Source organism: Pseudomonas weihenstephanensis, from assembly GCF_001043055.1.
In the GTDB taxonomy this organism is placed as follows: domain Bacteria; phylum Pseudomonadota; class Gammaproteobacteria; order Pseudomonadales; family Pseudomonadaceae; genus Aquipseudomonas; species Aquipseudomonas weihenstephanensis.
Window position 1 is genome coordinate 114,966 of the sequence record NZ_JYLF01000004.1, and the last position, 115,343, is coordinate 230,308.

At 58.4% G+C, this 115,343-nt stretch carries 102 protein-coding genes, 2 tRNA genes, 2 pseudogenes and 1 riboswitch (2 of these 107 cut by a window edge); of the genes and pseudogenes, 42 read left to right on the top strand and 64 right to left on the bottom strand.

Annotated elements, in window-relative coordinates; genetic code table 11:
• The 9 genes from urtC to ureC form a co-directional block, all read left to right on the top strand.
• Nucleotides 1-59, top strand: the 3' end of a protein-coding gene (urtC, locus tag TU86_RS11240) for an urea ABC transporter permease subunit UrtC (RefSeq protein ID WP_048364391.1). It extends 1,018 nt beyond the left edge of the window; only the last 59 of its 1,077 coding nucleotides appear in the window; the start codon falls outside the window, past its left edge; the stop codon is at nucleotides 57-59.
• A complete protein-coding gene (urtD, locus tag TU86_RS11245) occupies nucleotides 59-919 on the top strand; it encodes an urea ABC transporter ATP-binding protein UrtD (protein ID WP_048364392.1) in 861 nt (286 codons plus the stop codon). Before urtC ends, urtD begins: the two co-directional genes overlap by 1 nt.
• Before the next feature lie 35 nt (nucleotides 920-954).
• Nucleotides 955-1,653, top strand: a complete 699-nt coding sequence (gene urtE / locus TU86_RS11250) for an urea ABC transporter ATP-binding subunit UrtE (protein WP_048364393.1) — start codon at nucleotides 955-957, stop codon at nucleotides 1,651-1,653.
• A gap of 32 nt (nucleotides 1,654-1,685) precedes the next feature.
• Nucleotides 1,686-2,525 carry an urease accessory protein UreD gene (locus tag TU86_RS11255; protein WP_048364394.1) on the top strand — a complete coding sequence of 280 codons (840 nt, stop codon included), beginning with the start codon at nucleotides 1,686-1,688 and terminating at the stop codon, nucleotides 2,523-2,525.
• 138 nt (nucleotides 2,526-2,663) lie between these two features.
• Nucleotides 2,664-2,966 carry an urease subunit gamma gene (gene ureA / locus TU86_RS11260; RefSeq protein ID WP_048364395.1) on the top strand — a complete coding sequence of 101 codons (303 nt, stop codon included), beginning with the start codon at nucleotides 2,664-2,666 and terminating at the stop codon, nucleotides 2,964-2,966.
• Between the two features lie 9 nt (nucleotides 2,967-2,975).
• The gene (locus TU86_RS11265; RefSeq protein ID WP_048364396.1) at nucleotides 2,976-3,509 is read left to right on the top strand and encodes a GNAT family N-acetyltransferase; all 534 of its coding nucleotides are present in this window, start codon (nucleotides 2,976-2,978) and stop codon (nucleotides 3,507-3,509) included.
• Nucleotides 3,506-4,039, top strand: a complete 534-nt coding sequence (locus TU86_RS11270; protein ID WP_048364397.1) for a GNAT family N-acetyltransferase — start codon at nucleotides 3,506-3,508, stop codon at nucleotides 4,037-4,039. The genes TU86_RS11265 and TU86_RS11270 overlap by 4 nt, the downstream gene beginning before the upstream one ends.
• A complete protein-coding gene (locus TU86_RS11275; RefSeq protein ID WP_048364398.1) occupies nucleotides 4,036-4,344 on the top strand; it encodes an urease subunit beta in 309 nt (102 codons plus the stop codon). The genes TU86_RS11270 and TU86_RS11275 overlap by 4 nt, the downstream gene beginning before the upstream one ends.
• Nucleotides 4,345-4,436: 92 nt before the next feature.
• Nucleotides 4,437-6,137 carry an urease subunit alpha gene (gene ureC, locus TU86_RS11280; RefSeq protein WP_048364399.1) on the top strand — a complete coding sequence of 567 codons (1,701 nt, stop codon included), beginning with the start codon at nucleotides 4,437-4,439 and terminating at the stop codon, nucleotides 6,135-6,137.
• Here the strand turns inward: ureC and TU86_RS11285 are convergent.
• A complete protein-coding gene (locus tag TU86_RS11285) occupies nucleotides 6,134-6,631 on the bottom strand; it encodes a dermonecrotic toxin domain-containing protein (RefSeq protein WP_338053665.1) in 498 nt (165 codons plus the stop codon). The genes ureC and TU86_RS11285 overlap by 4 nt on opposite strands.
• 205 nt (nucleotides 6,632-6,836) lie before the next feature.
• Here TU86_RS11285 and TU86_RS11290 point away from each other — a divergent pair, with 205 nt between their 5' ends.
• Entirely contained in the window at nucleotides 6,837-7,970 is a 1,134-nt protein-coding gene (locus tag TU86_RS11290; protein WP_048364401.1) for a sensor histidine kinase, read from the top strand.
• Nucleotides 7,971-8,050: 80 nt separating this feature from the next.
• On the opposite strand, the gene TU86_RS11295 is transcribed toward TU86_RS11290, so the two are convergent.
• Both TU86_RS11295 and cbpA read right to left on the bottom strand, forming a co-directional pair.
• The gene (locus TU86_RS11295; RefSeq protein WP_048364402.1) at nucleotides 8,051-8,365 is read right to left on the bottom strand and encodes a chaperone modulator CbpM; all 315 of its coding nucleotides are present in this window, start codon (nucleotides 8,363-8,365) and stop codon (nucleotides 8,051-8,053) included.
• 2 nt (nucleotides 8,366-8,367) lie between these two features.
• Nucleotides 8,368-9,279, bottom strand: coding sequence for a curved DNA-binding protein (gene cbpA / locus TU86_RS11300; RefSeq protein WP_048364403.1), 912 nt, complete (start codon nucleotides 9,277-9,279; stop codon nucleotides 8,368-8,370).
• 283 nt (nucleotides 9,280-9,562) lie between these two features.
• Between cbpA and TU86_RS11305 the strand changes: the two genes are divergently transcribed.
• Complete coding sequence (locus TU86_RS11305) at nucleotides 9,563-10,828, top strand: Hsp70 family protein (RefSeq protein ID WP_048364404.1); 1,266 nt, start codon at nucleotides 9,563-9,565, stop codon at nucleotides 10,826-10,828.
• Nucleotides 10,829-10,872: 44 nt separating this feature from the next.
• On the opposite strand, the gene TU86_RS11310 is transcribed toward TU86_RS11305, so the two are convergent.
• The 3 genes from TU86_RS11310 to TU86_RS11320 all read right to left on the bottom strand — a co-directional run bounded on the left by TU86_RS11310 (nucleotide 10,873) and on the right by TU86_RS11320 (nucleotide 13,247).
• Nucleotides 10,873-11,883, bottom strand: a complete 1,011-nt coding sequence (locus TU86_RS11310; protein ID WP_048364405.1) for an AI-2E family transporter — start codon at nucleotides 11,881-11,883, stop codon at nucleotides 10,873-10,875.
• Nucleotides 11,884-12,087: 204 nt separating this feature from the next.
• Entirely contained in the window at nucleotides 12,088-12,378 is a 291-nt protein-coding gene (locus TU86_RS11315; RefSeq protein WP_048364406.1) for a PsiF family protein, read from the bottom strand.
• Between the two features lie 83 nt (nucleotides 12,379-12,461).
• Nucleotides 12,462-13,247: an AraC family transcriptional regulator gene (locus TU86_RS11320; protein WP_048364407.1), complete on the bottom strand. Its 786-nt coding sequence runs from the start codon at nucleotides 13,245-13,247 to the stop codon at nucleotides 12,462-12,464.
• Nucleotides 13,248-13,344: 97 nt separating this feature from the next.
• On the opposite strand from TU86_RS11320, the gene TU86_RS11325 reads away from it, so the two are divergent.
• Nucleotides 13,345-14,223, top strand: a complete 879-nt coding sequence (locus tag TU86_RS11325; RefSeq protein ID WP_048364408.1) for a DMT family transporter — start codon at nucleotides 13,345-13,347, stop codon at nucleotides 14,221-14,223.
• A gap of 86 nt (nucleotides 14,224-14,309) precedes the next feature.
• On the top strand, nucleotides 14,310-14,840 hold the full coding sequence (locus tag TU86_RS11330; protein ID WP_048364409.1) for a ferritin-like domain-containing protein: 531 nt from the start codon (nucleotides 14,310-14,312) through the stop codon (nucleotides 14,838-14,840).
• Nucleotides 14,841-15,138: 298 nt separating this feature from the next.
• Here the strand turns inward: TU86_RS11330 and TU86_RS11335 are convergent, their stop codons facing one another.
• Nucleotides 15,139-17,205, bottom strand: a complete 2,067-nt coding sequence (locus TU86_RS11335) for an AsmA family protein (RefSeq protein ID WP_048364410.1) — start codon at nucleotides 17,203-17,205, stop codon at nucleotides 15,139-15,141.
• A gap of 276 nt (nucleotides 17,206-17,481) precedes the next feature.
• On the opposite strand from TU86_RS11335, the gene TU86_RS11340 reads away from it, so the two are divergent.
• The 5 genes from TU86_RS11340 (at nucleotide 17,482) to ureG (ending at nucleotide 20,466) form a co-directional block, all read left to right on the top strand.
• Nucleotides 17,482-17,760, top strand: coding sequence for a hypothetical protein (locus TU86_RS11340; protein WP_048364411.1), 279 nt, complete (start codon nucleotides 17,482-17,484; stop codon nucleotides 17,758-17,760).
• Nucleotides 17,761-17,866: 106 nt separating this feature from the next.
• Nucleotides 17,867-18,499 (top strand): TetR family transcriptional regulator, encoded by a 633-nt coding sequence (locus TU86_RS11345; protein WP_048364412.1) that lies wholly within the window; start codon nucleotides 17,867-17,869, stop codon nucleotides 18,497-18,499.
• 174 nt (nucleotides 18,500-18,673) lie between these two features.
• The gene (ureE, locus tag TU86_RS11350) at nucleotides 18,674-19,174 is read left to right on the top strand and encodes an urease accessory protein UreE (RefSeq protein WP_048364413.1); all 501 of its coding nucleotides are present in this window, start codon (nucleotides 18,674-18,676) and stop codon (nucleotides 19,172-19,174) included.
• Entirely contained in the window at nucleotides 19,171-19,845 is a 675-nt protein-coding gene (locus TU86_RS11355) for an urease accessory protein UreF (protein ID WP_048364414.1), read from the top strand. The genes ureE and TU86_RS11355 overlap by 4 nt, the downstream gene beginning before the upstream one ends.
• A gap of 9 nt (nucleotides 19,846-19,854) precedes the next feature.
• Nucleotides 19,855-20,466: an urease accessory protein UreG gene (gene ureG, locus TU86_RS11360; protein WP_048364415.1), complete on the top strand. Its 612-nt coding sequence runs from the start codon at nucleotides 19,855-19,857 to the stop codon at nucleotides 20,464-20,466.
• Nucleotides 20,467-20,630: 164 nt separating this feature from the next.
• Here the strand turns inward: ureG and TU86_RS11365 are convergent, their stop codons facing one another.
• From TU86_RS11365 to amaB, 9 genes are all read right to left on the bottom strand, one after another.
• Nucleotides 20,631-21,536 carry a cation diffusion facilitator family transporter gene (locus tag TU86_RS11365; protein ID WP_048364416.1) on the bottom strand — a complete coding sequence of 302 codons (906 nt, stop codon included), beginning with the start codon at nucleotides 21,534-21,536 and terminating at the stop codon, nucleotides 20,631-20,633.
• A 69-nt stretch (nucleotides 21,537-21,605) separates the two neighbouring features.
• Complete coding sequence (locus tag TU86_RS11370; protein ID WP_048364417.1) at nucleotides 21,606-22,373, bottom strand: SDR family oxidoreductase; 768 nt, start codon at nucleotides 22,371-22,373, stop codon at nucleotides 21,606-21,608.
• 804 nt (nucleotides 22,374-23,177) lie between these two features.
• Nucleotides 23,178-23,894, bottom strand: a complete 717-nt coding sequence (locus TU86_RS11375; protein WP_048364418.1) for an ABC transporter ATP-binding protein — start codon at nucleotides 23,892-23,894, stop codon at nucleotides 23,178-23,180.
• On the bottom strand, nucleotides 23,891-24,766 hold the full coding sequence (locus TU86_RS11380) for an ABC transporter ATP-binding protein (RefSeq protein ID WP_048364419.1): 876 nt from the start codon (nucleotides 24,764-24,766) through the stop codon (nucleotides 23,891-23,893). The genes TU86_RS11375 and TU86_RS11380 overlap by 4 nt, the downstream gene beginning before the upstream one ends.
• 11 nt (nucleotides 24,767-24,777) lie before the next feature.
• Entirely contained in the window at nucleotides 24,778-26,061 is a 1,284-nt protein-coding gene (gene livM, locus TU86_RS11385; RefSeq protein WP_048364420.1) for a high-affinity branched-chain amino acid ABC transporter permease LivM, read from the bottom strand.
• 2 nt (nucleotides 26,062-26,063) lie between these two features.
• Complete coding sequence (locus TU86_RS11390) at nucleotides 26,064-26,978, bottom strand: ABC transporter permease subunit (protein ID WP_048364421.1); 915 nt, start codon at nucleotides 26,976-26,978, stop codon at nucleotides 26,064-26,066.
• A gap of 164 nt (nucleotides 26,979-27,142) precedes the next feature.
• Nucleotides 27,143-28,279 carry a branched-chain amino acid ABC transporter substrate-binding protein gene (locus tag TU86_RS11395; protein ID WP_048364422.1) on the bottom strand — a complete coding sequence of 379 codons (1,137 nt, stop codon included), beginning with the start codon at nucleotides 28,277-28,279 and terminating at the stop codon, nucleotides 27,143-27,145.
• A 341-nt stretch (nucleotides 28,280-28,620) separates the two neighbouring features.
• Nucleotides 28,621-29,904, bottom strand: coding sequence for an L-pipecolate oxidase (gene amaA / locus TU86_RS11400; protein WP_048364423.1), 1,284 nt, complete (start codon nucleotides 29,902-29,904; stop codon nucleotides 28,621-28,623).
• A 201-nt stretch (nucleotides 29,905-30,105) separates the two neighbouring features.
• Nucleotides 30,106-31,596: an L-piperidine-6-carboxylate dehydrogenase gene (gene amaB, locus TU86_RS11405; protein WP_048364424.1), complete on the bottom strand. Its 1,491-nt coding sequence runs from the start codon at nucleotides 31,594-31,596 to the stop codon at nucleotides 30,106-30,108.
• Nucleotides 31,597-31,761: 165 nt separating this feature from the next.
• Between amaB and TU86_RS11410 the strand changes: the two genes are divergently transcribed.
• The 4 genes from TU86_RS11410 (at nucleotide 31,762) to TU86_RS11425 (ending at nucleotide 36,048) form a co-directional block, all read left to right on the top strand.
• A complete protein-coding gene (locus TU86_RS11410) occupies nucleotides 31,762-32,688 on the top strand; it encodes a LysR family transcriptional regulator (protein WP_048364425.1) in 927 nt (308 codons plus the stop codon).
• 109 nt (nucleotides 32,689-32,797) lie between these two features.
• Nucleotides 32,798-34,012: a nicotinate phosphoribosyltransferase gene (pncB, locus tag TU86_RS11415; RefSeq protein ID WP_048364426.1), complete on the top strand. Its 1,215-nt coding sequence runs from the start codon at nucleotides 32,798-32,800 to the stop codon at nucleotides 34,010-34,012.
• 3 nt (nucleotides 34,013-34,015) lie between these two features.
• On the top strand, nucleotides 34,016-34,843 hold the full coding sequence (gene nadE, locus TU86_RS11420) for an ammonia-dependent NAD(+) synthetase (protein ID WP_048364427.1): 828 nt from the start codon (nucleotides 34,016-34,018) through the stop codon (nucleotides 34,841-34,843).
• A gap of 182 nt (nucleotides 34,844-35,025) precedes the next feature.
• Nucleotides 35,026-36,048 carry a DUF1338 domain-containing protein gene (locus TU86_RS11425; protein WP_048364428.1) on the top strand — a complete coding sequence of 341 codons (1,023 nt, stop codon included), beginning with the start codon at nucleotides 35,026-35,028 and terminating at the stop codon, nucleotides 36,046-36,048.
• A 66-nt stretch (nucleotides 36,049-36,114) separates the two neighbouring features.
• Here the strand turns inward: TU86_RS11425 and azu are convergent, their stop codons facing one another.
• Complete coding sequence (gene azu, locus TU86_RS11430; RefSeq protein WP_048364429.1) at nucleotides 36,115-36,561, bottom strand: azurin; 447 nt, start codon at nucleotides 36,559-36,561, stop codon at nucleotides 36,115-36,117.
• Nucleotides 36,562-36,898: 337 nt separating this feature from the next.
• Here azu and TU86_RS11435 point away from each other — a divergent pair, with 337 nt between their 5' ends.
• On the top strand, nucleotides 36,899-37,105 hold the full coding sequence (locus TU86_RS11435) for a hypothetical protein (protein ID WP_048364430.1): 207 nt from the start codon (nucleotides 36,899-36,901) through the stop codon (nucleotides 37,103-37,105).
• A 150-nt stretch (nucleotides 37,106-37,255) separates the two neighbouring features.
• Here TU86_RS11435 and TU86_RS22880 read toward each other — a convergent pair whose 3' ends face one another.
• The 10 genes from TU86_RS22880 to rnr form a co-directional block, all read right to left on the bottom strand.
• A complete protein-coding gene (locus tag TU86_RS22880; RefSeq protein ID WP_157395896.1) occupies nucleotides 37,256-37,417 on the bottom strand; it encodes a hypothetical protein in 162 nt (53 codons plus the stop codon).
• Nucleotides 37,418-37,423: 6 nt separating this feature from the next.
• The gene (locus tag TU86_RS11440) at nucleotides 37,424-39,730 is read right to left on the bottom strand and encodes a YgiQ family radical SAM protein (protein WP_048364431.1); all 2,307 of its coding nucleotides are present in this window, start codon (nucleotides 39,728-39,730) and stop codon (nucleotides 37,424-37,426) included.
• A gap of 149 nt (nucleotides 39,731-39,879) precedes the next feature.
• Entirely contained in the window at nucleotides 39,880-41,034 is a 1,155-nt protein-coding gene (locus TU86_RS11445; protein ID WP_239658781.1) for a phytoene/squalene synthase family protein, read from the bottom strand.
• 251 nt (nucleotides 41,035-41,285) lie between these two features.
• Nucleotides 41,286-42,680: a replicative DNA helicase gene (gene dnaB, locus TU86_RS11450; RefSeq protein WP_048364432.1), complete on the bottom strand. Its 1,395-nt coding sequence runs from the start codon at nucleotides 42,678-42,680 to the stop codon at nucleotides 41,286-41,288.
• Between the two features lie 123 nt (nucleotides 42,681-42,803).
• The gene (gene rplI, locus TU86_RS11455) at nucleotides 42,804-43,250 is read right to left on the bottom strand and encodes a 50S ribosomal protein L9 (RefSeq protein ID WP_003439047.1); all 447 of its coding nucleotides are present in this window, start codon (nucleotides 43,248-43,250) and stop codon (nucleotides 42,804-42,806) included.
• Nucleotides 43,251-43,269: 19 nt separating this feature from the next.
• The gene (locus TU86_RS11460) at nucleotides 43,270-44,166 is read right to left on the bottom strand and encodes a YybS family protein (protein ID WP_048364433.1); all 897 of its coding nucleotides are present in this window, start codon (nucleotides 44,164-44,166) and stop codon (nucleotides 43,270-43,272) included.
• 36 nt (nucleotides 44,167-44,202) lie between these two features.
• Nucleotides 44,203-44,433: a 30S ribosomal protein S18 gene (gene rpsR, locus TU86_RS11465; protein ID WP_003171373.1), complete on the bottom strand. Its 231-nt coding sequence runs from the start codon at nucleotides 44,431-44,433 to the stop codon at nucleotides 44,203-44,205.
• 28 nt (nucleotides 44,434-44,461) lie between these two features.
• Nucleotides 44,462-44,887 (bottom strand): 30S ribosomal protein S6, encoded by a 426-nt coding sequence (gene rpsF / locus TU86_RS11470; protein WP_003439045.1) that lies wholly within the window; start codon nucleotides 44,885-44,887, stop codon nucleotides 44,462-44,464.
• Nucleotides 44,888-45,188: 301 nt separating this feature from the next.
• On the bottom strand, nucleotides 45,189-45,956 hold the full coding sequence (rlmB, locus tag TU86_RS11475; RefSeq protein ID WP_048364434.1) for a 23S rRNA (guanosine(2251)-2'-O)-methyltransferase RlmB: 768 nt from the start codon (nucleotides 45,954-45,956) through the stop codon (nucleotides 45,189-45,191).
• The gene (rnr, locus tag TU86_RS11480) at nucleotides 45,953-48,619 is read right to left on the bottom strand and encodes a ribonuclease R (protein WP_048364435.1); all 2,667 of its coding nucleotides are present in this window, start codon (nucleotides 48,617-48,619) and stop codon (nucleotides 45,953-45,955) included. Before rnr ends, rlmB begins: the two co-directional genes overlap by 4 nt.
• Nucleotides 48,620-48,843: 224 nt before the next feature.
• On the opposite strand from rnr, the gene TU86_RS11485 reads away from it, so the two are divergent.
• The 4 genes from TU86_RS11485 (at nucleotide 48,844) to TU86_RS11500 (ending at nucleotide 52,165) form a co-directional block, all read left to right on the top strand.
• Nucleotides 48,844-48,930 (top strand) — tRNA-Leu (locus TU86_RS11485).
• A 166-nt stretch (nucleotides 48,931-49,096) separates the two neighbouring features.
• A tRNA-Leu gene (locus tag TU86_RS11490) sits at nucleotides 49,097-49,183 on the top strand.
• Nucleotides 49,184-49,586: 403 nt separating this feature from the next.
• The gene (locus TU86_RS11495) at nucleotides 49,587-50,612 is read left to right on the top strand and encodes an iron ABC transporter substrate-binding protein (RefSeq protein ID WP_048364436.1); all 1,026 of its coding nucleotides are present in this window, start codon (nucleotides 49,587-49,589) and stop codon (nucleotides 50,610-50,612) included.
• On the top strand, nucleotides 50,612-52,165 hold the full coding sequence (locus tag TU86_RS11500; RefSeq protein WP_048364437.1) for an ABC transporter permease: 1,554 nt from the start codon (nucleotides 50,612-50,614) through the stop codon (nucleotides 52,163-52,165). Before TU86_RS11495 ends, TU86_RS11500 begins: the two co-directional genes overlap by 1 nt.
• A gap of 59 nt (nucleotides 52,166-52,224) precedes the next feature.
• On the opposite strand, the pseudogene TU86_RS23680 reads toward TU86_RS11500, so the two are convergent.
• The 13 genes and pseudogenes from TU86_RS23680 to TU86_RS11560 all read right to left on the bottom strand — a co-directional run.
• Nucleotides 52,225-52,740 (bottom strand): annotated as a pseudogene (locus tag TU86_RS23680) (methyl-accepting chemotaxis protein); the annotation flags it as partial.
• A gap of 390 nt (nucleotides 52,741-53,130) precedes the next feature.
• A pseudogene (locus tag TU86_RS23685) lies at nucleotides 53,131-54,159 on the bottom strand (methyl-accepting chemotaxis protein); the annotation flags it as partial.
• 139 nt (nucleotides 54,160-54,298) lie between these two features.
• Nucleotides 54,299-55,588: an adenylosuccinate synthase gene (locus tag TU86_RS11510; protein WP_048364439.1), complete on the bottom strand. Its 1,290-nt coding sequence runs from the start codon at nucleotides 55,586-55,588 to the stop codon at nucleotides 54,299-54,301.
• Between the two features lie 54 nt (nucleotides 55,589-55,642).
• On the bottom strand, nucleotides 55,643-56,830 hold the full coding sequence (locus TU86_RS11515; protein ID WP_048364440.1) for an ATP phosphoribosyltransferase regulatory subunit: 1,188 nt from the start codon (nucleotides 56,828-56,830) through the stop codon (nucleotides 55,643-55,645).
• A 324-nt stretch (nucleotides 56,831-57,154) separates the two neighbouring features.
• A complete protein-coding gene (gene hflC / locus TU86_RS11520) occupies nucleotides 57,155-58,027 on the bottom strand; it encodes a protease modulator HflC (RefSeq protein ID WP_048364441.1) in 873 nt (290 codons plus the stop codon).
• Nucleotides 58,027-59,208 (bottom strand): FtsH protease activity modulator HflK, encoded by a 1,182-nt coding sequence (gene hflK, locus TU86_RS11525; protein WP_048364442.1) that lies wholly within the window; start codon nucleotides 59,206-59,208, stop codon nucleotides 58,027-58,029. Before hflK ends, hflC begins: the two co-directional genes overlap by 1 nt.
• Before the next feature lie 96 nt (nucleotides 59,209-59,304).
• Nucleotides 59,305-60,606, bottom strand: coding sequence for a ribosome rescue GTPase HflX (gene hflX, locus TU86_RS11530; RefSeq protein ID WP_048364443.1), 1,302 nt, complete (start codon nucleotides 60,604-60,606; stop codon nucleotides 59,305-59,307).
• A gap of 12 nt (nucleotides 60,607-60,618) precedes the next feature.
• Nucleotides 60,619-60,879, bottom strand: a complete 261-nt coding sequence (hfq, locus tag TU86_RS11535; RefSeq protein ID WP_047273123.1) for an RNA chaperone Hfq — start codon at nucleotides 60,877-60,879, stop codon at nucleotides 60,619-60,621.
• A gap of 90 nt (nucleotides 60,880-60,969) precedes the next feature.
• Complete coding sequence (gene miaA, locus TU86_RS11540) at nucleotides 60,970-61,950, bottom strand: tRNA (adenosine(37)-N6)-dimethylallyltransferase MiaA (protein ID WP_048364444.1); 981 nt, start codon at nucleotides 61,948-61,950, stop codon at nucleotides 60,970-60,972.
• Complete coding sequence (gene mutL, locus TU86_RS11545) at nucleotides 61,950-63,863, bottom strand: DNA mismatch repair endonuclease MutL (protein ID WP_048364445.1); 1,914 nt, start codon at nucleotides 63,861-63,863, stop codon at nucleotides 61,950-61,952. The genes miaA and mutL overlap by 1 nt, the downstream gene beginning before the upstream one ends.
• A complete protein-coding gene (locus TU86_RS11550; protein ID WP_203303091.1) occupies nucleotides 63,860-65,284 on the bottom strand; it encodes an N-acetylmuramoyl-L-alanine amidase in 1,425 nt (474 codons plus the stop codon). Before TU86_RS11550 ends, mutL begins: the two co-directional genes overlap by 4 nt.
• Nucleotides 65,285-65,286: 2 nt before the next feature.
• Nucleotides 65,287-65,757: a tRNA (adenosine(37)-N6)-threonylcarbamoyltransferase complex ATPase subunit type 1 TsaE gene (gene tsaE / locus TU86_RS11555; RefSeq protein ID WP_048364446.1), complete on the bottom strand. Its 471-nt coding sequence runs from the start codon at nucleotides 65,755-65,757 to the stop codon at nucleotides 65,287-65,289.
• Entirely contained in the window at nucleotides 65,745-66,605 is an 861-nt protein-coding gene (locus TU86_RS11560) for an NAD(P)H-hydrate dehydratase (RefSeq protein WP_048364447.1), read from the bottom strand. The genes tsaE and TU86_RS11560 overlap by 13 nt, the downstream gene beginning before the upstream one ends.
• A gap of 62 nt (nucleotides 66,606-66,667) precedes the next feature.
• Here TU86_RS11560 and queG point away from each other — a divergent pair, with 62 nt between their 5' ends.
• The gene (gene queG, locus TU86_RS11565; RefSeq protein ID WP_048364448.1) at nucleotides 66,668-67,741 is read left to right on the top strand and encodes a tRNA epoxyqueuosine(34) reductase QueG; all 1,074 of its coding nucleotides are present in this window, start codon (nucleotides 66,668-66,670) and stop codon (nucleotides 67,739-67,741) included.
• Nucleotides 67,742-67,844: 103 nt separating this feature from the next.
• Here the strand turns inward: queG and TU86_RS11570 are convergent, their stop codons facing one another.
• Nucleotides 67,845-68,456: a trimeric intracellular cation channel family protein gene (locus TU86_RS11570; protein WP_048364449.1), complete on the bottom strand. Its 612-nt coding sequence runs from the start codon at nucleotides 68,454-68,456 to the stop codon at nucleotides 67,845-67,847.
• A gap of 236 nt (nucleotides 68,457-68,692) precedes the next feature.
• Entirely contained in the window at nucleotides 68,693-69,235 is a 543-nt protein-coding gene (gene orn / locus TU86_RS11575; RefSeq protein WP_048364450.1) for an oligoribonuclease, read from the bottom strand.
• A gap of 106 nt (nucleotides 69,236-69,341) precedes the next feature.
• On the opposite strand from orn, the gene rsgA reads away from it, so the two are divergent.
• Complete coding sequence (gene rsgA / locus TU86_RS11580) at nucleotides 69,342-70,373, top strand: small ribosomal subunit biogenesis GTPase RsgA (protein ID WP_048364451.1); 1,032 nt, start codon at nucleotides 69,342-69,344, stop codon at nucleotides 70,371-70,373.
• Nucleotides 70,374-70,430: 57 nt separating this feature from the next.
• Here rsgA and motB read toward each other — a convergent pair whose 3' ends face one another.
• Together motB and motA are read right to left on the bottom strand one after the other, a co-directional pair.
• Entirely contained in the window at nucleotides 70,431-71,423 is a 993-nt protein-coding gene (motB, locus tag TU86_RS11585) for a flagellar motor protein MotB (RefSeq protein ID WP_048364452.1), read from the bottom strand.
• A gap of 3 nt (nucleotides 71,424-71,426) precedes the next feature.
• Nucleotides 71,427-72,278 carry a flagellar motor stator protein MotA gene (gene motA, locus TU86_RS11590; RefSeq protein ID WP_048364453.1) on the bottom strand — a complete coding sequence of 284 codons (852 nt, stop codon included), beginning with the start codon at nucleotides 72,276-72,278 and terminating at the stop codon, nucleotides 71,427-71,429.
• A 165-nt stretch (nucleotides 72,279-72,443) separates the two neighbouring features.
• On the opposite strand from motA, the gene TU86_RS11595 reads away from it, so the two are divergent.
• Genes TU86_RS11595 through asd form a run of 3 tightly spaced genes read left to right on the top strand, consistent with a single transcriptional unit; the run spans nucleotide 72,444 to nucleotide 75,714 of the window.
• A complete protein-coding gene (locus TU86_RS11595; protein WP_048364750.1) occupies nucleotides 72,444-73,982 on the top strand; it encodes an HDOD domain-containing protein in 1,539 nt (512 codons plus the stop codon).
• 43 nt (nucleotides 73,983-74,025) lie between these two features.
• On the top strand, nucleotides 74,026-74,853 hold the full coding sequence (locus TU86_RS11600) for a rhodanese-like domain-containing protein (RefSeq protein WP_048364454.1): 828 nt from the start codon (nucleotides 74,026-74,028) through the stop codon (nucleotides 74,851-74,853).
• A gap of 9 nt (nucleotides 74,854-74,862) precedes the next feature.
• The gene (gene asd, locus TU86_RS11605) at nucleotides 74,863-75,714 is read left to right on the top strand and encodes an archaetidylserine decarboxylase (RefSeq protein ID WP_048364455.1); all 852 of its coding nucleotides are present in this window, start codon (nucleotides 74,863-74,865) and stop codon (nucleotides 75,712-75,714) included.
• A 101-nt stretch (nucleotides 75,715-75,815) separates the two neighbouring features.
• On the opposite strand, the gene serB is transcribed toward asd, so the two are convergent.
• The gene (gene serB / locus TU86_RS11610) at nucleotides 75,816-77,030 is read right to left on the bottom strand and encodes a phosphoserine phosphatase SerB (protein WP_048364456.1); all 1,215 of its coding nucleotides are present in this window, start codon (nucleotides 77,028-77,030) and stop codon (nucleotides 75,816-75,818) included.
• Between the two features lie 132 nt (nucleotides 77,031-77,162).
• On the opposite strand from serB, the gene TU86_RS11615 reads away from it, so the two are divergent.
• The gene (locus TU86_RS11615) at nucleotides 77,163-78,695 is read left to right on the top strand and encodes an AhpA/YtjB family protein (RefSeq protein ID WP_048364457.1); all 1,533 of its coding nucleotides are present in this window, start codon (nucleotides 77,163-77,165) and stop codon (nucleotides 78,693-78,695) included.
• A 93-nt stretch (nucleotides 78,696-78,788) separates the two neighbouring features.
• Here TU86_RS11615 and TU86_RS11620 read toward each other — a convergent pair whose 3' ends face one another.
• From TU86_RS11620 to TU86_RS11660, 9 genes are all read right to left on the bottom strand, one after another.
• Complete coding sequence (locus TU86_RS11620) at nucleotides 78,789-79,493, bottom strand: PqiC family protein (protein ID WP_173426979.1); 705 nt, start codon at nucleotides 79,491-79,493, stop codon at nucleotides 78,789-78,791.
• Between the two features lie 179 nt (nucleotides 79,494-79,672).
• Nucleotides 79,673-81,937, bottom strand: coding sequence for a DNA topoisomerase IV subunit A (gene parC, locus TU86_RS11625; protein ID WP_048364459.1), 2,265 nt, complete (start codon nucleotides 81,935-81,937; stop codon nucleotides 79,673-79,675).
• 11 nt (nucleotides 81,938-81,948) lie between these two features.
• On the bottom strand, nucleotides 81,949-82,470 hold the full coding sequence (locus tag TU86_RS11630; RefSeq protein ID WP_048364460.1) for a retropepsin-like aspartic protease family protein: 522 nt from the start codon (nucleotides 82,468-82,470) through the stop codon (nucleotides 81,949-81,951).
• The gene (locus TU86_RS11635) at nucleotides 82,467-83,447 is read right to left on the bottom strand and encodes an esterase-like activity of phytase family protein (protein WP_048364461.1); all 981 of its coding nucleotides are present in this window, start codon (nucleotides 83,445-83,447) and stop codon (nucleotides 82,467-82,469) included. Before TU86_RS11635 ends, TU86_RS11630 begins: the two co-directional genes overlap by 4 nt.
• Nucleotides 83,447-85,351: a DNA topoisomerase IV subunit B gene (parE, locus tag TU86_RS11640; RefSeq protein ID WP_048364462.1), complete on the bottom strand. Its 1,905-nt coding sequence runs from the start codon at nucleotides 85,349-85,351 to the stop codon at nucleotides 83,447-83,449. The genes TU86_RS11635 and parE overlap by 1 nt, the downstream gene beginning before the upstream one ends.
• Before the next feature lie 52 nt (nucleotides 85,352-85,403).
• The gene (locus TU86_RS11645) at nucleotides 85,404-86,012 is read right to left on the bottom strand and encodes a YqiA/YcfP family alpha/beta fold hydrolase (protein ID WP_048364463.1); all 609 of its coding nucleotides are present in this window, start codon (nucleotides 86,010-86,012) and stop codon (nucleotides 85,404-85,406) included.
• Between the two features lie 111 nt (nucleotides 86,013-86,123).
• Nucleotides 86,124-86,939, bottom strand: coding sequence for a 3',5'-cyclic-AMP phosphodiesterase (gene cpdA / locus TU86_RS11650; RefSeq protein ID WP_048364464.1), 816 nt, complete (start codon nucleotides 86,937-86,939; stop codon nucleotides 86,124-86,126).
• Nucleotides 86,940-87,057: 118 nt separating this feature from the next.
• Nucleotides 87,058-87,510: a DUF1249 domain-containing protein gene (locus TU86_RS11655; RefSeq protein WP_048364465.1), complete on the bottom strand. Its 453-nt coding sequence runs from the start codon at nucleotides 87,508-87,510 to the stop codon at nucleotides 87,058-87,060.
• Nucleotides 87,501-88,124: an NUDIX domain-containing protein gene (locus tag TU86_RS11660; protein ID WP_048364466.1), complete on the bottom strand. Its 624-nt coding sequence runs from the start codon at nucleotides 88,122-88,124 to the stop codon at nucleotides 87,501-87,503. The genes TU86_RS11655 and TU86_RS11660 overlap by 10 nt, the downstream gene beginning before the upstream one ends.
• Nucleotides 88,125-88,346: 222 nt before the next feature.
• Between TU86_RS11660 and TU86_RS11665 the strand changes: the two genes are divergently transcribed.
• Nucleotides 88,347-89,096, top strand: coding sequence for an RsiV family protein (locus TU86_RS11665; protein WP_048364467.1), 750 nt, complete (start codon nucleotides 88,347-88,349; stop codon nucleotides 89,094-89,096).
• Between the two features lie 142 nt (nucleotides 89,097-89,238).
• Here TU86_RS11665 and thiC read toward each other — a convergent pair whose 3' ends face one another.
• On the bottom strand, nucleotides 89,239-91,128 hold the full coding sequence (thiC, locus tag TU86_RS11670) for a phosphomethylpyrimidine synthase ThiC (RefSeq protein ID WP_048364468.1): 1,890 nt from the start codon (nucleotides 91,126-91,128) through the stop codon (nucleotides 89,239-89,241).
• Nucleotides 91,129-91,282: 154 nt separating this feature from the next.
• A riboswitch (TPP riboswitch) is annotated at nucleotides 91,283-91,388 on the bottom strand.
• Between the two features lie 173 nt (nucleotides 91,389-91,561).
• Here thiC and TU86_RS11675 point away from each other — a divergent pair.
• Entirely contained in the window at nucleotides 91,562-92,998 is a 1,437-nt protein-coding gene (locus TU86_RS11675) for a TolC family outer membrane protein (protein WP_048364469.1), read from the top strand.
• A 509-nt stretch (nucleotides 92,999-93,507) separates the two neighbouring features.
• The gene (locus TU86_RS11680) at nucleotides 93,508-97,821 is read left to right on the top strand and encodes a dermonecrotic toxin domain-containing protein (protein WP_239658782.1); all 4,314 of its coding nucleotides are present in this window, start codon (nucleotides 93,508-93,510) and stop codon (nucleotides 97,819-97,821) included.
• 26 nt (nucleotides 97,822-97,847) lie between these two features.
• Here the strand turns inward: TU86_RS11680 and waaA are convergent, their stop codons facing one another.
• Nucleotides 97,848-99,125, bottom strand: coding sequence for a lipid IV(A) 3-deoxy-D-manno-octulosonic acid transferase (waaA, locus tag TU86_RS11685; protein WP_048364470.1), 1,278 nt, complete (start codon nucleotides 99,123-99,125; stop codon nucleotides 97,848-97,850).
• 146 nt (nucleotides 99,126-99,271) lie between these two features.
• Here waaA and TU86_RS11690 point away from each other — a divergent pair, with 146 nt between their 5' ends.
• The 4 genes from TU86_RS11690 to TU86_RS11705 all read left to right on the top strand — a co-directional run bounded on the left by TU86_RS11690 (nucleotide 99,272) and on the right by TU86_RS11705 (nucleotide 102,736).
• Nucleotides 99,272-99,604, top strand: coding sequence for a DMT family transporter (locus tag TU86_RS11690; RefSeq protein ID WP_048364471.1), 333 nt, complete (start codon nucleotides 99,272-99,274; stop codon nucleotides 99,602-99,604).
• Nucleotides 99,605-99,738: 134 nt separating this feature from the next.
• Complete coding sequence (locus tag TU86_RS11695; protein WP_048364472.1) at nucleotides 99,739-100,917, top strand: NAD(P)/FAD-dependent oxidoreductase; 1,179 nt, start codon at nucleotides 99,739-99,741, stop codon at nucleotides 100,915-100,917.
• Entirely contained in the window at nucleotides 100,914-101,726 is an 813-nt protein-coding gene (locus tag TU86_RS11700) for an aldo/keto reductase (RefSeq protein WP_048364473.1), read from the top strand. Before TU86_RS11695 ends, TU86_RS11700 begins: the two co-directional genes overlap by 4 nt.
• Before the next feature lie 41 nt (nucleotides 101,727-101,767).
• On the top strand, nucleotides 101,768-102,736 hold the full coding sequence (locus TU86_RS11705) for a hypothetical protein (RefSeq protein WP_048364474.1): 969 nt from the start codon (nucleotides 101,768-101,770) through the stop codon (nucleotides 102,734-102,736).
• Nucleotides 102,737-102,850: 114 nt separating this feature from the next.
• Here TU86_RS11705 and hldE read toward each other — a convergent pair whose 3' ends face one another.
• The gene (hldE, locus tag TU86_RS11710) at nucleotides 102,851-104,272 is read right to left on the bottom strand and encodes a bifunctional D-glycero-beta-D-manno-heptose-7-phosphate kinase/D-glycero-beta-D-manno-heptose 1-phosphate adenylyltransferase HldE (protein ID WP_048364475.1); all 1,422 of its coding nucleotides are present in this window, start codon (nucleotides 104,270-104,272) and stop codon (nucleotides 102,851-102,853) included.
• A 170-nt stretch (nucleotides 104,273-104,442) separates the two neighbouring features.
• Entirely contained in the window at nucleotides 104,443-106,251 is a 1,809-nt protein-coding gene (gene msbA / locus TU86_RS11715; protein ID WP_048364476.1) for a lipid A export permease/ATP-binding protein MsbA, read from the bottom strand.
• A gap of 157 nt (nucleotides 106,252-106,408) precedes the next feature.
• Between msbA and TU86_RS11720 the strand changes: the two genes are divergently transcribed.
• Together TU86_RS11720 and TU86_RS11725 are read left to right on the top strand one after the other, a co-directional pair.
• Entirely contained in the window at nucleotides 106,409-108,286 is a 1,878-nt protein-coding gene (locus TU86_RS11720) for a bifunctional O-antigen ligase/aminoglycoside phosphotransferase family protein (RefSeq protein ID WP_048364477.1), read from the top strand.
• 2 nt (nucleotides 108,287-108,288) lie between these two features.
• Entirely contained in the window at nucleotides 108,289-109,506 is a 1,218-nt protein-coding gene (locus TU86_RS11725) for an acyltransferase family protein (protein WP_193387779.1), read from the top strand.
• A 3-nt stretch (nucleotides 109,507-109,509) separates the two neighbouring features.
• On the opposite strand, the gene TU86_RS11730 is transcribed toward TU86_RS11725, so the two are convergent.
• The 6 genes from TU86_RS11730 to TU86_RS11755 form a co-directional block, all read right to left on the bottom strand.
• Complete coding sequence (locus tag TU86_RS11730) at nucleotides 109,510-110,394, bottom strand: glycosyltransferase (RefSeq protein WP_048364479.1); 885 nt, start codon at nucleotides 110,392-110,394, stop codon at nucleotides 109,510-109,512.
• Nucleotides 110,391-111,542, bottom strand: coding sequence for a glycosyltransferase (locus TU86_RS11735; RefSeq protein ID WP_048364480.1), 1,152 nt, complete (start codon nucleotides 111,540-111,542; stop codon nucleotides 110,391-110,393). Before TU86_RS11735 ends, TU86_RS11730 begins: the two co-directional genes overlap by 4 nt.
• Nucleotides 111,539-112,423 (bottom strand): DUF6625 family protein, encoded by an 885-nt coding sequence (locus tag TU86_RS11740; RefSeq protein WP_173426980.1) that lies wholly within the window; start codon nucleotides 112,421-112,423, stop codon nucleotides 111,539-111,541. Before TU86_RS11740 ends, TU86_RS11735 begins: the two co-directional genes overlap by 4 nt.
• 63 nt (nucleotides 112,424-112,486) lie before the next feature.
• A complete protein-coding gene (locus tag TU86_RS11745) occupies nucleotides 112,487-113,881 on the bottom strand; it encodes a PIG-L family deacetylase (protein WP_048364481.1) in 1,395 nt (464 codons plus the stop codon).
• A gap of 80 nt (nucleotides 113,882-113,961) precedes the next feature.
• The gene (locus TU86_RS11750) at nucleotides 113,962-114,858 is read right to left on the bottom strand and encodes a GNAT family N-acetyltransferase (RefSeq protein WP_048364482.1); all 897 of its coding nucleotides are present in this window, start codon (nucleotides 114,856-114,858) and stop codon (nucleotides 113,962-113,964) included.
• A protein-coding gene (locus TU86_RS11755; protein WP_048364483.1) for a glycosyltransferase crosses the window boundary here: on the bottom strand, nucleotides 114,858-115,343 show its 3' portion. The gene runs 645 nt beyond the window's last position; the window shows 486 of its 1,131 coding nt (coding positions 646-1,131); the start codon falls outside the window, past its right edge; the stop codon is at nucleotides 114,858-114,860. The genes TU86_RS11750 and TU86_RS11755 overlap by 1 nt, the downstream gene beginning before the upstream one ends.

Genomic DNA, 115,343 nt, shown 5'->3' on the forward strand with positions numbered 1-115,343 from the left:
TCGTGACCCTGTACCTGCCCAAAGGCATCATCGGCTTGCTGAAAAAGAGGGGCGAATAATGCGCATCACGCCAACGGCAGCATTTATGCTCGAACCCGCATTTGACCCCAACAAAGACGCCGGCAGCGGCCGCGACGCCATCGGCCTCGGCCACGCGGCAGGCAAAGGGTTGAATACGCGCCACGGCACGATCCTGACCCTGGAAGGCATCAGCGTCAGCTTTGACGGGTTCAAGGCGCTCAACAACCTCAACCTGTACATCGGCGTCGGCGAACTGCGCTGCATCATCGGCCCCAATGGTGCGGGCAAGACCACGATGATGGACGTCATCACCGGCAAGACGCGCCCCACCGAAGGCCAGGCCTGGTTCGGCGAAACCCTGGATTTACGGCACATGAGCGAAGTGCAGATCGCCCAGTCGGGCATCGGCCGCAAATTTCAGAAACCCACCGTGTTCGAAGCCCTGAGCGTGTTTGAAAACCTTGAGCTGGCGCAAAAAACCGACAAGTCGGTATGGGCCAGCCTGCGCGCCACCCTCTCGGGCGAACAAGCCGACCGCATCGGTGAGGTGCTCAACACCATTCGCCTGACGAGTGCGGCGCATCGTCCGGCAGGGTTGCTGTCTCACGGGCAAAAGCAGTTTTTGGAAATCGGCATGTTGCTGGTGCAAGACCCGCAGCTGTTGCTGCTGGACGAACCGGTGGCGGGCATGACTGACGCTGAAACCGAGTTCACCGCCGAGCTGTTCAAAAGTCTGGCGGGCAAGCACTCGCTGATGGTGGTGGAGCACGACATGGGGTTTGTCGGTTCGATTGCCGATCACGTCACCGTCCTGCATCAGGGCAGCGTGCTGGCAGAAGGGTCGCTGGCGCAGGTGCAAGCGGATGAACGGGTGATCGAGGTGTATCTGGGACGTTGAACAACGGGTCGGCGTCGTTTATCAGGAATCCAAACATGCTTAAAGTCCAAAAGCTGCATCAGTTCTACGGCGGCAGCCACATCCTGCGCGGCGTGTCGTTTGAGGTAAAAGTCGGCGAAGTCACCTGCCTGCTGGGCCGCAACGGCGTGGGCAAAACGACGTTGCTCAAGTGCTTAATGGGCTTATTGCCGATCAAAGAAGGGGGCGTGAGTTGGGAAGGTCATGCCATCTCCACACTCAAACCCCACCAGCGGGTGCACGCAGGCATTGCGTACGTGCCACAGGGCCGGGAGATTTTCGGCCGCCTCAGCGTGGAGGAAAACCTGCTGATGGGCCTGTCGCGCTTCCCCGGCAGCGAGGCCAAAGAAGTGCCCGCGTTCATCTACGAGCTATTCCCGGTGCTGCTGCAAATGAAGCATCGGCGCGGCGGCGACTTGTCGGGCGGGCAACAGCAACAACTGGCCATCGGTCGCGCGCTGGCCAGTCGCCCGCGCCTGCTGATCCTCGACGAACCCACCGAAGGCATCCAGCCCTCGGTGATCAAAGAAATCGGCGCCGTGATCAAAATGCTCGCGGCACGCGGGGACATGGCCATTTTGCTGGTAGAGCAGTTCTACGACTTTGCCGAGGAACTCGCGGATCAGTACCTGGTGATGTCACGGGGTGAAATCATTGCGCAAGGTCGCGGTGAAAATATGCAAACAGAAGGTGTGCGCGGGCTCGTGACGATTTAATCTGTAACTCTTTGTTACCAGAATGGCCTCTTATGAATTTACCTGCCAATACCGCCTTGTTCACCCCTAGCTGGCAGGCCGAGCTGGAGCTGGGTTATGGGCGTTTTGGCGACAGCACGCGCCCGACCCTGCGCCGTCATCTCGGGCCTTTGCGCGTACAAAAGCACCTGTACGCCGAAGGCCCCCAAGTGTGCCAGCACATCATCGTGCACCCCCCCGGCGGGATTGCCGGCGGCGATCAACTCGACATTCGCGCCAGCGTCGGGCCCGATGCCTGGGCCCAACTCACCAGCCCCGGCGCCGCCAAGTGGTACCGCGCCGCAGGCCCGGCGTATCAAAGCGTTGAGCTTAAGGTGGCCGCAGGCGCGACGCTGGAATGGCTGCCGCAAGAAACCATCGTATTTAGCGCAGCGCAGGCCGAACTCACTACGCGCATCGCGCTTGAGGGGGATGCCCGTTTGTTTTATTGGGACATGGTGGCGTTGGGACGACTGGCCAGTGGTGAGCGTTTCGAGCACGGGTCTTTTCAATCGCAACTGGATATTCGCCGCGACGGCCAGTTGCTCTGGCATGAGCGCCAGCGCATTGTGGGCGGCGACGGACTGCTGGCCTCGCCCATTGGGCTGGATGGCCACCCGGTGTTTGCAACGTTGCTGGTGACGGGAGAAATCAGTGCTGAGCTGCTGCAAACCTGCCGCAGCCTGGCCAACCCGGTGCGGGGTGATCTGACGCAATTACCCGGTTTACTGGTGGCCAGGTGCCTGGCGGGGGAAGCGTTGCAGGCCCGGGGCTGGCTGATTGATTTATGGCGACTGCTGCGCCCGGCCTTGTTGGGGCGCGAGGCGTTGGCGCCGAGAATCTGGAGCACGTGAAGAGGCCCTCGCCCTACCCTTTGAGCTGAACGCAGGTGAGCCCACGTCACGCGACACACAAAACAGCCCTCTCTTGCTCCGGCAGAGGGTCAGGGCAAAAAGCCCGATTACTTTTTAACTGCCGAACACGGACCCCTCATGGACCTGACACCACGCGAAAAAGACAAAATGCTGATCTTCACCGCTGGCCTGCTGGCGGAGCGCCGATTGGCGCGCGGGGTGAAACTCAATTACCCGGAAACCATTGCCTATATCTCAGCCGCCCTGCTCGAAGGCGCCCGCGATGGCAACACCGTGGCCCAACTGATGCATTACGGCACCACCTTGCTCACACGCGAGCAAGTCATGGAAGGCATCCCGGAAATGATCCCCGACATTCAGGTCGAAGCCACCTTCCCGGACGGCACCAAGCTGGTTACGGTCCACCAACCCATCGCCTGAGGTGCAGCCATGGCTTACGTTATTCGTGATGCAGTCCCGGCTGACCTGCCGGCGATTCGCGATATTTACAACGATGCAGTGCTCAATACCCTCGCCATCTGGAACGAGAACACCGTCGACTTGAGCAACCGCCAGCAATGGTTCGACGCTCGCCAAACACAGGCTTACCCCATTCTGGTGATCGTGGATCACGCCAACGTGCCATTGGGCTATGCCTCATTTGGTGACTGGCGCCCCTTTGAAGGCTTTCGTCATACCGTCGAGCATTCGGTGTACGTGCATCCCGATCAGCGTGGCAAACGCCTTGGCCCGCAGTTGCTGGCAGCGCTGATTGAACGCGCCAAAGCGTGTGACAAACACGTCATGGTCGCCGCGATTGAAAGCGCCAATGCCGCCTCGATCCATGTGCACAAACAGCTCGGGTTCGTCACCAGCGGGCGCATGCCGCAAGTGGGCATCAAGTTCGGGCGCTGGCTGGACCTGACCTTCATGCAATTGATGCTCAACCCCGGTGCCTTGGCGCCACAGGAGCGCGGCCAATGACCGCTGAACAGGTGCTGCGCGTCACGCCGCAAACGTTCGATCGCTACCGTGAAGGCTTGATTACGCTGCTGGTGGACGCCGTTCATCACGGCGCGTCCGTCGGTTTTATGGCCAACCTGGACCCGGCCCAGGCCAGCCAGTATTTCAACGAGGTGCAGACCCAACTGGAGCAAGGCAGTGTGCTGCTGTGGGTGTTGGTCGAAGACCAGCGCGTGCTCGCCAGCGTGCAATTGGCCTTATGCCAGAAAGCCAACGGCCTCAACCGTGCCGAAGTGCAAAAGCTGCTGGTGCTCAACGAAGCGCGGCGCCGGGGCTTGGGCCAAGTGCTGATCCACGCGTTGGAACAAGGGGCACGCCAGCAACACCGCGGCTTGTTGCACCTGGACACCGAAGCCGGCTCGCCCGCCGAAAACTTCTACAGCGCGCTGGGGTATACCCGCGTCGGTGAACTGCCCAACTATTGCCGCAGCCCCGACGGTCACTACAGCCCCACCGCCATCTACTTTAAAACCTTGAGTGAACCGCAATGATTCCAGGCGAATACCGCATCGAGTCCGGCGATATCGAGCTGAATGTGGGCAGGCGTACCCACACCCTGAGTGTGTCCAACCGCGGTGACCGGCCGATTCAGGTCGGTTCGCACTATCACTTTTTCGAAACCAACGATGCGCTGATGTTTGATCGCGGTGACAGCCGTGGCATGCGCCTCAATATCCCGGCTGGCACCGCCGTGCGCTTCGAGCCGGGGCAAACCCGTGAAGTGGAACTGGTCGAACTGGCAGGTTTGCGCCGCGTGTTCGGCTTTGCCGCACGCGTCATGGGCAATCTGGATTGACATAAGCCACGCACATGCCGCCTTTACGGTTGCTTCGCGACCGGACGCAGCCTTCGGCAACGGCTACAGGTCACTATTAGGAACGACACAGCATGAAAATTTCCCGTCAGGCCTACGCCGATATGTTCGGCCCCACCGTTGGCGACAAAGTTCGCCTGGCCGATACCGAGCTGTGGATCGAGGTCGAGCAGGACTTCACCACTTACGGCGAAGAAGTGAAGTTTGGCGGCGGCAAAGTGATTCGTGACGGCATGGGCCAGAGCCAGTTGCTCGCGGCCGAGGTGGTCGACACCTTGATCACCAACGCGCTGATCATCGACCACTGGGGCATTGTCAAAGCCGACGTGGGCCTGAAAAACGGGCGCATTCACGCCATCGGCAAAGCTGGCAACCCCGACATCCAGCCCAACGTCACCATCGCCATCGGCGCCAGCACGGAAGTGATTGCGGGCGAAGGCATGATCCTCACCGCTGGTGGCATCGACACCCATATTCACTTCATCTGCCCCCAACAGATCGACGAGGCACTCAACAGTGGCGTCACCACCATGATCGGCGGCGGCACCGGCCCGGCGACCGGCAGCAACGCCACCACCTGCACCTCTGGCCCGTGGCACATGGCGCGCATGCTGCAAGCGGCAGACGCATTTCCGATGAACATGGGCTTCACCGGTAAGGGTAATGCCAGCCTGCCGCAGCCCTTGATCGAGCAAGTCGAGGCGGGCGCCATCGGCCTTAAATTGCACGAAGACTGGGGCACCACACCGGCCTCCATCGACAACTGCCTGACGGTGGCCGACCAGTACGATGTGCAAGTGGCGATTCACAGCGACACGCTGAACGAGTCGGGGTTTGTCGAAACCACCCTCGCCGCCTTCAAGGGCCGCACCATTCACACCTATCACACCGAAGGCGCGGGCGGCGGGCATGCGCCGGACATCATCAAAGCCTGCGGCCTGACCAACGTGCTGCCCAGCTCGACCAACCCGACCCGACCGTTTACGCGCAACACCATCGACGAGCACCTGGACATGCTGATGGTGTGTCACCACCTGGACCCCAGCATCGCCGAAGACGTGGCCTTTGCTGAAAGCCGTATCCGCCGCGAAACCATCGCCGCCGAAGACATCCTGCACGACCTGGGCGCGTTTTCGATGATCAGCTCGGACAGCCAGGCGATGGGCCGCGTGGGCGAGGTCATCACCCGCACCTGGCAGACCGCCGACAAAATGAAGAAACAACGTGGCCCGCTGCCGGAAGACGGCATTGGCAACGACAACTTCCGCGCCAAACGCTACATCGCCAAATACACCATCAACCCGGCCATCACCCACGGCATCAGCCACGAAGTCGGCTCAATCGAGGTGGGCAAATGGGCCGATCTGGTGCTGTGGCGTCCGGCATTTTTCGGGGTTAAACCCACGTTGATTCTCAAGGGCGGCGCCATTGCATCCAGCCTGATGGGCGATGCCAACGGCTCCATCCCGACCCCGCAGCCAGTTCACTACCGGCCAATGTTCGCCAGCTACGGCGGCTCGCGGCATGCCACCAGCCTGACCTTCATCAGCCAAGCAGCCGCTGAGGCCGGGGTCCCCGAAACCTTGGGCCTGAAGAAGCAAATCGCCGTGGTCAAAGGCTGCCGGGATGTGCAAAAAACCGACCTGATTCATAACGGTTATTTGCCCAACATCGAAGTCGACCCCCAGACCTATCAGGTCAAGGCGGATGGTGTGTTGCTGTGGTGCGAACCGGCAGACGTGCTGCCAATGGCCCAGCGCTACTTTCTGTTTTAAGGCCAAGCGCAGGTCAGGGTGTGATCTGGCCTGCGATTCACGGGTTCATCTTCATCAGGCGTTGACACTTCACCGCCTATCCCCTCATCCGTGAGTGTCTCCATCAATCTGCGCCGCTCAATCCCAAAATCGATGACTTGCGCATCGGGCGATGTAATAAAGCCCGATCCCGCCGCAAAATAACGCTCTTGGGTCTCGGGTTCTTCAAAGTTATGCAGCGCCGCTTGAAGCCATGACAGGGTGCGCGCACTAAACCCGCCTGTGGCGACGCCAAAGGCATCCAATGAAGGCGTGTAGAGGCGCACAGACACCTGATCAATCGGCACGCTGTAGCCAGCGCTTGTCAATGCTTGCGTCAACAACGGCCGGGCAAAGTCGTGCAGCCCCGGAATACCCCCCCCAGCGCTTTCTCCAGTGTGTTCAGCGACTGGCCACGGGCGTCGGTCATCGCTTTGAGTGCGTCTTTTTCTGTGTGTGTTAGCGCGCCAAACCACTCAGGCACTTGGGCCTTGGTTTGCCTTAAGGCTGTGCGCCGCTCAGTGGTCGTTTCAATCAGCCACGGTGGAACCGCTTGTTTAAAAAGTCTGTAATGACGCCGGAGTTCAACCTATAGAGATGTTCAGCGCCAGTATTGAAAAGGATCGACAAGCGCTAAGATGCGACTTCTTTTTTCCAGCGCTTCATAGCAAGGTCGCGGTTATGCGTTTATCTGAGTTCATCGTGCAAGAGGTTGACCGTATCGTCGATGAATGGGAGAGGTTTGCCGCCACCATTACACCCGCCGCCAATAATATGGACAGCATCGCGCTGCGCGATCACGCCAAAGTGATTTTGTTGGCCGCCTCGCGGGACATGAACACTGCTCAGACGGCCAGCGAGCAGCAGGCAAAAGCTGAAGGTGAGGGCGCTGAAAAAAACCCAAGCCTGGACCAGGCTGCCGCCAGTCACGGAGAGCTGCGCCATACCGTGGGCTTTGATCTGGTGCAGATGACCTCGGAATTTCGTCATTTACGGGCAACGGTCATCCGCTTGTGGGTAGCCAGCCTGCATGCCCCTGAGCAAGCGCATTTCACCGACATGATCCGTTTCAACGAAGCCATTGACGAAGCACTGGCTGAATCCACTGCGGCGTATGCCGAACAGGTTAACCGCTCACGGGATATCTTCCTCGCCATCCTGGGCCACGACTTGCGTGCGCCCTTGCAAGCCGTGAGCATGTCCACCGAGATGCTGGTGCGCAAAGCCAGGCTCGATGCCGATGCCCTGAACTATGTGAGCGCGATTAAAAATGGCACCCGCCACATGGGCTCGATGGTCAGCGATTTGCTGGCATTTGTGCGCAGTCGTCTGGGCAGCCAGTTACCTGTCGAACGTGTCACGCTGGATTTGGGCGAAGCCTGCCGTGCCGCCCTGGCCGAAGCGCGTGCCGGGCAACCCGACTGCGAGCCGGTGCTGACCGTTGACGGCCCCGTGCAAGGCGAATGGGACCGTGGGCTGATCCACCAACTGCTGCAAAACCTGATTGGCAATGCGCTGCAACATGGCAGCCACAGCCGTGTGGTGACCATTACCCTGACTGGCGGTGCCGAACAAGTGCTGCTCTCGGTGCACAACCGCGGTACGCCGATTGACGAAGGTTCGCTGGCCACCCTGTTCGACCCGTTGGTTCGCAGCCCGAGCGAAGACGCCAGCCTGCCGGGCACCTCCACCAGCCTGGGGTTGGGCCTGTTTATCGTCAAAGAAGCGGTCAACGCCCACGACGGCACCATTGAGGTCACCTCGACCGAAGCCGAAGGCACCACGTTTACTGTGACATTGCCGAAAAAGGCTTGATACCTGTAGGTGCTGCCGCAGGCTGCGAGCTATTGATGTGGGTTAACAGATCGCAGCCTGCGGCAGTTTCTACAGGTCGGTCATGCGTTGGAGTTGCCCACAAACCGTCCCAACTGCTGCTTCAACCGACGGTTTTCAGCGCGCAGTTGCTGCACTTCTTCCACCAGCTGCAGCGCCAAAGCAACGCCCTCCCACTCCAGTTCAAGCTCCTGATGCAGCTTGGCTGCACGCTTTGCGATGACCAGTTCATAGTCTTCAAAACGCCACGCATCGGGTGCGCGGCCCTGAGGTTCGATAATTCCGTGTTCGACGATCTCTATCACGTAAGCGGCCGGGATATTGGCCTCTTCGCAGAACCTTTCCATGTCCAGCTGAACGATCAGGGTGCTGCTCATGATCAATTACTCCATTGGGCTCTCGGATCAAAGGCGGCTTTATCAGCCAACGCTTGCCACAGGGCTTTGGTCGCCTCGTCGGTGTGTTTAGGCATGACCACTTTCAATTGGGCATACAAATCGCCGCGCTGACCTTTCTTGTCTGCCAGACCGTGGCCTTTGATGCGCAAACGCTGGCCGCTCTGGCTGTCCGCACGAATGGTCAGGTTGAGGGTGCCGGTCAGGGTGGGCACAGCGACCTTGGTCCCCAGTGCTGCTTCCCACGGAGCCAACGGCACCGTGATCACCAGATCGTGACCTTCAACGTCAAACTTCGGATGCGGTGCAAAGCGAATGATCAGGTACAGATCACCGTTGGCCCCGCCACCTGCGCCCGGACCGCCCTGCCCTTTGAGACGGATGCGCTCACCGTCGGTAACGCCGGCCGGGATTTTCACGTTCAGGGTCTTGCTGACGCCACCGATCTGGAAACTGATCGGTTTGGACTCGCCCGACAGGGTTTCTTCAAGGAAAATCGGCAATTCCATTTCTACATCCTGCCCACGACGGCCCGCACTGCGGCCCGATTGCCCACCAAAGCCATTACCGCGCGAACCGAAGATCGAGCTGAAAAAGTCTGAAAAATCGCCTGAATCCTCGAAGCCACCGCTTGAGCGACCCTGCCAGCCAGGGGGTCCCTGAAATGGCTGTCCGTGCTGACCGTACTTACGCATTTCGTCGTACTCAGCACGTTTGTCGGCACTTTTGAGTGCTTCATACGCTTCATTGACGTCCTTGAACTTGTCCTCGGCGTCCTTTTCCTTGCTCACATCCGGGTGATATTTGCGCGCCAGCTTGCGATAGGCGGTCTTGATTGCCTTATCGTCAGCCGTGGGCTCGACACCCAGGATCTTGTAATAGTCTTTGAAGTCCATGTAAGGATCACCATCCGTTATCAAAAGCGCGCCGCTCGGGTTACCCGGCCTGTCGATTGACCGATCTCAACCTTGTGACTGAACAGCGCTGCAAAAGTTTATCGGCAGCCTGCGGGCTTCACGCAATCGCCTGCCAACTACCAAGCCAATGTCTGGAAGTTTGGGGGTGAAGGATAGTCTTTCAAGGGGATTAAAACCTGCGAATTAACGAATAGTCGCGCTTCGATTCTGTGAGCGACTGACATACACTGCGCGGCCGTTTTTTAACCGGAACACGACAGACATGAAAAGCGCCTCTCCAGCACGTGCCTGCGGCATCGACTTCGGCACGTCCAACTCCACCGTCGGCTGGCTGCGCCCAGGCGTGGACACCCTCATTGCGCTGGAGGACGACAAGATCACCCTGCCCTCAGTGGTGTTCTTCAACATAGAAGAACGCCGCCCGGTGTATGGCCGTCTGGCGCTGCATGAATACCTGGAAGGTTACGAAGGCCGCCTGATGCGCTCGCTCAAGAGCTTGCTGGGCTCCAAGCTGATCAAGCACGACACCAGCGTGTTGGGCACCGCTATGCCATTCAAGGACTTGCTGGGGCTGTTCATCGCGCAGCTGAAAAAGCGCGCCGAGGCCACCGCGGGTCGTGAGTTCGAAGAAGTGGTACTGGGCCGCCCGGTGTTTTTCGTCGATGACGACCCGCTGGCGGACCAGGAAGCGGAGAACACCCTGACCGACGTGGCACGCGCCATCGGTTTTAAAGAAGTCTCCTTCCAGTACGAACCCATCGCCGCTGCCTTCGACTACGAGTCGACCATCGAGCGCGAAGAACTGGTACTGATTGTCGACATCGGCGGCGGTACGTCCGACTTCTCGCTGGTGCGCCTGTCGCCCGAGCGCCGCGGCATGGACAACCGCCAGGACGACATCCTGGCCACCGGCGGCGTGCACGTAGGCGGTACTGACTTCGATAAACAGCTGAGCCTGCAAGGCGTGATGCCGCTGTTTGGCTACGGCAGCCGGATGAAAAGCGGCGCCTACATGCCCACCAGCCACCACATGAACCTGGCGACCTGGCACACCATCAACTCGGTGTACGCGCAGAAATCGCAATTGGCGCTGGGCAGCATGCGCTACGACATCGAAGACACCGGTGGTATCGACCGTCTGTTCAAATTGATCGAACAGCGCGCCGGTCACTGGCTAGCGATGGAAATCGAAGAAACCAAAATCCAACTGACCCACAACGAAAGCCGTCATTTGCCGCTGGACCGGGTAGAACCCGGGCTGGCCGTTGATTTGAGCCGCGTCATGTTTGAAGCGGCGATCGACAACCAGCTTGAGCGCATCCGCAACAGCGTGACGCAATTGTTGGGCAGTGCAGGCGTGGCTGTCGAGCAAGTGGATACGGTGTTCTTCACCGGGGGTTCGAGCGGCATTCCAGCGTTGCGCCAGAGTGTTTCGGCCATGCTGCCCAATGCACGCCATGTAGAAGGCAACATCTTCGGCAGCATCGGTAGCGGTTTGGCCATTGAAGCCAAAAAGCGCTACGGCTAAAAGCCCCTCACCCCAGCGCTCTCCCCACGGGAGAGCGCTGGCGGCTAAACCAACCCCACCTGCTTCAACTCACTCTTCAAATACGCGTAGTAAATCGGCCCCGCCACCACACCCGGCAGGCCGAACGCCGCTTCAAACACCAGCATCGCCAGCAACAGTTCCCACGACTTGGCACTGATCTGCCCGCCCACAATCTTGGCGTTCAAAAAGTATTCCAGCTTGTGGATAACAATCAGGTAGGCCAACGCCCCCACGGCCACCCAAATCGACAGCGACAAACCCACGATGGTGATCAGCGTGTTGGACATCAAGTTGCCAATCACGGGTAACAAACCCAGCAGAAAGGTCAGCACGATCAGGGTTTTGGTCAGCGGCAAGTGCACACCGAACAACGGCAGCACGACGGCCAGGAAGATCCCGGTAAACGCGGTGTTGAGCAGTGCAATCTTGATTTGCGCAAAAACGATGTTGCGAAACGCCCGCACCAACAGGTGCAAACGCTCAAACAGGGCCGCAGACAACGGCTTGCGCCGGCTCACATCAGGAATGCGCTGCAAGGCGATGATCGCGCCCAGCACCATGCCGATCAGCAAGGTCACGAACATGTGCGCCGCATCCTTGCCCACCAGTTGCAAGTCACTGAGGTGCTTGTTCATCCACGCGCCAATGGCCACACGAAACTCGGCAGCACTGGCGGGCAAATAACTGTCTAGAAACGGCGGCAGTTGCCCACGCGCCTTGTCGACCACGGCCATGAACTTGTTCAGCGAGGCGCCGGGGTTTTCGGCTTCATGCAGTAGAAAGCTGATGGCACCGGCAAATATCAGCGCCAGTACGCTGACCACCAACGTGCCCAGCAACATCACGGCCAGCCATCGCGCACGGCGCCCGGCGATCAGGCGTTGCAGTTGCGGTGTGAGCATATTGACCAACTCGTACACCAACAGACCCGCCAGCAAACTGGGCAGCAAACGCAACGGAAAAACCAGCAGCAAGCCGCCCGCAATAATGATGTAGCTGGCCAGCAGAATGTGACGCTGAGAAAACGATGGCATACAGCCTCAAAACAAGCAGCGCGAAAGGATGGGCAGTCTGCCAGCCTTCGACGGGGATCACTACAATTTGTGACTGGCGCAGGAGGGTGCACGCCTCATATCGGGTCGATAGGCAAGCGGCGAAGGGTTAGAGGCGCGTTTGAATGAACGCGTTGCTGCGCAACTCTTCGCAGCCTACGGCAGCGACTACGCCGGTTCAGTGCATTATTTGCTCTTCAAGCACGTGCTCATGAAAGCTTTGCGGGCGTCGCCTTTAAGCGCTTGGGTGCCTGCGGTGGCGTTGCAGGTTTTCATTTTTTCCTGCTGCGTGGCAGCACCGGCCGGTTTGGCTTTGAGGCAGGCGCTCATGAATGCTTTACGCTCATCGCCCTTGAGGGTTTTGGCGCTGGCATCGGCGTTACAACGGGTCATTTTGTTTTGTTGGGCCGTGGCCGCAAACCCCTGGGAGCACAGCAACACACCCAGCAGCAGCAAAGGAACACGCAGCATTTTCATGGAGTTTTCTCCTTACGCTGTGCCGGATGGTCACGGACTTCATCGCAGTGTAGACAAGCTATGTTACATCTTCCTCTGTGCGATCAAACATGCCGCGCCTGACGCCGGTACTGCTCAGGCGTGCAACCGGCCTGGCGTTGAAACATCGCAATAAACGCCGACGCGGTGCTGTAACCCATGTCAAAGCCAATGTCCTGCACGCTGCGTGGAGATTCCAGCGCCTCGATGGCCGCCAAAAACCGCAGGCGCTGGCGCCACTCACCAAAACTCATCCCCAACTCGCGCACAAACAGCCGCGCCAATGTGCGTTCACTCACATGCACCTGTGCGGCCCATTGCGCCAACGGGCGGTTGTCGCCGGGCTGATGTTGCAGCGCGGCCAGCACCACGCCCAAACCCGGGTGATTGGCGTAGGGCAAATAACATTGATGCACCGACGCCTGGCTCAGTTGATCGACCAACACGTGGGCCAGCCGTTTGTCTGCCTCACCCTGGGGAATGTTGACGTCACGGCGTGCGAAATCGCTGAGGATGGCTTTGAGAATATCGCTGATCGCCAGCGTGACCGGCTGGCTTGGCAAATGCTGACAATGCGCCACGTCCAGATACACCGAACGGTAAACAATCGCCTGCGCGTTATAGGCGCTGTGCACCGTGTGGGGTGGAATCCACAACGCGTACTGCGGCGGCGACATAAAACGCTGCCCTGCCACCTCGTACCGCATCACCCCGTGGGCCACATAGTCCAGCGAACCCCACGCATGGCAATGCGCCTGCGCATGGCTGTCAGCGTCAATTTCGGCGTAACGAAAGTAGACCGGAGCCGGTAAAGCGTCGAACTCAGGGACGCTGATCAGATTCTTGCGCATGCTGTCTGGATTCAATAAGAGGTTGGCCGGATTGAAGTATAGGCCTGCGAACAGACAAGCGGATAATCGCCCCTCATTAACCCTGTGGTTGTTCCTGATGCAATACGCGTATCCCCTGCTGGCCATTTTTATCTGGGCCGGCAACACCGTTATCAACAAACTCGCGGTCGGCGCGATCTTTCCCTCAGAGATTGGGTTTTATCGCTGGCTGCTCGCGGGTCTGTTGTTCACCCCGTTTATGCTCAAACCGATAGTGGCCAATTGGCCGGTGATCCGCCCCAACCTGGGCAAGATTTTCGTCCTGGGTGTGCTCGGCATGGCGGTCTATCAAAGCCTGGCCTACTACGCGGCCGCCCGCACGTCGGCCACCAACATGGGCATCATCTTGTCGCTGATGCCCTTGATGGTACTGGCCATGTCCATCATCAGCCTCGGCCAGCGCCTGACAGCGGGTGCATTGGTCGGCGCGGTGCTGTCATTTATCGGCGTACTGGTGGTGGTGTCCGGTGGCAGCCTCGGCGCATTGCTTGATCACGGTTTGAACCTGGGCGACGCGATGATGCTGGTCGCCACGCTGGCCTACGCGATCTACAGCACCTTGTTGAAAAAGTGGCAGCTGCGTTTACCGCCGTTGCAGATGCTGTACCTGCAAGTGTTGGTGGCAATTGTGGTGCTACTGCCGCTGTACCTGATCTCGCCCAAGGTTGGCCCGACCGTGCACAACATTGGGTTGGTGCTGTACGCCTGCGTATTGGCCTCCATGATTGCGCCGCTGGCCTGGATGAAAGCCGTCGTGTTGATCGGCCCGAGCCGCACCACGCTGTTCTTCAACTTGCTGCCATTGATTACCGCACTGATTGCCGCCGTGGTGCTCAAAGAGCAACTGCACAGCTTCCATCTGATCGGGGGGGCGCTGACCCTGGGCGGTGTGATCCTGTCGGAACGCTGGACTACACCGGTGCGCAACATCCGATAAAACTTTCTCGGCCAACTGAACTCACACCTTATGAACCGACTTCGCCAGCAGAGCGAGGCGGCAACCGGATTAGTGAGGAGATTGAAATGACCGAGATGCAATTGTCCGACAAGCAAACCCTTCGCGATCGCGCTCGCAAGAACGTCGAAGAAGGTGCCGTAACCGAAGGCTACAGCGCAGATCGTGAAGAAATCCTGCGTCTGCTCAACGAGTCGCTGGCCACAGAATGGGTGTGCGTGCTGCGTTACAAGCGCCACTACTTCATGGCCACGGGCCTGAAAGCCAGCGTGGCCGCGGATGAGTTTCTGGAGCATGCCAATCAGGAAATGCAGCACGCCGACAAACTGGCCGAGCGCATCGTCCAGCTAGGTGGCGAGCCGGAGTTCAACCCGGACCTGCTGTCCAAGAACTCCCACGCTCAATACGTGGCCGGTAAAAACTTGAAAGAGATGGTCTACGAAGACCTGGTGGCCGAGCGGATTGCAATCGACAGCTACCGCGAAATCATCCAGTACATTGGCGACAAAGACCCGACTACTCGCCGGATCTTTGAAGAGATTCTCGCCCAAGAGGAAGAACACGCCGACGACATGGCAGATATTCTCAACGACCTGTAAGCCTTCACAGATCTTTAAAAGCCCGCCCTCAGGTCATGAGGGCGGGCTTTTTTATGCCCGTGTTGAACAGCGCCCTCACCCCAACCCTCTCCCGCAGGGAGAGGGAGCTGATAGACGGTGTGACGTAGATTTGCTTTTAGTCCCCTCTCCCTCAGGGAGAGGGAGCTGATAGACGGTGTGACGTAGATTTGCTTTTAGTCCCCTCTCCCTCAGGGAGAGGGAGCTGATGGACGGTGTGACGTAGATTTGCTTTTAGTCCCCTCTCCCTCCGGGAGAGGGTTAGGGTGAGGGAAAGCCCTTATTTCACCGTCTTCGGCACTTTACCCTGCTGCATTTGTTGCAACAGCGGTGCGCATTGGTTCGGCTCACCGCCGCTCGGCGCCACCAGCGCCAGCAGCCCGGCCGCCGGCCCCGCAATCACCCCCAGCGCCACCATCCCCGCGCCGCGCAGCAGTAACGGCACTGCCTGCACACCCGCCGACGGGTTGCCAAAGGTGCCACGCACGTACAAGGGCGAACGCAGCGAGAACAAACGCAAACCCTTGGACTCCGGGGTGATTTTCAAATCGAGCTGTTCGGTCGCGAAGTTGGCCGTGCCATCGATGTAAATGATCGCGTTCTCGGTATCAAACACGAACAACTGGGACGTGGCCAAACCGTCTTTGATGCCAAAATCCGCCGCCGCGCAGTTGATCTTCACGTCTTCGTCACCAAAGATCTTGCCCACGACATAGTTGCCCACATTCAACCCGGCAATTTCCATCAGGCTACGGCTGATTGCGCCATCGTTGACGATCATTTTCAAACCGCCATTCGCGGTGCCCAGCAACGCGGCTACCGAGTTGCCACGACCCGACAGTTCAGCATCGCCGTTAAGCTCACCAAAACTGGTTTTCATCGGTTCAAACGTTGGGAACAGTTGCTTGAGTTTGAAGTTGCGCGCAGTCAACTTGGCGCGGCCTTCAAGCGGCGTATCACGGCCATTGAGACGGATTTGCGCGTCCAGCTTGCCGCCCGCCACACCGAAGCGCAGCGGTTCAAGGCTCAACACACCGTTATTGAGCACCAGATGCGTGTAGAGGTCGGTGAACGGCAACTCGGCGCTTTGCACAATGCGCTTGCCGGTGAACTCAACATCGGCGTCCATGTCGCGCCAGCGCTCAGTGCGGAACGCTTCAACAGGCAACACCTTGCCCGCAGGTTGTTTACTCGCACCGCCACGGGCCTTTTGCTCAGTATTGCTGTCAGCCCCGATCAGCGGCCCCAGGTCGGCCATCAACAGCTGGTTGGACACCAACTTGCCCGACAGCTTGGGACGCGGCTGGCTGGCGGCATATTTCAAGTCGCCGTGAATATCGCTGCTGCCAATCTTGCCGTTGAAGTTTTCATAGATGAACACCGCCCCCCCCGGCTCATGCAACTTGGCAATCAAATGGCCATCGGTCGAGTACGGCGGCGAGTCCGGCAAGGTCACGCCGGTTAATGGATACAGGTTGCTCAAACTGCTGCCCGCCAGTTTCAGACGCAGGTCCAGGGCACCCAGATTCAGTGGGTCGGTCAGGGTGCCTGCCAAGGCAACCTTGGTATCGGCAATGCTGACTTGGGCTTGCAGCGGGAACGGCTTGTTCGCGTCTTGCAACGCCAGCAGGCCACCGATCTTGCCGGTGCCGTTGAGCTTCTGACCGTGATACTGACCTTTGACCTTCAAGGCGAAGGCATAGTCCTGCGGGGTAGCGCCTTTTTCCTGAGTCTTTTTAGCTTCTTTCTCACCGACGATTTCACTGAACGGAATCGGCTTGCCCAACGGATCAATCAACACATCCAGTTGGGTCTTCAACGTTTGGTCATTAAGCGTGACGTGGCCTTTATCGAACTTGATGGCGCCGATATCCACCGTCCAGTTGGACGGTTCTGCGTTCGGGTCTTTAGGGTCAAAGGTGAACGTCCAGTTGGCGCGACCGTCAGCCAAACGCACCAGCTCGGCACTGGGCTCGGTCAACTCGATACGCGGGATGACCACGGTTTGGGTCAACAGCGCCAGCGGCGACAAGCGCGCTTGGACCCTTTTAAGGCTGACCATTTGCGGCGTTTTGGCCCACGGCGGGTTACCCAGGGTCAGGTCTTGCGCGATAACGTGCGGCCACGGCACCCATGCGCGCCAGCCACCTTCATCGGGTTCACGTTGCCACTGCACCGCCAGGTTGCCATTGATGGCAAAAGGGCGATGGAGCATCTCGGACACCTGGGTGTTGATCGTGGGCTTGAGGCGGTTCCAGTCGAAGGTGGCGATCAACACCACCAGCACGGCCAGCAACAAGACAAAAATCCCGCCTGCCCAGGCAAGCGTTTTACGGGTGCGCGTCATGACACGGCTCCTTATTACGTCTGAACGTCCAGATTGCGACGCGTATAAAAGTACGACCGACAAACACGGCCCAAGGTTTAACTGGCGTACCGCTTTGCCCTAAAAAAGCCCCGAGTCGTGTTTTACCTGCTCCTAAACCTGCGGGCTAGAGGCCTTTGGTTGAACAATCAATTTTGTCGATTATCACCATTGTCCTTATGAACTTGGTTATCGAAAATCCAAGCGTAGCATTGCCGGCGTACCCCACTTATTGCCCTGCTACGGAGCACCTGCATCATGAAACGCCCAGCCCTGTTTGGTTTGTCCCTCTCACTGCTTGCCTTTAACGCCTTTGCTCTGCCCGCCGCTGAGCAGCCTGCACCGCAAATTCAGCCCGCACCCAGCACCTTGAGCCAGCCGCTTGACCCTGTCGCCGAAGACGGTGCGCAACGCACGCTGGATCAACAAAACCGCGTGGCTGAAGATGGCTATGACCGCACCCAGAAACAACAGCAAAATCGCCTGGCCGAAGGCGGCGCTGAGCGTTTGGCTGAAAGGAATCAACGTGCCAGCTAAGCGGCCTCGTTAAATCTGACCCGCACATTGATCGCTACACCGTTCGACGTCATCAAAGCTGATTTGCTAGAGTGCGCCGCTGCCCTAGTCAGGAAGACCAGCCCCGATGCTCCCCCGCGCTGAACAGAAGCAACAAACCCGCCTTGCGCTGATGGACGCCGCCCGCCACTTGATGGAATCGGGTCGCGGCTTTGGCAGCCTGAGCCTGCGAGAAGTCGCAAAAACCGCAGGCATCGTGCCCACCGGGTTTTATCGCCATTTCAGCGACATGGACCAATTGGGCTTGGCATTGGTCAGTGAAGTCGGTCAGACCTTTCGTGAAACCATCCGTTTGGTGCGCCATAACGAGTTGTTCATGGGCGGTGTGATCAATGCCTCGGTGCGCATTTTTCTCGATGTGGTGCAGGCCAACCGCTCGCAGTTTCTATTTTTGGCGCGTGAGCAATATGGCGGCTCGCAGCCCGTACGGCAGGCAATTGCGGCACTGCGCGAAGACATCACCTCGGACTTGGCAGCCGACCTGGGTTCCAAACCCAAGTTACAACACCTCAACGCGGCAGCGCTGACGGTCATCGCCGACCTGGTGGTTAAAAGTGTGTTTGCCGCCCTGCCTGACGTCATCGACCCGCCTGCCGAACCCTTGCCCGAATACCTGCAACCCCAGGCCAAAATCAGCCAGCAGCTGCGGTTCATCTTCATCGGCCTCAAGCGCTGGCAGGGTTTGGGCAGCACGGAATAAACCCTGACGCACCTTAATAGCGCGCAACTGCCTTCATTGCGCCCCCCTTTGGATCAAGTTTCATCTTCCTGCCCTCTTTTTGAGCTTACGATTCCACGAAAAGTGCAGCACACGGCAAGGTTGGCAAGCCCCTTGCTCTAAGCACGTATATCGTTAATCGCAGGAAGCCTTCCGATGCTGGTCATTCACCGAAGAGTCGACGCCCACCCCGTGTGGAGCGCTGAGTTGCACCTCAACTTCGAAGCCCGAAGCAAAAGTCGCCTGCGCTGTTTCAGCAGTGAGGGCGAAGATGTCGGTTTGTTTCTTGAGCGCGGTCAGCCGCCCCTGCATGACGGCGAATGCCTCCAGGCTCAGGACGGACGCATCGTGCGCGTCTGTGCTCGCCCTGAGCAGTTGCTGCACGTCACCTGCAGCAATACCTTTGAGCTGACCCGCGCCGCCTATCACCTGGGCAACCGCCATGTGGCGTTGCAAGTGGGTGACGGCTGGCTGCGCCTGCTCGATGACTACGTGCTCAGGGCGATGCTTGAACAGTTGGGCGCCCACACCGACGCCATTGAAGCGCCGTTTCAACCCGAACACGGCGCCTACGGCGGCGGGCATCATCATTCACGGGCGGGCGAAGAAGACTTCAACTACGCGCCCAAAATCCACCAGTTTGGCGTGCGTTTGTGAGTCCGGCCTGGGCGCTATTGCGTCTGGCCAGCCCACAGCTGCCAATCGGCGGCTACAGCTATTCACAAGGGTTGGAAATGGCGGTTGAGCAAAGCCGTGTGCACGACCCGGTCAGCGCTGCACGCTGGATTAACGATCAGCTACTGCTCAATCTGGCACGCTTCGAAGCGCCGTTATTGCTTGCCCATTGCCTGGCCGCCGCGCAAGAAGACTGGGGCACCCTGCAACAGTTTTGCGACCAACACCGCGCCAGTCGTGAGACCCGCGAGCTGCATCAGGAAAGCCGGCAGATGGGGTATTCCTTGCAGCAACTGCTCACCGGTTTACCTGAACTGGACGAGCCAGCGCGCCACTTCCTTGTGCAACAGCACGAGCCGCATCTGGCATTGGGCTGGGCCTTGGCTGCCCGCGCGTGGGGCATTAGCCCGCAAGATGCACTGGCCGCCTGGCTCTGGAGCTGGCTGGAAAATCAATTGGCTGTGCTGATGAAAACCCTGCCGTTGGGCCAACAAGCCGCACAACGCATGACCAGCGAGTTGTCCCCCAGCTTGCAGCTGGCGCAACGGCACGCCAGCAACCTCGATTTATCCCACATGGGCAGTGCCGCTTTTGGCCTGTCATTAGCGAGCATGGCCCACGAGCGCCAGTACAGCCGCCTGTTTCGTTCCTAGGAGATTTGAATGAACGCACACCCCCTGCGTGTCGGCATCGGTGGCCCGGTAGGCTCCGGTAAAACCGCACTCACCCTCGCGCTGTGCCTGGCGTTGCGCGAACGCTATAACCTGGCCGTGGTCACCAACGACATTTACACCCGCGAAGACGCTGACTTTTTGGTGCGCAACGAGGCGTTGGCCCCGGAGCGCATTATCGGCGTAGAAACCGGCGGCTGCCCGCACACCGCGATCCGCGAAGATGCGTCGATCAACCTTGAAGCAGTGGACCAATTGAACCGGCGCTTCCCGGGGCTGGACGTGATTTTGGTGGAATCGGGTGGGGATAACTTATCGGCGACTTTCAGCCCTGAATTGTCTGACCTGACGATCTACGTGATCGACGTGTCAGCGGGCGACAAGTTACCGCGCAAAGGCGGGCCGGGGATTTGCAAATCAGACTTGCTGGTGATCAACAAGATCGACTTGGCACCGCTGGTGGGCGCCTCCCTGGAACTGATGGACAGCGACACGCGCCGCATGCGCGGCGACAAGCCGTTTGTGTTCAGCAACCAGAAAACCGGGCATGGCCTGGACACGATTGTTGCGTTCATCGAACGTCAAGGGCTACTAACGCAATAGCCCGAACGTCGCCGTTGCCGCAGGCGACGTCCGATTGCGAAGCAAGCGTAAACCTGCTGACAGCGGTATACCGGATGCTGCGCGGTGGCGGGTTTAGCGAGCGCTCCGCGCCCGGACGTAGCCTCGCGCGACGCCTCAACGGCTACAAAGTGAACCCACGCGCTTTATGCAATCCATTTGCGATCGCCGGTGAAGCTGATGGTCAGCCAGCGTGCGCTGTCCGCCTTGCCCAGCAATTGGGAGATTTCTTCGCGCAGGGCATCGAGGGTTTTCACGCTGGTCAGCGGGTAACCCGCAGGCAACACGATGTGGATCTCGATAAACCGCGCCCGTCCATGTTTCTGCACATAGGTTTTATAGCCTTCAAAACCATGGCGCGCTGAAGCGATTTCCAGTGCATCACGCACTTTGTCGTCCAATGCGTCCGGGGCAATGCCCAGCACATCGCGCAACGCCGGTTTGAGGATCTTGAATGCAGGCGCCAGCATGCTCAGGGCCAGCACAATCAAAATCGCCGGGTCTACGTAAGCCGCCCACTGTGCATAACCTTGATGTTTTAAGGCCAATGCCGTGACAAAACTTATCAACAGCCCCACCGACAACATCGCGTCTACCAGCCAACTGATGTTGTCGAACTGGATCAGTGTCGATTTCAATTTGCGGTTTTTGCGCCGTACCCAGAAGTAGTAGGCGAATTCGATCACGGTAAACACCGCCGCATAGACGATGACCAACCCCAATTCGATATCGCGTCCGCCATTGATGATGCCGAAAACGCCATTCAAAAAGGCGTAGATCGCAATCAATAACAGGAAGCTGCCTTCAATCAACAACACCATTGGCTCAAGGTGCCAGAAGCCGAACTGGAAGCGCTGGTTACTTTCTTTGGCAATAAGTTGCGCTGTAATCAGCATCAACACTTTGATAAAGGTCGCGATCAACGAGAAGAATCCATCAAACAGGATGGATTGGGAACCTGACATAAAACCCGTCACGATGCCGGCAATGGCCACCGCGAACATCAGAACAGTCGATTGTTTGAGCAGTTTCTGCTCACCACGGTTACTCACAAAAACTCCTTTCAGCCCTATTGAGTGCGACCCCTCTCAGGGGTCGCGGACGGGCTGCCAGGCGCGAGTTTACTCCTTGGCGTGCCTTTGGATGGCAAAACCGCTCCAGGACTGCGTAACGGGCATCAGTTCAAGGCGATTAATGTTGATGTGCGCCGGGGTGTTGAGCACCCAGAAAATGGTCTCGGCGATGTCCTGCGGCTGAATCGGCTCAGCCCCTTGGTAGGTGGCGTCGTAACGCGCCTGATCGCCACCGAAACGCACCATCGAGAATTCGCTCTCGCACAACCCCGGCTCAATGTTGCTGACGCGCACACCGGTGCCTTGCAAGTCGCAGCGCAGGTTCAGGGAAAATTGCTTCACAAACGCTTTGGTGCCGCCATACACATGGCTGCCGGGGTACGGGTAGTTACCGGCAATGGAGCCTAGGTTGACGATCCCGGCTCCACGACCGTAGGCAATAAGACGCGGCAACAGCAGATTAGTGGTGTATAGCAGGCCCTTGATATTGGTATCGACCATGGTTTCCCAATCGTCGAGTTTGCATTGCGGGGCCGGGTCGGTCCCTACGGCCAAACCTGCGTTGTTGATAAGCCCACGCAGCTTGCTGAATGCAGGCGGCAAGTTGGCAATCGCCTGCTCCATCGCCGCACGATCACGTACGTCCACCACCAGGCCATGTACTTCAGTGTGTTTGGACAACTCTTCGCACAGCGCATCCAAGCGTTCTTTACGGCGGCCGGTCAGCACCAGTTTCCAGCCTGCTTGTGCAAACTTGCGGGCACACGCCTCACCAAATCCAGAAGTCGCGCCGGTAATAAACAGGGTGGAAGTCATCGTGTTCTCCTTGGCTGGCGGGCAGTGTCCGCCGTTGAAATGGGACGCCGAGCAGAATGCCCCGACTGCGGTTGAGCGGCAACCCGAATAGTGCTCACCGCGTTGAGCTGTGCAAAAAACAACCAGCGACGTCAAAGCCTTGCTGCATAAGGGGTAGCGCCATATGCACTCACCTTATCCACAGGCCCGTCCACAGTCTTTGGGGGCAAGTCGAAAAACGCAAAGCCACGGCATACAAGGCTTTCAGCCAATTTTTAAGCGTTTTTTACTTGACCGGAACACAAGCCGCATGCAGCCGCCCCAAAAAGGTGCGGCGCCAGGCAACCAAGGGGATAGCCAGAGGCCAGTCTTTACGGCACTCAGGGCGTTCTTTCCAGAGTTTAACCACAGACTTATCCACAGGCTGACGCCGCATTTTCAGCGCCTAATTTTTATCAACAAAGCTGTTGACAAATCGACCGTGCGGCCAACCAAAAGCAGCTGATCAAAAAACAATCACACCTCTACACGCCTTATAAACAAAGGGCTACAGCCAACTACTCCCACGTTACCCACAGCCACCTCCACAGCAAACGGGGACAAGTCAAAATGATGACAAAACAGGGGTTTACAGCGTCTTTATGTCGCGCTTTCGCAGCCCCGCAATTTTGTTTTCCACAATTTGAGGGCGTCTCCATTTTGTTGTGGAAGCACGCCTGTTCGCGAAAGCACTCGGTACGGCTCTGACAGGCAAACCTCGACAAACCCATCGCGAGTACGCTCGCGCCTACAAGGCGATGGGATATTCGAGACGCCCGTTAACGCTTAATGCCCGCCCAGATACGCGTTACGCACCTCTTCATTGCTGAGCAACTCTTTACCGGTGCCGGTCAGGCGGATTTCGCCATTGACCATCACGTAGGCCCGGTCAGACAGGCGCAGTGCATGGTTGGCGTTCTGCTCGACCAAAAAAATGGTCATGCCGGTTTTCGCCAGTTCACGCAAAGTGGCAAAAATCTGTTTCACCACAATCGGTGCCAACCCCAAGCTCGGCTCGTCCAGTAGCAGCAGCTTGGGTCGGCTCATCAGCGCCCGGGCGATGGCGAGCATCTGCTGCTCGCCACCCGACATGGTCATGGCCCGCTGGTTTCGCCGCTCCTTGAGGCGCGGGAACAGTTCGAACATGCGTTGCATGTCTTCGTCCGCGTGCTTGTCGCCAATGGGGATGGTGCCCATCAGCAGGTTTTCCTCAACGCTCATGTCCGGGAACACCCGCCGCCCTTCCGGCGATTGGGCAATGCCATTGGAGGCAATGTAATGCGATGACTTTTGGGTAATGTCGACACCCTGGTAAATAATCTGGCCACCGCTGGCACGAGGCTGACCAAAAATCGACATCAGCAAGGTGGACTTTCCCGCGCCATTGGAGCCGATAAGGCTCACGGTTTCGCCCTCATCAATGTGCATCGAAACCTTTTTCAGCGCCTGAATCGGCCCGTAATGGACATCCAGCGCTTTGAGTTCGAGGATCGGGTGGCTCATATCAGTTCCTCTTCGTCCGCACCGAGGTAAGCCGCGATCACTTTCGGGTCATTGCGAATGGCCTGCGGGCCACCCTCGGCGATCACGTTGCCGTGGTCGAGCACCACGATGTGATCGGAAATGCTCATGACCATGCCCATGTCGTGCTCAATCAGCACCACCGTCAGGTCGTGCTCGTCGCGTAACAGACGAATCATGCCGCTCAGCGCTTCGGTTTCTTGCGGGTTGAGCCCGGCGGCCGGTTCGTCGAGGCAGATGATTTGCGGGCGCGTACACATGGCCCGGGCAATCTCCAGGCGCCGCTGCTGCCCGTAAGACAGCTCCCCGGCCAAACGGTTGGCGCAGTCCACCAGGTCCACTACTTCGAGCCAGTAAAACGCATGGTCGAGGGCATCGCTTTCGGCCTTGCGATAGCCCTGGGTGTTCAGGATGCCCGCCAGCATGTTGCGGTTGACCCACATGTGCTGAGCCACTAAGAGGTTTTCCAGCACGGACATTTCCTTGAACAGACGAATGTTCTGAAACGTACGCGCCAGACCTGCGCGATTCACCAAATGAGTGCCGCCGAACATTTTGTAATACAAACGGCTGGCGAAGGCTTTGGGCGAAATGAAGTCGGTCACGCGAAACGGTTCGCCCAACAGCTGGATCACGTTGGTGCGGGTGCCGCGGGCACTGAGTTCGATTTTGCCGCCACTGGCTTTGTAAAAACCGGTCAGGCAGTTGAAAACCGTGGTTTTGCCTGCCCCGTTAGGCCCGATCAGGGCGAAGATCGAATTGCGTCTGACCTTGAGGCTGACATCACTCAGGGCCTTGATGCCGCCGAAATGCATCATCAGTTTGTCCACCGAGAGCACGATGTCTTTGTCCATAGAAGCCTCGTTCATGGCGCAACTCCCTTGCGTGGTGTAACCCCCACCCGGCTGATACGGATCAGGCCGCGTGGCCGCCAAATCATCATCAACACCATCAGCACGCCAAACAGCAGCACGCGGTATTCAGCAAAGCTGCGCAGCAGTTCCGGCGCCACGGTCAACACGAACGCGGCAATCACCACGCCCACGGTCGAGCCCATGCCGCCGAGCACCACAATCGCCAAAATCAGCGCCGACTCAAAAAAGGTGAACGAGGAGGGGTTCACAAACCCCTGGTAACTGGCGAAAAACACACCGGCCAGCCCAGCGGTGGAGGCACCCAACGTGAAGGCCGAGAGTTTGACCAGCACATGGTTAAGGCCCATCGCACGGCAGGCGATTTCGTCCTCACGCAGGGCTTCCCACGCGCGACCGATTGGCATGCGGGTCAAGCGATGCTTGATATACAGCACCAGCAGCACCACCAGAAACAGCACGATATAAATGAACAAGAATTTGATATTGGGGTTGTAGTCCAGACCGAAGAACTCGTGGAAAGGCACCCCGCCATCTTTGGCCCGGCGCCCGAACTCCAGACCGAAAAACGTCGGCGACGGGACGGGCATGCCGTTTGGCCCACCGGTAAACGACAGCCAGTTGTTGAGCACCAGACGGATGATTTCACCAAACCCCAGCGTCACGATGGCCAGGTAATCGCCGTGCATGCGCAGCACCGGAAACCCCAAAATGCACCCCGCCATCGCTGCCGCAATCGCTGCCAGTGGCAGCACCGTCCAGAACCCCAGCCCCAAGTATTGATAGCCGAGCGCCAGCCCATAAGCCCCGATGGCATAGAACGCCACATAGCCGAGGTCGAGCAGGCCCGCCAGCCCCACCACGATATTCAGGCCCAGGCCGAGAAGTACGTAGATCAGGCCCAGAATCACCACGGTCAGCAGGTATTTATTGGCAAAGAAAGGGAACACGATGGCGATCACGATCAGCAGCGGCACGATCCAGCGCAGTCGCGTTTTGTAATCCGGGGGCAACACGTGCACGCCAGACCCCGTGGACTCAAAGCCCTGAAGCACTTTGAGGCCCTTGGGCGTTTGCAAAAACAGGCTCAGGGCAAAGCGCCCTGCCATCACAATCGCCACCAGCCAGCCCACCCGCGCCGGTTGCAAGTTGAAACTGTAACCGTCGAGCACCACGCCCACGATGGGCCCGAACACAATCAATGAGATCAACCCGGCAAGGATCGAGTCGACAAGGCTTTTTTTGATATCAATCGGTTTATTAATGGCCGCAGACATACTCACACCTTCGCCACGAGAGGACGACCCAACAGGCCTTGAGGACGGAAGATCAGGATCAGCACCAGCAGCGAGAAACTGAACACGTCTTTGTAGTCCGAGTTAACCAGCCCTGCGAACAGCGACTCGGAAATCCCCAGAATGATGCCCCCGAGCATGGCGCCGGGCAGCGATCCAATCCCGCCGAGCACCGCCGCCGTGAACGCCTTGATGCCAATGATGAAGCCTGCATAAAAGTCAAAAGTGCCGTAGTTCATGGTGATCAGCACACCGGCCAGGGCGGCCATTGCGGCGCCGATCACAAACACGTAAGAAATCACCCGATCCGTGTTGATGCCCAGAATGGAGGCCATTTTGCGGTCTTGTTGAGTGGCGCGGCACATGCGGCCCAGTTTGGTGTACTTGATGATGTAAGTGAGCAGGCCCATGCCGATGAAAGCCGCGATCAGAATGAAGACTTTGGTGTACGTGAGTTGCACGAAGCCTGAGCCGATATCGACTCGCCACGCACCGCTGAGCAACGTAGGCACACCTTGTTGGCGCGAACCCTGAGCGATTTGTACGTAGTTTTGCAGGATCAGGGAAATACCGATGGCGCTGATCAGCGGTGCCAGTCGCGTGGAGTTTCGCAGGGGCTTGTAGGCCACGCGCTCGATCACCCAGCCATACACGCCAGTGACCACCACGGTGAAAATCAACGTGCCGAGCATCAGGAGCGGAAAGGACTCAATACCGAAATAGGCCAACAAAGCCAGACTGATTGCCGCCAGGTAAGCAGAAATCATGTACACCTCGCCGTGAGCGAAGTTGATCATACCGATGATGCCGTAGACCATTGTGTAGCCGATGGCGATCAGGCCGTAGACAGACCCGAGGGTCAGGCCGTTCAGCAGTTGCTGTAGGAATATACCGTCCATAACGCAATCTCACGCACTGGAGCCATCACGCAGACACACGCCTCCCACGCCGTCCGAGGACAGCTTGTTTGGCAGGGTTTGCGTGGCTCCTGGAAAAGAAGACAGGGAGGCAGATGTCACCCGCCTGAACGGTCGCCCAAGCGCCGTTCAGGGGTGGGGTCATCTCACTTCTGTTTTTCCAGCTGGTGATACTTGCCGTCTTTGTCCCACTGATACACCACGTAGTCAGAGACTTTGAGGTCGCCTTTGCTGTCCCAGGCTTTTTCGCCCATCACGGTGTTCACCGGGTTGGCTTTGAGCCATTTGGCAGCGTCTTCGCCTTTGTTGGATTTAGCGCCGTTGAACGCTTGAGCCAAGGCTTGAATCGAGGCGTAGGCATACAAGGTGTAGCCTTCAGGCTCGGTGCCAGCTTTGCGGAACTGGTCCACCACCGCTTTGCTGTCAGGCAGCAGGCGTGGGTCAGCACCAAAGGTCATGTACACACCTTCAACGTATTGCGGGCCACCTGCGGTGGTGACCAGCTCATCAGTGACCACGCCATCATCGGACATGAACTTCACGTCTTTAAGACCCTGCTCACGCAATTGGCGCACCAGAGGGCCGGCTTCCGGGTGCAGCCCGCCGAAATACACAACATCGGCGCCGGTTGAACGGATCTTGGTCACCACGGCACTGAAATCTTTTTCGCCACGGGTCAGGCCTTCGTACAGCACCGGCTCGACGCCGCGCTTGATCAGTTGGGCTTTGGTGGCATCGGCCAGGCCTTGGCCGTAGGTGTCCTTGTCATGCAGCACCACCACTTTTTTGCCTTTGAGCACGTCGACAATGTAGTCCGCCGCCACGATGCCTTGCTGATCGTCGCGCCCGCACATACGGAACATGGCGCTCAGGCCGCGCTCGGTGACTGCCGGGTTGGTGGAACCCGGCGTGATTGCGATCACACCCGCATCGGCATACACCTCAGAAGCCGGAATCGTGGACGAAGAACAGAAGTGCCCCACAACTGCCGCAACCTTGTCCTGATCGACCAAACGGTTGGCCACCGCTACCGCCTGTTTAGGTTCACAAGCATCGTCGCCTTTGACCAACATGATTTTTTCGCCGTTGATACCCCCTGCGGCGTTGATCGTATCGGCTGCCGCCTGCGCGCCCTTCATGTACTGCTCACCAAATGCCGCATTGGCGCCGGTCATCGGACCCGCCACACCAATTTTTAAATCCGCCTGAACAAACGTAGAAACACCCAACGCAGTCGCCACTGCGAGGGCCAGAAAACCTTTCTTATAGAACGTCTGCGACATGAGGTGATGCTCCTGAGGTTTTTAGTAGGCACTTCGACTTCACGTAAAGCGCTGAGCAAGGCGCGTGCCATTGGTTTTTTATTCTTAAAAAAGCCGTTGTCTTATTGTTTTATCGACTGTTTCGGGCCCATTTTTATTGGGCGTGCAACCGTCTAAACCGAGGAAGGTGAAACTGTTCATGGTTGCCGGGTGCTACCTGCGCACCCGTGTAGCGCAACCGGATTGCCCTGGGGTGCGCAGGCAACCTGTAACCACCTGCGTCACCTAACTGCACACTCCCGGTGCGTGATTGCTACAGCCCGCACCATGTGAGGCTAGTCGCTGCGCAGGTAAACGCCGGGTTATATGACGATTCTTAAACACTGCCCCGCGTGGTACAGCGAAAAGCCGGCCTCATATAAACAACTGCGCAAACCCGTGCCCGAGAGCGGTTGCATGGCAGAAAAAGGGATCGGCAGGGCCTTGGCGTCGCCATGGCACAGATAATCGGCAAACGCCTTGCCCACTACGCTGCCAGTGGTCACACCCCGGCCGTTGTAACCGGTGACCGCGACTAAACCGGGCGCAGGCTCAAATAAACGCATCAAGTGGTCGGGGGTAAACGCAATGCGGCCGGTCCAAGTGCACTCCCACTCCACGCCTTTCAAGTACGGGAAGTAGTGCTGTTGCACCCGGTCGGCCCAGGCTTTGAGGAACCACGCCGGTTTTTGGTTGCCATTGCCCAGGCTGCCGAGCAGCAAGCGGCCCTCGGCATCCCTGCGGATGCTGCTCAGTACCTGTCGCGTGTCCCAGGAGCCTTGACCGCCGGGCAAGATGCGTTGCGCGGCCTCGTCCGTCAGGGGTTTGGACGCCACCTGGTAGTAATAACCGGGGAAAAAATGCCGCCGCAAGTCAGTCCATTCGCCTTCGGTATAGGCATTGGACGCCAGCACCACCTGCTCAGCACTGACCGCGCCCAGGGCCGTGCGCACTGACCAGCGCTGCCCCTGGCGCTCTAGCCCGGTAACGGGCGAGTGATCGAACAGGCGCGCGCCCAAATCACTGGCGGCCTTGGCCAAGCCGGACGTGTAAGCCATAGGGTTGAGCGTACCGGCACGTCGATCCAGCAAGGCTGCCGCAATTTTTGCAGTGCCGGTAGCCGCTTCGCAGGCGGCGCCGGTCAGGAGTTCCACGGGCGCACCGCGACGTTTCCATTGTTGCTCACGGCTGCGCAAGTCCGCTTCACCCTTGGCGTTATGCGCCATGTGCAAGGTGCCTTCGCGGCGCAACTGGCAATCAATGTTGTATTTATCAATCAGGCTGAACACCAAGGCAGGCGCAGCGCCGAGCATACGGTTGAGCTGGCTGCCCACGGCGTGGCCAAATCCGGCTTCGATGTCATCGGGGGCAATCCACATCCCGGCGTTCACCAGCCCTACATTTCGCCCCGAGCCGCCGTGACCGGTGCGATGGGCTTCGAGCACGCAGACGCTTTTGCCTTGTTCGAGTAAATGGATCGCACTGGATAAACCGGTAATTCCGGCTCCAATCACACACACATCAACGTTTAATTCGCCCTTGAACGCGGACGATTGGGGGCGTTGTGGCGTGAGGGTTTCCCACAGACATTGTTCTTGTAGTGGCATTGCCAAGCTCCAGAAATGAAACCTAACCCGAGTCGAAAGCCCTCACCCTAACCCTCTCCCAAAGGGAGAGGGGACTGACCGCGTGCGGGTTCAGATCACCACAACCTCTACAGATGTGACTGACCGAGCACGGGTTATAGATCACTGCACATCAGCTCCCTCTCCCTCCGGGAGAGGGTTGGGGTGAGGGCAAACATCACATCAGTCAAAGGTAATGCCCTGTGCCAACGGCAACTCCAGTGAGTAGTTGACGGTATTGGTCTGGCGCCGCATGTAGCCACGCCACGCATCCGAACCCGACTCACGCCCGCCGCCCGTTTCTTTTTCGCCACCAAACGCGCCGCCAATTTCGGCACCGCTCGGCCCGATATTGACGTTGGCAATCCCGCAATCACTGCCCGTCGCCGACATAAACTGCTCAGCCTCACGCACGTCGGTGGTAAAGATGCACGACGACAAACCCTGCGGCACGGCGTTATTGAGGCGCAGCGCCTCAGCGAATTCGCTGTAACCGACTACGTACAAAATGGGCGCGAAGGTCTCGTTGCACATCACCTCGCTCTGCTCGGGCATTTCAACAATCGCCGGACTGACGTAGTACGCGTCGGGGTAATGGCTGGCCAACTGGCGCTCACCGCCAAACACCCGCCCGCCTTCGCTCAGGGCCTGCTCCAGCGCATCCTGCATGTTTTCAAAGCTGTGTTTGTCAATCAGCGGCCCCACCAAATTGCCCTCCAGCGGGTGGCCGATACGGACGTTGGAATAGGCGGCTTTGAGCCGTGTAACGATCTCGTCTTTCACCGACTCATGGGCTATCAAGCGGCGCAGACTGGTGCAGCGTTGACCCGCCGTGCCCACGGCGCTGAACAGAATGGCGCGTACCGCCATGTCCAGATCCGCACTCGGCCCCAGGATCATGGCGTTGTTACCGCCCAACTCAAGAATGCTGCGGGCAAAGCGCGCGGCAATTTTAGGCGCCACTTCACGGCCCATGCGCGTGCTGCCGGTGGCACTGATCAGGGCTACACGCGGGTCATCGACCAAGGCTTCGCCAGCGTCGCGGCCACCGACAATCACTTGGCTGAGGTAGTTGGGCGCATCGCTGAAGGTGCTGAGCACGCGATCAAACAACGCCTGGCAGGCCAGCGCAGTGAGTGGGGTTTTCTCGGAAGGTTTCCAGATCACTGCGTTACCACACACCAGCGCCAGCGTGGTGTTCCATGCCCACACCGCGACCGGAAAGTTGAACGCGCTGATGACCCCGACCACACCCAGCGGATGCCAGGTTTCACGCATGTGATGGCCGGGGCGCTCGGAGGCGATGGTCAGGCCATACAACTGGCGGGACAGCCCGACCGCGAAGTCGCAGATGTCGATCATTTCCTGCACTTCACCCAAACCTTCCTGAGTAATTTTGCCCGCCTCCCACGACACCAACTCGCCCAGGTCTGCTTTGTATTGACGCAGTAAGTCGCCAAATTGGCGCACCAACTCTCCACGACGGGGGGCCGGCACCTTGCGCCACGCTTCAAAAGCATGTTCGGCACGGGTCACGTGCTGCTCGACTTCGGCCCCACCTTCCCAGTGCACGGCGGCGATCTGGCTGCCATCAATGGGCGTGTGTACGGGCTGCTTGCCCTGTTGATACAACGCAGGGTTTACCCCTAAACGATCCAGCAATGCGCCAACCATGTGAACACTCCCTCAACGTGAAGACATTTGCCGCAGTCAGCGGCACAGGTCTTTAGTTGTAGCTGGCACTTTGCGCGCCAACAAACGACCTTTAAGCGAGATATCATTCCGAAAATTCATGCTGCGCTGGTAACGTTGGCTAACAACAAAAATACGAGGCTGCTCATGCTCAATAAACGCTACCTGCCGTCGATCACTGCCTTGCAGTGTTTTGAAGCCGTGACCCGCCATCTGAGTTTTACCCGCGCGGCGCAGGAGTTGAACTTGACCCAAAGCGCGGTCAGCAAACAGGTCGCACAGCTCGAAGAGTTGCTCCAACATTTGCTGTTCCGGCGGGTACGGCGCCGTCTGCAACTGACGCCTGCCGGTGATTTGTATCTGGTAGAAGTCCGAAAAATCCTGACCCAAGTCGAAATGTCGACTCACACACTGCGCTCCTACGGCGGCGAAACTGAAGTCTTGCGCGTCTCCACCCCCTCAACCTTCGGCGCACGCTGGCTTGTGCCACGGCTTAAAGGTTGGCGACTACGGCACCCGCAGATTCATCTGGATGTGTGCAACGAACAGCAGGCAGACGATTTGTTGCAAGGGCACAGCGATCTGGCGTTTTACTTCGGCCAAGGCTCACGCCCCGGCACTGAGTGCCTGAAAGTGCTGGAAGAAGAGTTGGTGGCCGTGTGTGCGCCCTTAAGCTTGCCCGGCACAGCGTTCACCGATCCCACGCAATTGACCGATTTGGTACTGCTGCAAAACGCTTCACGCCCACAAGCGTGGCATGAATGGTTTGAACACCAGGGCTACCGCACGGACCACAGCTACCACGGCCCGCGCTTTGACACCTTTTATATGTGCATTCGTGCAGCTCAGGTCGGCTGCGGGGTGGCCTTGCTGCCACGGTTTTTGGTCGAAGAGGAATTAGCAGATGGCAAATTGGTAATCGCCTGGCCGTACGCCATGCCCAGTCACGATGCGTATTACCTGGCCTACCCCGAGCATTCCGCGAGCGTGCCCAAAGTGCAGGCGTTCGTCAGCTGGATGATGGAGCAAAGGGACGCCCCGCCGTCTGCGACTGTCGAGGGCGAGTCGCTGTAAACGTAAAAACCGCTGGCACAACCGCCCACGGATATGCGCCACTAGCGTCATTCATTGAAAGAGCTGAAAGCCGTGGCAATCAGGCACGGCCAGCATGGAGATTCGCGTTATGAGCGAGAGTGTGTTTGCCGATCGCATCGTGCAGAACCTGCTCGACACCGACTTCTACAAATTGACCATGATGCAGGCGGTGCTGCACAACTACCCCAACGTGGAAGTTGAATGGGAATTTCGCTGCCGTAACAGCGAAGACTTACGCCCCTACTTGAGCGAAATCCGGCATCAGATCGAGCGTTTGGCTGAGTTGAGCATGAGCCAGGACCAACTCGGTTTTCTGGAACGGATTACGTTTATGAAGCCTGACTTCATACGCTTTCTGGGCCTGTTTCGCTTTAACTTGCGCTATGTCCACACCGGAATCGAAAACGGCGAGCTGTTTATCCGCCTGCGTGGCCCGTGGCTGCATGTGATTCTGTTTGAGGTGCCATTACTGGCGATCGTCAGTGAAGTGCGCAACCGCTCGCGCTATGCCGATACGGTACTGTCGCAAGCCCGTGAGCAGCTCTATCGCAAGTTTGACTGGCTGCAAGCCAATGCCAGCGCCGATGAACTGGCCGGTTTACAAGTGGCCGATTTCGGTACACGTCGCCGGTTTTCGTACCGCGTGCAGGAAGAAGTGGTCAGCGTGCTCAAGCATGACTTCCCCGGTCGTTTTGTGGGCACCAGCAACGTCAACTTGTCCCGCGAACTGGACATGAAGCCTCTGGGCACAATGGCCCACGAATGGATCATGGCCCATCAGCAACTGGGGCCACGGCTGATCGACAGTCAAAGTGCGGCGCTCGATTGCTGGGTGCGTGAATACCGGGGCCTGTTGGGGATTGCACTGACGGACTGCATCACCACCGATGCCTTCCTCAAGGATTTTGATCTTTACTTTGCCAAGCTGTTTGACGGCTTGCGCCACGACTCGGGTGACCCCGTGGTCTGGGCCGAAAAATGCATCGCGCATTACCACGCGCTGGGCATAGACCCAATGAGCAAGACGCTGGTGTTTTCCGACAGCCTGACCCTGCCCCGTTCGCTGGAAATATTCCGCACGTTGCGCGGCAGGATCAACGTCAGTTTCGGTATCGGCACCAACCTGACCTGCGACATTCCGGGGGTTGAGCCGATGAGCATCGTCCTTAAAATGACCGGCTGCAACGGCTCACCGGTGGCGAAAATTTCGGATGAGCCGGGCAAGACCCACTGTTCTGACCCCAACTTCGCCGCCTATCTGCGCCATGTTTTCCAAGTTCCTGAACATTCTCCCAAGGAGTGAATCATGCAGGCCGTACAGCGCCAAATTGCACAAGACCTCAAGGTCCAGCCGCCGTTTAAAGACATTGCGGCCCTTGAAGCTGAAGTCGCACGACGCATTACCTTTATTCAGTGCTGCCTGCACAACGCCAGGCTCAAGACGCTGGTGCTGGGCATCAGCGGCGGTGTCGACTCACTGACCGCAGGCCTGATGGCACAACGTGCGGTCAAGCAACTGCGCGAGCAGACCGGCGATCCGGCCTATCGCTTTATTGCGGTGCGCCTGCCCTACGGCGTGCAGCACGACGAAATCGACGCGACCGCAGCGGTGGACTTCATCAACCCCGATGAGCGCCAAACGGTAAACATTGGGCCTGCGGTCAAAGCGCTGGCAGCTGAAGTAGCCTCCTTTGAAGGCAAGCCACCGGCCACCGTGGACTTCGTGTTGGGCAACACCAAAGCGCGGATGCGCATGGTGGCGCAATACACCATCGCCGGTGCAACGGGCGGGCTGGTGATCGGCACTGACCATGCGGCAGAAGCGGTGATGGGGTTTTTCACCAAGTTTGGTGACGGCTCGTGTGATTTGGCGCCGCTGAGCGGGCTGGTTAAACATCAGGTACGCGCAATTGCACGGCATTTTGGTGCACCGGAATCGCTGGTGGAGAAAGTCCCGACGGCCGACCTCGAAGACCTGGAACCGGGCAAGCCCGACGAAGCGTCCCACGGCGTGACCTATGCCGAGATCGATGCCTTTTTGCACGGCGAGCCGGTAAGCGAAGAGACGTTCAACATCATTTGCAGCACGTATGAAAAAACCCATCACAAGCGTGAGATGCCGTTCGCGCCTTGAGACCGTGATCAACCTTTGCCCTCCCCCCAACTCTCTGCGAAAAGGAACGGGGGTGAGGGGCTTTGGACCTTGCGCACGCCAGCCAGAAAAAACGGAATGACCCCAGCGTTTTTTTTCGCTTGTGGCCTACCCCGTCTACAGCTTTGATAGACGCCTGTTTCGTCGCCAGAGCCCTGCCCGCCATGTCTTCTTTCGATGGTCTTTTTTCGCTTGTCGAATCCACGCTCGACTCGTCTGCCGCCCACTGGCTGCGCGAGCATGTCGAGGTGCCTGAAGCCCTGCTGCGCTTCAGCTGGCATGAACAGGCGTTGCACCGCGTCTGGCTCGCCGAAGCGCTGAACCTGTGTCTTCTGCACACGCTGGTCAATGCCGTGCCCGATGGCCATCGCTATGTGGAAGAACAGGCGCGAGGTGGACGCAAGGTCGTGTTCGATCATGGAGCGCTGCGTACCGTGGACTGGCCGCACAATGGTGAACTGCCCCGTGGCCGTCAGGCATTTGCACGCTTGCTGGAGCCGTTAGGCTTTACCGATGTGCGAACGTACCCGCTGACCAAACTGAACATGACTGGCTGGGGCTACCGGCAAATGGACTTGCCCGAAGACATCGCACAGTTTTTTGTGTCGGAGTTACACCCGGGGCGGTTCAGTGAAACCTTCCAAAGCGCCGTGACCCGCGTAGTCAGCAGCAGTCGAGATCCATTGGGCGCTGAACACGTCAGCATCCTTAAGCGCCTGCAACTGACCCGCCATTGCAGCCTGCCTGAGGCCCACGCCCTGTTGCCGGGGTTGTACCGCGCCTTCGACCGCCAGCATGGCGCCGTGCTCGAAACGGACTATCGCTGCCTGCTGGATGAAAGTGCGGAGATGGCGTGGATTGCGACTGAAGGCAACCGCTTCAACCATCTGACTGATCGGGTAGCGAATTTGGAAACCACCGTCGCACAACAGCGCGCTTTGCAGCGGCCCATGAAAGACAGCATCGAAGTCTCGGCCACAGGTCGAGTCATGCAAACCGCCTATCGCGCGTGCCCGGTGACCCGTGGTCTGGTCGATGCCAGCGGCCACTACTGCGAGCATCAAGTACCCGGTTCATTTGTTGAGTTCATCCAACGCAAGGTGGATCCAGACACCGGGCGCCTGGACCTGAATTTCGACAGCAGCAACGCTCAAGGGATTTTCAAGATGACCGCCTCAAAAACCTGAGCCTGAACGTAAACAGCCCTGACGGCATGAAGCGCGTCAGGGCTGTATTTGAAAGCGTCTGCGTTCTTATTTCAGAACCACAGCACCTTTCATCATCGAGTTGTGGCCCGGGAAGGTGCAGAAGAATTCGTACTCTTCACCCGCTTTGAGCTTGGCAACGTCGAAGGTCACTGAATCTTTCTCGCCGGCACCGATGATCTTGGTGTGAGCGATGATGCGCGTGTCGCCATCTTTCAGGTAGTTTTTGTCCAGACCGGCGGCCATGCCGTCAGTGGAGACGCCCTGCATGTCTGCTTTAGTGCTCAGGACCCAGTTATGACCCATGACATTTTTTGGCAGGCTGCCGGAGTGAGTCAGGTTTACCGTGAAGGTTTTGCAGGACTTGTCGATGGTGATTTCTTTGGTGTTGTACGACATTTGATCAGTCGAATCGACCGTCACGCTGCATTCAGCCGCCAGCAAATGGCCGCTGGCCAGGGTCAAAAGGGATACCGCAACAACTTTGGCAAACATGGTGTATCTCCAAGGCAGGGTATAAAAATTCCACAATTTGTATACAGGTTGCCCGAAAATCGTCTCAATTCCAATGACCTGGGTCATGACCAAGCGCGTTAATCGGGTGTAATAGCCTGCTAGACGAACTCCGGGCTTATAACCTTAGGCCATGTTTTTGATTTTTGGAGAAAAAGTACCCTGCTTAACAAGCCGTTTCCTACAGATTTTTCACGAACTGTCGGAACTGATTTATCACGCGATAAACAGCCTTGCAAAAACCCAGCTAACGGCTAAGCACTAATACAGGGCAGAATACCCTTCGCTCACCACACCTTCGAGCACAAGAGGATCGCCCATGGCCAAACCAAACTACAACTTCGCAAAGCGTCAAAGAGACTTGGCTAAAGAGCAGAAGAAAGAAGAAAAGCTTCAGCGCAAGAAGGCTGCCGCTGAAGGTGGCACCGCAGACCTGGAACAGGACGTCGAGACACAAGCCACAGAAGGCGAAGTTGCCGCGCAAGAGACTGGCGCTGTAGAAGAAGACAAAGCACCCAACGCGTAACACCCTCGGCCCGGTTATCCACAACCCGGCCCACAGGATCTGTGATCAGGATCAGCAGCTCAGCTGTTGATCCTCGCAGTTAACCTGACCGCCTCGTAACGCCCTCAGACGCTTTGATACTCATTACCTGACCAAGCCTCAGCATAAAGCCTACAAACCCGTGGCAGACTTCTCAGCGCGCAGAAAGCACAACGCCAGCTCGATGGCTGGCGTTGTGGCGTACTTCAACCCGTAGTCGATGGCGCAGGCTGCGATAAAGTCCAAAGGCGCGACCCCTTCAGGCTCGATCGCCGCCTGCGGCAGCGACTGCACGATTGTTTAGCGAGGCACGACGGGCTTGCGGGCCGGACGTTGGCTTTTACCACCCTTGGCGGCTTCATGACGCTCTTTGGCCGCCTGCTTGTTACGCGCAAAGGCCGCCGCTTTGGCTTGCTCGCGCTTGTCCCACGGGTTGCCGCCATCACTGGCGCGCGGCGGCAGGCCGGTGTGCTGAGTGAGGATCTTGGTCGTCTTTTCCCCGGAGACTTTGTGGCTGCCAGCAGGGGTCGAGTTTTTACGACGGGCACTTTGGTAGCTATCCGTCGCAGGTTGATGCAACGGAATCAACTGGTCTTTGCCCGAACCGATCAAGTCGGCGCGGCCCATACGCGTTAGCGCTTCGCGCAGCATCGGCCAGCCTTTGGGATCGTGGTAGCGCAAGAACGCTTTATGCAAACGGCGCTGTTCTTCGCTCTTGACGATGGTGACCGAGTCGCTCTTGTACGTGACCTTGCGCAACGGGTTCTTGCCCGAGTGGTACATCGCCGTGGCCGTGGCCATTGGCGAGGGGTAGAACGCTTGCACCTGGTCAGCCCGGAAACCGTTGCCCTTGAGCCACAGCGCCAGGTTCATCATGTCTTCGTCTTTGGTGCCGGGGTGAGCGGCGATGAAGTACGGGATCAGGTACTGCTCTTTGCCCGCTTCCTTGGTGTACTTCTCGAACATGCGCTTGAACTTGTCATAGCTGCCAATGCCCGGCTTCATCATTTGGTTGAGCGGACCTTCCTCGGTGTGTTCCGGGGCGATCTTGAGGTAACCACCAACGTGGTGCGTCACCAGCTCTTTGACGTATTCCGGCGACTCGACCGCGAGGTCGTAACGCAGGCCGGAAGCGATCAGGATCTTCTTCACGCCCGGCAACGCACGGGCGCTGCGATACAGCTGAATCAGCGACGAGTGATCGGTGTTCAGGTTCGGGCAAATGCCGGGGAACACGCACGATGGCTTGCGGCACGCGGATTCGATTTCCGGCGTTTTGCAGGCGATGCGGTACATGTTCGCAGTCGGGCCGCCGAGGTCGGAAATGACGCCGGTGAAACCTGGCACCTTGTCGCGGATCTCTTCAATCTCGCGAATGATCGACTCTTCAGAACGGTTCTGAATGATGCGGCCTTCGTGCTCAGTGATGGAGCAGAAGGTGCAGCCGCCGAAGCAGCCACGCATGATGTTCACCGAGAAGCGAATCATGTCGTAGGCGGGGATTTTTTCCTTGCCGTACGCAGGATGCGGGACACGTGCGTACGGCATGCCGAACACGTAGTCCATTTCTTCGGTGGTCATCGGGATCGGCGGCGGGTTGAACCACACGTCGACTTCGCCATGCTTCTGCACCAGCGCACGGGCGTTGCCGGGGTTGGTTTCGAGGTGAAGCACGCGGTTGGCGTGGGCATACAGAACAGAGTCGCCACGCACTTTTTCAACCGACGGCAGACGGATGACCGTCTTGTCGCGGGTCATGCGCGGGCTGGCCAGAATTTGTACAACCTGTGCTTCGTTCGGGTCTTCAACCGGGCCTTTTTCTTGCTCGATGGCGCAGGCTTGAGTGTCCTGGGTGTTCACGTACGGGTTGATGATCTTGTCGATCTTGCCCGGACGGTCGATACGCGTGGAGTCGACTTCGTACCAGTCTTTTGGCGTATCACGACGAATGAACGCAGTACCGCGCACATCGGTGATGTCTTCGATTTTATGGCCGTAGGACAAGCGCTGAGCCACTTCAACAATCGCGCGCTCGGCGTTGCCGTACAACAAGATGTCGGCGCAGGCGTCGATCAGGATCGAGTTACGCACGCGGTCTTGCCAGTAGTCGTAATGTGCGATGCGGCGCAGAGAAGCCTCAATGCCACCCAATACAATCGGCACATGCTTGTAGGCTTCTTTACAACGCTGGCTGTAAACCAGGCTGGCGCGATCCGGGCGTTTGCCTGCCATGCCACCGGGGGTGTAGGCGTCATCGGAACGGATCTTTTTGTCAGCCGTGTAGCGGTTGATCATCGAGTCCATGTTGCCGGCGGCGACGCCGAAAAACAGGTTCGGCTCACCCAGCTTCATGAAGTCGTCTTTGGACTGCCAGTTCGGCTGCGCAATGATGCCGACACGAAAGCCCTGAGACTCCAGCAAGCGGCCAATGATGGCCATGCCAAACGAAGGGTGGTCGACATAGGCATCACCGGTGACGATGATGATGTCGCATGAATCCCAGCCAAGCTGATCCATCTCCTCCCTGCTCATCGGCAGGAATGGCGCTGGCCCGAAACATTCGGCCCAGTACTTCGGATAGTCAAATAGAGGCTTGGCTGCTTGCATGTCGATGACCGGTGTTGAGTGCATAAAGAGGGGCGCGACATTTACTGAGAAATTCGCGGGCGCGGAATATAGCACAAAAAATGATCAATTCCGACTAAAGCGCTTGGCTTTATCGACGACGTGCATCCCGACCTTATACAAGGCAGAAGTCAAAACCTTAAAGGCAGGTGATCCAGAAATGAAATGGAGTGGCGCGGCCACGGAAGTGCGTGCCAGGCGGCGGCCTCCCACTCAGGCGCCAAGGGTGTAAACGGCAACCCGCGCGACGCTGCGTTGAAAAGCGCCTGCACACCCCAGTCCCATCGCTGCACGCCTGTGACCGAATACATGATCAGTGCGACATGGGCATGGGTGATTTTCACCTGCTGCTGCGACCTAAAACCCGGCGTGTTGTGCATTTTGCGCAAGGTTAACAAGCACAGACCCAGGGTCCACAGAATGAATCGACGTATCCCCTTCTGCTCTACCGGAATCAGCAGGGCGTATTGGAGGGCCAGATGCAAATGCGCGTGAGCCGTGCCGATCAGCACAGACAGCGCGCGGGCATGATTGGGGGCTGCATGCCCCGGATCGAGCGCGTGTAAATGCACGCCATACGCCCTGAAAAGTTCACGAGGCAGCCAGCAAATGCCGCGCTCACGGTCCTCCCATTGATCCTTGAGGATATTGGTCAACTGCAGGGCCGCACCGAACGAAATCGACAGGCGATGCAACGTGGCTCTGCGCGCCTCAAGAGACGGGACGGCCTCGATAAAAAACTCGGTCAACATTTCGCCCACAACCCCCGAGACGCAATAGCACAGGCGGTCAAGATCATGGCACGTTGCCAACCCCTGAAGCCCCAAACCTTGCCGAAACTCGGACATGCCTCGCGTCATGACCGCCAGGCAATTGAGCAGGGCTGCACGCTGCACAGGCGTCAGCAGGCTGTGAACCTGCATCACCCACGGCAAGTGCTGCATTAACTCGCGCTCGGCGTCTTGGGTTTGCCCCGTCAGCAATGCGCACACTTGATCGCTGAAGCGCCGGGCATCCGCTCGCCCAGCCACAACCTCAAGAAATGCGTCCTCATAAACCCGAATTTGCTGCGCAGTCAGCGCAGGCTCATCTTCTATGGTGTCGGCCAGACGAAGCAGTAAATAGGCATGCGTGACCACCGTTGCCAGCTCGGCGGGCAACTGCGGGATAGTCAACGCAAAGGTGCGTGAAACCCGCGACAGGATCCGGGCCTGATAACCCAGCGGGTCGGGATGAGGCGTGGCGACATCTTGTAGGTCACGCAGGTCTCTTGGGACGTCACGCACTGGCTTGATCCCCTGTCGCTCGTTACGCGGGATGGGTTAAGCATGCACAAGCAAACGCCGCTCGACCGGGCACCTTCGCGACGGTGAGCATCGATGCGCAATATTTGCGCACCAAGCAGCACGACAAAACTGTCAATTGTGACAGTGCCGATGAGCGGTTGAGGTCAAGGCGAGGGAGGACGCAGGAAGAGGTGATGAGCAGCGCGGGCAGCAGGCTTTACCCACATGCCCAACGCCTGCGCCACTACCGATTAGTCATCGTCGAAGTTGTAACTGCCCGGCGCAAGGTTTTCGAAGCGCGTGTACTTGCCGATAAACGCCAGCCGCGTGGTGCCAATCGGCCCGTTACGCTGCTTGCCGATGATGATTTCGGCAATGCCTTTGTGCTCGGTCTCGGGGTGGTACACCTCGTCGCGGTACACGAACATGATGACGTCGGCATCCTGCTCGATGGCGCCGGACTCACGCAAGTCGGAGTTGATCGGGCGCTTGTTGGGGCGCTGCTCCAGGGAGCGGTTGAGCTGTGACAACGCCACAACCGGGCAGTTGAATTCTTTGGCCAACGCCTTGAGCGATCGCGAAATCTCGGAAATTTCATTGGTTCGGTTATCACCGCCCGAACCCGGAATCTGCATCAATTGCAGGTAGTCGATCATGATCAGGCCGATGTCGCCATGTTCACGCACCAGGCGGCGGGTACGCGCACGCATTTCCGAGGGACTGATGCCCGCCGTGTCATCAATAAACAGCTTGCGGTCGTTGAGCAGATTGACCGCCGAGGTCAGGCGCGGCCAATCATCGTCCTCAAGACGACCCGCACGGACCTTGGTCTGGTCAATACGCCCCAGGGACGACAGCATACGCATGATCAGCGATTCACCTGGCATCTCAAGCGAGTAAACCAGTACCGCTTTTTCGCTGCGTAATACGGCGTTTTCGACCAGGTTCATCGCAAAAGTGGTTTTACCCATCGACGGACGGCCCGCCACGATGATCAAGTCCGACGGCTGCAAGCCACTGGTCATGCCATCAAGATCGGTGTAACCGGTGGACAAGCCGGTAATGGCGTTGTCGGTGTTGAACAAGGTGTCGATACGGTCGATGGCCTTGGTCAACAGATCGTTGACACTGACCGGGCCGCCGGTTTTTGGCCGGGCCTCGGCAATGGCAAAGATCTGGCGCTCGGCCTCATCGAGGATTTCTTCGGCGCTGCGGCCTTCAGGGTTGAAAGCGCTGTCGGCGATCTCGGTACTGATGCCGATCAACTGCCGCAAGGTCGCCCGCTGGCGGACGATCTGCGCGTAGGCTTTGATGTTGGCGACCGATGGCGTGTTTTTTGCCAGCTCGCCCAAGTAACCCAGCCCACCGACTTGCGAGGTCTGACCTTCCTTGTCCAATTGCTCGGCAAGGGTCACGACGTCGATCGGCGAGTTCTGGTCCGCCAGTTTGGCGATGGCCCGAAAGATCAGGCGGTGGTCATGTCGATAAAAGTCACCGTCCGACACCTGATCCAGCACGCGTTCCCAGGCGTTGTTGTCCAGCATCAAACCACCGAGCACGGCCTGTTCGGCCTCGATGGAATGCGGTGGCACCTTCAAGGATGCGGTTTGCAGGTCGTATTGCTCAGGAGCGGAGATATCGTTCATGGCCACGTGTAATTTGGGGGGTGAAAATCAACGTCTGTAGAAAGACAAAGGGCACGACCTGTAAACAGGATCGTGCCCGATGTTAACCGTCTGACACACAAGGTGCCAGTCAGTTAAGACTGCTTAAGCAGCTACCACAACAACGCGTACGGTTGCTTCAACTTCGGCGTGCAGGTGCACAGCCACGTCGAATTCGCCAACGTTGCGGATAGTGCCGTTCGGCAGACGAACTTCGCTTTTTGCAACTTCAACGCCAGAGGCGGTCAGTGCATCAGCGATGTCGTGAGTGCCGATCGAACCGAACAGCTTGCCTTCGTCACCGGCAGTGGCAGTGATAGTCACTTCCAGCTCAGCCAGTTGGGCAGCGCGTGTTTCAGCCGAAGCTTTCTTGTCTGCTGCTGCTTGTTCCAGCTCAGCACGACGCTCTTCAAACGCAGCCAGGTTGGCAGCGGTTGCAGCGGTAGCTTTGCCGTATGGCAGCAGGTAGTTACGACCGTAACCGGCCTTAACATTTACTTTGTCGCCCAGGTTGCCCAGGTTCGCGACTTTTTCCAGAAGGATCAGTTGCATGTGAAAATCCTCTTAACTTTTAACCTTCACCGTTCGCAGAGTCTTTATCGACGTCTTTCGGCGCCAAACGTCCGCGAAAATCAATCAGGCTGTCGACAATGGCCAAAACCACGAGCAACGGATAGATCAGCTGCATGAACAGCAACAGCGTGACGTACAACCCCACCAGCCAAAACTTGCCCAGTCGCTTTTGCGCCACCAGCCCATGAATCAGGGCCAGCCCGGCGAAGAACAACGCTACGCTGCACAACGGCGTAAGCATGGCCATTTGCGGACCGAAGTTCGGTCCGACAAGCATGCACGCCAGCAACAGTAACGCTGGACCCAGCGGTAGGCGGATGCTGCGAAATTCGCTGGCAAAACCGCCCGGGTTATACAACAACGCTTGCCAATAACGCCCAAGCATCAGGCTCAGCACGCTGACGACCTGCATCAAAGCTGCAATCAAACCGGTCAGGACGGGTGCAATCAGTGCTCCAAGGCGCGCTCGCTCTACGTCAGATAACGTGTCGTAGAGACCATTGAGGACCTGCGGCAGAAGTTTTTCCAACTCCTGCGCCATCGCACCAATGGGTTCGCGGAAAACCGTGCCCAGGATAACGCCATACACACCACCCAATGCCACGCTGACCAGCAGCACGCGATGCCAGGGCTGACCGGCGCGCAAAAACAACGCCAGCCCCAGAGTTCCCAACAACACCATCAAGGTGCGAGGTTCTCCGATAAACCACCAGACCAAGGCCGGCAGTAACGCCCATGAGAGGATGCTCAAGGCATCTCTCGGACCGCGCCGCAGGAGCACAAGGCTTCCCGCAGCAGCACTCAACCAGAACAAAAACGGCAATGCCGCACATCCGGCCACGACTAGCGTGGCCTGCACACGGCCTCGCATGATGAACTCAGCTAAGGCGCGCATGCTTTCAATCCTTTACTACGTGTCGACTGCCCGGTCTCAGCGGCCGTGGCTGTCGGTGTAGGCCAGCAGGGCCAGGAAGCGGGCGCGCTTGATAGCGGTGGCCAGCTGACGCTGATAACGAGCTTTAGTACCGGTGATGCGGCTTGGAACAATTTTGCCGGTCTCGGATACGTAAGCTTTCAGAGTGTTGAGATCTTTGTAATCGATCTCTTTCACTTCTTCTGCTGTGAAGCGGCAGAATTTACGACGACGGAAGAAACGTGCCATGTAATTGGCTCCTCAAAAGGTCCGTGGATTACTCGTCAGCGTTATCGCTGGCGTCGCTGTTATCGCTGTCATCGCCATCGGCGCTGTCAGAATGCTCAGGACGGTCACGACGCTCACGGCGCTCACTGCGGTTCTCTTCAGCCTTGAGCATCTCGGACTGGCCAGTTACGGCTTCGTCGCGACGGATGACCAGGTTACGGATCACAGCATCGTTGTAACGGAAGTTGTCTTCCAGCTCAGCCAAAGCCTTGCCAGTGCACTCAACGTTCAGCATCACGTAGTGAGCCTTGTGAACATTGTTGATTGCGTAGGCCAGTTGACGACGGCCCCAATCTTCCAGACGGTGGATTTTGCCGCCGTCTTCTTCGATCAGCTTGGTGTAACGCTCTACCATGCCGCCGACTTGTTCGCTTTGATCCGGGTGGACCAAAAAGATGATTTCGTAATGACGCATGAATGCTCCTTACGGGTTGTAGCCTGCCGCTAACTAAAAAGCGGTCAGACAAGGAGTGAATGACACTTGTGTGTCTTGCCTAGAGAGGCACATATGCGCCCGCCATGACGGCAAGGGGCGCAATTGTAGAGAAGGCACAAGAGAGGCGCAAGGCAATTGGTGATTATTTGAACAATCTTGCCTTGCCAATACCCGTAGCCCCTGCCGAAGGCTGCGATAAGGCCGAAGGTCTTCGGCCCAGACCCTCAAGCCGAGCGCTTCGCACTCGGTCGCAGCCTTCGGCAGCGGCTACAGGTTTTGCTTATTTCTTTTTCGCTGAAGCCTTGGCTTTGACGCTGCGCTGACGCAGGGCTTCGAACAGGCAAACGCCCGTCGCTACCGAAACGTTCAGGCTGCTGACACTGCCAGCCATCGGCAGGCGCACCAGGTAGTCGCAATGCTCGCGGGTCAGGCGACGCATGCCTTTGCCTTCTGCACCCATGATTAGGATGGTCGGGCCGGTCATGTCTTGCTCATACAGCTCTTGCTCGGCCTCGCCCGCTGTACCAACGATCCACAACCCGCGCTGCTGAAGCTTTTTCAGTGTGGCCGCGAGGTTAGTGACAGCCACCAAAGGGATAACTTCAGCCGCGCCGCATGCCACTTTTCGCACAGTCGGGGTCAATGTCGCGGATTTGTCTTTCGGCACGATGACCGCCAGCGCACCGGCAGCATCTGCCGTACGCAAGCAAGCACCCAGGTTGTGCGGGTCGGTCACGCCGTCCAGCACCAAAATCAGCGGCGCACCTTCGGTACGGTCGAGCAATTCGTTGAGCATCGCCTCGCCCCACACCTGGCTGGGGCTTACGTCCGCCACAACACCTTGGTGCACGCCTTCAACCCAAACGTCCATTTCCCGACGTTCGGCGTTGCCCACTGGCACCCGGCTCTCATCGGCCAGCGTAATCAGGGTCTGTACGCGAGGGTCGCTACGACCCTCGGCCAGCCACACCTGCTTGACGCGCTTGGGGTGATGACGAAGCAACGCTTCTACAGCGTGAATGCCGTAGATTTTTTCCAACTGACTCATGACTTAGCCTTAGGTTTGCGCGACCCGCCGCTTTTGGCGGCAGGCGCTGCGCCCGATTTTGGCGGGCCTTTACGATGTTTGCTCGGCTTGGAAGGCTTGCCCGCGTCTTTAGCGGGTGCTGCCCTCCCCGACTTTCCCGGCGCCGATGTCCGACCGCCGCTTTTCGATTCGGCCAGCAACGCCTGTTTCAATTCACGACTCTTGCGCAGCTCGGCATTTTTGGCCGCTGCATCGCCAGGGCGATAGGCATCATCGGTATTTTTGCTGGTTTTGGCGGGCGCCCGACGAGGCGCCTTTGCCGATTCAGCAGGCTTGTCTGTGTCGTAGCCACTCGGCTTGCCAGCAGGCTTGCCGGTTTTGGCAGCCGGCTTTTCAGTGCCACGGTTTTTACGACCGATTGGCGCACTGAGGGTTTTCTCAGCCATTTCGAAGTCGATTTTGCGCTCGTCAAGATCAACGCGCATCACCCGCACTTCGACGGTATCGCCCAAGCGGAAGCTGCGACCGGTGCGCTCGCCCGCCAAGCGGTGATGCACAGGGTCGAAGTGGTAGTAATCGCCCGGCAAGGCCGTGACATGCACCAGACCTTCGACGTAGATGTCGGTCAATTCCACAAACAGACCAAAACCTGTCACGGCGGTGACCACACCCGGGAACGACTCGCCGACGCGGTCCTTCATGAACTCGCACTTAAGCCAGTTGGTCACGTCACGCGTGGCTTCGTCGGCACGGCGCTCACTCATCGAGCACTGTTCGCCAAGCTGCTCAAGTGCCGCTTCGTCGTACGGATAGATGCGTGCTTTCGGGATGGTCATCGCGCCAGCACGACGTACGTGCGGGGTGTCCATCTTGGAATGGATCACACTGCGAATCGCACGGTGCGTGAGCAAGTCCGGGTAGCGACGGATGGGCGAAGTGAAGTGGGTATAGGCTTCGTAATTCAGGCCGAAGTGGCCCTGGTTGTCCGCGCTATAGACCGCCTGACTCAACGAACGCAGCATCACGGTCTGGATCAGGTGGAAGTCCGGACGATCCTTGATGCTGGCCAACAACGCTTGATAATCCTTCGGCGAAGGACCGTCCTTGCCTTTGTGCAGGGTCAAGCCCAGCTCACCCAGGAAGGCACGCAGTTTTTCCAGACGCTCTGGCGGCGGACCATCATGCACGCGGTACAGCGCAGGGATTTCGTGCTTTTTGAGGAATTCAGCCGTGGCCACGTTGGCCGCCAGCATGCACTCTTCGATCAGCTTGTGGGCATCGTTACGCGTGGTTGGGCGAATCTCAGCAATTTTGCGATCTGCCCCGAAGATGATGCGGGTTTCCTGCGTTTCAAAATCGATCGCACCACGGGTATGGCGAGCCGCCAGCAACACCTTGTACAACGAATAAAGCTGCTTGAGGTGCGGCACAACATCACCGTACTCCGCGCGCAATTGTTTGGCTTCGTTGGTTTTGGCGTGCTCAAGCATCGTGCTGACCTTGTTGTAGGTCAGACGTGCCTGCGAATGGATCACTGCTTCGTAGAACTGGTAGTCGGTCATTTCGCCGGTTTTGGAGATGGTCATCTCGCACACCATCGCCAAACGGTCGACTTTCGGGTTCAGGGAACACAGGCCGTTGGACAGCTCTTCCGGCAACATCGGAATCACGCGCTCAGGGAAGTACACCGAGTTGCCACGTACCTGCGCTTCAGCATCCAGCGCCGAACCGATTTTCACGTAGCTGGAAACGTCGGCAATGGCCACGTACAGCTTCCAGCCACCCGAGAACAGGCGAAGCTTGCCCGGCTTGGCTTCACAGAACACCGCGTCATCGAAGTCGCGTGCATCTTCGCCGTCAATGGTGACGAACGGCAGATGACGCAGGTCGATGCGCTTCTCTTTGTCTTTGTCTTCAACTTCAGGCTTGAGACGACGCGCTTCTTTAACCACACCTTCTGGCCAAACGTGCGGAATGTCGTACGTGCGCAGGGCAATGTCGATTTCCATTCCCGGAGCCATGTAGTTGCCTACAACCTCAAGCACATCACCTTGCGGCTGGAAGCGCGGCGTCGGCCAGTGAGTAATCTTCACTTCAACGAACTGACCAACCTTGGCGCCCGCATTGCGGCCGGGTGTCACCAACACTTCTTGCTGAATTTTCGGGTTATCGGCCACCACAAAACCAATGCCGCCTTCTTCGAAGTAACGGCCGACGATGGTTTCGTGAGCGCGTGATACCACTTCGACAATCACGCCTTCACGGCGACCACGGCGGTCCAGCCCCGAAACACGGGCCAGCGCACGGTCACCATCAAACACCAGGCGCATCTGCGACGGGCTCATGAACAGGTCGTCACTGCCGTCATCCGGGATCAGAAAGCCGAAGCCGTCACGGTGACCACTGATGCGGCCGAGAATCAGGTCGAGCTTATCCACCGGCGCATAAGTGCCACGGCGGGTGTAAATCAATTGTGCATCGCGCTCCATCGCTCGCAAGCGACGGCGCAGGGCTTCGATCTGGTCTTCCGTGGTAAGACCAAACTCTTCTACCAACTGCTCGCGAGCGGCTGGCGAGCCACGCTCGGCCAGATGCTGAAGGATCAGCTCGCGGCTAGGGATAGGGTTTTCGTATTTTTCCGCTTCACGTGCGGCCTCGGGATCGAGGGTCTGCCAATCGGCCATTAGATAGTTTTCACCTTGTCTATATGCGGGTTAGTTTGGCATACGCGTATTGAAACGGGAAATTTCGGACTCACTCAGAGCCTTAATAGTCCTTTCTGACGCGCTTTGCCGCTGTTGTCCCACCGTTCGCGAAAAATTTTGGATATTTTTATTCACAACGCTTTACAGGTCAAAGGGTCATCCGTATAGTGCGCGCCATCGACAACGGCAACGTTGAAGATGCTGCCCAGATGGTGAAATTGGTAGACACGCCAGCTTCAGGTGCTGGTGATCGCAAGGTCGTGGAAGTTCGAGTCTTCTTCTGGGCACCAATTTAGAGATGCAGATTAGTACAATCTTCAGCCTCACACAAAAACCCGCGAAAGCGGGTTTTTGCATTCTAAGCCCCTGATTTAATAAAACTAAAACTGGGGGTTTACAGATTTAAAAGCGCTCCGTATAGTGCGCCACATCAACAGCGGCAACGTTGCTGATACTGCCCAGATGGTGAAATTGGTAGACACGCCAGCTTCAGGTGCTGGTGACCGCAAGGTCGTGGAAGTTCGAGTCTTCTTCTGGGCACCAATTCAGGTTTACAGCTTCACGCTGTGAACCACTCAAAAAGCCCGCGAAAGCGGGCTTTTTAGTTTCTGTCATTCAGCCTCCCGCCCTTTTATTAGACTTTCTATCAGCCCCCTCGACATCGTGTTTGATGATCCATCTCAATCGCACTAATGTCCGGCCATCATCAGATCGCTCATGCGCACTCCTGCAAACCTGCTCCCGAGCACCAGTGAACGCCTGAAAGCACTGAACATGGACAAGGATGAACTGCGGGCCTTGCGCAATTTTCTGGACACAGGTTGAAGGAGGCGGCATCACAGTTGGTCGCGTTTGCGCAATTGGACGCTGGGTCAAGCGCACTTGAGAAACAATATCGTTTATTATTGTTACAAGTTTTGTAGTACCCAAGCGAGGAACCCAGCGAATGATGCTCCGAAATACCCAGCTTGCGACATTCCTACTGCGCGGCCTGTCCATCGCCGCTCTTGGTCTGACATTGACCGTACCTACCACCTACGCCGCAGACAAAGTTTCCCTGACGCTGTACAACGGCCAGCACAAGGAAGTCGGCGATAACCTCGCCGCAGCCTTCGAAGCCAAGACCGGCATTCACGTCAATGTGCGCAAAGGCAGCAGCAACCAATTGGCCAGCCAGATCATGGAAGAAGGTGATCGCTCGCCCGCCGACGTGTTCTACGCCGAAGAATCCCCGCCATTGAATAACCTGGGTGAACAGGGTTTTCTGGCCAAGGCCGATGACGCCACGTTACAAGCCCTGCCCAAAGAGTACGTCGCGACCAATGGCACGTGGATTGGCGTCACGGCGCGCACCCGCGTCGTGGCCTTCAACCCGAAAAAGATTGATGAAAAAGACCTGCCTAAATCGGTGATGGATTTCGCTGATCCTGAATGGCAAGGCAAAATCGGCTTCGTGCCCACCAGCGGCGCGTTCCAGGAACAAGCCGTGGCCATCATCAAGCTGCACGGCCGTGAAGCCGCTGAAGAATGGCTGACTGGCCTGCGGGCATTCGGCAAGACCTACACCAACAACATGGTTGCGCTCAAAGCCGTGGAAAACGGCGAAGTGGCGGCGGTACTGGTCAACAACTACTACTGGTTCGCTTTGCAGCGCGAGAAAGGGCAACTGGATTCCAAGCTGCATTACTTCACCGATGGCGATGCGGGCGGCTTGATCACCGTGTCCAGCGCCGGCGTGCTCAAGGCCAGCAAACACCCAAAAGAAGCCCAGCAGCTGCTGGCGTATATGGCCAGCGAAGAAGGTCAGCGCGTGATCACCAACACCACCGCTGAATACCCGATGCGCAAAGGCATGGTCTCGGAGCGCGGCCTCAAGCCGTTCGAGGAGCTGCAACCACCGAAAGTGACACCGGCTGACTTGGGCAATGCCGAAGAAGCGCTGGACCTCGAACGCGACGTTGGCTTGCTCTGATGCTGTCGGTCGCCCAACCTGCCCGCTTCACCCTCAAACGCAAACGGCCTTCGATCTGGCTGCTGCTGCCCGTCCTGTTGCTGGTGGGTTTAAGCCTGTTGCCGTTGCTGTATGTCGGCACCAAAGCGTGGCAGGCCGGGTGGGCGCAAGCGGTGCACATGTTGTGGCGCCCTTATGTGTTCGACCTGATGCGCAACACCTTGCTACTGATGGTCGGCGTGACCGTGGTGTGCGCAGTGGTCGGCCTTTCGCTGGCTTGGTTGCTGGAACGCAGCAACCTGGCAGGACGACGCTTGTGGGGGGTGATTTTGTGCCTGCCTTTTGCCGTTCCGGCATTCGTCAGCAGCTTCACCTGGGTGTCGCTCAGTTCAAGCTTTGAAGGTCTGGGCGGCGCGATTCTGGTGATGAGCCTGTCCAAGTACCCGCTGATTTTCCTGCCGGTGGCGGCAACCTTGCGCAACCTCGACCCGGCGCTTGAAGAGTCGGCCCGAACCCTGGGCCAGAACCGCTGGGGGGTGTTTTTCAGAATCACCTTACCGCTGCTCTGGCCGTCGCTGCTGGCAGGTTCGCTGCTGATTGCCCTGCACATGCTGGTCGAGTTCGGCGCGCTGTCGATCATCGGCCTGCAAACCTTCACCACGGCTATTTATCAACAGTTTGAGCTGGAGTTCAGCAACGCCAATGCGGCCATGCTGTCCGCCGTTTTGCTGGTGATGTGTTTGACGCTGCTGTGGCTGGAACTCAAAGTGCGCGGCAAGGGCCGTCACGTGCGTATTGGCCAGGGCGCGGCGCGGCATGCCGGGCAGGTTAACCTGGGCACATTGGCACTGCTCGGCCAGTTGTATTGCCTGGCGCTGGCGATTGTGGGCAGCGGCATCCCGCTGGGGATGCTGGTGTACTGGCTGATCAAAGGCAGCTCTGCGGCGTTCCCCGTTGCACAAATCGGTGAGGCATTGCTCTCCTCGGTGTCGCTGGCGCTGGGGGGTGCTGCGTTGTGCCTGGTGCTGGCGGTGCCGGTCGGGTTGCTGGTGGTGCGTTACAAAGGCCAATTGGCGATCTGGGCCGAACGCTTGCCGTATCTGCTGCACGCTTTGCCGGGACTGGTGATTGCCCTTGCACTGGTGTATTTCGCGCTGCACTGGGTGCCTGCGCTGTATCAGACCTCGGCGCTGTTGCTGATCGCTTACGCCTTGTTATTTTTGCCGCTGGCGCAGGCACCGATCCGCACCGCACTGAACAAGGCCGCGCCACAGCTTGAAGAAGCTGCGCGTACGCTGGGCGCTTCTTCGTTCTCGGCGTTTTGCCGGGTGACGTTGCCCATCATCTTTCCTGCGTTGGGTGCGGCGTTTGCACTGGTGTTCCTTGATGCGATGAAGGAGCTGACCGCGACCCTGCTGCTCAGTCCGACCGGGCTTAATACGCTGGCGACACAAGTGTGGTCGCACACCTCCAACATTGAGTTTGCAGCGGCGGCACCGTATGCGGCGCTGTTGATTCTAGTGTCGGGGTTGCCGGTGTATTTGCTGACTACGCGGATGTATTTGAGTCGATGAAACGCCCTTCACCCCGCCCCTCTGCCGCCGGGAAAGGGGTGGAGTGAAGGCTTTGGGTTTCAGGCCCTGAATTGCCCCAGGCTCGCTTTAAGTTGCGCAGCCAATCCGTCCAGCACTTTGCCACTGGCCGTGGTTTCATTCACCGCCTGCGCAGCACGCTCAGCCTGTGCATGAATTATTTCTACACGCCCACGCACCGCCTGCGCACCTTGCGCTTGATGCGCTGCGGCACGGGTCGCATCACCAATGGCCGCGTGTACTTTTTCCACGGACGCCTGCACGCTTTTCTGCAGTTTCACGCTGCCACGCAACACGTCCAGCCCTTCCGTGGCTTGACGCCCCGCCAGGCCGATAGCCGTCACGGCCTCTTTCGCACCTTGCTGCAACGCCACAATGTGCGCCTGAATATCCCCGGTTGAGCGTTGGGTCTTACTCGCCAACGCCCGCACTTCATCGGCGACCACCGCAAAACCACGACCGGTTTCCCCCGCTCGTGCCGCTTCAATCGCCGCGTTAAGCGCCAGCAGGTTGGTTTGCTCGGCAATGCCGTGAATCACGGTCAACACCACTTCGATCTGCTCACTTTGCTGCGCCAGGCGCTCAATCACTTTGGCGCCCGCGCCCACCTGCCCCGCCAGCGCCTCAATCAGCCCGCCCACTTGCGCGGAGGTGCGTGTGTTTTCATCAGTGGCCTGACGAATATCCAACACTTGTTTAAGCGCCGCCTGCATCGCCTGACTCTCAGACTGCGCCGCATCAGCCATCGTTGATAACGCCTCAAGGCTTTGCGCCACTTCATCACGCTGCAATTGTGCAGCGGCATCGGCCCCGGCATTGCGCAGGGTCATGGCACCAATCTCGACTCCGGTACGCTGCGCCACATCGCCCGCCTCACGCACGATGGGCTGCAATTTGTCGACGAAACGATTGACCGCTGCCGCCATGTCGCCAATCTCATCCTTGCTGTTGAGGCCCACACGTTTGGTCAAATCGCCCTCCCCGGCCGCCAGTTCGTTCAGCGCCGCGATCAACAGCAGCAATTTGTTGACCACACGCCGCCCCAGCACGACGGCCACCAACAGCAACACACCCAACCCCACAATCGCCAACCCCAACCCCATACGCCAGCGCAACGTGTCCGCGGCGTCGCGCACGGTGGCAGCGGTATTGGCCTGCATCTGCGCTGCCGCGGTTTGCGCCGAGGCCAAGCGGGTACGTAACGCGCCCGCGCTGTCACTGGCCGCGCCTTGCAGGCTTTCACCGACCAATTGCTCACTGCTGACAATCAGCTGCGAAAAACGGTGATCAAGCGCTACCAGGTCTTTCTCAATCGAGGCGGTGGAGACGCCCATCAGCACCTTGCCAATCTCCACGCCATTGGGGCTGATGGGGGCTTCGAGGTAGTAGACGGCGGGGTCATGCCGCGCGGCATCCAGCACTTTGTCCAGCGCGCGGTCGCCTTTGCCTTTTTCCAGCAGTGCTTTGTTGATGGGATTTTCGCGGTTCAGGTAGCGCGTCAGATGCTGACCCGTGGCGTCGTCGTACACCACAAACAGCACATTGGGATTGCGCTGAGCACGACGTGCGAATTCGGACAGCGTCGGCACGTCGCTGTCCCACATAGCCCGAGGCGCCACTGCCGCCAGCAGTTGCGCCATATCGTTGGCCGAGTCCATCAGGCTCTTCTCAAGCGTCGCCCGAACCTGCGCTTGCTCATCTTTTAAGCGCGGGGACAAACCCGCCGTCAACCGTTGTCGGGTACTGGTAGAAAGCCCCTCCAGACTGCCTTTCACCTCGCGTGCGGCCTGTTCAAGTTCTGCGGAGAGTTTCTGGCTGTCAGTGCCCAGGCGCGCGTCCAAATCTGCTTCTAACGCGGTGACTGTGCTCCGAGTCAGTGCAACAGCGACCAGTACCTGCACCAAAAGAGCGATACCGAGGGTAACGAACACGGGTCGCAACAGACGGCTTTGTAACAGTGAAAGAATGGCTGACATGAAGAACCCCTCTACGGCGGTGCCATTACATTGATGGCACCCTTGATGGGTTCTCTACAGCAAGGGTCGTGCCGCACACCGGGGCGGGGCAAAAACAACAAAGGGCCCCGAAGGGCCCTTTGTTTGACAGCACGACGACTTAAGCGAACGGGTGACGCAGAACGATGGTTTCGTTGCGGTCCGGACCTGTCGAGATGATGTCGATCGGCGCGCCGATCAGTGCTTCTACGCGCTTGATGTAAGCACGCGCGTTTTCTGGCAGCTCTTCCAGGGTTTTGGCGCCCACGGTCGATTCAGTCCAGCCCGGCACTTCTTCATACACAGGCTGTAGGCCTACGTAGCTGTCAGCGTCGGTCGGTGCGATCTCGTTACCTTCTGCATCTTTGTAGCCAACGCAGATGTTGATGGTATCCAGACCGTCGAGTACGTCCAGCTTGGTCAGGCAGATGCCCGAGATGCTGTTCACATCGATAGCGCGACGCAGGATAACGGCATCGAACCAGCCGCAACGACGTGCGCGGCCAGTAGTGGCGCCGAACTCGTGGCCTTGCTTGGCCAGGTGAGCGCCGACGTCGTCGAACAGCTCAGTCGGGAACGGACCCGAACCTACGCGCGTGGTGTAAGCCTTGGTGATGCCCAGGATGTAGTCCAGGAACATCGGGCCAACGCCCGAACCGGTCGCAACGCCACCAGCGGTGGTGTTGGAGCTGGTCACGTACGGGTAGGTGCCGTGGTCGATGTCGAGCAACGAGCCTTGAGCGCCTTCGAACATGATGTCTTTGCCAGCGCGACGCAGGTCGTGCAGCTCAGCAGTCACGTCCAGCATCAGCGGCTTGAGCAGCTCGGCGTACTCTTTGCACTCGGCCAGGGTCTTGTCGAAGTCGATGGCAGGCTCTTTGTAGTAACCGACCAGCATGAAGTTGTGGTAGTCCACCAATTCACGCAGCTTGGCTTCAAAGCGCGGCATGTTCAGCAGGTCGCCAACACGCAGGCCACGACGTGCAACCTTGTCTTCGTAAGCCGGGCCGATGCCGCGACCGGTCGTACCGATCTTCAGCTCGCCACGGGCTTTTTCACGGGCCTGGTCCAGCGCCACGTGGAACGACAGAATCAGCGGGCAAGACGGGCTGATACGCAGGCGCTCACGCACCGGTACGCCTTTCTCTTCCAGCTTGATGATTTCACGCAGCAGGGCATCGGGTGCAACCACGACGCCGTTGCCGATCAGGCATTGCACGCCTTCGCGCAACACGCCCGACGGAATCAGGTGCAATACGGTTTTTTCGCCGTCGATCACCAATGTGTGGCCAGCATTGTGGCCACCTTGGTAACGCACTACAGCGGCAGCATGTTCGGTCAGCAGATCAACGATCTTGCCTTTGCCCTCATCACCCCATTGGGTGCCCAGGACTACGACATTCTTACCCATAACACTTGTCCTCATTCGCGCAAACTTGGTGCCGGCTGTCGCCGGCAGGAAAACTCAAGAAGCCAGCGGCACTACTTGCCACAAGCCGTTCTGCTGAATCAATTGGCGGTCGCAGTCTGCCTCATGGGCGCCAACCTGCTGTTGCCCAGGCAACGCCTGAACCACACGCTGACCTTCACTGCGAAGCTGGCAAACCTGCTGCCAGAGTGCCGCATCCGTGCTGTCAGGCATCCAGATACCGCCAGACGGCAACTCGACCTGCGCCCGCCCCAGGGTCACCAGGGTTTTCAAATCGGTCGAAAAGCCGGTTGCCGGCCGGGCACGCCCGAACACAGCACCAATGTCGTCATAACGACCGCCCTGAGCGATGGAATCCCCAACGCCCGGTACAAAAACCGCAAACACCACACCTGTGTGGTAGTGATACCCACGCAACTCACCCAGGTCAAAGTACAGCGGCAACTGCGGGAAACGCACAGACAACCGCTCGGCAATTGCCAACAAGTCGTCCAGAGCAGCCAACACAGGGGCCGGAGCCTTGGCCAGACGCTCACGCGCAGCAACCAGAACGTCGTGGCCGCCACACAAATCAACCAGCGCCTGCAGCATGCCAGCCAAATCAGCGGGCAAGCCTTGGGTCAAGGCCGTTACTTCGTCGATCGCTTTGCGTTGCAGAGCGTCGAACAATTGTTGTTCTACTTCAACCGACAGGTTGGCCGCACGGGCCAACCCACGATAAATACCGACATGCCCCAGGTCCATGTGGACATCCGGGACGTCAGCCAGTTGCAGCATAGCCAGCATCAGGCTGATGACTTCAACATCGCTGCTCGGGCTCGCATCGCCATACAACTCGGCACCCAACTGGATCGGGCTGCGCGAGGAAGACAAACCGCGAGGCTGTGCATGCAGCACGCTGCCGGCATAGCACAAGCGGCTTGGGCCAGCGCGCCGCAAGGTATGCGCATCGATGCGCGCCACTTGCGGCGTGATGTCTGCACGAAAACCCATCTGGCGACCCGTTTGCGGGTCAATCACCTTGAAGGTCCGCAGATCGAGGTCCTGACCAGCCCCGGTCAACAGGGATTCCAGGTATTCGATATGCGGGGTGACGACGAACTCATAGCCCCAGCTCTGGAACAGATCCAACACCTGACGGCGCGCCACTTCGATGCGAGCGGCTTCAGGTGGAAGTACTTCTTCGATGCCATCTGGCAAGAGCCAGCGGTCTACCGTTGCCATTACGCCATTCCCCTATGATCCGGGCGGCCAGCCAGCAGGCGAGCCTTGAGTAAAGCAGAACGTGGCTGCGTCTTGAACGCGCGCAGCAAAAAAGCCCTAAACGAAAAGGCTCACACAGCACATTCCTCGAAAAATCTGCCGACGCTGTACCAGCCGATCGGGCAATCAAACATGCAGACGCAAAAAAGCCGGGAATTTCCCGGCTGCCGCATCATACACACGTTTTCTAAAAGGATCACCCCGCCAGGCCATTTGCCCGCCCGGCGGAGTGAATACATGCATTTGATACGCACTGTGGGAGCGAGCGAGCTCGCACCTACAGGGTTATTGCGGCTTGGACTTTTCCAGGTAACGGAAGAAGTCGCTGCTTGGGTCCAGCACCAGTACATCGCTCTTGTTCGCAAAGCTTTCGCGGTAAGCACGCAGGCTGCGATAGAACTTGTAGAACTCCTGGTCCTGGCCATAAGCCTTGGAGTAAATCGCGGCAGCTTGAGCGTCACCATCACCGCGTGCTTCTTCAGACTGACGATACGCCTCAGCCAGCAGAACACGACGTTGACGGTCGGCGTCAGCACGAATGCCTTCTGCCAGCTCGTTACCTTTGGCCCGGTGCTCACGTGCTTCACGCTCACGCTCGGTGCTCATGCGTTCGAAAACGCTGCGGTTTACTTCTTTTGGCAAGTCGATGGCCTTGACGCGAACGTCGACCACTTCGATGCCCAGCTCTTTTTCAGCCATTTTGTTCAGCGATGCGGTGATGTCAGCCATCAATGCATCACGCTCACCCGACACCACTTCGTGCAGGGTGCGCTTACCGAACTGGTCGCGCAGGCCGGATTCCAGACGACGCGACAAACGCTCGTCAGCAATCTGCTTCATACCCGAAGTGGCGGTGTAGAAGCGCTCGGCATCTTTCACGCGCCACTTGGCGAAGGCATCAACCATCACAGCTTTCTTTTCCAGCGTCAGAAAACGCTGCGTCGGCGCATCCAGCGTCATCAGGCGGGCGTCAAACTTGCGCACCTGGTTAACGTAAGGAATTTTCACGTGCAGGCCCGGTTGGACATCCGCCTGAACCACACGGCCGAAACGCAACATGACTGCGCGTTCGGTTTGCGAAACGATGTAGAAGCTGTTCCAGGCAACCACTGCCACGACAACGCCGACAATAAGGGCGATCAGCGATTTATTGCTCATCAGCGGCTCTCCCTGGTACGCGGCTGTTGCGCCTGATCGGTGCTGACATGCGAAGCAGCATCGTTGTTGGTGCTCGCTGCGGCGGCCGAACCCGTTGCCGGGGTGCTGCCATTACGGCCTTCAATCATTTTGTCCAACGGCAGATAAAGCAGGTTGCTCTGGCCGTTTTTGTTACCGGTCACGAGTACCTTGCTGGTATTGCTGAAGACTTCTTGCAGGGTGTCCAGGTACAGACGATCACGGGTAACTTCAGGTGCTTTGCGGTACTCGGCAACCAGTTTGGTAAAGCGGTCAGCCTCACCCTTGGCACGCGAAACCACTTCGTCACGGTAGCCGTTGGCATCTTCGATGATGCGCTGAGCCTGACCGCGCGCTTCCGGCACCACGCCATTGGCGTAGCTTTCTGCCTGGTTGCGGGCACGCTGCTCGTCTTCACGGGCGCGAATCACGTCGTCAAAGGCTTCCTGCACTTCACGCGGTGCAGCTGCGTTCTGTACGTTGACCTGCGTTACGGTGATACCGGTCTTGTAGGTATCGAGGAAGCGTTGCAGACGCTCCTTGATTTCTACAGCCATCTGCTCACGGCCTTCGGTCAGCACTTTGTCCATCGAGGTCGAACCCACGACGTGACGCAAGGCGCTGTCTGTAGCCTGTTGCAGACTGATTTCCGGTTGATCAACGTTGAGCACGAAGTCGCGCAGGTTGCTGATCTTGTACTGCACGGTCAGCGGCACTTCGACGATGTTTTCGTCTTCAGTCAGCATCTGGCCCTGCTTGGTGTACGCACGCTCACGCGTCACGTTTTCCATGTACTTTTTGTCGAACGGCGGGAAATAAATGTTCAGGCCCGGCCCCACAGTGTCGTAGTACTTGCCCAGGCGCAGCACAACGGCTTGCTCCTGCTCGTCGACTACATAAACCGCGCTGTACAGCCAGACGGCTGCCATGACGACCAGTACGATGCCCAGCACGCCAAAGCCGGCGCTTTTGCCGCCGCTTGAGCCGCCATCGCTACCGCCTGTACGTTTTTTCCCACCACCGAACAACCCATTCAGGCTTTCCTGCAGCTTTCGGAAGGCCTCGTCGAGATCTGGTGGTCCCTTGCGGTCGCCATTTTTAGGGCGTTTGCCACCCCAAGGATCTTGATTATTCGAGTTGCCACCCGGCTCATTCCAAGCCATAGCGCTCTCCATCTGATAAAGCAAAGACGCGCCCACGGCGCGCCGACCAATGCTACAGAATGCCTATCACAGCGGCACGACCGCTTTGCGAGGCTTTTATTGCAAAGTGTGTTCTTCGATGAACGCTGCTGGCTCCAACCCTTCGCGGCTGACCAGGCGATTAAGCTCGGCTCGCGGCAGGCGAACATCCAGCAGGCAGACCCCTTCATCGTCATGTGCTTCTTTTTGCACTGCACCCAATTCGAAGAATTGCGCACGCAGTCGAGCAAATCGCTGCGGCAAGCGCAAGGTGGCGACGAACAAATCGTTGCCCAACAACTCGGCGATGGCCTGTTCCAGCAGCTCCAGCCCTGCACCGTCACGGGCCGACAACCAGACCCGCTGCGGTTTGCCATCGGCATCACGCTGGATCTGCGGCTCAACCGCTTCAAGCAAATCGATTTTGTTGTAGACCTCAAGGATCGGCAAGTCCTGAGCGCCAATCTCGCCCAAAACCACCATCACCTGTTCGATCTGCGCCATGCGCTCCGGTTCGTGTGCATCAATCACATGCAGCAACAAGTCCGAATTGCTCGACTCTTCGAGCGTAGACCGGAAAGCCTCAACTAGCTTGTGCGGCAAGTGACGAATAAAGCCCACGGTGTCGGCCAGTACGATGGGCCCCAGGTCGGCCAGATCAAGACGGCGCAAAGTGGGGTCAAGCGTGGCGAACAATTGGTCAGCGGCGAACACTTCAGAGCCGGTGACCGCATTGAACAGCGTGGATTTCCCGGCGTTGGTATAGCCCACCAGCGACACCGTAGGAATGTCGGCGCGTTGGCGCCCTCTACGTGACTGCTCGCGTTGACTGCGGACTTTTTTCAGACGGGCCTTGATCTGGCTCATGCGCACACGCAGCAGGCGACGGTCGGTTTCGAGCTGGGTTTCACCCGGGCCACGACTACCAATGCCACCGCCTTGACGCTCAAGGTGGGTCCAGCCGCGCACAAGACGCGTGCTCATGTGGTCAAGCTGGGCCAATTCGACCTGGAGCTTGCCTTCATGGGTACGGGCGCGTTGAGCAAAGATGTCGAGAATCAGCCCGGTACGGTCAAGCACGCGACACTCGAAAACACGTTCGAGGTTTCGCTCCTGACTGGGCGTGAGGACGTGATTGAAAATCACGATGTCGACTTTCTCGGCCTTGGCCAGGTCGCGTAACTCTTCGACCTTGCCAGTGCCAATCAAGTACTTGGCCGATGGCCGATGACGCGGCACGTTAAAAAACGCGACGGTCTCGGCGCCGGCCGATACAGCTAACTCCTGGAACTCCTGCGGATCTTCGCGCGCCTCAGGGTCCTGACCTTCCAAGTGAACGAGGATCGCTCGCTCACCACCACCGTGGCGCTCAAAGAACAAAGCAGACTCCTATCAAGCGTTACCTGGTTCAGCGTCTGCCTGTTCCGATTCTGCTGCGCTTGGCAGACGAATTGGACGTACAGGAACGACTGTCGAGATAGCGTGTTTGTAAACCATTTGGCTTACGGTGTTTTTCAGCAGAATCACGAACTGGTCGAAAGACTCGATAGTCCCCTGCAGCTTGATCCCGTTGACTAGGTAGATGGAAACGCCAACCTTCTCTTTACGCAAAGTATTCAAGTAAGGGTCTTGTAGCGAATGCCCTTTTGACATATGCCGCACTCCTGTAAGGATAAAAAATAGAAACAAAATGTAGAGGGTTGATGACGCCACACCCATAGGATAGACGGCATTTCTGGAGACTCAGCTCAATATGGAGACCGATCCCAGGTATTTCAAGGCTCGTGGCAGATTGTCGCAGGCCAGACTGTCAAGCCAATGCAGGTCATCCCAACCGCGCAACCAGGTGAACTGTCGCTTGGCCAATTGGCGCGTGGCAATGATGCCGCGCTCCTTCATCTCGGCCTGTGACAGCTTGCCGTCAAGGTAGTCCCAGACTTGTCGATAGCCCACTGCACGTATAGACGGCAACCCCGCATGAAGGTCACTTCTAGTCCGCAGGGCTAGGACCTCATCAATGAACCCCTGTTCCAGCATTTGCCCGAATCTTTGTGCAATTCGCTCATGCAGTACCTGACGATTCGCCGGGGCGATGGCCAGATTCGCGACAGTATAGGGCAATTGACTGGAGCCTGAAGCCGCTGCTTTAGTAGATTGTTCAGATTGTTTCAAGCGATGGGCCGTCATGCTCAAACCGCTGACCCGATAAACCTCCAGCGCCCGCGTCAAACGCTGCGGATCGTTGGGGTGAATGCGCGCGGCCGACTCGGGATCAATCGCTGCCAACTGCTCGTGCAAGGCTTGCCAGCCCAGGCGCTGAGCCTCTTCTTCAAGCTGCGCCCGCACCTCTGGATCGGCGGCGGGCATGTCAGCCAGACCGTCAGTCAGGGCCTTGTAATACAACATGGTGCCGCCCACCAGCAGCGGAATATTGCCGCGCGCGGTGATCTCGGCCATCGCCTTGAGTGCATCGGTACGAAAGTCTGCTGCCGAATAGCTTTGAGCCGGGTCGAGAATGTCGATCAACTGGTGCGGATGTTTAGCCAAAATGTCGCGCGAGGGCTTGGCGGTGCCAATGTCCATGCCGCGATAGACCAGCGCCGAATCGACGCTGATCAGCTCACACGGCAATACCTTGCTCAGCTCAATGGCCAAGTCGGTTTTGCCGGCAGCCGTGGGACCCATCAAAAAAATGGCGGGGGGTAAAGCGTTGGAACCTGTCATCAGCGACCGCGCAAAAAGAGTTTGTCCAAGTCGTCCAGACCCATTTGGGTCCAGGTGGGACGACCATGATTGCACTGACCACTGCGCTCGGTGTTTTCCATGTCACGCAACAAGCCGTTCATTTCAGGGATCGCCAAGCGGCGGTTGGCCCGAATGGCACCGTGGCACGCCATGGTCCCAAGCAACTCGTTGAGGTGGGCCTGAATCCGGTCACTGGTGCCGTATTCCATCAGATCAGCCAGCACGTCGTGCACCAGACGCTGCGCTTCGGCCTGCTTGAGCAACGCCGGGATTTGGCGGATGGCCAGGGTTTCCGGGCCAAGGCGTTGCAACTCGAAGCCCAGGCGCTGGAACCACTCGGCGTGCTCTTCGGCACAGTCGGCTTCACGCTGACTGACCGCAATCGACTCCGGCACCAACAATGGCTGCCCGCTCAGCCCTTCACTGGCCATAGCGATTTTCAGCCGCTCGTACATGATGCGCTCGTGCGCGGCGTGCATATCAACCAGCACCAGCCCTTGGGCGTTCTCCGCAAGGATATAAATGCCCTTGAGCTGCGCCAGCGCAAAGCCTAACGGCGGGATATCACCCTGCCCGTCCGGTAGCGGCGCGGCATTGGCCTCAGGCAACGGTGCAAAGAATTCGCGGTAGGCATTGCGGGCTTCTTCGGCAGGCACGGCAGGAGCTGAAGGCTGAGGGCGATATTGATACTGATAACCCGCCCCCGCACCTGAACCGGCAACGTGCGGCGTCGGCGCGGCTTGCTGCTGTTCCAGCGCATGGGCGGCCAGGCGCATTTCGCCTTGTGGGCCAAACTCACCCGCATCCAGACCGGTCGCACGCTCGGCCCCCGGCACAGGCGCCGGGGCGGCCAACTGGTCTTCGGGGCGCACATCACCCAGCGCGCGGTGCAAGGTGCCGTACAAAAAGTCATGCACCATGCGTCCGTCACGAAAACGCACTTCGTGCTTGGTCGGGTGAACGTTGACGTCGACCACCGCAGGGTCGACTTCAAAAAACAGCACAAACGTCGGATGCCGACCGTTGAACAGCACGTCGCGGTAAGCCTGACGCACCGCATGCGCCACCAGCTTGTCGCGCACGGCACGGCCGTTCACATAGAAGTACTGCAAGTCGGCCTGGCTGCGCGAGAACGTCGGCAAGCCGACCCAACCCCACAAATGCAGGCCGTTGCGTTCAACCTCAATCGGCAGCGCCTGCTCCAAAAAGGCCGAGCCGCACACCGCCGCCACGCGCCGGGCGCGAGCGGTGTCGTCACGCGCTTCATGCAGGTTGAGGATGGTTTTGCCGTTGTGGCGCAGGTTGAACGCCACGTCGAAACGCGCCAGCGCCAAACGCTTGATCACTTCTTGCAGGTGATCGAATTCAGTTTTTTCGGTTTTGAGAAACTTGCGCCGCGCCGGGGTGTTGAAAAACAGGTCGCGCACTTCCACCGAGGTCCCGACCGGGTGTGCGGCAGGCTGAACCCTGGGCGCCATGTCGCGACCCTCAGTTTCGACCTGCCAGGCCTGATCGGCGCCACGGGTGCGCGAGGTCAGGGTCAGGCGTGCCACCGAACTGATGGAGGCCAGCGCTTCTCCGCGAAAACCGAGGCTCATCACCCGCTCAAGGTCTTCAAGATCACGGATCTTGCTGGTGGCGTGACGCGCCAGCGCGAGCGGCAAGTCGTCACTTGAGATACCGCTACCATCGTCGCGCACGCGCAACAATTTGATGCCCGCCTGCTCCACGTCCACATCAATACGCTTGGCGCCCGAGTCGAGGCTGTTTTCCAGCAACTCTTTAATCACCGAGGCCGGACGCTCAACCACTTCGCCTGCTGCAATCTGGTTAGCCAGGCGCGGGCTGAGCAGTTCAATGCGCGTATTGGCGTTCAACTCACCGTCACTCATTGCTTGGACACCAACTCACTGGCCGGAATGTTGAGGGTCTGGCCGATTTTCAACTCATCGCTTTTCAGGCTGTTGCTGGAGCGCAACGTCGCCACGCCCACTTGATAACGCACGGCAATCATGGCCAGCGTTTCACCGGGTAGCACGCGGTGTTCGCGCGCGCCCTGGGCAATTTTGCCGGTGTCGCGCAACCAGGCGATGTAAGTGCCCGGTGGCGGATTCTGCTGGAAGAACTGACGCACGCCGCTGCTGATCGAACGCGCCAGCGCCTGCTGGTGGTTGGAGGAAGCCAGTTTCGACGCTTCGTTGGCGTTAGAGATAAACCCGGTTTCGACCAGAATCGACGGGATGTCCGGCGATTTCAGCACCATAAACCCGGCTTGCTCTACGCGCTGCTTATGCAGCGGGGTGACGCGGCCGATGTTGGTCAGCACTTTTTGGCCCACGTTCAGGCTTGAGGTCAGCGACGCGGTCATCGACAGGTCGAGCAGCACACCCGCCAGCATGCGGTCCTTGTCATCGAGGCTGACGTTGCCGGCACCGCCGATCAAGTCAGAACGGTTTTCACTGTCCGCCAGCCAACGCGCTGTTTCAGAGGTTGCGCCGCGTTCAGACAACGCAAACACCGAGGCACCAAAAGCCGCCTTGGACGGTGCCGCGTCAGCGTGGATCGACACAAACAGGTCGGCGCCCTTTTTACGGGCGATTTCGGTACGACCGCGCAACGGAATAAAGTAGTCGCCTGTACGGGTCAGCTCAGCTTTAAAGCCTTTCATGCCGTTGATTTGGCGTTGCAGCTCTTTGGCAATCGCCAGCACCACGTCTTTTTCACGCTGGCCCGCAGAGCCGGATGCACCGGGGTCTTCACCACCGTGGCCGGCGTCAATTACCACGACCACGCTGCGCTTGCCACTCGGGATCGGCGGCAGTTTCACATCAGGCTGCGCCGGGGTGACCGGCACCACCGGGACTTTTGCCACGTTGGTCGCGGGCAGGCTTGGCGCCAGATCAACGCCCTGGTCATACAGGTCGACCACAAGGCGATTGCCGTACTGCGCGTTCGGCGCCAGCACAAAGCTCTTCGGGGTCACCGGTTTTTTCAGGTCGATAACCACGCGCAAATCGGTGGGCGTGCGTTGCGCAGAACGCAAGCTGGTGATCGGCGTGTTGGCCATCGGCACGTTCAACGCGCCTGCCAGGGTTGCACCGTTGATATCAATCACCAGGCGATCTGGCGACGTCAGGGTGAATACGCTGTGCTGCACGGGACCTGTGAGGTCAAACACCAAACGGGTGTTGTCCGGAGCACGCCACAAACGCACGCTTTTTACCTGGGTCGCGGCCACGGCATTGACGGCCATGACACTGAGCAACACACCCACCACACTGACTAACGCGCGAAAGCGCATACCAAACCCCATCATTATTTGTTTTCCGGTGCCAAAGCGGCACACCAAGACTCGCCACGAGAACCTTGGGGCGTCAGCTTCAGCAAACGCCCGGTGTTATGCGGGGTAATGGTAATGGTCAGGTCGGGCTTTGGCAAAAAGCCTGCACCCTTTTCGGGCCACTCGATCAGACACAGGGCGTCTTCATCAAAGTAGTCACGAATACCCATGTACTCCAGTTCTTCGGGATCGACCAAGCGGTACAGGTCGAAATGGAACGCGCGTATATCGCCAATCTCGTACGGTTCGACCAACGTGAAGGTCGGACTTTTTACCGCCCCGGTGTGCCCAAGCCCGCGAATCAAGCCGCGCGACAAGGTGGTTTTGCCCATCCCGAGGTTGCCATCCAGAAAAATCAGGCCGTGGCCTTGGGTGACGGTGGCCAAACGTGCGCCAAAGGCGGTCATTGCCTCTTCATCGGCCAGTGGCAGTGTTATTTCGTGCACGGTGCGTGTTCCTCCAACAACTGACGAATGGCTGGTATCAAATCACTGGCCGCCAGCCCACGGCCCAGAATGCCTTGTTGCTCACCGGCGCGGGCATGTAGCCACACCGCCAGGCATGCCGCATCAAACGCGCGCATGCCTTGTGCCAGCAGCGCGCCAAGCACGCCCGCCAACACATCACCTAGCCCGGCGGTGGCCATCGCCGGATGCCCGTGGTTGCAGATGGCCAACTCGCCATCGACCCCGGCAATCAAACTGCCCGCCCCTTTAAGGACGCAGACAACTGAGTATTTTTTAACCAGAGCCCGCGCCGCAGCGGGGCGATCGGCCTGCACCTGCTCGGTGCTGATGCCCAGCAACCGGGCGGCTTCGCCGGGGTGCGGGGTGATTACCGAGCCGCGAGCCAACTCAAGGCCAGCGTTGGACAACAGATTCAGCGCATCAGCATCCCAAACCTGTAGGATTTTTGCCTGCGCCGCCGCAGAAAACAGACTGCGACCCCACGGAGCCTGCCCCAAACCGGGACCAACCACCAACACCGACGCGTGGGCCAACACGCCCATCAGTTGATTGGCAGACGCCACACCCAACGTCATGACTTCAGGCAAGCGGGTCAAGGCGCCAGGCACGTGCTCTGGGCGCGTGGCCAGTGACACCAGCCCGGCGCCACAGCGTAATGCGGCTTGAGCGCTCAACATGATCGAGCCGCCAAAACCCCGATCGCCGCCAATCAGCAGCACATGCCCAAACTGGCCTTTGTGAGCGTCTGGCGCACGCGCAGGCAGGCGCGCCAGTGTCTCTGCGCGCAGGACATGAGGTTCGGGTAACGGGTGTTTGGTCTGCGGCATACGTGTCGGGCTCCGATGTCTGGCAGAATTATACGCATCTCAGCTCCGGTTTCCCTTGCCTCATGCCTGCTAATACTGTCGACCTTCCCGTTCTCGCTCAATCCATCAAGGAATGGGGCCGCGAGCTGGGCTTTCAACAAGTCGCCATTGCTGGCCTCGACCTGGGAGAACACGAGCAACATCTCGAACGCTGGCTCGCGGCGGGCTACCACGGCGAAATGGAATACATGGGCGCCCACGGCAGCAAACGTTCGCATCCTGAAGAGCTGGTACCCGGCACGTTGCGCGTGGTCTCGCTGCGCATGGACTACCTGCCCGGCGACACGCACATGGCGCAACTCCTGGCACAACCCGAAAAAGCCTACGTGTCGCGTTATGCGCTGGGCCGCGATTATCACAAGCTGATCCGCAAACGCGTGCAGCAACTGGCGGACCGTATTCAGGCCGAGATCGGCCCGTTTGGGTTCCGGGCGTTTGTCGACAGCGCTCCGGTGCTGGAAAAGGCCATCGCGCAAAAGGCAGGTTTAGGCTGGATCGGCAAGAACACCTTAGTCCTCAATCGCAAAGCAGGCAGTTACTTCTTTTTGAGCGAACTCTTTGTCGACTTGCCGCTGCCCGAAGACCCGCCCCATGACACCGAGCACTGCGGGCGTTGCACCGCGTGCCTGGATATTTGCCCGACCAATGCCTTCGTGGGGCCCTATGTGCTGGATGCGCGTCGCTGCATTTCGTACCTGACCATCGAGCTTAAAAGTGCGATCCCGGTGGAACTGCGCTCAATGATCGGCAATCGGGTGTTTGGCTGCGATGACTGCCAGATCGTGTGCCCGTGGAACCGTTTTGCCCGCACCACGGGCGAAGGCGACTTCAAACCACGGCACAATCTGGACAACGCCGAGCTGGCCGAACTGTTTATGTGGGACGAAGACACGTTCCTGAGCAGTACCGAAGGGTCGCCGTTGCGTCGAGCGGGCTATGAGCGCTGGTTACGTAACCTGGCCGTGGGCCTGGGCAATGCCCCGTCGAGCATTCCGGTGCTGGAAGCGCTAAAAGCACGACGTGAGTACCCCTCAGAGCTGGTGCAGGAACATGTGGCATGGGCGCTTGAGCAGCATGCTCAGCGAGTATCCGGGTAAGCCGCCTACCCTCACCCCAACCCTCTCCCAGAGGGTGAGGGGCTGATTGACGGTGCTCGGTCAGTTCCTTCTCCCTCCGGGAGAGGGCTAGGGTGAGGGGCTTTTAATGCTCGTCGTTGTAGACAAACTTGGGCATTTCCCAATTAAAGCGAATGGCCAGCAAGCGCAGCAGCAGGCCACCGAACAACGTCACGAAAATCGCCTGATCGTTGGGCATGCCCAGGTAGGTACACAGCAAAAAACACCACGCGGCCGCAAACGAGACACTGGCGTACAGCTCACGGCGAAAGATCAACGGAATGTCGTTACAGAAGATATCGCGCAGGATACCGCCGAACACGCCGGTGATCACGCCACTGACCGAGGCGACGAGCATGCCCTGGCCCATTTCCAGCGCGGTCATGCAGCCAATCAGGGTGAACGCCACCAAGCCCAGCGCATCGAGCACCAAAAACAGCGAGCGCAAATGGCGCATCAAAGGGGCGATAAAGATCGTCACCAATGCTGCAAATGTCGTGAGCACCAGGTACTCCGGGTGTTTGACCCACGTCAGCGGGTAATGCCCCAGCAGCATGTCGCGCACCGAACCGCCGCCCAGCGCCGTGACGCACGCAATCAGCACCACACCAAACCAGTCCATGCCCCGACGCCCGGCAGACAGCGCCCCGGTCATGGCTTCCGCAGTAATGGCAACTAAATAGAGCATCAGCAACATGGCGGCGATCCTTGCAATAAGGCGCGCAGTCTACTCAGTTGGCGCGAGCACCAAAAGGGGGCGGCAAAGAACGTTGGCACCGACCCCGTAGCCACTCACGAAGGCTACGCCCGGTTGCGAAGCCATCGTAAAATCTGAGTGCAGGGCGCGCCTGATACACCCGGATGCCTGACTTTACGACGACTGCGTCGCCGAACGCAGCCTTCGGCAGCCGCTACGACAGTGCGCTGACATCATCAAAACTTGATGAAATGCTTGCGGTAGTGCTGCAACTCGGCAACCGACTCACGGATATCGTCCAGTGCCAGGTGCGTGCCTTTTTTCACCAGGCTGTCGCGCACTTCAGGTGCCCAGCGGGCGACCAGTTCTTTAAGCGTCGAAACGTCGAGGTTGCGGTAGTGGAAGTAGCTTTCGAGGGCTTTCATGTGGGTGTACAGGAAGCGACGGTCCTGGCAGATGCTGTTACCGCAGATGGGGGATTTGCCTTTTGGCACCCATTGTTCCAGAAAGGCAAGGGTCTGCGCCTCGGCCTCGGCCATGCTAGTGGTGCTGTCTTTGACACGCTGGGTCAGGCCGCTGCCGCCGTGAGTGCGGGTGTTCCACTCGTCCATGCGCGCCAGTACGGCGTCGCTGTGGTGAATGGCAATGACCGGACCTTCAGCCAGGGTGTTGAGGTTGCTGTCGGTGACGATGGTGGCCATTTCAATAATGACGTCGTTATCTGGGTCCAGACCGGTCATTTCCAGGTCGATCCAAATCAAATTCTGTGGGTTTTGCATAGAAGGCTCCTGGGCTTAGTCGCGCAGTTTAGCTTAGGCGTGCAGCCCTCGTGCTAAACTCGCCAGCGTTTTACCTTCCTTATCGTTTTATCAACACGGAACACCCATGGCCAAACGCCAGCTCAACCGTCGCCAAAACTGGCGCATCGAAAAGATCCAGGGCGAGCGCGCTGCCCGCGCCGCCAAACGCGAATCCAGTGCCGTCGAAGCGCTCGAAGGGGGCGATCTGGGCCCTGAGCAACTCGGGCTGGTGATCGCGCACTTCGGTGTGCAGGTCGAAGTCGAAGCCCAAGAAGGTGAGCTCAAAGGTCAGATGTTCCGGTGCCATTTGCGCGCCAACCTGCCAGCGCTGGTCACCGGTGACACTGTTGTTTGGCGCGCGGGCAATCAGGGTATCGGCGTTATCGTCGCCCAACTGCCACGCAAAACCGAACTGTGTCGCCCAGACAGCCGCGGCCAGCTCAAGCCGGTGGCCGCTAACGTCGACATGATCGTGATTGTGTTCGCGCCCATGCCCGAGCCGCATGCCAACCTGATCGACCGCTACCTGGTCGCCGCCGAGCACGCGGGCATCCGCCCGTTACTGTTGCTCAACAAGGCCGACCTGATCGACGACCAAAACGCTCCCGCGCTGAACGCACTGCTGGGGGTTTATCGTCAGCTGGGCTATCCCGTGCTGGAAGTGTCAGCCCATCACGGCGACGGCATGCAACAGTTGCAAGCCCAGCTGGACGGTCATATCAGCGTGTTTGTGGGTCAGTCGGGCGTCGGTAAATCGTCGCTGGTCAACAGCTTGCTGCCAGAGGTCAACCTGCGCGTCGGGCCGCTGTCCGAAGTCTCCGGTCAGGGCACGCACACCACGACCACGGCGCGACTGTTCCACTTCCCGGGTGGCGGCGATCTGATCGACTCCCCCGGTATTCGCGAGTTTGGCCTGGGCCACGTGAGCCGGGCCGATGTTGAGGCGGGCTTTATCGAGTTCAACGACTTGATCGGCCGCTGCCGCTTCCGCGACTGCAAGCACGACCGCGAGCCGGGCTGTGCCTTGTTGATGGCACTGGCAGATGGCCGCGTGCAGCAACAGCGCATGAACAGCTACCGCTCGATCATTGCCAGCTTGCCTGAGTCCAGTTACTGAAAGCCCCCTCACCCACTCCTCGCCCAAAGGCAGAGGAGTGGGTGAGGGCAAGCAGCGTTAAGGCTTCGGCGCCTCTGGCGCTTTGTCGTCGAACAGGTTCAGCTTCTCCCGTTCTTCGTGCATCGCCGGGGGGATTTGATCCGCAGGCAGTGTGATCGGATCAATCGGGGTGGTCGGCGTTTCGGGCTTGGCCAGTTCAGAGCCTTGTTCACCTTCGATGGCGCGCTGCGCCTTTTTCGTCAGCACCACGATGTCGATGCGGCGGTTGACCGGGTTCAGCGGGTTGACCTTGTCAAACAGCACCGAAGACGCATAGCCCACAATCCGCGCCACCTGGTCTTGCGGATAACTGCCCGCCACCAGTGCACGACGCGCCGCGTTGGCGCGGTTGGCCGACAACTCCCAGTTACCAAACGCCGCATCGCTGGTGTACGGCGTGGCATCGGTGTGGCCGCTGATGCTGACTTTGTTCGGCACCGCTTTGATCGTGTCGGCCATGGCCAGCAAAATATCTTCGAAGTAAGGCTTGAGGCGCGCACTGCCGACGTCAAACATCGGGCGATTTTCAGCGTCCATGATCTGGATACGCAGGCCGTCCGGGGTGATTTCGAACAACAATTGATCTTTGAATTTGCGCAGCTGCGGGTTTTCTTCGACCTTGTTCTGCAACTCCTGAAGCAGCAGTTCAAGGCGTTCTTTCTCGACCTGCTCAGCCATGCCTTCCACTTGATCGGTGTCGACCGTGATCTTGTCCGGTTGCGGCTGCATTTTTTGTTCAGGGTTGAGGGTGTTGTCCGGCGCCATCGTCGGCGTGCCGCCCAAATCGATGATGTACGGCGTGCCACTTTCCGAAAACCCGATCGGGTCTTTGAAGTAGCCGGCAATGGCGATTTTCTGTTCCGGGGTCGCGGTGGACATCAGCCACAACACCAGAAAGAACGCCATCATCGCCGTCGCAAAGTCAGCGAAGGCGATTTTCCAGGCGCCACCGTGGTGGCCCGCTGCGAAGCGCTTGACGCGCTTGATGATGATTGGCTGATTGTTTTCCATGGATCAGCGACCGCGAACCACTTGTTCCAGCTCGGCAAAGCTTGGACGGTGCTTGGGGTACAGCACTTTACGGCCAAACTCGACGGCCAGCGAAGGCGGCATGCCGGAGGCCGACGCCACCAGCGAAGCTTTAATCGACTCGTACACGTTAAGTTCTTCTTTGGCATCGTGGGCCAACGAGGTGGCCAGCGGACCGAAGAAGCCGTATGCGGCCAAAATACCGAAGAATGTACCCACCAGGGCGGCACCTACGTGGACACCGATCATGGCCTGGTCACCGTCGCCCAGCGACGCCATCGTCACCACGATCCCCAATACCGCCGCCACAATACCGAAACCCGGCATGCCGTCAGCGATGCCGGTCACGGCGTGCGAAGGATGCTCCAGCTCTTCTTTGAGGCTGAACAGCTCCATGTCAAACAAGCCTTCCAGCTCGTGGGGCGCCATGTTGCCCGACGACATGATGCGCAAGTAGTCGCAGACGAAGGCCGTCATCCGGTCATCTTTGAGCACAGCAGGGTATTTGGCGAAGATCGGGCTGGCGGCCGCGTCTTCAATGTCGCCTTCGATGGCCATCATGCCTTCGCGACGACTCTTGTTAAGAATCTCGTAAACCAGGCCCAACACTTCCAGGTAGAAGGTGTGGGTGAACCGCGAGCCGAACATGCCCAGTGATTTTTTGATCACGTGCATGGTCATGTAGCCGGGGTTGGCTTGCAGGAAGGCACCAAACGCCGCCCCGCCGATAATCAAGACCTCGAACGGCTGAATCAGCGCCCCGATCTTGCCGTGGGAAAGCACGTATCCGCCGAGCACGCTCGCGAACACGACAATGATGCCGATAATTTTAGCCATAGGAATTCAGGTACTTCTGCGTCGGGTTCAAGGTCATATTCGAGAGTTAAAAAACTCTTCTTCTCCTTATCGGCAAAACTGCGCCAGACTATAGGCCATAAAGGCGAAAAGCCAGTTGGGCCCACTCCGGGCGTGTAAACAATGGATGATGACCACTCTCCCATCATGGCTAATGAAACCAGCAGCTCGACCCCAATCCCTTCTACCCTCGATGCGTGGGTTAAGCAGCTCGACGCCGTTCGCCTGCCCATCCCGCTCGACAGTCATGAGCGCGTTTGCAAGGCGATCAACGACAATCGCCGCTCGTTACGCGACATTGCCGAGCTTATGCAAGACAGTCCGGCGCTCGCGCTGAGCCTGATCCGCGACGCCAATCACCACACTCACGGCAGCTTGAGCGAGCCGGCCGAAAGCCTCGAAGTGGCGATTAATCGTTTGGGACTGGCGCGCACTCAAGAAATGCTTGAGCGCTTGCCCGCCTTGCCGTGGGAAGAAATCCCTCAACCATTCCGCCAAATTCAACTGATCAGCCAGCACGCCGCGCAACAAGCCAGCGGCCTGTTTGGTAATCGGCTGGCGCGCCTGTGGCAAGAAATCTACTGGGGCAGCCTGCTGTTTCTCTCACCGTTGTGGGCGATGGCGCTGACGCACCCCGAGCAACTTGAAGAGTGGGAGCTGCGGGTCATTCACAAAGGCGAATGCGCAAGCAAGGTCGAACTGAAACTGTTCGGCGTGCGCCTGTTTGAAATTTGCCGCGCGTTGGCCCAGCTGTGGCGGCTGCCCGAGTGGGTGTTGCAGGGCTATGCGGTGATTACTGACGAACAGCGCACGCTGGTCAAAGTGCTGCACATCGCCCGCGACAACCATCATCGCCTGCGCCAGCAACAACGACTGGACGCCGACCCGGCACTGCGCCGCTGGCTGAATCAACCGTCGAATACCGTGCTGCTGGCCAATGGCCTGGCACTTTCGGCGCAACAAGCCTGGGACACGCCGCACAATTTGCGCTGGCAGTACCTGACCAGCCTGTACCTGCAAATACCGATTGAAGAACTGCAACAGCAGGTTCACCAAAACGCAGCCAGCAGTGCGCGCTATCACTCGATGCCAGACCTGTGGCACCCGGCCGAATCGCTGTTGTGGCCTTGGGAAATGCGCCGCGTACACCGCGGTTTGTTACCGGCGCCTCCGCCCTCCGCCGATTCACTGGTGGTGTGGCGTAAACAGTGTGGGCAATTGCTCGCCGAGCCGAGCACCTTCACCAACTCAATGCACCTGACCACCTGCGCCCGCGATGCGCTGACGGCCTGCGGCATGCGGCGGGTGCTGCTGTTGATGGCCGATAAAACCTCGACCACCTTGTCTGTGCACCAGATTGCCGGCCTGCCCAAAGCGGCCTTCGACTTAAGCCTGCCGATCAAAAACAGTGCGGTACTGCAACGCCTGATGACGCAACCGGCACAATTTCGTCTGACGCCTGAGAACAATGCACAGATTTCGGCGGTCTTACCCAACAGCCTGCGCAGCCTGTTTCCCGGCGAGCACTTGTTGTTGCGCTCGATCAGTAACAATGGCCGCGTGGTGATGCTGATACTGGCCGACCAGGGCGGCGGGCCGTTTTCAGAAACCAGCGTGCAGGCGTTTGGCAAAACCGCGCAGTGCATCGAAAAAGCCTTAAACAGCTTTACCACTCGCGGGCGTTGACGCTTGCGCTACAATTCGCCCCTTTTCGCTCTGGAGACCTCACATGCCTGACTTCTCTGGCTTGCCGCTGGTGATTGAGCCATGCGATCTGCACGCACGGCTCAACGCGCCCAACGTGATCATTGTCGACCTGACCAGCGAGGCGCGTTACGCGGCCGGGCACATCCCGGGCGCTCGCTTCGTCGACCCCAAGCGCACCCAGCTCGGCCAACCGCCAGCCCCAGGCTTACTGCCGTCGCACACTGCACTTGAAGCGCTGTTCGGTGAGTTGGGGCACACCCCGAACGCGGTCTACGTGGTGTACGACGATGAAGGCGGCGGTTGGGCCGGTCGGTTCATCTGGCTGCTGGATGTGATCGGGCACAAGGCTTACCACTATGTAGACGGTGGCATTCATGCATGGATTGCTGAGGGCTACGACACCTCTACCGACGTCCCCCCCATCGCGCACCACCCGGTGACCTTGACGCTGCACGAGGAGCCAACCGCCACGCGCGAATACGTGCAAAGCCGTTTGGGCGCCGCAGACCTGGCGATTTGGGACGCGCGCAGCCCGGCCGAGTACAACGGCGAAAAGGTGCTGGCGGCCAAAGGCGGACACATTCCCGGCGCGATCAATTTTGAATGGACCGCCGGCATGGATACACGCCGCAGCCTGCGAATTCGCACGGACATGGCGCAGATCCTCGAAGATCTGGGCATCAGCAAAGACAAAGAAGTGATTACCCACTGCCAGACTCACCACCGTTCTGGCTTTACGTATCTGGTGGCCAAGGCGCTCGGTTACCCGCGCGTCAAAGGCTATGCCGGCTCCTGGGGCGAATGGGGCAACCACCCCGACACCCCCGTCGAGCTGCCCGTCAATCATTAAGGACCTGTAATGAAAAAGCGTTTGTTTCTCTTGAGTCAGTACCTGTTGCCGCATCACTTACTCTCACGCCTGGCAGGCTGCGTCGCGGAGTGCCGTGTGCGCTGGTTCAAAAATGCCTTCACCACCTGGTTTGCCAAGCGCTATCAAGTGGACATGTCCCAGGCGCTGGTTGAAGACGTCACCGCATATGAGCACTTCAATGCCTTCTTCACCCGCGCATTGAAAGACGGCGCCCGCCCGCTGGATCAAACCCCCGGCTCCGTTTTAAGCCCCGCCGATGGCGCCGTCAGCCAGTTGGGCCCGATTGAGCACGGACGCGTGTTTCAGGCCAAAGGCCACAGCTACAGCGTGCTGGAACTGGTGGGTGGCGACCCGGCTGTTGCGGCGCAATTTATGGGCGGCGAATTTGCCACCATTTACCTGTCGCCCAAGGACTACCACCGCGTGCACATGCCGCTGGCCGGTACGTTGCGCGAAATGATCTACGTGCCGGGCCGTCTGTTTTCGGTCAACCAGACCACCGCCGAAAACGTGCCGGAACTGTTTGCCCGTAACGAACGTGCCGTGTGCATTTTTGATACCGAGCGCGGCCCGATGGCCGTGGTATTGGTGGGCGCCATGATCGTGGCATCGATTGAAACCGTATTCGCCGGTCTGGTGACGCCGCCTAAGCGCGAGCTGAAAACCTTGCGTTATGACGAAGCAGCACGCGCACCCATCCACTTGGAAAAAGGGGCCGAACTGGGTCGCTTCAAACTGGGTTCGACGGCCATCGTATTGTTTGGCCCAGAACAAGTGAAATGGGCCGAAGGCCTGACGGCGGGTACGCCGGTGATGATGGGCCAGAAGCTGGGCGAATAACCGGTCGTCGCTGCCGCAGGCTGCGAGGGGTCGCGAAGCGGCCCCGCTAAAAGCGAAGGGCCTTGTGCCCTTATCGCCGCCTGCGCAACGACACGTTCTGTTTAGCCCTGGCTGTTACGGTCGCGCTGACCCAACAGGTACAACACGCCATCCAGGCCCAAGGTTGAAATCGCGTGCTTGGCCGACTTCTTCACCAGTGGTTTGGCGCGGAACGCCACACCCAACCCTGCAATGGCCAGCATGGCCAAGTCATTAGCGCCATCGCCCACCGCAATGGTCTGCTCCAGGCTCAAGCCTTCCTTTTGTGCCAGTTCACGCAGCAAGTCTGCTTTGCGCTGCGCGTCAACAATCGGCTCAACCGCCACACCGGTCACCTTGCCGTCTACCACTTGCAGCTCGTTGGCAAATACGTAGTCGATGCCCAACTTGGCCTGCAATTGTTTGGCGAAGTAGGTGAAGCCGCCTGACAAAATGGCGGTTTTATAGCCCAGACGCTTGAGTTCGGCGAACAGCACTTCTGCGCCTTCGGTCAAACGCAGCGACGCACCGATGGCATCCAGCACACCCACATCCAACCCTTGAAGCAACGCCAGGCGCTCTTTGAAGCTGGCTTTGAAATCCAGCTCGCCGGCCATCGCCCGCTCGGTGATTGCAGCCACTTTGTCGCCTACGCCCGCCGCTTTTGCCAGCTCATCAATGACCTCGGCTTCGATCAGGGTCGAGTCCATGTCAAAGACCGCAAGGCGGCGATTACGCCGAAACAGGGTGTCTTCTTGCAGCGCGATGTCGATATTAAGCGCTTGCGACAAGTCGAAGAACTCGGCCCGTAGAGCCTCAAGGTCCGCCACTTCGCCGGTCACGCGCAGCTCGATGCAGCTTTTGCTCAGATGGGTGGGTGCATCCAGCGGCACGCGGCCCGACAGACGATCGGTCTGCTCAATGTTCAACCCGTGCTGACTGATAACCGAGGTCACGCGCAACAGCTGTTGGGCTGTGACCTGGCGACTCATCAGCGTCACCACGTGACGCTTCTGGCTTTGCTCGTTCACCCAGCGCTGGTAATGCGCTTCGGTGATGGGGTCGAAACGCAGTTGCAGCCCTTCATTGGCGATCAAGGGTTGCAGGTCCTTCAGCACGGCCGACACCTGATCGGCTTGCTCGATCTCAACCAGATAACCCAACGACAAAACGCCATGAATGACGGCCTGGCCGATGTCGAGCATGTTCACACCATTGTTGGCCAATACACCGGTAATGGCCGCTGTGAGACCCGCACGGTCCTCACCCGTGATGTTTATCAAGACGATTTCGCGCAAGGCACACCCCCATTCGCTAAAAAAAACGCATTCTACCCACTTTCAGTGACCATCGGGCATCGCCAAGGCTTTGCCGCCTCAGGGCTGATCGCTATACTGCGCACCAACTTAACGGACTAAGAGCCGCGCTCAGTGAACCGGCCATTGCCTGTAAAAACCGATAACTTCTTCCTGCTGATCTTCCGGGCCTTGCGCGATCGTCGCGTTCCGCTTGCGCTGCGTATTGCCAGCCATAACGTGATTCTGGTCGCGTTGGCCCTGGTGATTTACGCCGTGGTCATGGGCCTGCAATTCAAGCAAGCCATGCACGAACAAGCCGATGCACTGGGTCAGAGCCTGACCACGCAAACCGCCACTTCGGCGACTGAGCTGCTGGTGTCCAACGACATCCTCAGCCTCAACGTGCTGCTCAACAACCTGACCAAAAACCCCCTGGTGGCGCACGCTGCAATTTATAGCGTCGACAACCGCATCCTCGCGGAAGCCGGGGAGCGTCCTAAAAACGGACTGTTGGGTGAAGCCGAGGGCATGTATCAGACCAAGATCACGTTCCAGGACGTGACCGCAGGGCATCTGCGCATCAGCCTCGACATGAACCAGTTCCAGCAGCCGATGACCATCAGCCTGCAAAGCATGGGCATCCTCAGCGCCATCTTGCTGGCGTTGGCCCTGGCCTTGAGCTTGCGTCTGGGCCGTCATATTTCGACCCCGCTGCTGCAACTGCGTGTCTGGCTGCGCGAACCCGACCCGTATACCCCGGCCATCAACCGTCAGGATGAAATCGGCGATCTGGCGCGTCAGCTTCACACGCGTCTGGCACCACCGGCCCCGGAACCCGAGCCAGCACCTGAGCCGGAGTACGACGACAGCGACTACGAAGACGCCGACGATCACGAGCCTCATTTTGAAGTGCGCAGCCTGCGTGACCCAAGCTTTGACGAAACGCCGGCTGTGCCTGCGCCAAAAGCCGTTGCGCGTCATGTGATCCACGCTGAAGAAGACGACACCGAAGAAGACCCGTTTGCCGATGTGCGTGACAACAGTGCTGGCCCTGTTGCGCAGGCCAAGCCTAAACCGCTCGTACCTGCCGCGCCGCAACCCAGCGCAGTACTGGCCGTGCAACTGGGCGCGCAAGACCAACTGCGCCGCCTGCCACGCGCGCGTTTGACCGAGCTGCTTGAGCGCTATCGCGATTGCCTTGAACAGGCGGCATCGTTGTACGAAAGCGAACTGCATACATTGAACGATGGCAGCACGCTGATGCTGTTCCACAGCGAAGAGAGCGGCGACGACTACCTGACCAACGCCATATGCTGCGGCGAGTTGCTGCGCGCCTTGGGCCATGCCTTGCAAATTGAAGTGGCTGACAGCGGCATCACCTTGCAATTGCAATTGGGCCTGGTGCTGGGCGAAGGGCTGACGGGCATGAGCCAGATCGACCTGTTGCTGACTGAAACGGCGCAGGATGCTTTGGCACTGTCGCAACACAGCCGCAACCTGCTGCTGGTGGAACGCAAGATCAGTGACGATGCCCTTATTCGCCAACGTGCGCGTATCCGCCCGATTGCCAGCCCTGAAGGTGCTTGTTGCGTAGAGCGCTTGATGGAACCTTACCCCTCCATGCTCGAACGCCAACTGGCGCGCATGCATGAGAAACGTGGGTAACCGTTGCAGACCCTCACCCTGCGGGTGAAAGGTTTTTGAGGCGCCAAAAAAAATCCCGCACATGTGCGGGATTTTTTGGTTTCAGCCACCGGCTCAGAAGCGAAACACTTCCATGTCGGTACGAATCGGCGAAGCCATCGGAATGCGAGGCTTTTCAGATTCTTGCTTTGCAGCAGGCTTGGGTTCCGGCTTGCGCGCATCCACCAAAGGCGGTTGATTGGCCAACGGCTTAAGCGCCACTGCCAATTGCTGACTCATCTGTTGCAACAACTCGCCTTGCGCCTTGACCTGCGAGGCCGTAGAGCCATCGTGCGACTTCTCCAGATGCACCATGCGGTTGTCACGCACCTGACCGCGACGGTCAATCAATCGCCATTGGGCATCCAGGATCGCAGGCTGATTTTTGCCCGAGTCCAACCGCGTGATCGACAGCAAGACTTGCACGTCAGGACTGAAGCTCGCCGGGGCTGGCGACAACACAACGCGCTGGCTGTCCAGGCGCCAGGCCAACTGACGAAGCAGCAGTTGGTCGATGTCAGCCGACAAGCTACCTGCCCACCGACCGTCAGTGGCCGCACTCAGGCTGCCGTCGCTTTGACGTTGTAACAAGGTTTCACGTTGCAGGTAGTCAGCCACGGTCACCGGGCCAAGTACCACCGCCATGCCAGCGGTTTGCGCAGGCTGGCCGGGTGTGCCGCTGTCCAGTTGGTACAAGGCCGCAGGCTGGTGCGTGGTGCACCCCGCCAAGCCGAGCACGCCCGTCAGCAACGCAATTAAAGGAAGGCGCAGAACGTTCATCATTCCATCCAGGTGGCAACCATCAGGCACGCCACAGTGTGATTCTCGAAAAATTCGTTGGGCTCGTCGCCATGAGCGATGCCAGAAGTGCGCCATATCATCCGCGAATATCCGGTTCGACTCCAGCCTCGTAGCGCCGATCTACGCGAAAAAACGCAGATCGGACGCTCTAAATCGGCTTAATTTGGCGTTTCTACCAACATCGCGTCCACGCGCTGGAAGCCACGCGGCAGTTTATTACCCCGTCGCCCGCGCTCACCACGGTAATGTTCCAGATCATCCGGCTTGAGCGACAGGTTGCGCTTGCCCGCCTGTAACACCAGCGTGGCGTTATCTGGCAGCACGGCAATATCAGTCACATACTCTTCGCGACTGGCCACCCGATCTCCGGGAATGCCAATGATCTTGTTACCCTTGCCCTTGCCCAACTGCGGCAAATCGCTGACTTTGAAAATCAGCAAACGCCCTTCGGTGGTCACGGCGGCCAGCCAGTTGTGCTCGCGATCCGTGACGGGGCGCGGCTGCATCACCTTGGCGCCTTTAGGCAAGCTCAACAGCGCTTTGCCCGCTTTGTTTTTGGCTTGCAGGTCTTCACCTTTGACCACAAAGCCATAACCGGCGTCGGAGGCGATCACGAACAGCGAATCGTCCTCAGGCAGCAACACGCATTCAAAATTGGCACCCGGTGGCGGTGTCAGGCGGCCGGTCAACGGCTCACCCTGACCACGGGCCGACGGTAAGGTGTGGGCCGCCACCGAATAGCTGCGCCCGGTGGAATCGATGAACACGGCAAATTGATTAGAGCGCCCCGCCGCCGCTGTTTTGTAGCCATCGCCTGCTTTATAGGACAAGCCCGTCGCGTCGAGGTCATGACCTTTACCGCAACGTACCCAGCCTTTTTCAGACAACACAACCGTGACCGGCTCAGTCGGCACCAGCTCGTTTTCCGACAGTGCTTTGGCTTCTGCACGGGCCACGATAGGCGAACGACGGTCATCACCGTAGGTTTTGGCGTCTTCGATCAACTCAGTGCGCACCAGCTTTTTCAGCTTGGCTTCGCTGCCGAGCAAGGCTTGCAGCTTGGCTTGTTCTTTACGCAGCGCGTCCTGCTCGTCGCGCAGTTTCATCTCTTCGAGACGGGCCAATTGGCGCAAGCGCGTGTCGAGAATGTAGTCGGCCTGGGTTTCGGTCAGGCCAAAACGGGCAATCAGCTCGGCCTTGGGGTGCTCCTCGGTGCGAATGATATGAATCACTTCGTCGAGGTTCAGGTACGCGGTGAGCAAGCCGTCCAACAGGTGCAGGCGGCGCTCGACTTTGTCCAGGCGGAACTGCAAGCGGCGGCGCACGGTGTTGATGCGAAACTCCAGCCATTCCACCAGCAAGGCACGCAGGTTTTTGAGCTGCGGCTTACCGTCCAGGCCGATGATATTGATGTTGACCCGGAACGTGGACTCCAGCTCGGTCACGGCGAACAAGTGCTGCATCAGTTCGTCGAGATCGACTTTGTTGTTGCGCGGGATGATCACGATACGGCACGGGTTTTCGTGGTCTGACTCGTCACGCAGGTCGGTGACCATGGCCAGCTTGGTCGGCTTGGCCTGCATCAGTGCCGCGATTTGCTCCAGCACCTTGGCGCCCGACACTTGGTGCGGCAACGCGGTGACAACGATATCGCCGTCTTCAACGTGATACACCGCCCGCATGCGCACCGAGCCACGGCCGGTCTGGTAGATCTTCAACAGATCGGCGCGCGGGGTGATGATTTCAGCTTCGGTCGGGTAATCCGGGCCTTGAATGTGTTCGCACAGCTGCTCAACCGTGGCCTTGGGTTCGTCGAGCAAACGCACGCAAGCAGTGGCCACTTCGCGCAGGTTATGCGGCGGCACGTCGGTGGCCATGCCCACGGCAATGCCAGTGGTGCCATTGAGCAAAATGTTCGGCAAACGCGCCGGCAACACCGCAGGCTCGTCCATTGTGCCGTCGAAGTTCGGCACCCAGTCGGCCGTGCCCTGGCCCAGCTCGCTGAGCAGCACTTCGGAGTAGCGCGACAAACGTGCTTCGGTGTAACGCATGGCCGCGAAAGACTTGGGATCGTCCGGTGCACCCCAGTTACCCTGGCCGTCGACCAGCGTGTAGCGGTAGCTGAACGGCTGAGCCATCAGCACCATCGCTTCGTAACAGGCCGAGTCACCGTGCGGGTGAAACTTGCCGAGCACGTCACCGACGGTACGCGCCGATTTCTTGTGCTTGGAATCGGCGTCCAGCCCCAACTCGCTCATGGCGTACACGATACGCCGCTGTACGGGCTTGAGGCCGTCACCGATGTGCGGCAAGGCCCGGTCCATGATCACGTACATGGAGTAGTTGAGGTAGGCCTGTTCTGTGAAGTCGGCCAGTGACCGGCGTTCTACGCCGTCCAGGCTGAGATCAAGGGAGTCGCTCATGCGGACCTCATTCAGTTCGTTGTCTGGCGCAGCAGCATGGTGCCGCCGCGCTGGGTAAATTCAAGTTTGTTTAATGCGCTCATGCCCAGCAGTACTTGTTCGCCTTCCAGCCCCGGAGCCGCCACTGCGCGTACGTTGCGTAACACGATGGCGCCCAGTTGCAGACGGTCGATTTGCGTGCGATAGCCCTGCGCCCGCCCATTGGCGGTGTTGAGGGTCACGGCCACGCCTTTGGGCAAGGCCAATTGCCGGGCTAAATCCAGCGGAACCGCCACATCGGTGGCCCCGGTATCCAGTAAAAATTCCACCGGCACATTGTTCAGGCGGCCGCTGGCGACGAAGTGACCCTGCACGTTGGCCTGCAACTTGACCTCGATGTAGCCCTCGCCCTGCTGCGAGGTCACTTCAGTGTTGGGGTTTTGCTGACGTTGTTCCCAACGCCCAAAAAACTGCGTGGCCAAGTACAAACCGGCGCACCAGGCCACGATCATAAACACACGACCGGCACCCTTGCCCGGTGGTTGCTGGCTCATGGCTTTGCACTCCAGCCACCTTGCGGGGCAGCGAAACGCCACACGACCGGGCGCTTTTCACCATCGGCACGCACATGGTTGCCGTTGTCGACACCCACCCAGGCGCCTTTGTCGTCAATGCTCAGCGCTTCGGCATTGCCGTAGGCCGAGGTGTAACGGCGGGCATCGGTCAATGCGTCCTGGGCGAACGACCAGCAGCGCTCAACCTCGCCGGTACTCGGCGTACGACGGCAAATGCGATAAGCCATGCGCTCAAGGGTAAACAGCTTGCCGTCGAACAAGGCCAGGTCGGCGAAGTCTTTGGACTGCGGTTTGGCCTTGAGTTGAACGGGCGGTTGTTCAGGCCCGGCTTCGCTCATGATCACGCAGCCGTCTTCACAATCCCACACGCTCTGTTTTTTACGCACCGTCAGCAAACCGCGGCGTTCGCGCTCTGCCGCGAGCCAGATCTGATTGCCCTGCGGGTTCACCGCAATGCCTTCAAACAAGGCGTTGAAATGCAGCAACATGCCGCTGGCGCGCGCCTGTCGAACCAGGCCCGAATCGATTTTCAGCCACGAGGCATTGCCCTGTGGCGCAACCCTCAACACCGCGGCATACGACTCGCTGACCACGTAGCGGTTGCCCGCAGCGTCGCAGGTGATGCCTTCGAAATCCAGATCGCCACCGCGCAGCGGGGCGATGGCTTTACCCATCATGCGCACGCCCCACGGCAGACCGCTTTCAGGCGGCGTGGGCACGTTGATGCTGACCTCATCGGCCAGCCACTCGGGATAACGGGTATCCAAACGGTAAATCTGATCGTCATCGCGGTCAGACACCGCCCACATTTCGCCCTGACACATCGCCAAACCCGACAGGTTAGCGCCGCGCATGCCTTCAACCGGATGCTCGGACTGCAACACCAGTTCTGGCCATGTCTGGGCCAGCACCGGTGTTGCTCCCAGCAAAAGCAGCGCCAGCAAGGCTCTGCGCATCAGGTCAGCACCTGCGCCAGGTTGCCTTTGGATTCGAGCCAGGACTTGCGGTCACCGGCGCGTTTTTTCGCCAGCAGCATGTCCATCATTTCAGACGTAGCGGCGAAATCTTCCAGCGTGAGCTGCACCAGGCGACGCGTATTCGGGTCCATCGTGGTTTCGCGCAGTTGCGGCGGGTTCATTTCACCCAGACCTTTGAATCGTGTGACCTGCGGTTTGCCACGCTTCTTCTCGGCCACCAGACGGTCAAGAATGCCATCGCGTTCCGCTTCGTCCAGCGCGTAGAAAATCTCTTTGCCCAAGTCGATGCGGTACAGCGGCGGCATGGCCACGTACACGTGACCGGCGTCGACCAAGGGCCGGAAGTGCTGCACGAACAACGCGCAGAGCAAGGTTGCGATGTGCAAACCGTCAGAGTCGGCGTCGGCGAGGATGCAGATTTTGCCGTAGCGCAGCTGGCTGATATCGGCCGCGCCCGGATCGACACCAATCGCGACCGCGATGTTGTGCACTTCCTGACTGGCCAGCACTTCGCTGCCGTCGACTTCCCAAGTGTTAAGAATTTTGCCGCGCAGTGGCAGGATCGCTTGAAACTCTTTGTCCCGCGCTTGCTTGGCCGAGCCACCAGCGGAATCGCCTTCGACCAAAAACAGCTCGGAGCGCATCGGGTCTTGCCCGGCGCAGTCTGCCAGCTTGCCCGGCAACGCCGGCCCTTGGGTGATGCGCTTGCGCTCGACCTTTTTGCTGGCCTTGAGGCGGCGGCCCGCGTTGTTGATTGCCAGTTCGGCCAACTGCATGCCCAGCTCAGGGTGCGCGTTGAGCCACAGGCTGAAGGCATCCTTGACCACGCCGGAGACAAACGCCGCCGCTTCACGCGATGACAGACGCTCTTTGGTCTGGCCGGAGAACTGCGGCTCCTGCATTTTCATCGACAGCACGAACGCAATGCGCTCCCACACGTCTTCGGGCGCCAGCTTCACGCCACGCGGCAGCAGGCTGCGGAACTCGCAGAACTCGCGCATTGCGTCGAGCAAACCTTGGCGCAGACCGTTGACGTGGGTGCCGCCCTGAGCCGTCGGGATCAGGTTGACGTAGCTTTCCTGAACGCTGTCGCCACCTTCCGGCAACCACAGCAACGCCCAGTCGACGGCTTCTTTATTACCCGCCAGGCTGCCGCAAAACGGCTCGTCCGGCAGGCGCTCGAATTCGCTGACCGCATCGACCAGATAAGAGCGCAGGCCGTCTTCGTAATGCCATTCGACCTTTTCACCGCTGCTTTTGTCTTCAAAGGTGACCAGCAACCCCGGGCACAATACGGCCTTGGCTTTGAGTACGTGCTTGAGGCGGCTGACCGAAAACTTGGGTGAGTCGAAGTATTTGGGGTCCGGCGCAAAGTACACGCTGGTGCCGGTGTTGCGTTTGCCCACGGTGCCGACAATTTCCAGGTCGGTGGCTTTGTAGCCATCGGCGAAGGTCATCTGGTACTCGTTACCGTCGCGTTTGACCTTGACCCGAACCTGGGTCGACAAGGCGTTTACCACTGAAATACCAACCCCGTGCAGACCGCCCGAGAACTGGTAGTTCTTGTTCGAAAACTTGCCGCCCGCGTGCAGCTTGGTGAGGATCAGCTCGACACCTGACACACCCTCTTCGGGGTGGATGTCGACCGGCATGCCGCGCCCGTCGTCGCTGACTTCCAGCGAGTGGTCGGCGTGCAGGATGACGTTGACCGACTTGGCGTGCCCTGCCAGGGCTTCGTCGACACTGTTGTCGATGACTTCTTGCGCCAAGTGGTTCGGACGACTGGTGTCGGTGTACATGCCGGGGCGTTTGCGCACCGGGTCGAGGCCCGAGAGGACTTCGATGGCGTCGGCGTTATAAGAGCTAGCGCTGGGAGTGGCCATAGGGTCTCGTCGTTAGTCGTAAATGAAAAATAAGGGTCATTCGACGGGCGCCTTAAAGGGCCGCAAAGTCGATGGTTTGAAACTGTTGCGCAGCAATCCCGGCAAAACTCAGCAGCGCTGGCAATTGCAAGGCAAACCCCTGATAACTGTGATCGCCACCGGCCTGAATACGCAAGGCACATGCTGCGTAGTACTTTTCGGCGTGGCGGTAGTCCAGGGTTTCATCGGCGGTCTGCAACCACACTTGAATGCGCTGCGGGTCTTGCGGAGCCGACACTTCCAGTTCAGCCAAAGCTGTAACGTGGTCATGGGTCAGCTCCCAGGTCTGGCCGCTGTACAGGTTGGTTTGCGTCCCCAGATAGCCGTCAAACATCCGGTGCGGACTGACGGCAGGGTTGACCAGCAACGCCTTGAGGCCATGCCGCTCGGCCAGATACGTCGCATAGTAGCCGCCGAGTGAACTGCCAACCAGCAGCGGGCTGCCCAGCTCGCTGATTGCCGCATCGAGCTGCATCAGGGCCTGACGCGGGTGATGGTGCAAGGCCGGCACCTGCAACCGGTCATCAAGCCCCATTTGCTGCATCACTGACCTCAACTGCGTCGCTTTTTTCGACTCGGGCGCGCTGTTGAAACCGTGGATATACAAGATGGAACCCGACATGCCGTTACTCCCGAGAACAAATTCAGCCAGACGCAGCCTTGAGAAAGACGCGCAGTTTAGCCTGACTCGGGGTGAATGACTCGACCCATCATCTGTAAGTTTGTCCAGTACTCAATATTTACCCGCGCCATAGTCGGGTTCGAAGTCAAAGTGCGCCACACGCGACACGCCTGTCTGCAAAGTGCCATCAGGTTGCAGGCGCAGCCAGCGATAGCCGGGCGCCTCGGTGCTGACGTTGAAATCGGCGCTGTGAGGCGCGAACTGGAAGCAGGTCGAAGGCGTGGCCAGCAGCCTTAGCCCGTTGCGCTGCTGGTCGAAGGGCTGATGAACATGCCCCCACAGCACTGCTTTAACCTGCGGAAAACGGTCAATGACGGCCCAAAATGCCTCGGCGTTGAGTAGCCCGATCGGCTCGATCCATTCGCACCCCACCGCGACCGGGTGATGGTGCAGGCACACCAAATGATGGCGATCCGGGGCTTCGCTCAACGATTGCGCCAATAATTGAAGCTGGTTGTCTTCCAGATAGCCGTGGCTCTTGTTGACGACATTGGAGTGCAACAACGTGATACGCCAATTGCCGATATCGACACGCGGCTCCATCAAACGGCTTTGCACTGCGGCCGCCGCCATATGCTGGACATTGTCATGATTGCCAGGCAGCCAGCGTGCCACCGCCGCGAGCGGGTGGGTGGCCTGCCGAAAATACTGATACGCCGCAACGCTGCCATCCTGAGCCAGATCGCCGGTCGCCAGCAGTACATCGATAGACGGCTGCTCGGCGCGTACCAACGCAATCACCTGTTGCAGGCTTTGGGCGGTTTTGAGCCCTAACAGCGAGCCATCTGCATCAGCAAACAAATGGCTGTCGGACAGCTGCACCAGCAGCACCGGGTCGTCGGTGGTCAGCGTGGATACACTCGGCAAGGCAGCTCTCCCGGGAGGCGTCGATGAATGGCGCGATTATGCCACTGCGTCTTGCAGCCTGAACACCAGCTCGCACCGCGAACCCATGAATCAAAAGATCGCAGCCAGCGCCTACGGCCTAGCGCACTTGTGCGTATTCGTGACCGCACGCCAGACAATGGCTCAACCACTCACCCAAAAACACATTGAGCTGGGCTTTTTCATCCGGCTGGTGCATGGCGTCGTTGGGGTAAGGATAGATGCTGCGAAAGCGGCGCGCGTGTTCGGCACCAATCACTTCGGCCATGCGAGCGTCGTGGTACACCTGCACCTGCAACTCTGGCACCGGCAGCCACGGCAAGCTATGTTCCTGGCGCACGCGCAACGTGCTGGTATACGGGCATTCGAGCATCACTTCGAGGGTCAGCACCCCGAGCATTTGATCACCCTGGGTCACGGCGATCCGCCGCGCGTCCGGCTGCTCGCGCATGTCGGGTAGCAAACGCATCAGGCGCGCATAGTTGGCTTCGCAGGCAGCCTGCAAGCCAATCAAGTCGACCCGATAACGGTCACGCCCCCCATTTACGACCATAGCCCCCTCACCTCCGCGCGATTAAGCGCCAGCCATTGCAAGGCAATAATGCTCGCCGCATTGGAAATCCGTCCATCTCGTACAGCTTGTAGCGCATCTTCGTACGCCCAAACTGTTACGCGGATATCTTCTGCTTCTTCTTCAAGCCCATGCAAGCCACCCACGCCTTCAGTGCTGCAACGCCCCAAAAATAGATGCACAAACTCAGTACTGCCGCCCGGTGACGGGAAGTAGCGGGTAATGGGCCATAACGAGGAGAAGGTCACGCCGGCTTCTTCTTCGCCTTCGCGGTGGGCCACCTCTTGCGGGTCAACCTCACCTTCCTTGTCGATCAGCCCGGCCACCAGTTCGATCAGCCACGGGGTATCGGTCTTGCCCATCGCGCCGACCCGGAACTGCTCGATCAGCACCACTTCATCACTTTGCGGGTCGTAGGGCAGCACACACACGGCATCATGGCGCACAAACACTTCGCGACTGATTTCACAGCTCATGCCACCGGCAAACAGTTCGTGGCGCAGGCGCACGCGATCCAGTTGATAAAAACCTTTAAAACACTGTTCGCGCTTTACGATCTCGACTGTGCTGGGCGTGGCTCGGGTGATATCCGTCATGTAAAACCTCTTGCTGGCAAATGCTCGCCGGGGTGGCCCACGGCATCGCGCATCCTAACGCGCCTGCGCGCTGCGATGCAGCCCCTTTTCTGACACGGGGATAGACGGATCACCTGCAAACCAACTCTAATTGACACTATTGAGCTTAGTGGCGAACTGATGCCTTTGTGGGCAGTCGAACCACCATAATTTTTGCTTTTGTTTCGTTGATGAAGGACGACCATGTCACTTTTAAAGATTGCCTCCATGACCTGCATCGCCCTGACCCTGGGCGCCTGCCAAAGCGTGTTTCAAGCGTCTGCGCCAAAGCCGCTGGCCGTTACGCCCGATGCATCGGAGCAGCTCAAGGCCGGCTGCAAAGGCCAGGACTGCCCGCTGGTTAACATTGATACGGTGCATTTTGCGGACGAACCAAAGCTGGACGCGCTGATTGAAGCTCGCCTGCTGAAAATGACCGTCAACTCGCCGGAAGATAAATTGGCGCCGTCGCTCAATGCTTACCGTGAACAGTTTTTACGCACCGCGCAAAGCCGCTACAGCAGCTACTTGCAGGCCAAGGTACGTGAGCAGCATGACGGTCTGGTGATTGTCGAATTGTCGAGCTACCTGGACACCGGCGGCGCGCATGGCATGCCGGGGCGCGGGTTTATCAACTATTCGCGCAAAGACCAAAAAGAAGTGACCCTGCAGGACATGTTGGTGCCGGGCCAGGAAAAGGCCTTTTGGGCCGCAGGCAAAGTGGCGCACAACAACTGGTTAATCAGCACCCGCTTTGGCAATGACCCGGAATTCGTGAAGACCTGGCCGTTCCAGCAAACCCCGCACGTAGCCCTGCTCAAAGACAACGTGGTGTTGAAATACGATGTGTACAGCATTGCGCCGTACTCCGAAGGCCATGTTGAGCTGAAGATCCCTTATTCGCGTTTGAACGGGATTCTTAAGCCAGAGTGGTTCCCTGTTCAGGGCAAATAAACATCACCCTCACCCTCCGGGAGAGGGTGAGGGTGAGGGGCTTTTAGCAGTAACGGCCCCTCACCCACTGCAACGCACCGGTCTGCAACACCATCAGGCAATACCGAGGAAAAACCACAGCCAAAACAGGTCGCGGTTTACATCACACTTTTTTGTACAGTTGGCTGCCTTCCTGCTTGAAGCGCTCGGCCTGTTCGGCAAGGCCTTTGGCAACATCGACGTCAATGGCGTCGATACGTTGGTTGGCGGCGTAGATGCGCACTTCCTGGGTGATTTTCATCGAGCAGAATTTCGGCCCGCACATGGAGCAGAAATGCGCGACTTTGGCCGAGTCCTTAGGCAGGGTTTCGTCGTGGTAGGAGCGCGCAGTGTCCGGGTCCAGGCCAAGGTTGAACTGGTCTTCCCAACGGAATTCAAACCGCGCCTTGCTCAACGCGTTGTCGCGAATTTGCGCACCCGGATGGCCTTTGGCCAAGTCCGCAGCATGGGCCGCAATCTTGTAGGTGATGATCCCGGTCTTCACGTCATCCTTGTTCGGCAAGCCCAAGTGTTCTTTAGGCGTGACATAACAAAGCATGGCGCAACCAAACCAGCCGATCATCGCCGCACCAATGCCCGAGGTGATGTGGTCGTAACCCGGCGCAATGTCCGTGGTCAGCGGGCCAAGGGTGTAGAACGGCGCTTCGTCGCAGCACTCCAGCTGCTTGTCCATGTTCTCTTTGATCAACTGCATCGGCACATGGCCCGGGCCTTCGATCATGCACTGCACGTCGTGCTTCCAGGCGATCTTGGTCAACTCGCCCAGGGTTTCCAGCTCGCCGAACTGCGCAGCATCGTTGGCGTCGGCAATCGAACCCGGACGCAAGCCGTCGCCCAGCGAGAAGCTGACGTCGTAGGCTTTCATGATTTCGCAGATGTCTTCGAAGTGGGTGTAGAGGAAGTTCTCTTTGTGGTGCGCCAGGCACCACTTGGCCATGATCGAGCCACCCCGGGACACGATGCCGGTCACCCGCTTGGCGGTCAGCGGCACGTAACGCAGCAACACACCGGCGTGGATGGTGAAGTAGTCGACGCCCTGCTCAGCCTGTTCGATCAAGGTGTCGCGAAACAGCTCCCAGGTCAGGTCTTCCGCCACACCGTTGACCTTCTCCAGCGCCTGATAAATCGGCACGGTGCCGATCGGTACGGGGGAGTTGCGGATGATCCACTCGCGGGTTTCGTGAATGTGCTTGCCGGTGGACAAGTCCATGACCGTGTCCGAGCCCCAGCGAATGCCCCACGTCAGCTTGGCCACTTCTTCTTCAATGGAGGACCCCAGCGCGCTGTTGCCGATGTTGCCGTTGATCTTCACCAAAAAATTGCGACCGATGATCATCGGTTCCAGCTCAACGTGGTTGATGTTGGCGGGGATGATGGCGCGACCGCGGGCGATTTCATCGCGGACAAATTCGGGGGTAATTTCCTTGGGGATGTTGGCGCCGAAGCTGTGACCGGCGTGTTGCTGGTCGAGCAAGCCCGCCGCCCGCGCCTCTTGCAACTTCATGTTTTCGCGGATGGCGACGTATTCCATCTCGGCGGTAATGATGCCCTGACGCGCATAGTGCATTTGGCTGACATTGACACCGGCCTTGGCCCGACGCGGATTTTTGACGTGGGCAAAACGCAGTTTGGTCAGTTCAACGTCGTCGAGGCGCATTTGCCCGAAGTTCGAGCTCAGCCCCGGCAGACGTTCGGTGTCCGCCCGGTCATTGATCCACGCTGAACGCACGTCGCCCAGCCCTTTGCGCACGTCAATCTGCACAGACGGGTCGGTATACGGGCCAGAGGTGTCGTAGATCAATACCGGGGCGTTGATTTCGCCACCAAAATCAGTGGGGGTCACATCCAGGCTGACTTCACGCATCGGCACCAGAATGTCGGGGCGCGAGCCCTGTACGTAGACTTTTTGCGAGCGGGTAAACGGCTTGACCGACTGCTCATCGACTTTTGCCGAGTCACTGAGATTGATCGCGTTTTTTGGTTTTGTACTCATCACGGCTCTCCAGACTGCATCCAGGCGGATTGTCGGAGGGAGAACCTGAAAAATGTACGGGTGCCCCCAAGGACTGGGTGCTGAGTGACGACCTCAAATGATTGCTCATTTTTTGAACAATCGATCCCGGACGGCACTCAAGAGGACTCGCCGGGTGACGAGAAATCTTGTTCCCTACGCAGGCGTTAACCTGATCAGGTTCAACGGGATCCGAAATTATTCGATCTCAGCCTCATAGCAAGGCACCCCGACAAGAACCCGGCCAGTCTAGACAAGAGTGACCCTGAACGCCAACCCCTGATTTTTTAACGTTACGTAAAGACGTACTAAGAGCATTGTTGCAAGGTGTCACGACTACTACACTCGCTACGTCTTGAAACCACGAGTCGGACTCGGGGGTTCATTTTCCGCATTCTTGAACTAGGGATCGCTCATGTTGCGCAAACTCTCACTGGCTGTCGCCGTGTCTTGGGCAACCAGCGCTATGGCGCTGGAGACAACGGCCCCGTTGGCCAGCCAAAATGGCCTGGTCAGCGTGTATCACGAAGCCGTTGATAACAACGCCGACCTGGCGGCGGCACGCGCCAACTACGCAGCACAAAAAGAAGTCGTGCCGCAGGCCCGCGCCGGTTTGCTGCCTAATCTGTCGGGCGGTGCCGAGTCGAGCAGTGTGCGCACCTCCATCGACCAGCCTTCGCTGACCACCACCCGCAGTGCCGTGGTGTATCAGGCGACCCTGGCCCAACCGATCTTCCGCATTGACCGCTGGTTCCAGCTCAAAGCCGCCGAGTCGGTCAACGAACAGGCCGCGCTGCAACTGTCGGCCACCGAGCAAAACCTGATTTTGCAAACCGCCGAGTCCTACTTCTCGGTACTGCGCGCCCAAGACACGCTGGCCGCAACCAAGGCTGAAGAAGCCGCGTTCAAGCGCCAGCTCGACCAGTCCCGTGAGCGCTTTGACGTGGGTCTGTCAGACAAGACCGATGTGCTGCAATCCCAGGCCAGCTACGACACCTCGCGCGCCAACCGGATTGTGGCCCAGCGCCAGGTCGATGACGCCTTTGAGGCGCTGATCACCCTGACCAACCGCCAGTACAACTCGATTGAAGGCATGCGCCACACGCTGCCGATCCTGCCGCCTTCACCCAACAACGCGAAAATCTGGGTTGAAACCGCAGCCCAGCAAAACTTGAATTTGCTGGCCAGCAATTTCGCCGTGGATGCCGCGCAAGAAACCCTCAAGCAACGCAAGGCCGGCCACGCGCCGACCCTCGATGCCGTGGCGCAGTACAAAACCGGCGACAACGACGGTTTTGGCCTGAGCAACCCCAATGCCTTGCAGCAGCGCTACAGCGGCGACGTCTCGCAACGCAGCATTGGCATTCAGTTGAACATTCCGATCTACAGCGGCGGGCTGACCAGCTCCCAGGTCCGTGAGTCGTACTCGCGGCTCGATCAAACCGAGCAACAGCGCGAAGGCTTGCGCCGCCAGGTGGTCGAAAACACCCGCAATCTGCACCGCGCGGTGAACACCGACGTCGAGCAGGTACAAGCGCGCAAGCAGTCGATCATCTCCAACCAAAGTGCGTTGGAAGCCACAGAAATCGGCTATCAGGTGGGCACGCGCAACATCGTTGACGTGCTGGACGCCCAGCGCCAGCTGTACAACTCGGTGCGCGACTACAACAACACTCGCTACGACTACATCCTCGACAACCTGCGCCTCAAGCAAGTGGCAGGCACGTTGAACCCAGGCGATCTGGATGCGTTGTCGCGCTATTTGAAAGCGGACTACAACCCTGACAAAGACTTCTTGCCCCCTGACCTGGCCCAAGCGGCGCAGGCCAATTTCCTCTCTCCGGCGAATTGACCCACGCCCTTCACTGGTTTTAACGCTAACCGCTATATCCAGATACCACCGCTCCTGGTGAGTTCAAGAGGTTAATACGGCATCGGTCGTGTGACCTCTTGGCTCTCAATACAGGAACGCCCATGTCTACAGTGACTTCAACTCCCTCTAACGCAACACCGCTGGTCCCCGCGCAAAACGCCGTAAGGGCCCTTTTTTCAACGCCCCCATCCCTGGAAGCTGTCGCTCGCAAAATGCTGACAGACGCCATAGCGCAGCAGTACCCCACGCTCAAGTTCAATCTCGCAATCACCCGTTTAGCGGTCCCTTTTGCCCATGGCGGGTGGGCCCTTCAGTCATTAATGACACGCGTCATGACCTACTTGGGCAGCGGAGCAGAACTGGACTTCAGCCCGATCAACGACAAAGCTTTTTACCTGACCGATAACGCGCCTGACGTGCTCGCCCCTGAAGAGGGTGAAATAGACATGAGCGTCATCGAAGGGTTGATCAAAGAGCTGAGTTGGCGCTTGCCCATTGGCTTGCAGAATGCGCTGACCGATTTCTGGGGTGAACCCTCAGACAACGGGGCTCACCGCTGGCAGTGGCTCAGTGATGTGCTTAAAGACACGCTGAGCATCAGGGCCTTTGAACAAGAAGATTTAACCGACAACGACCGCGATGCGCTTTATCAGGTTCTCAGTTTTCCCGAACGCGAGGAGCGAATACGCCAGTACGGTGAAAATGCTGTCCGCGCCTACTGGCTCAAATTGACGCTGGTGAACGCTGGCTCAACGTACTCAAAGCTGAGTTCACGCATCGTTTTTGCCAATACGGACCAGGTGCTGGAGTACACACCGGGCAGCACCAGCCGCTCTTTTCCGGATATCGAGACCCTCAAGCAAAACTGGAGTGCTCAACTCCACCAACTGTATAGCGTTGAAGAAGTTCATTTCAAAAGCTTCGAACTGGATGGCAATGCGTTTGACGCCTGTGCCGCCGCCATCCTGAACCAGCAATTGATGGATCTGAGTTTGATCGTCCTGCCCGCTAAAACAGGCTGGCGGGCACTTGAAGCGGTGTACCTGAAGATAACTGACACGGCAGAGTTCTTTGCAGACGCGCCGACAGCTAACCCTGAAACATTACGAACGCTAAAAACTCGACTTCCGCAATGGCTGAGCAGCGCCTCAAAAACCAATCAAATCCTCTACCGCCAATACAGTCTGGCGTTATCACGCACCAAAAAAATCAATAAAGGAAAGACCTACCTCTCAGGCCTGTCCAGCCTCCACACCTATGCCGCCGATGTCCTGCAACGGCAGATGCTGCTTGATCAAAAAAAATTCGAGCCAGAATCACCCACTCAACCGGTCGAGGGTGTATTTCAGGCCGATGATATTGAGCTGACTTATTTGAAAGCGGCAGGCTTACCCGGCGCAACAGGCATCATTGAACCGGTCACCCTCACCCTGACCGAATTGGCGGTGAAGAACCTGCAAGGTATTCCCAAAGACCAAATGACCCTGCGCCACCGCCAAGGTTTCAACCTGCCTGCCTGGCTGACCCCTGACTACATAACGCGTCGCGGCGGCTTGATAGAGCAAGCTGACATCGGCAAGGCTTATCTCGAACGTGTTGAAAGCGTGCTGTTGAGTGATACAGACGATGCAAAAGCCCGCGAAAGACTTTTTGCACAGCAGATACGTGCACAACTGCCCTTAGAAGCACTTGAATTGAGCCTCAAGCAAGAAAATGGCTTTACGGCACAGGGCGCCCGCTATATGGCTGCCATCGTGCAAAGTACCCCTGAGGGCCGAAAGATCAATGGCACAACCGTGGTGATCAGACATCTGGGGCTGCTGCGCCAAACAGGGGCCTCACCCGACATCGTCGCCAATATGTTCATTATTGAATCCAGCGATCTAGAGGACGGCCCACACATTTTGTACCGGCCCTTTTATTCGCCATCGCTGCTTGAGTTTTCCACACGCGCTGCACTGCTGGACGCAATTGCCCAACCGGGGGCATTACAAAACAGTGTATTGATCTGGCTGAACGATATTGCCCGTCCCATTTACGAAAACGGGGGGTTCAAGGAGCCCCACTTCATCCGCTTCGGGCTGGGCAGCGAATTCGCGCCTCTGGAGGCCCCCGAGCCCGCAATGCTGGTCACCAATGGCACGAGCAACGAGTTGCTTCAATTCCTGAACAACGGTCAGTTGATGCAATTCCTTTATGGCAACAATGCCCGGGCGATGGTGGCGCTGGCTGACGCTGAGTCAATATCCAATAGTGAACGCCGATGGAGCGTTTTTCTCGAGGGTGCGAGCCTTGTCGTGAACACACTGTTAGTGACACCCGTGCTGCCCCCTCCTATCATGCTGACGGCAGGTTTGCTCAGCGTAATGAATGCTGTCAGTCAAGACATTCCCGCCCTTGCCAGTAATGACACAACCGTGCGGGAGTTGGCAGCCGCCGATGTGTTGCTCAACGTAGGCATGTTGTTATTTCACCAGGCGATCAACGCCTTGCCCCGTTCGCATGTATTGCCCGAACACGTTCCCGGCCTGGTCATACAACCGTTCGCCCCCCCGCGAATAGCTGAACAGTGGCCTGAACCACCCACGCCAAAAGTCATCCCGGGAACCATTTCGCTTCCTGGCGAGCCCCCGAATACCGAAAGTACGTTACTGGATTTCAGTTTTTTTAATGCCCGTAATCGTCTGACGACCAGTCAAAAAGAACTGCTCGCGCAGTTCAAAGTTCCAGCCCCCGAAACACGCCCTCCAGCAGCCACCAGCGGCATGCACAAAGGGCAATTTTACTTTGATCAGAAGTGGCATGTCTTGATTGAGCAGGAACTGTACCCCGTTGATATGGATCCTGACGGGGCTGCGGTGATCGTTGGCGCATCGGATATCAACCATCATGGCCCCGCCGTGAGATCCGACAACAACGGCAACTGGTCGCTGGATTTACGCCTACGATTGTTAGGTGGAATGCCACCCAAACGTATCGCCGCCTACCAGCAAAAAAAATCCGCCCGTGTTAGCGAACTGCAGAGTGAGTGGCAGGCTTTTTTCAAACAAGAAGAACCCTTGCATAAAGCTGTCGACATCACGCAATCGGCAATGATAAAAGCCAAAAATGACCCGCGCTTTACCCCTGAGCAGTTGGCTTCACTGGGTGAAAAATTTGATAACGCGCTGCAAAAACAACGCAGTGCCTATCAGCAACTGCTGGAAAGCAACAAAGAGCGCATTGAATTGCAGATCCCCTTCCATGAACGGATTGTGATCTCCCTGCTACAAAAGCTGAGCGACAATCTGGTTAAGTCTTTGGCGCGCTCTGCATACAAGCAGGCCGATCTGCTCAAAGCATGGCCGCAATTCGCACGACCTGGCTTGGAAATGGAGCAAGCAAGTGAGGCAGACCCAGTAGGCTTCATGCAGTTCATCAGAGATGAAATTGCCATTAATGAACAGACTATTCAGTATCTTGAGCTCAGAAACAGTTACATCAATCAGTTATTAAACTTAAGCCCCGCAGGTGCGGAGGCGGCTGAGCAGATAACGTCCACATTCTCCAGAGATGAACATACCCCCCTGACTCTGAAGTCCTTCCAGCTTAGCTGTTTGAAGCTGGCCAGCTCCAAGCCCTCGGCGAACATTCTTGCCGAGGACAGCCTGGACCATGCCATAGACCCGCTCAGAGAGCATATTCACACCCACAACGAACTCAATACCCTGGATGTCGACGCCAGTAAGCGACTTGAAGTACTGGACAGCCTGACCCTGCATTACGGTCAGGCTCTGGATGCAATCCAAGGGATTGGTCTCATCCATGAGTCAGAGCTTGAACTCGACTACTTCAACACGCTTCGCCAACTGCTTGAAGACTTCTATCAAGACGTGACCCTGCAATTGGCAGCAGAGATCAAGCCCCCTGCAAAACCGAGTAGAAGCGCCCGCATACGCAGACCTTCCGTACGGGCAAAAGCGCAGAAAAAAGTGATCAGTGTGCGCGGCAAAGGCAAGCTGATCGGTGAGGTGAAGGCTCCAGGCCAGGAATGGCCGATAGAGGTCATTGAAGTCCGTTCCGATTACGACAACCAATTGCTGTCAACCTACTCGCAACACGGCGAGGAGTGGGTGGCCATCGAGACAGTCACTACGCCCACGCCCATAGAACGTCGTGCACTGAATATCATCAGAGGTGATGCTCGCCGGTACCTGGACAGGGTTGACGACAATCTGGGCAAGGCCAGGCAGTACAAAGCACTGTGTCGACACCCCGAAGAAATTGAAGAACTCCTCAGCCAGCAGGCCATTAAGCTCGACAAACTTGCCACCGAACTGCACTTTAGCGTGCAGGCTCAACCCCCCTCCGTACGCGCACCTAACGATCAAATCCTGATCGACAACCTGCGAAGTGCTTATCGACGCATGTTGACCGAGGGTCAAGAATTGCGCCTGCAATTGAGCCTTGAATTACCGCCTACCCATGGCAACTTGCAACACTTGTTGGACAAAAAACGCGTACAACTTGCGAAACTCGGCAAGCGTTTCCAGCTAAAAGGTGAGCGTAAAGATTTTATTCAAGAGTACGCGGTCAATGACCGGCGAGGCGCGCCCTTGTGGTATGCCCACTTTCATTACCCTGCGGCGGATACCCCCAAGCAGGACTATGCCATTGCCCACCTTAAAACCCGGGCGCAGCGAACACTCAGTTACTACTCGCAACTGGCAGAAGCACAAAACGGGCAAGCCATCGTGAATGTTCATCGCGGCCAAATAGGTAAATCACTGGCGCAGGAATGGTTTCTCCCACTAAGCGATTAAGCAACATCATCTTGCCGGTCGATGGTTCAGCGTGAAATGAGGAGCGCCAAGCTATCGAGCAACCGTTGTAAAGCACCTTGATTGGTTTGCATCACTTTCAATCCGGCCTCACCCATTTGCTGTGCATCGTGTGGTAATTCAAAGAGACGCTGCACCGCAATGGCCAGGCCGTGGGCATCATCTACCTCTTCCAGCGCGCCCGCCTCACGTAACAAGGCGGCGATTTCAAGGAAATTGAACAGATGCGGCCCGCTCAATACGGGCTTGGCCAAGGCCGCCGGCTCTAACAGGTTATGACCGCCATTTGGCACCAAACTGCCACCGACAAATGCACTGTCAGCCACCGCGTACAGAAACAGCAGTTCGCCCATGGTGTCACCCAGCAGCACATGGGTATGTGAATTCACCGGCGCGTTGGCAGAACGTCGCGCTGTGACGAAGCCTTCGCTCTGGCACAGCGCAAACACGTTATTGAAACGCTCGGGATGACGGGGGACCAATATCAGCAGCGCATTCGGATAACTGGCAAGCAACTGACGATGTGCCGCGAGAACGATTTCGTCTTCGCCTTCATGGGTGCTGGCGGCAATCCATACGGGGCGTTCCTGTGCCTGCCAGTGTTCGCGTAACGCTCGGGCTTTGATCAGCAGTTGCGGGTCAATGGTCAGGTCAAACTTGATCGAACCTGTGACCTGGACACACTCGGGCTGTGCGCCCAGTTGGCGAAAGCGTTCGGCTTCGGTTTGGGTCTGAGCGGCGATCAAACGCATCTCTTGGAGCATTGGTCGGGTCAAACTGGCAAAGCGAGCGTAGCCTTTGGCCGAGCGTGCAGAAAGGCGCGCATTGGCCAATGCCACAGGAATGCCGCGCTTGGCGCACTGGTGGATATGGTTAGGCCAGAGTTCGGTCTCCATGATGACGGCCAGCTTGGGCTGCACACGCGCCAAAAAGCGCGCGGCCGCCCACGGCAAATCGTAAGGCAGGTAGCAATGCTGAATGCGCGGTTCGTCGGCGAACAGGGCTTGAATACGCTCTGAACCTGTCGGCGTCATGCACGTCACCGTAATGGGCAACTGTGGATAACGCGTGAGCAACGCCCGAATCATCGGCGCCGCGGCAATGCTTTCCCCCACAGACACCGCATGTACCCAAATCCCGCCCGGTTGCAGCGTGGGCAGGTTCAACGCAAAGCGCTCGCCTATTCGTTTGGCGTACGCAGGCGCCTTGCGCGCTCGCAGCCACAACCGAATCGCCACCAGTGGTAGCCCCAGATGAAACAACAAGGTGTACAGAGTTCTATTCATGGGCGCGGAGTTTACTTGAAAACGACACGCACAATGATGGCACCGAACACGACCATCGCCCGGCGATATAAAAAAGGCTACACACTTTTACAACCTCTAGAATGCCTTGCTGTTAAATTGCCTCGCCTCATATTCAGGACCTCATCATGAACGCTTACTACTACTTGGCCATCGCCATTTGTGCCGAAGTGATTGCCACCGTATCGATGAAAGCGATCAAGGGTTTGAGCACCCCCCTGCCACTTGTCCTCGTGATTGCCGGTTACGCCACCGCCTTCTGGATGCTGACACTGGTGGTGCGCACCATTCCCGTAGGCGTTGCCTACGCAGTGTGGGCCGGTATGGGGATTGTGATGGTGAGCATCGCTGCCTTATTCATCTACGGCCAAAAACTCGATGTACCCGCCATCTTGGGCATGGGTTTGATCGTGCTGGGCGTGGTGGTCATTCAGTTGTTCTCCAAAACCGCCGGCCACTGAAACACGCCCCTCCTGTAGCAACTGCCTGAGGGGCGCAGCCTCGCGCAGCACGGATCTAGCTGCGACAGGGAAAAGGCCAGGTTGAGGATCAGGCTGTATACTCCCGGCCTTGTCTTTGAACGCTGAGGTCGCCCATGCCATCTGTTATTTCCACCGACGTGCTGATTGTCGGCGCGGGTATTGCCGGCCTCTGGCTCAATGCACGCCTGCGTGCCCAAGGGTTTTCGACCCTGGTGGTCGAGCGCGAAAGCCTGGGCGGCGGCCAAAGTGTGAAGTCTCAAGGGATCATTCACGGCGGCGCCAAATATGCGTTGCACGGCGCGCTGACCGGCGCATCCGAAGCCATTGCCGACATGCCGCGTCGCTGGCGCGAAGCCCTGGCCGGTGACGGCGAGCTGGACTTGAGCGGCGTACGCATTCTTTCCCAAGCCCACTATCTGTGGTCACCGGGCACGCTGGCTGGCAACCTCACCAGTTTTTTTGCCAGCAAAGCCGTGCGCGGCCGCGTGGATCAGGTCAAGGGCGATCAATTACCGCCTGCGCTGCAAGACCCGCGCTTCAAGGGCAAGGTCTATCGACTGGCCGAACTGGTGGTCGACGTACCGAGCCTGATCGAACGCCTGGCAACGTTGGCGGGCGATGGCCTGTTGGCCGGGCACGTCATCGAACCGCTGTTTGAGCACAACGAACTGGTGGGCCTGCGGGTCGACGGCCGCGAGATTCATGCGCAGCGCATTGTGTTCAGCGCGGGTGCCGGGAATGCCGAGTTGCTGGCGAGCGCCGGTATCAGCGTGCCCGCCCAACAGTTGCGACCTCTGCACATGGTGCTGGTCAAAGGGCCGACTCTAAAACCCTTGTACGCCCACTGCCTGGGGGGCGGCCCCAAGCCGCGCATCACCGTGACCACGCACCCGGCAGCCAATGGCGAGTGGGTGTGGTATTTGGGCGGTGACATCGCTGAAGCCGATGGCGTGGCCCGCGAACCTGGCGAGCAGATCGCCGTGGCGCAAAAAGAGTTGGGCCATTTGCTGCCGTGGGTCGACCTGAGCCAGGCGCAATGGGCGACGTTACGGGTCAATCGCGCTGAGCCAGCCCAATCAGGCCTTGTGCGCCCGGACAATGCATTCCTCGCCGACCAGGGCCGCCTGCTGGTGGGTTGGCCCACCAAGCTGGCGCTGGCACCTGACTTTTCGGATCGCGTGCTGCAAGCACTGGAACATGACGGCATCAAACCGGGCCAGCCCCCTGCCCTGCCTGCTGATTTGCCGCGCCCTGCACTGTGTAAAACCGCGTGGGAGCAATTGCTGCCATGAGCCAGGCGACTTTGCACGACCTGCATCGCCCACTGGGCAGCACCGGCCTGTTCGTCTCCCCACTGGGGTTGGGCACCGTCAAGCTGGGCCGTGATCAAGGGGTGAAGTACCCCAGCGGCTTTCAGATCCCGGATGACGACGACGCGCGCAGGCTGCTCAAGCTGGCGCGTGATATGGGCATCAACCTGATCGACACCGCGCCCGCCTACGGGCGCAGTGAAGAACGCCTTGGCCCGCTGCTGCGCGGCCAACGTCAGGACTGGGTGATCGTCAGCAAAGTCGGCGAAGAGTTCGTCAACGGTGAATCAAGCCACGACTTCAGCGCGCTCCACACACGGCGCTCGGTCGAACGTAGCCTGCAACGTTTGGAAACGGATTTCATTGATCTGGTACTGGTGCATTCCGACGGCAATGACCTGGCGATTCTCAATGAATGTGAGGTTTACCAAACGTTGGCCGAGTTAAAGCGTGAAGGTAAGATTCGTGGTTTTGGCTTGTCGGGCAAAACCGTAGAAGGCGGCCTTAAAGCCCTGGAAACCGGCGACTGTGCGATGGTCACCTACAACCTCAACGAGCAGGCCGAAAAAACGGTGATCGACTACGCCGCCGCTCACGGCAAAGCGATTTTGGTCAAAAAAGCCTTGGCCAGTGGCCACGTCTGCTTAAGTCCGGGGGTGGACCCGGTGCGCGCCAGCTTCGAACTGGTGTTTGGCCATCACGGGGTTGCCAGTGCTATTGTCGGCACCATTAATCCTTTGCACTTGGCCCATAACGTGGCAACTGTTGCGCAGGTGCTGCGCAAATCCTGATGCCGCCCACGCGGCCGACCCCGACGCAAGAAGGAGCCGACATGCCGCGTTCACTCATCCGCAAGAACCCCAGCGACTTCAAAACCTTGCCGCTGTTCGTCGAAGCCACGCCTGAGGGCCTGAGCTATCAAAGCGTCGGCATGCCGCTCAACTTTGCGCAAACCCTGCAAAAGCGCCGACAGGTCAATGTGACCGACACCGAGCGTTTTGGCCTGGAGCTGGCGAACCTCGGCGTGTCCGTACGCCTGACGCTGCAATGGCAAGGCCGTGATTATTGGGTGCTGGTGCGCCAACGGCGTCAGGACCGTGGCGACGTAGTACTCAAACTGATCTCAGGCTACGTGCCGGCCCACGAGGTGAATCTACCGTTGCATACGGCCATTCAGGAGGTGGCTGAAGAGTGCCTGCTCGAAACCCCGGAAGGCTGGCTGGGAGGTCGTTTTAATGAGACATGGCTTCCAGCGCCCTACATCAGCGCACTGCATTACCGCGAAGCGCTGCCTTTTCGCCTGACGCCCAACTCAGGCGCGGCGCGACCCGTACGGTGTGGCAGCCAGCCTTTGCTCGAACGCCCCAGAGCGTATGTGCATTTACCCACTGCGTCCCTGCAACTGATCTATGACCTGCGCCTTGAAGTGCCCAAAGAAGCCAAATCGTTGAGTTTGTTTCATGTCGATGAGCGTTTGGAGGGTGATCAATTGGTCGCCCGGCTGGATCGCAAGCGACCTGATTTGTACCTCATCCCCCTGACAGACGGCCAGCCGTGCGCCGAGTTGTACACCCTGAGCAAAGACCGCTTACAAGCTGCCAATACACGCGGACTGTATTTGGCGGAGAGCTTTGCGCCGCAGGACGGCTGGGTGGTGCGCGATGAGCGGATTCGCTGGAAGGACTGGCTCAAACAGCAGGGCTTGAGCGAAGCGGGTAAAGAGTCGCGGCTCAAGCGCTTGACGGGAAAGGCACGGCAGATATTCAGGAAGGTGGTGAAAACCAAAAGCCCCTCACCCTAACCCTCTCCCGGAGAGAGAGGGAACTGAGCGTGTTGATACGTGATTTTGCACAAGACGTTAGCCCTGATCGTCTCGATCAGCCCACTCTCGGTTGGGGTGAGGGCAAGGCGGTCATCACTGACCGCGAATCTTCTCGACGATGGCCGTGGTCGAGCTGTTCTCAACCAGACCCAGCACTTTCACTGTTCCACCATAAGACGCCACGATGTCAGCACCCACCACTTGGTCGATGCCATAGTCACCGCCTTTGACCAGCACGTCAGGCTTGACCTGAGCCAGCAGGTTTTCCGGTGTGCCTTCGGGAAAGCTGATGACCCAGTCCACCGCGCCCAGTCCGGCCAATACCGCCATTCGCCGGTCGACACTGTTGATCGGGCGACCCGGGCCTTTCAAGCGACTCACAGAAGCGTCATCGTTAACCGCAACGATCAAGCGATCACCTTGGGCACGCGCCTGTTCCAGATAGGTCACATGCCCCGCGTGCAGGATGTCGAAACAGCCGTTGGTGAAGACGATTTTCTCGTTGTGAGCGCGTGCGTCGTCGATGGCCAGCAGTAGCTGATCGAGGCTCAAGACACCGCGCTCCGAGCCTTCTTCGCGCTGTATGGCACGGCGCAGTTCCGGGGCGCTGATGGCCGCCGTGCCCAGCTTGCCCACCACAATACCCGCAGCCAGATTGGCCAGCGCTACGGCGTGGGGGAGCTCTTCACCCGCAGCGATGGCCGCGGCCAGCGTAGAGATCACGGTGTCACCCGCGCCGGTCACGTCAAACACTTCACGCGCACGCGCAGGCAAGTGCATGGCCGCAAAGTTTGGGCGCAACAAGGTCATGCCGTGCTCGCCACGCGTCACCAGCAATGCCCCCAAATCGAGGTCAGCCATCAATTTGGCCCCCTTGGACACCAGCTCGGCTTCATCGGCGCAACCGCCGACGATGGTTTCGAACTCACTCAGGTTTGGCGTAATCAGGCTGGCTCCCCGGTATACCGAGAAGTCCTTGCCCTTGGGGTCGGCCAGCACCGGGATGCCTTTGGCGCGTGCGGCCTGGATCAGCACCTGGTGGTTTTTCAACGCACCTTTGCCGTAGTCCGACAACACCAGCACCTTGATGCCTTCAAGCAAGCTGTCGACTTCGGCGCCCAGTGCCAATGCATCCGTGGCAAAGGGTTCTTCAAAATCAATACGCAGCAGTTGCTGGTGACGGCTCATGACCCGCAGCTTGACGATGGTCGGCTGGTGCGCAATGCGCTGGAACAGTGCACGAACACCCGCGCCTTGCAGGCTGTTGGCCAGGCTGTCGGCGGCTTCGTCGTCACCGGTCACGCCCACCAACGAGGCAGGTGCACCCAGTGCAGCAATGTTGAGCGCAACGTTGGCAGCACCGCCCGGACGGTCTTCGATCTGCTCGACTTTGACCACCGGCACTGGCGCTTCAGGGGAAATCCGTGAGGTTCCGCCATGCCAATAACGGTCGAGCATGACATCGCCTACCACCAAGACAGGGGCTTGATCGAATCGCGGCATGGACAACTTCATGGAGAACCCACATACAAAATGAACAGGGGCGCGATATTAACACAGGGTGAACGCTGGTCAGTTCACGGTATTAATCGCAAGGAATGAGAATCAGACGTGACTTACAAAACCTGCGCTCACTGACACACAGGTCTGTGCAGGAGATGGGCGAACCCACCTCCTGCACAGGATCAGGCGATGTCGCCAGACGCCAACGGCGCATCAAGCCCCAAAGAGTGCAGGCGAGCGTAGTAACCGTTTTGCGCCAACAGCTCGGCATGGGTACCGCGCTCAACGATCTGGCCCTGGTCCATGACCAGGATCATGTCGGCTTTTTCGATGGTCGAAAGACGGTGCGCAATCACCAAGGTGGTGCGGCCTTTCATCACATGATCCAGTGCGGCCTGAATGTGACGCTCGGACTCGGTGTCGAGTGCCGAGGTCGCTTCATCCAGAATCAGCAGCGGGGCATTTTTCAGCAAGGCGCGGGCAATCGCCAGACGCTGGCGCTGCCCCCCCGAGAGCAATACGCCGTTTTCACCGACCTGAGTGTCCAGGCCCTGGGGCAGTTGCTCGATGAAGTCCATCGCATAGGCGTCGCGCGCAGCCTTCTCGATATCGGCCCGCGGCGCGCCTGCCAGGTCACCGTAGGCAATATTGTTGGCCACGGTGTCGCTGAACAGAGTGACGTGCTGGGTCACTTGCGCAATATGACGACGCAGATTGAGCAGGCGGTACTGCTCGATATCAATGCCATCGAGCAGAATTTCACCCGAGGTGTGATGGTAAAAACGCGGAATCAGGTTGGCCAGCGTTGACTTGCCGCTGCCCGAACGCCCCACCAATGCCACCATCTGGCCCGGCTCGGCAATGAACGACACATCCTTGAGCACCTGGCGATCGGTGTCCGGGTAGGTGAAGTTCAGGTTGCGCACCTCAAGGCGACCGCTGACGTGGTCGCGCTCAACGGTGCCGGTGTCGACTTCCGGTTTTTCGTCCAGCTGTTCGAAGATGCTCTCAGCGCCCGCCACACCCTTCTGGATCGTGGAGCTGACTTCGGACAATTGACGAATCGGCTTGGGCAGCAGGCCCGCCAGGGTGATGTAGGCAATCATGTCGCCCGCCGAAGCGTCGCCCCGCATGTACAGCACCAAGAACATCAGAATGCCCATGGCCACGTAGATCACCAGTTGCAGCATCGGCGTGTAGATCGCCCCGGTACGGGTCATGCGCAACTGTTTATCGGTGTTGCTCTGGCTGGCTTTCAGAAAGCGTTTTTGCTCGTAGGTTTCGCCGCCGAAGCTGCGCACCACGCGATAACCCTGGATGGTTTCCGAGGCCACGTGGGTGACGTCGCCCATCGCTACCTGAATCTTCTTGCTCTGCTTGCGAAATTTCTTGCTGGCCGTGCTCACCATGACCGCGATCAGCGGCAGGATAGCGATCATCACCAGCGTCAGGCGCCAGTTCATCCACAGCAACGATGCAAACAGGAACACCACGGTCATGCCTTCGCGGATGACGACCTTGATCGCATCGGTGGCAGCACCGGTGACCATGGTCACGTTGAAGGTGATGCGCGAAATCAGATGGCCTGAGTTGTGTTTGTCAAAATAGCGGTTAGGCAGCACCAGCAGGTTGTTGAACAACTGAACCCGCAGGTCGTGAACCAGTCCTAAAGACACCTTGGCCAGGAAGTAGTTACCCAGGAAGGAGCCCAAGCCTTGCCAGGCCGCGATCAGCACGATCAATAGCGGCACCGCTTGCAGCAGGCGCAAGTCGCGCAAGTACGGCACAGACGGGAACAGCACCGCATCCGGGTTGGACAGGCCGTCAACAAAGTACTTGAGGATGTAACCCAGCATGGGCTGAGTGGACGCAAAAATGAGGAAGCCGACAATACTCAGCAGAAACAGACCGATATAAGGCCGGACATAACTGAGGAGGCGCAGATAGATCTTCAAGCTCGATTCGCTTGAGCTGGGGCTGGATTCGGTCATATCACGCGACAGTTGTGAAAAAAGGTTGCTGACTTTATCACAGCTTCTCTGGTGTACTGCCAGCCGGTTGGGACAAGGTCTCACAGGACGCCTAAAACGACATTAAATGGCCATTAAGTTAATATGACCATCCAAAACCTGGAATGAACCTTTCAGCATGCAATTCAGTTACTTGAGCTACTCAAAACATCGGATGTTCGATTTCATTTGCCTGTGGCTACTGCCAATCGGGCTTTTTTTGCTTCTATCTGATTTGTATTTTGTGCCTGACCGCAGCATCCATCACAAACTGTATTACGGTTTATTCAGCATTCCGACGTTGATTGCCCTGCTGCTGCGTCCGCGGGAGATGAAAACGCTGTTGCAGGAACCCCTGATCCTGGGCCTGCTGGCGTTTATCGGCTGGTCAATGTTCACGCTGATATGGAGCCCCACCGCCGACAGCGCACTTGGCCTGCTCAAGCCGCCGCTGCACATTTTGATGTTGTTTCTGGGCTGTTCTCTGCTGGTCAAATACCGCAGTGAAAGCCTGCAACCGATATTCTTTAGCGCCGCCGTTATCGCGATGCTGATCACGCTGTATAACCTCTACGTGTTTGCCGGGGAGTGGTCGCCCGACATCCCCGAGCAACGCATGATTGGCGCCGGCGCCTTCGATAACCCGTTGCTCAGTTCCCACGCCTTCGGCTTTTTCTGCATCTATTGGCTGACGCTGGGCATGACCAGTAAGCGCAAGGCTATCGTCTTGGCGGCGGCACCTGCGTTTCTCATCATGTTTGCCGCCTTGCTGGCTACAGGTTCGAGAACGCCGCTGGTGGCGGTTGTCCTGAGCATGGTCTGGCTCAGCTTCATATGCTGGAATCGCCGCTCTCTGGCCTTGATCGGCATGCTCACAGCAGGCGCCGTGGTGGTGCTCGCGCTGTTCTCAGAGATGATCTTTCTTCGCGGCAGCTCGTTCCGGCTGGACATCTGGCGCATGGCGCTGGAGCTGATCGCGCAACGACCGTTTGTCGGCCACGGGTATGAAGCACCTTTGGCGTTTGATGTGCCGCAAGTGGGTTACACCCTGAGCGAGCCGCACAACTTCGCCCTGGGCGTGCTCTATTACGTTGGCATCATCGGTTTCATTCCGTGGGCGTTCATGCAGGTGTGGGGGCTTTACAGCAGTTGGCGCCAGCGCGTTAACCCTTTGTTCATTCTGGCTTCTGCCTGGCTGGTGTACGGCATCGGCGCCGCGTTGACCGAGGGCGGGGGAATCTTGCCGCGACCTAAAGAACACTGGTACTTGCTGTGGATTCCACTGGCACTGATCGCCGCGTTAAGCATTAGCCAACGCCTCAAGACCTTGCTCGACCGCCCCGTGAAGCGCCTGAACAACACTGACTACAGTGCGCTGCTAACCCATGCAAAAGTGATCGAGGAAGACGGTCTGGGGCCCAAAGTTCTGCGCCTTGAGAACGGCAGCTTCCTGAAACTGTTTCGCGAGCGCCGCGGCTATACCTCCGGCAGCTTCAACCCCTACTCCCAGCGTTTTGCCGTCAACAGCGAACGCTTGCAAGCGATGGGTGTTGCCGCCCCCAGGATTCTCGACCTGTACCTGTTTGCCGATGGCAGCAGCGGGGTGTTGTATCAGCCATTGCCGGGGCAAACGCTGCGCCAGGTGATGCAGTCGATGGGTTCGGGCGCCATGCGCCAGGCACTGGTGGAGCGCTTCGGCAAGTTCCTGGCACTGCTGCACGACAAGGGCGTTTACTTCCGCTCGCTGCACTTGGGTAACGTGTTGCTGATGGACGATGGCGAGTTTGGTTTGATCGACATCGCCGACCTGCACTTCTATCCGTCTTCACTAAGGCTGGCCTTGCGTCAACGCAACCTGCGCCACATGCAGCGTTACCCGGAAGACCGCCGCTGGCTGTTTGAAGAACAGCTGCAAGCGTTACTCGACGGTTACGCCGCCCTGGCCCCACCGATTGCCGTAGGCCGCCTGAGGCAACAGATAGAACAGCTGGGCCGCACTGAGAGCACTGTCAGTTGAGCCTGGGGAGCAACAACCCGCTCTGGGCCGTGATCGCATACGCACTGGCAATCACCACTTCAGCATTGTTGCTCCGCTTCTTTCCGCGTCTTCAGCGCAGCGTGCAACACACAGGGCAACAGCGCTTTAACAGCGTCGATGGCTTGCGCGGCTATCTGGCGTTCGGGGTGTTCGTCCACCACACCGCCATCACCTGGCTCTACCTGCACACCGGCGTGTTTGACGTCCCCAAGAACTATTTCTACGCACAAATCGGCCTGGCCAGTGTTGCGCTGTTTTTCATGATTACCGGCTTCCTGTTCTGGGGCCGCCTTATCAAACATGGCCGGCATCACGACTGGCTGGCCTTTGCCGTATCGCGCATTTTCCGCCTGTACCCGCTGTACCTGCCGCTATTGCTCGTCGTTATTCTCTGCGTGTTTTACCTGCAAGGCTGGACCTTCGAGGATGAACCGCTGGTGGTCGCCAAACAGGTTCTGGCCTGGCTGGTATTCGAGCGCCCCGACATCAACCAGTACCCGCAAACCGGCATGCTGATTTCCAATGTCACTTGGACACTGGGCTACGAGGTGTTCTTTTACCTGGCATTGCCGCTGTTCGGGATGGTGTTTGTGTACCGCAAAAACTGGAAACAGGCCGTGCTATGCCTGCTGGGCATTTATGCCCTGTATCAGGTGGTCGGCTGGGAGCATTCGCTGAAAAAACACATCCTGATGAGCTTTCTCGGTGGCATTGCGGCGGCTTATTGGGTGCGTCGCCCACAGTGGGTGGCGTGGGGACAGACCCGTCTGGCAGCCTGCATCGCCTTGATGCTGTTGGTCGTGGTGCTGTTCATGTTCCGCAAGAGCTTCGCCACAGCGCCACTGCTGCTGTTGACCGTGTTCTTCTGCATCGTGGCCTCGGGCAACACCTTGTTTGGTGCCCTCACGCTGCGCAGCATCCGCTGGATGGGCGAAATCAGCTACAGCACTTACCTGCTGCATGGTCTGCTCATTTGGCTGTTGATGCACCGCCTGCCAGTGGTGATGCAGTGGGACATCCAGCAACCGCTGGTATTTGTTGCATTGGCGGCGGTCGCCAGCAGTTTACTGATCGTGATCAGCAGCCTGACGTTCTTGTTTATCGAGCAGCCCGGCATGCTCGCGGGCAAGAAGACGGTGCGCTGGCTACGTCAGCGCACCCCTCTTGAAACATCCGACCCCGTAAAAGACGACGCCTGATACTCAGTCTTTTTCCAGCGGCGAAAAGTACAGACGCCCCAGGCCGCGCCAGGTTTTACCGGTCCAGTGCTTGAACGGAATTTGCTTGAGCAGTTCGCGCGCCAGACCACGGTCCCGGTTCGAGGTTTTCAGGAACATCGAGTTCAGGAACTTGTAACGCACTTCGTCATACAGCGGGTGATCGCTGAACAACGCATAGATGCGCAAAATGCTGTCGATCATGAACCGGTGGTTTTTGTACGAGTTGGTGGCGTGCTTGCGGTACTGCGCCATCACCACACTCAAACCGTCGATAAAGTACCCGGCGTGGGTGATCTTCAGCTCGATGTACAAGTCTTCCAGACGAATGCTCGGGTCAAAACCGCCCACCTTGTCCAGCGCTTCACGACGAATCATCAGCGTGGTCGCGGGCGGGTAAGGTTTGCGCTCCAGAAACATGTCATCGAAGTCCAGGCGACGGAACGGCACATCACGCCGCTGGCGCTTTTCGGGGTACAGGTTGCCCTCGGCGTCGATCAGTTCGATATTGCCCGCGCAAATGCCGACCTCGGGCTTGCCGTCCATGTACTCAACCTGAATCGCAATGCGATCGGGCTTCATGATGTCATCAGAACCGAACGGCACGATCAACGAGCCTTTAGCCCGCGCAATCGCGCCATTGAGGGTGTTGGTCAGCCCCTGATTTTGCTGGACGCGAAAATCAAACCCGTGCGCGGCCTGCAAACGTTGAATGCGCTCAACACTGTCATCGGTCGATCCGTCGTCAACCACCAACAATTCGATATTGGGGTAGGTCTGGTCCAGAACGCTCTGAATGCTCTGCTCGATGTACGGGCCGTGATTGTAAGAAGCAATAATCACCGAAACCAAAGGTTGAGCGTCTGTCATGAGCGGTCCTTGCGTGCTTGACTCAGGCCTGAGTCGATCAAATCCAGATACGCCTGACGGAACACCTCGATGTCGTGGTGTTCTTGCAGGTAGCGATACGCCTGTTCGCCCTTGGCGTGCAGCGCCTCGTCTGGCAGTGCGAGGTACTGATCGAGGGCGGCGGTCAATGTCGCCACGTCGCTGGGTTTGACGGCCAACCCTCCCGCGCCCTGAATCAACGGCAACATGGCCGGCACATCGGTGGCAATCACCGGCAAATGGCCACTCATGCCTTCAAGCAATGCCAACCCCAGACCTTCGGCCAACGAAGGCATGGTCCAGATGTCGAACGCGCGCACGTACTGCAAGGCGTTCTCCTGAAAACCCAGCAAATGCGCGCGACCGTTCAGGCCCAACTGTTCGATCTGTTCGCGCAAGCGCGACTCTTCACGACCGGCGCCGATAATGGCCAACTGCGCGTTGGGGTATTTGTCCTTGAGCGCGGCAAAAGCCTGGAGCAAGAAACGATGGCCCTTGATAGGCACCAAACGTCCCAGTGCACCGACCATGCGCGCGTTCTGGTCCAGGCCCAGTTTTGCACGGGCTTCAGCCCGCGGCAGTTGCAGGGCCTCGGCTTGCTCGATGTCGATCGCGTTGGTAATTGCGTAGGTGTTTTGCTCGGTAAACCCGCACTTGCAGTCCAGCAAGTACTGTTTGACCGCTGGCGACACACCGACAAAACGCCACGCCTTGTCGATCAGGCGTTTGGCCTGGCTGCGACGATAAAGGCGGTCGTACTCACCAAAACCATGGGAAATGCCAATGCATAACGGGATTTTCAGCCAGCGATTAAGCTGCAACATCATGTTGACCGGCTTGAAGCGGTTGCAAATCACCACGTCAAACTGTTCTTTGCGACAGAACTTGTACAGCGCCCACATCGCGCGGATGCGCATGCCTTTGAGCGACTTGTCACTGAACTCGAAGTACACCGAGTGATCGGCCTTGCTCACCGGCTCGCCGGGGCCAGGGCGACCGCGCAAGAACGCGGCCGTGATTTCATAACGCTCATTGGGTAGCGCACGCACGATTTGCTCGGCCAGGTCAGCGAAATCGTGGGATTTGACGTTGTAATCAGGCTGCAACTGCAAAACCTTGGAACGCTTCATAACTCTCCCCGGTGAAATCCGGTGGCATCAATAACCCAGGCAGGCTCGGCGGCCAGACGCTGGACAGTGGCGGGATCGGGAATGGGCAACGCGGCCCATTCATTGCGTTTCCAGCACACGAAGTGAAAGTACGGAAAGGTGTAGTCGCCGTCGCGGTCATTGGTCAGTTGACCCTTCTTCCAGAACCATTTACCCGGGAAGTTTTGCGTGCCGTCATGCCACTTGATGCAACCGCCCGGCGTACTGAACGCCTCGGTGAAGTCGCTGGTACGACGCAAGGGGTTGAACTTGCCCACCAGATCAAACAACGGCTTGGGAAAGTTCTTGCGCCACAAGAAGATCCGGCTGAAGGCTCCTTCATCAAGCGCATGGTGCTGATCGTCGGTAAAACGCTGCTGCCAATCCTCGATTTTCATGAACAGCTCGCGCTTGCACTGCGTGTTGCGCATCAAGCACAAATGACCTGCGACGCGGCGTTCATGGGTGGAGAACAAGTCGTAGCGCGCCAGCCGCTCAGCAGTGAAATAGCGGCGCAAGTTGCCGTACACCAGGTCGATGTCGCCAAAGGCCCAGAAATCATAGCCATGCAGGCTGTCTTCATGGATGTAACCCAGCGCGGGCTTGATATCGCACAGTTTGTAGGCGGCTTTGGGCGCGAAGTTGATCTTCAGGCGCTCAGACACCTTGCGGCAATAATCGCCAAAACTGATGCTTTGAACCGTCACATTGGGCGGCAGGTTTTCAGGCACCCCACAGTCACTGAACAGCAGCCAGTCAATGTCAGGATTGTGCCGGCAACTTTCCAGGAAAAAAGGCATCCAGAACGGCCATTGACCGAAGTAAGGGATGACAAACGCAATACGCGGTGATGGTTTTATCACAGGGAACTCAATGTAATGGTCGAGAAAAGGGACAACGCTATGCCCCTGAAAACGGTGTTTTTATTATTTAAGGTGCCAAAACAGTTCATGTCGGCGAACCGCTTTGCGGAAAAATTCGTTCTCACCGTAAGGTGATGGCTTTCGGCCGGCCAAGAGCCTTTGTATCGACCGCCGCACACGCCGCTTGAGCGCTGCACGCGGTTGCAGATCATGCATCATGCCCAGCGCCATCGCTTTGTCGCGCTGTTGCTCAAGGCTCAATACCCGGCTATACGGACGCAGCGTGAGTGAGGCATCGAACACCGGTGGCAGTGCAATGCCATCTCCGCTGTTGCCCATCGGCCAACGGTCGTTGTCATGCAAGTGGTTGGCGTAGCCCAGCAACGTGTCCGGCTGCCACGCCAAGCCTTGCAGCGCCTCAATGACCGCCGAATGCGCGCAGATATGATCGGGGTGCGGATCAATGGCGGGATGCGGCAGCACGATCACTTGCGGCTTGGCCCGCAGGATTAACGCCCGCAGGTCGGCCAGCAGATTGTTCCAGGTCGGCGCGCCATCCTCATCACCCGGCAGCGCCACGCTGTTGAACTGGCGAAACAGGCGGGTATCGGTCAGGTCGGCTTCGCGTGAAGGGATCGGCTGCTCAGGGGCCGCCTGCATGGCGGGCAATTGCAGGCAGAAATAACCGAGCTGCGCGCATTGGGCTTGCGGCACACCGGCCCAGCGCGGCACCGCCACGCTGTCCCAGGCACGCAGGCGACCCTTGAGACGCGCCGCTTGCGCTGGCTCCAGCCCCATCTGCTGGTAATGCTGCGCTTCGATCTCACCCGCAGTCAGCGTCACGATCCAGGCTTCTTTGGCCTGACTGTACAAATCAAACGCAGCCAGCTCGGCGTCGTCGGCATGCGGGGCAATGACCATGACCCGCTGCTCGCTGTAGTCCGGCTGAGGCAAAACCCACAGTTGGGGCTGGCCCGCTACACGGCAAAAGCGCCCGCGCAGCGACAACTCACCGCCGCTCAACGCCTGAGCACAACCTGTGAGGTTCAGATAACGCAGGCCATTGACGCCGCGCTCGAATGTTTGCCGATCGTCGGCGAACTGTACAAACGGGTCGAAAAACCGCCCCAGCACGCCACTTTTCACCTTGAGCGCCAGAATCAGTGTTTCGTCACCCGCCAGGCTCAGCGGCGCTTGCAGCAGCACGCGTCCACCTTCAAGGCGCACATCAGGGCACTGAGTGTCGGCCGCAAAACGGTATTGATAGTCGTCTTTGGGGGCATAAAACAGATGGTCGGCAAACCACGCTTCATGGGCGATCCAGCCCACCACCGCCAGCAGCAGCGGCAACCACCAGGCCACCAGCACACCGCAAGCAATCAGTAACAGCAGACCGATCACCAGGCTGATGCGTTTATTGCGTCGATGGCGCTTGAGGAGTTGTTGTTTGCGGCTCATGGCTTGGCTCTTGTTGGCTGATTGCCCTTTTAGGCGCGAGCATGGCCCCATTGCGAGCGCTCGCGCCTACCGGGACGACATCACACTTTGAAGACGGGCACCGGGTTGCACCAGCGCTCTTTGTATTCGCGGTCAGCGCGGCCGAACGAGAAACGCAGCGGCTTGTTAACACTGCGGGCCTGCTCCCAGGCCGACTGGGTGTTGATAAAGCTCAACACGCTGCCGGGGCTGAAAGCACGCGTTTGGGGGTCGACGCCGCCATTGACGTACTCAACGCTGATCCATTGCGGCGATTCAACCCGATACACCAATTGGATGGCAATGGGCGCATCGTTGAGGAAGATCACCGAGCCGATCAAAAACTCGCGTAATAGCTCAATGACTTCAGCCATACGCTCGGCCCCGGTGGCCACAAAGCCCCAGCGCCGCAGAAATAAATCGCAATAAATGGCCGACAACTCGACGCTGGAAAACTCAGACACCGGGCGTATGACTCCGCCCGCCTCTTCGAGTAAGCGCAGTTCACGGCGCTGGTTATAGCGAAATTTCTTTGACAGCTCTTCGGGGGTGCGTGCCATCGCCAACTGTTCGGTTTGCGCGACTAAGGTACTGAAACGCCCCTCGTTGAGTTGTGACAAGTAACGCCCACGATGGCGTAAAGGCGCTGCTGCATCATCGGCCGCAGGCAAAATCAACTCGGCATTGCCCAGATCAAACAGGCCTTTTTTGCCGCGGCGCTTGAGCACGTCCTTGGACAGTGCCAAGTCGCGGCCCCACGTCGCGATTGCGGCTTTAAGTTCAGCGCCCTGCTCCCAGGCTAAATAACGCACCGGGATACCCGCCAAGTGCGCCAGGCGCTCAATGACCTGCGGATGGGTGGCGACGCTGCCACCAAAACGCTGCCAGGCATGGGCATAAGTGTCAGCGTCAACCGCCTGCCAGCCGCGCTCGCGCCAGCCCTGAAATCGATTAAGCATCAGGCCCCCGCAGTCAGGTCGGTGACTTGCGGCAACTGCCAGAAGGTATCGCGCACCGCTTGATCGCTAAAACGGTCATGCAGGCGCGCCAGCATCAATTGGGCACAGGCCAGACGCTGCGCATCATCGAGCTGTGCCAAATGTTGCAGGCCCTGAGCCAGATGATCTGCGTCGCCCAGCGGGAACAGAATGCCCACGCCCTCGACCACTTCCTTGGCGCCACCACAGGCCGTGGCCAGTAACGGCACGCCAGCAGCCATCGCCTCCAGCAGCACCATGCCGAACGGTTCATGGTCGGAGCTGAGGGCAAACACATCAAACGCGCGGAAGTAGCAGCGCGCATCGGGCACTTGACCGAGAAACTTCACCTGCTCGGCAACGCCGAGTTCTTTCGCCAGTTCCTTGAGGTCCTGCTCCAGACGGCCCTTGCCCATGATCACCAGTTGGCTGTCCGCGGGAAGGTGCGCCAGTGCCTTGGCAAAGCC

Bases quoted from the DNA above. Each gene is read 5' to 3' on its own strand.
- urtD (WP_048364392.1), top strand. From the start codon at position 59: ATGCGCATCACGCCAACGGCAGCATTTATGCTCGAACCCGCATTTGAC.
- urtE (WP_048364393.1), top strand. From the start codon at position 955: ATGCTTAAAGTCCAAAAGCTGCATCAGTTCTACGGCGGCAGCCACATC.
- TU86_RS11255 (WP_048364394.1), top strand. From the start codon at position 1,686: ATGAATTTACCTGCCAATACCGCCTTGTTCACCCCTAGCTGGCAGGCC.
- ureA (WP_048364395.1), top strand. From the start codon at position 2,664: ATGGACCTGACACCACGCGAAAAAGACAAAATGCTGATCTTCACCGCT.
- TU86_RS11265 (WP_048364396.1), top strand. From the start codon at position 2,976: ATGGCTTACGTTATTCGTGATGCAGTCCCGGCTGACCTGCCGGCGATT.
- TU86_RS11270 (WP_048364397.1), top strand. From the start codon at position 3,506: ATGACCGCTGAACAGGTGCTGCGCGTCACGCCGCAAACGTTCGATCGC.
- TU86_RS11275 (WP_048364398.1), top strand. From the start codon at position 4,036: ATGATTCCAGGCGAATACCGCATCGAGTCCGGCGATATCGAGCTGAAT.
- ureC (WP_048364399.1), top strand. From the start codon at position 4,437: ATGAAAATTTCCCGTCAGGCCTACGCCGATATGTTCGGCCCCACCGTT.
- TU86_RS11290 (WP_048364401.1), top strand. From the start codon at position 6,837: ATGCGTTTATCTGAGTTCATCGTGCAAGAGGTTGACCGTATCGTCGAT.
- TU86_RS11295 (WP_048364402.1), bottom strand. From the start codon at position 8,365: ATGAGCAGCACCCTGATCGTTCAGCTGGACATGGAAAGGTTCTGCGAA.
- cbpA (WP_048364403.1), bottom strand. From the start codon at position 9,279: ATGGACTTCAAAGACTATTACAAGATCCTGGGTGTCGAGCCCACGGCT.
- TU86_RS11305 (WP_048364404.1), top strand. From the start codon at position 9,563: ATGAAAAGCGCCTCTCCAGCACGTGCCTGCGGCATCGACTTCGGCACG.
- TU86_RS11310 (WP_048364405.1), bottom strand. From the start codon at position 11,883: ATGCCATCGTTTTCTCAGCGTCACATTCTGCTGGCCAGCTACATCATT.
- TU86_RS11315 (WP_048364406.1), bottom strand. From the start codon at position 12,378: ATGAAAATGCTGCGTGTTCCTTTGCTGCTGCTGGGTGTGTTGCTGTGC.
- TU86_RS11320 (WP_048364407.1), bottom strand. From the start codon at position 13,247: ATGCGCAAGAATCTGATCAGCGTCCCTGAGTTCGACGCTTTACCGGCT.
- TU86_RS11325 (WP_048364408.1), top strand. From the start codon at position 13,345: ATGCAATACGCGTATCCCCTGCTGGCCATTTTTATCTGGGCCGGCAAC.
- TU86_RS11330 (WP_048364409.1), top strand. From the start codon at position 14,310: ATGACCGAGATGCAATTGTCCGACAAGCAAACCCTTCGCGATCGCGCT.
- TU86_RS11335 (WP_048364410.1), bottom strand. From the start codon at position 17,205: ATGACGCGCACCCGTAAAACGCTTGCCTGGGCAGGCGGGATTTTTGTC.
- TU86_RS11340 (WP_048364411.1), top strand. From the start codon at position 17,482: ATGAAACGCCCAGCCCTGTTTGGTTTGTCCCTCTCACTGCTTGCCTTT.
- TU86_RS11345 (WP_048364412.1), top strand. From the start codon at position 17,867: ATGCTCCCCCGCGCTGAACAGAAGCAACAAACCCGCCTTGCGCTGATG.
- ureE (WP_048364413.1), top strand. From the start codon at position 18,674: ATGCTGGTCATTCACCGAAGAGTCGACGCCCACCCCGTGTGGAGCGCT.
- ureG (WP_048364415.1), top strand. From the start codon at position 19,855: ATGAACGCACACCCCCTGCGTGTCGGCATCGGTGGCCCGGTAGGCTCC.
- TU86_RS11370 (WP_048364417.1), bottom strand. From the start codon at position 22,373: ATGACTTCCACCCTGTTTATTACCGGCGCGACTTCTGGATTTGGTGAG.
- TU86_RS11375 (WP_048364418.1), bottom strand. From the start codon at position 23,894: ATGAGCCACCCGATCCTCGAACTCAAAGCGCTGGATGTCCATTACGGG.
- TU86_RS11380 (WP_048364419.1), bottom strand. From the start codon at position 24,766: ATGGACAAAGACATCGTGCTCTCGGTGGACAAACTGATGATGCATTTC.
- livM (WP_048364420.1), bottom strand. From the start codon at position 26,061: ATGTCTGCGGCCATTAATAAACCGATTGATATCAAAAAAAGCCTTGTC.
- TU86_RS11390 (WP_048364421.1), bottom strand. From the start codon at position 26,978: ATGGACGGTATATTCCTACAGCAACTGCTGAACGGCCTGACCCTCGGG.
- TU86_RS11395 (WP_048364422.1), bottom strand. From the start codon at position 28,279: ATGTCGCAGACGTTCTATAAGAAAGGTTTTCTGGCCCTCGCAGTGGCG.
- amaA (WP_048364423.1), bottom strand. From the start codon at position 29,904: ATGCCACTACAAGAACAATGTCTGTGGGAAACCCTCACGCCACAACGC.
- amaB (WP_048364424.1), bottom strand. From the start codon at position 31,596: ATGGTTGGCGCATTGCTGGATCGTTTAGGGGTAAACCCTGCGTTGTAT.
- TU86_RS11410 (WP_048364425.1), top strand. From the start codon at position 31,762: ATGCTCAATAAACGCTACCTGCCGTCGATCACTGCCTTGCAGTGTTTT.
- pncB (WP_048364426.1), top strand. From the start codon at position 32,798: ATGAGCGAGAGTGTGTTTGCCGATCGCATCGTGCAGAACCTGCTCGAC.
- nadE (WP_048364427.1), top strand. From the start codon at position 34,016: ATGCAGGCCGTACAGCGCCAAATTGCACAAGACCTCAAGGTCCAGCCG.
- TU86_RS11425 (WP_048364428.1), top strand. From the start codon at position 35,026: ATGTCTTCTTTCGATGGTCTTTTTTCGCTTGTCGAATCCACGCTCGAC.
- azu (WP_048364429.1), bottom strand. From the start codon at position 36,561: ATGTTTGCCAAAGTTGTTGCGGTATCCCTTTTGACCCTGGCCAGCGGC.
- TU86_RS11435 (WP_048364430.1), top strand. From the start codon at position 36,899: ATGGCCAAACCAAACTACAACTTCGCAAAGCGTCAAAGAGACTTGGCT.
- TU86_RS11440 (WP_048364431.1), bottom strand. From the start codon at position 39,730: ATGCAAGCAGCCAAGCCTCTATTTGACTATCCGAAGTACTGGGCCGAA.
- dnaB (WP_048364432.1), bottom strand. From the start codon at position 42,680: ATGAACGATATCTCCGCTCCTGAGCAATACGACCTGCAAACCGCATCC.
- rplI (WP_003439047.1), bottom strand. From the start codon at position 43,250: ATGCAACTGATCCTTCTGGAAAAAGTCGCGAACCTGGGCAACCTGGGC.
- TU86_RS11460 (WP_048364433.1), bottom strand. From the start codon at position 44,166: ATGCGCGCCTTAGCTGAGTTCATCATGCGAGGCCGTGTGCAGGCCACG.
- rpsR (WP_003171373.1), bottom strand. From the start codon at position 44,433: ATGGCACGTTTCTTCCGTCGTCGTAAATTCTGCCGCTTCACAGCAGAA.
- rpsF (WP_003439045.1), bottom strand. From the start codon at position 44,887: ATGCGTCATTACGAAATCATCTTTTTGGTCCACCCGGATCAAAGCGAA.
- rlmB (WP_048364434.1), bottom strand. From the start codon at position 45,956: ATGAGTCAGTTGGAAAAAATCTACGGCATTCACGCTGTAGAAGCGTTG.
- rnr (WP_048364435.1), bottom strand. From the start codon at position 48,619: ATGGCCGATTGGCAGACCCTCGATCCCGAGGCCGCACGTGAAGCGGAA.
- TU86_RS11495 (WP_048364436.1), top strand. From the start codon at position 49,587: ATGATGCTCCGAAATACCCAGCTTGCGACATTCCTACTGCGCGGCCTG.
- TU86_RS11500 (WP_048364437.1), top strand. From the start codon at position 50,612: ATGCTGTCGGTCGCCCAACCTGCCCGCTTCACCCTCAAACGCAAACGG.
- TU86_RS11510 (WP_048364439.1), bottom strand. From the start codon at position 55,588: ATGGGTAAGAATGTCGTAGTCCTGGGCACCCAATGGGGTGATGAGGGC.
- TU86_RS11515 (WP_048364440.1), bottom strand. From the start codon at position 56,830: ATGGCAACGGTAGACCGCTGGCTCTTGCCAGATGGCATCGAAGAAGTA.
- hflC (WP_048364441.1), bottom strand. From the start codon at position 58,027: ATGAGCAATAAATCGCTGATCGCCCTTATTGTCGGCGTTGTCGTGGCA.
- hflK (WP_048364442.1), bottom strand. From the start codon at position 59,208: ATGGCTTGGAATGAGCCGGGTGGCAACTCGAATAATCAAGATCCTTGG.
- hfq (WP_047273123.1), bottom strand. From the start codon at position 60,879: ATGTCAAAAGGGCATTCGCTACAAGACCCTTACTTGAATACTTTGCGT.
- miaA (WP_048364444.1), bottom strand. From the start codon at position 61,950: ATGACAGGTTCCAACGCTTTACCCCCCGCCATTTTTTTGATGGGTCCC.
- mutL (WP_048364445.1), bottom strand. From the start codon at position 63,863: ATGAGTGACGGTGAGTTGAACGCCAATACGCGCATTGAACTGCTCAGC.
- TU86_RS11550 (WP_203303091.1), bottom strand. From the start codon at position 65,284: ATGGGGTTTGGTATGCGCTTTCGCGCGTTAGTCAGTGTGGTGGGTGTG.
- TU86_RS11560 (WP_048364447.1), bottom strand. From the start codon at position 66,605: ATGCCGCAGACCAAACACCCGTTACCCGAACCTCATGTCCTGCGCGCA.
- queG (WP_048364448.1), top strand. From the start codon at position 66,668: ATGCCTGCTAATACTGTCGACCTTCCCGTTCTCGCTCAATCCATCAAG.
- TU86_RS11570 (WP_048364449.1), bottom strand. From the start codon at position 68,456: ATGTTGCTGATGCTCTATTTAGTTGCCATTACTGCGGAAGCCATGACC.
- orn (WP_048364450.1), bottom strand. From the start codon at position 69,235: ATGCAAAACCCACAGAATTTGATTTGGATCGACCTGGAAATGACCGGT.
- rsgA (WP_048364451.1), top strand. From the start codon at position 69,342: ATGGCCAAACGCCAGCTCAACCGTCGCCAAAACTGGCGCATCGAAAAG.
- motB (WP_048364452.1), bottom strand. From the start codon at position 71,423: ATGGAAAACAATCAGCCAATCATCATCAAGCGCGTCAAGCGCTTCGCA.
- motA (WP_048364453.1), bottom strand. From the start codon at position 72,278: ATGGCTAAAATTATCGGCATCATTGTCGTGTTCGCGAGCGTGCTCGGC.
- TU86_RS11595 (WP_048364750.1), top strand. From the start codon at position 72,444: ATGGCTAATGAAACCAGCAGCTCGACCCCAATCCCTTCTACCCTCGAT.
- TU86_RS11600 (WP_048364454.1), top strand. From the start codon at position 74,026: ATGCCTGACTTCTCTGGCTTGCCGCTGGTGATTGAGCCATGCGATCTG.
- asd (WP_048364455.1), top strand. From the start codon at position 74,863: ATGAAAAAGCGTTTGTTTCTCTTGAGTCAGTACCTGTTGCCGCATCAC.
- TU86_RS11620 (WP_173426979.1), bottom strand. From the start codon at position 79,493: ATGAACGTTCTGCGCCTTCCTTTAATTGCGTTGCTGACGGGCGTGCTC.
- parC (WP_048364459.1), bottom strand. From the start codon at position 81,937: ATGAGCGACTCCCTTGATCTCAGCCTGGACGGCGTAGAACGCCGGTCA.
- TU86_RS11630 (WP_048364460.1), bottom strand. From the start codon at position 82,470: ATGAGCCAGCAACCACCGGGCAAGGGTGCCGGTCGTGTGTTTATGATC.
- TU86_RS11635 (WP_048364461.1), bottom strand. From the start codon at position 83,447: ATGCGCAGAGCCTTGCTGGCGCTGCTTTTGCTGGGAGCAACACCGGTG.
- parE (WP_048364462.1), bottom strand. From the start codon at position 85,351: ATGGCCACTCCCAGCGCTAGCTCTTATAACGCCGACGCCATCGAAGTC.
- TU86_RS11645 (WP_048364463.1), bottom strand. From the start codon at position 86,012: ATGTCGGGTTCCATCTTGTATATCCACGGTTTCAACAGCGCGCCCGAG.
- TU86_RS11655 (WP_048364465.1), bottom strand. From the start codon at position 87,510: ATGGTCGTAAATGGGGGGCGTGACCGTTATCGGGTCGACTTGATTGGC.
- TU86_RS11660 (WP_048364466.1), bottom strand. From the start codon at position 88,124: ATGACGGATATCACCCGAGCCACGCCCAGCACAGTCGAGATCGTAAAG.
- TU86_RS11665 (WP_048364467.1), top strand. From the start codon at position 88,347: ATGTCACTTTTAAAGATTGCCTCCATGACCTGCATCGCCCTGACCCTG.
- thiC (WP_048364468.1), bottom strand. From the start codon at position 91,128: ATGAGTACAAAACCAAAAAACGCGATCAATCTCAGTGACTCGGCAAAA.
- TU86_RS11675 (WP_048364469.1), top strand. From the start codon at position 91,562: ATGTTGCGCAAACTCTCACTGGCTGTCGCCGTGTCTTGGGCAACCAGC.
- waaA (WP_048364470.1), bottom strand. From the start codon at position 99,125: ATGAATAGAACTCTGTACACCTTGTTGTTTCATCTGGGGCTACCACTG.
- TU86_RS11690 (WP_048364471.1), top strand. From the start codon at position 99,272: ATGAACGCTTACTACTACTTGGCCATCGCCATTTGTGCCGAAGTGATT.
- TU86_RS11695 (WP_048364472.1), top strand. From the start codon at position 99,739: ATGCCATCTGTTATTTCCACCGACGTGCTGATTGTCGGCGCGGGTATT.
- TU86_RS11700 (WP_048364473.1), top strand. From the start codon at position 100,914: ATGAGCCAGGCGACTTTGCACGACCTGCATCGCCCACTGGGCAGCACC.
- TU86_RS11705 (WP_048364474.1), top strand. From the start codon at position 101,768: ATGCCGCGTTCACTCATCCGCAAGAACCCCAGCGACTTCAAAACCTTG.
- hldE (WP_048364475.1), bottom strand. From the start codon at position 104,272: ATGAAGTTGTCCATGCCGCGATTCGATCAAGCCCCTGTCTTGGTGGTA.
- msbA (WP_048364476.1), bottom strand. From the start codon at position 106,251: ATGACCGAATCCAGCCCCAGCTCAAGCGAATCGAGCTTGAAGATCTAT.
- TU86_RS11720 (WP_048364477.1), top strand. From the start codon at position 106,409: ATGCAATTCAGTTACTTGAGCTACTCAAAACATCGGATGTTCGATTTC.
- TU86_RS11730 (WP_048364479.1), bottom strand. From the start codon at position 110,394: ATGACAGACGCTCAACCTTTGGTTTCGGTGATTATTGCTTCTTACAAT.
- TU86_RS11735 (WP_048364480.1), bottom strand. From the start codon at position 111,542: ATGAAGCGTTCCAAGGTTTTGCAGTTGCAGCCTGATTACAACGTCAAA.
- TU86_RS11745 (WP_048364481.1), bottom strand. From the start codon at position 113,881: ATGAGCCGCAAACAACAACTCCTCAAGCGCCATCGACGCAATAAACGC.
- TU86_RS11750 (WP_048364482.1), bottom strand. From the start codon at position 114,858: ATGCTTAATCGATTTCAGGGCTGGCGCGAGCGCGGCTGGCAGGCGGTT.